106 protein-coding genes, 1 tRNA gene, 1 other RNA gene, 1 pseudogene and 1 riboswitch (2 of these 110 only partly in view) are annotated in these 111,926 nt (G+C 68.7%); of the genes and pseudogenes, 59 read left to right on the plus strand and 50 right to left on the minus strand.

Annotated features, from left to right (window positions below):
* Window positions 1–690: the final stretch of an ABC transporter ATP-binding protein gene (locus ACFYTQ_RS09920; protein WP_387358827.1), read on the plus strand. Its footprint begins 1,251 nt before the window's first position; only the last 690 of its 1,941 coding nucleotides appear in the window; its start codon lies off the left edge, out of view; the stop codon is at window positions 688–690.
* 186 nt (window positions 691–876) lie between these two features.
* Window positions 877–2,256, plus strand: a complete 1,380-nt coding sequence (gene tgt, locus ACFYTQ_RS09925; protein WP_387358829.1) for a tRNA guanosine(34) transglycosylase Tgt — start codon at window positions 877–879, stop codon at window positions 2,254–2,256.
* Window positions 2,257–2,344: 88 nt separating this feature from the next.
* On the opposite strand, the gene ACFYTQ_RS09930 is transcribed toward tgt, so the two are convergent.
* The gene (locus ACFYTQ_RS09930) at window positions 2,345–3,106 is read right to left on the minus strand and encodes a queuosine precursor transporter (protein ID WP_387359206.1); all 762 of its coding nucleotides are present in this window, start codon (window positions 3,104–3,106) and stop codon (window positions 2,345–2,347) included.
* A 61-nt stretch (window positions 3,107–3,167) separates the two neighbouring features.
* Here ACFYTQ_RS09930 and ACFYTQ_RS09935 point away from each other — a divergent pair, with 61 nt between their 5' ends.
* Entirely contained in the window at window positions 3,168–3,683 is a 516-nt protein-coding gene (locus ACFYTQ_RS09935) for a DUF4190 domain-containing protein (RefSeq protein WP_387358831.1), read from the plus strand.
* 62 nt (window positions 3,684–3,745) lie between these two features.
* On the opposite strand, the gene ACFYTQ_RS09940 is transcribed toward ACFYTQ_RS09935, so the two are convergent.
* The 3 genes from ACFYTQ_RS09940 to ACFYTQ_RS09950 are packed head-to-tail and all read right to left on the minus strand — an operon-like array spanning window position 3,746 to window position 5,950.
* Window positions 3,746–4,510 carry an RDD family protein gene (locus ACFYTQ_RS09940; protein ID WP_387358833.1) on the minus strand — a complete coding sequence of 255 codons (765 nt, stop codon included), beginning with the start codon at window positions 4,508–4,510 and terminating at the stop codon, window positions 3,746–3,748.
* 49 nt (window positions 4,511–4,559) lie between these two features.
* The gene (gene gluQRS / locus ACFYTQ_RS09945; protein ID WP_387358835.1) at window positions 4,560–5,477 is read right to left on the minus strand and encodes a tRNA glutamyl-Q(34) synthetase GluQRS; all 918 of its coding nucleotides are present in this window, start codon (window positions 5,475–5,477) and stop codon (window positions 4,560–4,562) included.
* Between the two features lie 2 nt (window positions 5,478–5,479).
* The gene (locus tag ACFYTQ_RS09950; RefSeq protein WP_387359208.1) at window positions 5,480–5,950 is read right to left on the minus strand and encodes a DUF309 domain-containing protein; all 471 of its coding nucleotides are present in this window, start codon (window positions 5,948–5,950) and stop codon (window positions 5,480–5,482) included.
* Between the two features lie 353 nt (window positions 5,951–6,303).
* On the opposite strand from ACFYTQ_RS09950, the gene ACFYTQ_RS09955 reads away from it, so the two are divergent.
* Complete coding sequence (locus tag ACFYTQ_RS09955; RefSeq protein ID WP_387358837.1) at window positions 6,304–6,513, plus strand: DUF397 domain-containing protein; 210 nt, start codon at window positions 6,304–6,306, stop codon at window positions 6,511–6,513.
* A gap of 73 nt (window positions 6,514–6,586) precedes the next feature.
* On the opposite strand, the gene ACFYTQ_RS09960 is transcribed toward ACFYTQ_RS09955, so the two are convergent.
* Complete coding sequence (locus ACFYTQ_RS09960) at window positions 6,587–8,209, minus strand: cytochrome bc complex cytochrome b subunit (protein WP_387358839.1); 1,623 nt, start codon at window positions 8,207–8,209, stop codon at window positions 6,587–6,589.
* A gap of 120 nt (window positions 8,210–8,329) precedes the next feature.
* Between ACFYTQ_RS09960 and ACFYTQ_RS09965 the strand changes: the two genes are divergently transcribed.
* The gene (locus tag ACFYTQ_RS09965) at window positions 8,330–9,670 is read left to right on the plus strand and encodes a hypothetical protein (RefSeq protein WP_387358841.1); all 1,341 of its coding nucleotides are present in this window, start codon (window positions 8,330–8,332) and stop codon (window positions 9,668–9,670) included.
* A 51-nt stretch (window positions 9,671–9,721) separates the two neighbouring features.
* Here ACFYTQ_RS09965 and ACFYTQ_RS09970 read toward each other — a convergent pair whose 3' ends face one another.
* The 4 genes from ACFYTQ_RS09970 to ACFYTQ_RS09985 form a co-directional block, all read right to left on the minus strand.
* Complete coding sequence (locus tag ACFYTQ_RS09970) at window positions 9,722–10,243, minus strand: hypothetical protein (RefSeq protein WP_387358843.1); 522 nt, start codon at window positions 10,241–10,243, stop codon at window positions 9,722–9,724.
* A gap of 101 nt (window positions 10,244–10,344) precedes the next feature.
* Entirely contained in the window at window positions 10,345–11,139 is a 795-nt protein-coding gene (locus tag ACFYTQ_RS09975) for an immunity 49 family protein (protein ID WP_387358845.1), read from the minus strand.
* Window positions 11,140–11,209: 70 nt separating this feature from the next.
* Window positions 11,210–11,294, minus strand: a tRNA-Ser gene (locus tag ACFYTQ_RS09980).
* 53 nt (window positions 11,295–11,347) lie between these two features.
* Window positions 11,348–12,298, minus strand: a complete 951-nt coding sequence (locus ACFYTQ_RS09985) for a hypothetical protein (protein WP_387358847.1) — start codon at window positions 12,296–12,298, stop codon at window positions 11,348–11,350.
* Window positions 12,299–12,431: 133 nt separating this feature from the next.
* Here ACFYTQ_RS09985 and ffs point away from each other — a divergent pair.
* Together ffs and ACFYTQ_RS09995 are read left to right on the plus strand one after the other, a co-directional pair.
* Window positions 12,432–12,526, plus strand: an RNA gene (gene ffs, locus ACFYTQ_RS09990) — signal recognition particle sRNA small type.
* A 104-nt stretch (window positions 12,527–12,630) separates the two neighbouring features.
* Window positions 12,631–13,917 (plus strand): aminotransferase class I/II-fold pyridoxal phosphate-dependent enzyme, encoded by a 1,287-nt coding sequence (locus ACFYTQ_RS09995; RefSeq protein WP_387358849.1) that lies wholly within the window; start codon window positions 12,631–12,633, stop codon window positions 13,915–13,917.
* Between the two features lie 43 nt (window positions 13,918–13,960).
* Here the strand turns inward: ACFYTQ_RS09995 and ACFYTQ_RS10000 are convergent, their stop codons facing one another.
* On the minus strand, window positions 13,961–14,776 hold the full coding sequence (locus tag ACFYTQ_RS10000) for a methyltransferase domain-containing protein (protein ID WP_387358851.1): 816 nt from the start codon (window positions 14,774–14,776) through the stop codon (window positions 13,961–13,963).
* A 103-nt stretch (window positions 14,777–14,879) separates the two neighbouring features.
* On the opposite strand from ACFYTQ_RS10000, the gene ACFYTQ_RS10005 reads away from it, so the two are divergent.
* Window positions 14,880–15,455 (plus strand): HhH-GPD-type base excision DNA repair protein, encoded by a 576-nt coding sequence (locus ACFYTQ_RS10005; RefSeq protein ID WP_387358853.1) that lies wholly within the window; start codon window positions 14,880–14,882, stop codon window positions 15,453–15,455.
* On the opposite strand, the gene ACFYTQ_RS10010 is transcribed toward ACFYTQ_RS10005, so the two are convergent.
* Window positions 15,456–16,607, minus strand: coding sequence for an LLM class flavin-dependent oxidoreductase (locus ACFYTQ_RS10010; RefSeq protein WP_387358855.1), 1,152 nt, complete (start codon window positions 16,605–16,607; stop codon window positions 15,456–15,458). It abuts the gene before it with no gap.
* Window positions 16,608–16,770: 163 nt separating this feature from the next.
* Here ACFYTQ_RS10010 and ACFYTQ_RS10015 point away from each other — a divergent pair, with 163 nt between their 5' ends.
* From ACFYTQ_RS10015 to ACFYTQ_RS10025, 3 genes are all read left to right on the plus strand, one after another.
* Window positions 16,771–17,478, plus strand: coding sequence for a hypothetical protein (locus tag ACFYTQ_RS10015; protein WP_387358857.1), 708 nt, complete (start codon window positions 16,771–16,773; stop codon window positions 17,476–17,478).
* 258 nt (window positions 17,479–17,736) lie between these two features.
* Window positions 17,737–18,123 carry a HEPN domain-containing protein gene (locus ACFYTQ_RS10020; RefSeq protein ID WP_387358859.1) on the plus strand — a complete coding sequence of 129 codons (387 nt, stop codon included), beginning with the start codon at window positions 17,737–17,739 and terminating at the stop codon, window positions 18,121–18,123.
* A complete protein-coding gene (locus ACFYTQ_RS10025) occupies window positions 18,102–18,866 on the plus strand; it encodes a restriction endonuclease (RefSeq protein ID WP_387358861.1) in 765 nt (254 codons plus the stop codon). The genes ACFYTQ_RS10020 and ACFYTQ_RS10025 overlap by 22 nt, the downstream gene beginning before the upstream one ends.
* A 563-nt stretch (window positions 18,867–19,429) precedes the next feature.
* Here the strand turns inward: ACFYTQ_RS10025 and ACFYTQ_RS10030 are convergent.
* From ACFYTQ_RS10030 to ACFYTQ_RS10065, 8 genes are all read right to left on the minus strand, one after another.
* Window positions 19,430–20,581 carry a hypothetical protein gene (locus ACFYTQ_RS10030; protein WP_387358863.1) on the minus strand — a complete coding sequence of 384 codons (1,152 nt, stop codon included), beginning with the start codon at window positions 20,579–20,581 and terminating at the stop codon, window positions 19,430–19,432.
* 34 nt (window positions 20,582–20,615) lie between these two features.
* Window positions 20,616–21,152, minus strand: a complete 537-nt coding sequence (locus ACFYTQ_RS10035) for a hypothetical protein (protein ID WP_387358865.1) — start codon at window positions 21,150–21,152, stop codon at window positions 20,616–20,618.
* A 208-nt stretch (window positions 21,153–21,360) separates the two neighbouring features.
* Window positions 21,361–21,630: a WhiB family transcriptional regulator gene (locus tag ACFYTQ_RS10040; RefSeq protein WP_387358867.1), complete on the minus strand. Its 270-nt coding sequence runs from the start codon at window positions 21,628–21,630 to the stop codon at window positions 21,361–21,363.
* Window positions 21,631–21,948, minus strand: coding sequence for a hypothetical protein (locus ACFYTQ_RS10045; protein ID WP_387358869.1), 318 nt, complete (start codon window positions 21,946–21,948; stop codon window positions 21,631–21,633). It lies immediately after the preceding gene.
* Window positions 21,949–22,118: 170 nt separating this feature from the next.
* Window positions 22,119–22,889, minus strand: coding sequence for a hypothetical protein (locus ACFYTQ_RS10050; RefSeq protein ID WP_387358871.1), 771 nt, complete (start codon window positions 22,887–22,889; stop codon window positions 22,119–22,121).
* Window positions 22,890–22,941: 52 nt separating this feature from the next.
* Window positions 22,942–23,193, minus strand: a complete 252-nt coding sequence (locus ACFYTQ_RS10055) for a hypothetical protein (RefSeq protein WP_387358873.1) — start codon at window positions 23,191–23,193, stop codon at window positions 22,942–22,944.
* Window positions 23,190–23,498, minus strand: coding sequence for a hypothetical protein (locus ACFYTQ_RS10060; RefSeq protein WP_387358875.1), 309 nt, complete (start codon window positions 23,496–23,498; stop codon window positions 23,190–23,192). The genes ACFYTQ_RS10055 and ACFYTQ_RS10060 overlap by 4 nt, the downstream gene beginning before the upstream one ends.
* Window positions 23,499–23,579: 81 nt before the next feature.
* Window positions 23,580–23,900, minus strand: a complete 321-nt coding sequence (locus tag ACFYTQ_RS10065) for a MarR family transcriptional regulator (RefSeq protein WP_387358877.1) — start codon at window positions 23,898–23,900, stop codon at window positions 23,580–23,582.
* Window positions 23,901–24,393: 493 nt separating this feature from the next.
* On the opposite strand from ACFYTQ_RS10065, the gene ACFYTQ_RS10070 reads away from it, so the two are divergent.
* Window positions 24,394–25,239, plus strand: coding sequence for an XRE family transcriptional regulator (locus ACFYTQ_RS10070; RefSeq protein WP_387358879.1), 846 nt, complete (start codon window positions 24,394–24,396; stop codon window positions 25,237–25,239).
* On the opposite strand, the gene ACFYTQ_RS10075 is transcribed toward ACFYTQ_RS10070, so the two are convergent.
* Window positions 25,217–25,912, minus strand: a complete 696-nt coding sequence (locus ACFYTQ_RS10075) for an HAD family hydrolase (protein ID WP_387359210.1) — start codon at window positions 25,910–25,912, stop codon at window positions 25,217–25,219. The genes ACFYTQ_RS10070 and ACFYTQ_RS10075 overlap by 23 nt on opposite strands.
* A 1,181-nt stretch (window positions 25,913–27,093) precedes the next feature.
* Between ACFYTQ_RS10075 and ACFYTQ_RS10080 the strand changes: the two genes are divergently transcribed.
* The 3 genes from ACFYTQ_RS10080 to ACFYTQ_RS10090 all read left to right on the plus strand — a co-directional run bounded on the left by ACFYTQ_RS10080 (window position 27,094) and on the right by ACFYTQ_RS10090 (window position 31,117).
* Window positions 27,094–27,468: a hypothetical protein gene (locus ACFYTQ_RS10080; RefSeq protein WP_387358881.1), complete on the plus strand. Its 375-nt coding sequence runs from the start codon at window positions 27,094–27,096 to the stop codon at window positions 27,466–27,468.
* 143 nt (window positions 27,469–27,611) lie between these two features.
* Entirely contained in the window at window positions 27,612–29,171 is a 1,560-nt protein-coding gene (locus ACFYTQ_RS10085) for an FtsK/SpoIIIE domain-containing protein (protein WP_387358883.1), read from the plus strand.
* 257 nt (window positions 29,172–29,428) lie between these two features.
* Entirely contained in the window at window positions 29,429–31,117 is a 1,689-nt protein-coding gene (locus tag ACFYTQ_RS10090; RefSeq protein WP_387358884.1) for a replication initiator, read from the plus strand.
* 159 nt (window positions 31,118–31,276) lie between these two features.
* Here the strand turns inward: ACFYTQ_RS10090 and ACFYTQ_RS10095 are convergent, their stop codons facing one another.
* Together ACFYTQ_RS10095 and ACFYTQ_RS10100 are read right to left on the minus strand one after the other, a co-directional pair.
* Window positions 31,277–32,833, minus strand: a complete 1,557-nt coding sequence (locus tag ACFYTQ_RS10095; RefSeq protein ID WP_387358886.1) for a recombinase family protein — start codon at window positions 32,831–32,833, stop codon at window positions 31,277–31,279.
* 158 nt (window positions 32,834–32,991) lie between these two features.
* Window positions 32,992–33,351 carry an Rv2640c family ArsR-like transcriptional regulator gene (locus ACFYTQ_RS10100; protein ID WP_387358888.1) on the minus strand — a complete coding sequence of 120 codons (360 nt, stop codon included), beginning with the start codon at window positions 33,349–33,351 and terminating at the stop codon, window positions 32,992–32,994.
* Window positions 33,352–33,449: 98 nt separating this feature from the next.
* On the opposite strand from ACFYTQ_RS10100, the gene ACFYTQ_RS10105 reads away from it, so the two are divergent.
* The 11 genes and pseudogenes from ACFYTQ_RS10105 to ACFYTQ_RS10155 all read left to right on the plus strand — a co-directional run bounded on the left by ACFYTQ_RS10105 (window position 33,450) and on the right by ACFYTQ_RS10155 (window position 43,013).
* Window positions 33,450–33,896: an ArsI/CadI family heavy metal resistance metalloenzyme gene (locus ACFYTQ_RS10105; RefSeq protein ID WP_387358890.1), complete on the plus strand. Its 447-nt coding sequence runs from the start codon at window positions 33,450–33,452 to the stop codon at window positions 33,894–33,896.
* A 50-nt stretch (window positions 33,897–33,946) separates the two neighbouring features.
* Window positions 33,947–34,321 (plus strand): ArsR/SmtB family transcription factor, encoded by a 375-nt coding sequence (locus tag ACFYTQ_RS10110; protein ID WP_387358892.1) that lies wholly within the window; start codon window positions 33,947–33,949, stop codon window positions 34,319–34,321.
* Window positions 34,318–35,361 carry an ACR3 family arsenite efflux transporter gene (arsB, locus tag ACFYTQ_RS10115; protein ID WP_387358894.1) on the plus strand — a complete coding sequence of 348 codons (1,044 nt, stop codon included), beginning with the start codon at window positions 34,318–34,320 and terminating at the stop codon, window positions 35,359–35,361. The genes ACFYTQ_RS10110 and arsB overlap by 4 nt, the downstream gene beginning before the upstream one ends.
* The gene (locus tag ACFYTQ_RS10120) at window positions 35,358–35,789 is read left to right on the plus strand and encodes an arsenate reductase ArsC (protein ID WP_387358896.1); all 432 of its coding nucleotides are present in this window, start codon (window positions 35,358–35,360) and stop codon (window positions 35,787–35,789) included. The genes arsB and ACFYTQ_RS10120 overlap by 4 nt, the downstream gene beginning before the upstream one ends.
* Before the next feature lie 31 nt (window positions 35,790–35,820).
* Complete coding sequence (locus ACFYTQ_RS10125) at window positions 35,821–37,038, plus strand: acyl-CoA dehydrogenase family protein (RefSeq protein WP_387358898.1); 1,218 nt, start codon at window positions 35,821–35,823, stop codon at window positions 37,036–37,038.
* Window positions 37,035–38,465, plus strand: a complete 1,431-nt coding sequence (locus ACFYTQ_RS10130) for an LLM class flavin-dependent oxidoreductase (RefSeq protein ID WP_387358900.1) — start codon at window positions 37,035–37,037, stop codon at window positions 38,463–38,465. The genes ACFYTQ_RS10125 and ACFYTQ_RS10130 overlap by 4 nt, the downstream gene beginning before the upstream one ends.
* A gap of 70 nt (window positions 38,466–38,535) precedes the next feature.
* A complete protein-coding gene (locus ACFYTQ_RS10135) occupies window positions 38,536–39,909 on the plus strand; it encodes a styrene monooxygenase/indole monooxygenase family protein (protein WP_387358902.1) in 1,374 nt (457 codons plus the stop codon).
* Window positions 39,910–40,004: 95 nt separating this feature from the next.
* Window positions 40,005–41,126, plus strand: coding sequence for a dimethylsulfone monooxygenase SfnG (gene sfnG / locus ACFYTQ_RS10140; RefSeq protein WP_387358904.1), 1,122 nt, complete (start codon window positions 40,005–40,007; stop codon window positions 41,124–41,126).
* Window positions 41,123–42,335, plus strand: a pseudogene (locus ACFYTQ_RS10145) (SfnB family sulfur acquisition oxidoreductase). Before sfnG ends, ACFYTQ_RS10145 begins: the two are co-directional and overlap by 4 nt.
* 14 nt (window positions 42,336–42,349) lie before the next feature.
* Window positions 42,350–42,868 (plus strand): flavin reductase family protein, encoded by a 519-nt coding sequence (locus ACFYTQ_RS10150; protein WP_387358906.1) that lies wholly within the window; start codon window positions 42,350–42,352, stop codon window positions 42,866–42,868.
* Window positions 42,855–43,013 (plus strand): hypothetical protein, encoded by a 159-nt coding sequence (locus tag ACFYTQ_RS10155; RefSeq protein WP_387358908.1) that lies wholly within the window; start codon window positions 42,855–42,857, stop codon window positions 43,011–43,013. The genes ACFYTQ_RS10150 and ACFYTQ_RS10155 overlap by 14 nt, the downstream gene beginning before the upstream one ends.
* Window position 43,014: 1 nt before the next feature.
* Here the strand turns inward: ACFYTQ_RS10155 and ACFYTQ_RS10160 are convergent, their stop codons facing one another.
* Window positions 43,015–43,632: a hypothetical protein gene (locus ACFYTQ_RS10160; protein ID WP_387358910.1), complete on the minus strand. Its 618-nt coding sequence runs from the start codon at window positions 43,630–43,632 to the stop codon at window positions 43,015–43,017.
* Between the two features lie 111 nt (window positions 43,633–43,743).
* Window positions 43,744–44,340 carry a hypothetical protein gene (locus tag ACFYTQ_RS10165; RefSeq protein ID WP_387358911.1) on the minus strand — a complete coding sequence of 199 codons (597 nt, stop codon included), beginning with the start codon at window positions 44,338–44,340 and terminating at the stop codon, window positions 43,744–43,746.
* 160 nt (window positions 44,341–44,500) lie between these two features.
* On the opposite strand from ACFYTQ_RS10165, the gene ACFYTQ_RS10170 reads away from it, so the two are divergent.
* Window positions 44,501–45,136 carry a hypothetical protein gene (locus ACFYTQ_RS10170; RefSeq protein ID WP_387358913.1) on the plus strand — a complete coding sequence of 212 codons (636 nt, stop codon included), beginning with the start codon at window positions 44,501–44,503 and terminating at the stop codon, window positions 45,134–45,136.
* Here the strand turns inward: ACFYTQ_RS10170 and ACFYTQ_RS10175 are convergent.
* On the minus strand, window positions 45,094–45,978 hold the full coding sequence (locus ACFYTQ_RS10175) for an SDR family oxidoreductase (protein ID WP_387358915.1): 885 nt from the start codon (window positions 45,976–45,978) through the stop codon (window positions 45,094–45,096). The two genes, ACFYTQ_RS10170 and ACFYTQ_RS10175, sit on opposite strands and share 43 nt — an antisense overlap.
* Window positions 45,979–46,125: 147 nt before the next feature.
* A riboswitch (SAM riboswitch) is annotated at window positions 46,126–46,219 on the plus strand.
* 12 nt (window positions 46,220–46,231) lie between these two features.
* Between ACFYTQ_RS10175 and ACFYTQ_RS10180 the strand changes: the two genes are divergently transcribed.
* Genes ACFYTQ_RS10180 through ACFYTQ_RS10230 form a run of 11 tightly spaced genes read left to right on the plus strand, consistent with a single transcriptional unit; the run spans window position 46,232 to window position 58,459 of the window.
* Window positions 46,232–47,167 (plus strand): amino acid ABC transporter permease, encoded by a 936-nt coding sequence (locus ACFYTQ_RS10180; protein WP_387358917.1) that lies wholly within the window; start codon window positions 46,232–46,234, stop codon window positions 47,165–47,167.
* A complete protein-coding gene (locus ACFYTQ_RS10185; protein ID WP_387358919.1) occupies window positions 47,164–47,928 on the plus strand; it encodes an amino acid ABC transporter ATP-binding protein in 765 nt (254 codons plus the stop codon). Before ACFYTQ_RS10180 ends, ACFYTQ_RS10185 begins: the two co-directional genes overlap by 4 nt.
* 30 nt (window positions 47,929–47,958) lie before the next feature.
* Window positions 47,959–49,032: an LLM class flavin-dependent oxidoreductase gene (locus ACFYTQ_RS10190; RefSeq protein ID WP_387358921.1), complete on the plus strand. Its 1,074-nt coding sequence runs from the start codon at window positions 47,959–47,961 to the stop codon at window positions 49,030–49,032.
* A complete protein-coding gene (locus tag ACFYTQ_RS10195; RefSeq protein WP_387358923.1) occupies window positions 49,029–50,633 on the plus strand; it encodes an ABC transporter substrate-binding protein in 1,605 nt (534 codons plus the stop codon). The genes ACFYTQ_RS10190 and ACFYTQ_RS10195 overlap by 4 nt, the downstream gene beginning before the upstream one ends.
* A gap of 4 nt (window positions 50,634–50,637) precedes the next feature.
* Window positions 50,638–51,591 (plus strand): ABC transporter permease, encoded by a 954-nt coding sequence (locus ACFYTQ_RS10200; RefSeq protein ID WP_387358925.1) that lies wholly within the window; start codon window positions 50,638–50,640, stop codon window positions 51,589–51,591.
* Window positions 51,588–52,463, plus strand: a complete 876-nt coding sequence (locus tag ACFYTQ_RS10205) for an ABC transporter permease (RefSeq protein WP_387358927.1) — start codon at window positions 51,588–51,590, stop codon at window positions 52,461–52,463. The genes ACFYTQ_RS10200 and ACFYTQ_RS10205 overlap by 4 nt, the downstream gene beginning before the upstream one ends.
* Window positions 52,460–54,076, plus strand: coding sequence for a dipeptide ABC transporter ATP-binding protein (locus tag ACFYTQ_RS10210; RefSeq protein ID WP_387358929.1), 1,617 nt, complete (start codon window positions 52,460–52,462; stop codon window positions 54,074–54,076). Before ACFYTQ_RS10205 ends, ACFYTQ_RS10210 begins: the two co-directional genes overlap by 4 nt.
* Entirely contained in the window at window positions 54,077–55,153 is a 1,077-nt protein-coding gene (locus ACFYTQ_RS10215) for an LLM class flavin-dependent oxidoreductase (RefSeq protein WP_387358931.1), read from the plus strand.
* 8 nt (window positions 55,154–55,161) lie between these two features.
* On the plus strand, window positions 55,162–56,526 hold the full coding sequence (locus ACFYTQ_RS10220; RefSeq protein WP_387358932.1) for an NtaA/DmoA family FMN-dependent monooxygenase: 1,365 nt from the start codon (window positions 55,162–55,164) through the stop codon (window positions 56,524–56,526).
* A complete protein-coding gene (locus ACFYTQ_RS10225; protein ID WP_387358933.1) occupies window positions 56,523–57,329 on the plus strand; it encodes a DUF1684 domain-containing protein in 807 nt (268 codons plus the stop codon). The genes ACFYTQ_RS10220 and ACFYTQ_RS10225 overlap by 4 nt, the downstream gene beginning before the upstream one ends.
* Window positions 57,326–58,459, plus strand: coding sequence for an LLM class flavin-dependent oxidoreductase (locus tag ACFYTQ_RS10230; RefSeq protein ID WP_387358935.1), 1,134 nt, complete (start codon window positions 57,326–57,328; stop codon window positions 58,457–58,459). Before ACFYTQ_RS10225 ends, ACFYTQ_RS10230 begins: the two co-directional genes overlap by 4 nt.
* Here ACFYTQ_RS10230 and ACFYTQ_RS10235 read toward each other — a convergent pair.
* Entirely contained in the window at window positions 58,436–58,678 is a 243-nt protein-coding gene (locus tag ACFYTQ_RS10235; protein WP_387358936.1) for a hypothetical protein, read from the minus strand. The two genes, ACFYTQ_RS10230 and ACFYTQ_RS10235, sit on opposite strands and share 24 nt — an antisense overlap.
* 205 nt (window positions 58,679–58,883) lie before the next feature.
* Between ACFYTQ_RS10235 and ACFYTQ_RS10240 the strand changes: the two genes are divergently transcribed.
* Window positions 58,884–60,053, plus strand: coding sequence for a helix-turn-helix domain-containing protein (locus tag ACFYTQ_RS10240; RefSeq protein WP_387358938.1), 1,170 nt, complete (start codon window positions 58,884–58,886; stop codon window positions 60,051–60,053).
* Here ACFYTQ_RS10240 and ACFYTQ_RS10245 read toward each other — a convergent pair.
* The gene (locus ACFYTQ_RS10245; protein ID WP_387358940.1) at window positions 60,032–60,691 is read right to left on the minus strand and encodes an HAD family hydrolase; all 660 of its coding nucleotides are present in this window, start codon (window positions 60,689–60,691) and stop codon (window positions 60,032–60,034) included. The genes ACFYTQ_RS10240 and ACFYTQ_RS10245 overlap by 22 nt on opposite strands.
* Window positions 60,692–60,782: 91 nt before the next feature.
* Between ACFYTQ_RS10245 and ACFYTQ_RS10250 the strand changes: the two genes are divergently transcribed.
* Window positions 60,783–61,355: a dihydrofolate reductase family protein gene (locus ACFYTQ_RS10250; RefSeq protein ID WP_387358942.1), complete on the plus strand. Its 573-nt coding sequence runs from the start codon at window positions 60,783–60,785 to the stop codon at window positions 61,353–61,355.
* A gap of 145 nt (window positions 61,356–61,500) precedes the next feature.
* Window positions 61,501–62,934 (plus strand): glyceraldehyde-3-phosphate dehydrogenase, encoded by a 1,434-nt coding sequence (locus tag ACFYTQ_RS10255; protein ID WP_387359212.1) that lies wholly within the window; start codon window positions 61,501–61,503, stop codon window positions 62,932–62,934.
* Here the strand turns inward: ACFYTQ_RS10255 and ACFYTQ_RS10260 are convergent.
* The 7 genes from ACFYTQ_RS10260 to ACFYTQ_RS10290 are packed head-to-tail and all read right to left on the minus strand — an operon-like array spanning window position 62,865 to window position 70,263.
* A complete protein-coding gene (locus tag ACFYTQ_RS10260) occupies window positions 62,865–63,548 on the minus strand; it encodes an alpha/beta fold hydrolase (RefSeq protein ID WP_387358944.1) in 684 nt (227 codons plus the stop codon). The two genes, ACFYTQ_RS10255 and ACFYTQ_RS10260, sit on opposite strands and share 70 nt — an antisense overlap.
* 6 nt (window positions 63,549–63,554) lie before the next feature.
* On the minus strand, window positions 63,555–66,269 hold the full coding sequence (locus ACFYTQ_RS10265) for a fumarate reductase/succinate dehydrogenase flavoprotein subunit (RefSeq protein ID WP_387358946.1): 2,715 nt from the start codon (window positions 66,267–66,269) through the stop codon (window positions 63,555–63,557).
* A 4-nt stretch (window positions 66,270–66,273) separates the two neighbouring features.
* Window positions 66,274–67,026, minus strand: a complete 753-nt coding sequence (locus ACFYTQ_RS10270) for an ABC transporter ATP-binding protein (RefSeq protein ID WP_387358948.1) — start codon at window positions 67,024–67,026, stop codon at window positions 66,274–66,276.
* Window positions 67,023–67,877 (minus strand): ABC transporter permease, encoded by an 855-nt coding sequence (locus ACFYTQ_RS10275; RefSeq protein WP_387358949.1) that lies wholly within the window; start codon window positions 67,875–67,877, stop codon window positions 67,023–67,025. Before ACFYTQ_RS10275 ends, ACFYTQ_RS10270 begins: the two co-directional genes overlap by 4 nt.
* The gene (locus ACFYTQ_RS10280) at window positions 67,874–69,241 is read right to left on the minus strand and encodes an ABC transporter substrate-binding protein (protein WP_387358951.1); all 1,368 of its coding nucleotides are present in this window, start codon (window positions 69,239–69,241) and stop codon (window positions 67,874–67,876) included. The genes ACFYTQ_RS10275 and ACFYTQ_RS10280 overlap by 4 nt, the downstream gene beginning before the upstream one ends.
* A 29-nt stretch (window positions 69,242–69,270) precedes the next feature.
* Entirely contained in the window at window positions 69,271–69,498 is a 228-nt protein-coding gene (locus ACFYTQ_RS10285) for a ferredoxin family protein (protein WP_280269230.1), read from the minus strand.
* Window positions 69,499–70,263: a GntR family transcriptional regulator gene (locus ACFYTQ_RS10290; RefSeq protein WP_387358953.1), complete on the minus strand. Its 765-nt coding sequence runs from the start codon at window positions 70,261–70,263 to the stop codon at window positions 69,499–69,501. It abuts the gene before it with no gap.
* A gap of 481 nt (window positions 70,264–70,744) precedes the next feature.
* Here ACFYTQ_RS10290 and ACFYTQ_RS10295 point away from each other — a divergent pair, with 481 nt between their 5' ends.
* On the plus strand, window positions 70,745–72,007 hold the full coding sequence (locus ACFYTQ_RS10295) for an ROK family protein (RefSeq protein WP_387358955.1): 1,263 nt from the start codon (window positions 70,745–70,747) through the stop codon (window positions 72,005–72,007).
* Window positions 72,008–72,735: 728 nt separating this feature from the next.
* On the opposite strand, the gene ACFYTQ_RS10300 is transcribed toward ACFYTQ_RS10295, so the two are convergent.
* Entirely contained in the window at window positions 72,736–73,833 is a 1,098-nt protein-coding gene (locus ACFYTQ_RS10300; protein WP_387358957.1) for an FAD-dependent oxidoreductase, read from the minus strand.
* A gap of 96 nt (window positions 73,834–73,929) precedes the next feature.
* Between ACFYTQ_RS10300 and ACFYTQ_RS10305 the strand changes: the two genes are divergently transcribed.
* Window positions 73,930–74,484 (plus strand): TetR/AcrR family transcriptional regulator, encoded by a 555-nt coding sequence (locus tag ACFYTQ_RS10305; protein WP_387358959.1) that lies wholly within the window; start codon window positions 73,930–73,932, stop codon window positions 74,482–74,484.
* On the opposite strand, the gene ACFYTQ_RS10310 is transcribed toward ACFYTQ_RS10305, so the two are convergent.
* Window positions 74,481–76,079 (minus strand): DUF2207 family protein, encoded by a 1,599-nt coding sequence (locus ACFYTQ_RS10310; RefSeq protein WP_387358961.1) that lies wholly within the window; start codon window positions 76,077–76,079, stop codon window positions 74,481–74,483. The two genes, ACFYTQ_RS10305 and ACFYTQ_RS10310, sit on opposite strands and share 4 nt — an antisense overlap.
* Before the next feature lie 365 nt (window positions 76,080–76,444).
* Here ACFYTQ_RS10310 and ACFYTQ_RS10315 point away from each other — a divergent pair, with 365 nt between their 5' ends.
* Window positions 76,445–77,305, plus strand: coding sequence for a neutral zinc metallopeptidase (locus ACFYTQ_RS10315; protein WP_387358963.1), 861 nt, complete (start codon window positions 76,445–76,447; stop codon window positions 77,303–77,305).
* A gap of 345 nt (window positions 77,306–77,650) precedes the next feature.
* The gene (locus tag ACFYTQ_RS10320) at window positions 77,651–78,601 is read left to right on the plus strand and encodes a neutral zinc metallopeptidase (RefSeq protein WP_387359214.1); all 951 of its coding nucleotides are present in this window, start codon (window positions 77,651–77,653) and stop codon (window positions 78,599–78,601) included.
* 1 nt (window position 78,602) lies between these two features.
* Here ACFYTQ_RS10320 and ACFYTQ_RS10325 read toward each other — a convergent pair whose 3' ends face one another.
* The 4 genes from ACFYTQ_RS10325 to ACFYTQ_RS10340 form a co-directional block, all read right to left on the minus strand.
* Window positions 78,603–79,286 (minus strand): TetR/AcrR family transcriptional regulator, encoded by a 684-nt coding sequence (locus tag ACFYTQ_RS10325; protein WP_387358965.1) that lies wholly within the window; start codon window positions 79,284–79,286, stop codon window positions 78,603–78,605.
* Window positions 79,283–81,517 carry an MMPL family transporter gene (locus ACFYTQ_RS10330; protein ID WP_387358967.1) on the minus strand — a complete coding sequence of 745 codons (2,235 nt, stop codon included), beginning with the start codon at window positions 81,515–81,517 and terminating at the stop codon, window positions 79,283–79,285. Before ACFYTQ_RS10330 ends, ACFYTQ_RS10325 begins: the two co-directional genes overlap by 4 nt.
* Window positions 81,518–81,605: 88 nt before the next feature.
* Window positions 81,606–82,898 (minus strand): ammonium transporter, encoded by a 1,293-nt coding sequence (locus tag ACFYTQ_RS10335; RefSeq protein WP_387358969.1) that lies wholly within the window; start codon window positions 82,896–82,898, stop codon window positions 81,606–81,608.
* Between the two features lie 48 nt (window positions 82,899–82,946).
* Window positions 82,947–83,771: a hypothetical protein gene (locus tag ACFYTQ_RS10340; protein WP_387358971.1), complete on the minus strand. Its 825-nt coding sequence runs from the start codon at window positions 83,769–83,771 to the stop codon at window positions 82,947–82,949.
* 420 nt (window positions 83,772–84,191) lie between these two features.
* On the opposite strand from ACFYTQ_RS10340, the gene ACFYTQ_RS10345 reads away from it, so the two are divergent.
* The 4 genes from ACFYTQ_RS10345 to ACFYTQ_RS10360 all read left to right on the plus strand — a co-directional run bounded on the left by ACFYTQ_RS10345 (window position 84,192) and on the right by ACFYTQ_RS10360 (window position 93,996).
* A complete protein-coding gene (locus ACFYTQ_RS10345) occupies window positions 84,192–86,624 on the plus strand; it encodes a DNA polymerase III subunit gamma and tau (protein ID WP_387358973.1) in 2,433 nt (810 codons plus the stop codon).
* 233 nt (window positions 86,625–86,857) lie between these two features.
* Entirely contained in the window at window positions 86,858–88,069 is a 1,212-nt protein-coding gene (locus ACFYTQ_RS10350) for an acetyl-CoA C-acetyltransferase (RefSeq protein WP_387358975.1), read from the plus strand.
* Window positions 88,070–88,104: 35 nt separating this feature from the next.
* A complete protein-coding gene (locus tag ACFYTQ_RS10355; protein ID WP_387358977.1) occupies window positions 88,105–90,264 on the plus strand; it encodes a 3-hydroxyacyl-CoA dehydrogenase NAD-binding domain-containing protein in 2,160 nt (719 codons plus the stop codon).
* A 168-nt stretch (window positions 90,265–90,432) separates the two neighbouring features.
* Window positions 90,433–93,996, plus strand: coding sequence for a protein kinase (locus tag ACFYTQ_RS10360; RefSeq protein WP_387358979.1), 3,564 nt, complete (start codon window positions 90,433–90,435; stop codon window positions 93,994–93,996).
* A 12-nt stretch (window positions 93,997–94,008) separates the two neighbouring features.
* Here ACFYTQ_RS10360 and ACFYTQ_RS10365 read toward each other — a convergent pair whose 3' ends face one another.
* Both ACFYTQ_RS10365 and ACFYTQ_RS10370 read right to left on the minus strand, forming a co-directional pair.
* Window positions 94,009–95,325, minus strand: coding sequence for a class I SAM-dependent methyltransferase (locus ACFYTQ_RS10365; RefSeq protein WP_387358981.1), 1,317 nt, complete (start codon window positions 95,323–95,325; stop codon window positions 94,009–94,011).
* Window positions 95,322–96,755 (minus strand): FAD-binding oxidoreductase, encoded by a 1,434-nt coding sequence (locus tag ACFYTQ_RS10370; protein WP_387358983.1) that lies wholly within the window; start codon window positions 96,753–96,755, stop codon window positions 95,322–95,324. The genes ACFYTQ_RS10365 and ACFYTQ_RS10370 overlap by 4 nt, the downstream gene beginning before the upstream one ends.
* Window positions 96,756–96,963: 208 nt before the next feature.
* Between ACFYTQ_RS10370 and ACFYTQ_RS10375 the strand changes: the two genes are divergently transcribed.
* Entirely contained in the window at window positions 96,964–97,398 is a 435-nt protein-coding gene (locus ACFYTQ_RS10375; RefSeq protein ID WP_387358985.1) for an SRPBCC family protein, read from the plus strand.
* Window positions 97,399–97,404: 6 nt separating this feature from the next.
* On the opposite strand, the gene ACFYTQ_RS10380 is transcribed toward ACFYTQ_RS10375, so the two are convergent.
* The 3 genes from ACFYTQ_RS10380 to ACFYTQ_RS10390 are packed head-to-tail and all read right to left on the minus strand — an operon-like array spanning window position 97,405 to window position 99,195.
* On the minus strand, window positions 97,405–97,752 hold the full coding sequence (locus tag ACFYTQ_RS10380; protein ID WP_387358987.1) for a VOC family protein: 348 nt from the start codon (window positions 97,750–97,752) through the stop codon (window positions 97,405–97,407).
* Window positions 97,753–97,769: 17 nt separating this feature from the next.
* Window positions 97,770–98,582 (minus strand): MerR family transcriptional regulator, encoded by an 813-nt coding sequence (locus tag ACFYTQ_RS10385; RefSeq protein ID WP_387358989.1) that lies wholly within the window; start codon window positions 98,580–98,582, stop codon window positions 97,770–97,772.
* Between the two features lie 43 nt (window positions 98,583–98,625).
* Entirely contained in the window at window positions 98,626–99,195 is a 570-nt protein-coding gene (locus ACFYTQ_RS10390; RefSeq protein WP_387358991.1) for a hypothetical protein, read from the minus strand.
* Between the two features lie 122 nt (window positions 99,196–99,317).
* Between ACFYTQ_RS10390 and ACFYTQ_RS10395 the strand changes: the two genes are divergently transcribed.
* A complete protein-coding gene (locus ACFYTQ_RS10395; RefSeq protein WP_387358993.1) occupies window positions 99,318–99,653 on the plus strand; it encodes a YbaB/EbfC family nucleoid-associated protein in 336 nt (111 codons plus the stop codon).
* A gap of 12 nt (window positions 99,654–99,665) precedes the next feature.
* Window positions 99,666–100,274, plus strand: coding sequence for a recombination mediator RecR (gene recR, locus ACFYTQ_RS10400; protein ID WP_387358995.1), 609 nt, complete (start codon window positions 99,666–99,668; stop codon window positions 100,272–100,274).
* Between the two features lie 31 nt (window positions 100,275–100,305).
* Here recR and ACFYTQ_RS10405 read toward each other — a convergent pair whose 3' ends face one another.
* Window positions 100,306–100,950 carry a hypothetical protein gene (locus ACFYTQ_RS10405; protein ID WP_387358997.1) on the minus strand — a complete coding sequence of 215 codons (645 nt, stop codon included), beginning with the start codon at window positions 100,948–100,950 and terminating at the stop codon, window positions 100,306–100,308.
* Window positions 100,947–101,165 (minus strand): hypothetical protein, encoded by a 219-nt coding sequence (locus ACFYTQ_RS10410; RefSeq protein WP_387358999.1) that lies wholly within the window; start codon window positions 101,163–101,165, stop codon window positions 100,947–100,949. Before ACFYTQ_RS10410 ends, ACFYTQ_RS10405 begins: the two co-directional genes overlap by 4 nt.
* Before the next feature lie 263 nt (window positions 101,166–101,428).
* On the opposite strand from ACFYTQ_RS10410, the gene ACFYTQ_RS10415 reads away from it, so the two are divergent.
* Window positions 101,429–102,226, plus strand: a complete 798-nt coding sequence (locus ACFYTQ_RS10415; protein ID WP_387359001.1) for a hypothetical protein — start codon at window positions 101,429–101,431, stop codon at window positions 102,224–102,226.
* Here ACFYTQ_RS10415 and ACFYTQ_RS10420 read toward each other — a convergent pair whose 3' ends face one another.
* The gene (locus ACFYTQ_RS10420) at window positions 102,227–102,598 is read right to left on the minus strand and encodes a winged helix-turn-helix transcriptional regulator (protein ID WP_387359003.1); all 372 of its coding nucleotides are present in this window, start codon (window positions 102,596–102,598) and stop codon (window positions 102,227–102,229) included.
* Window positions 102,599–102,685: 87 nt separating this feature from the next.
* Here ACFYTQ_RS10420 and ACFYTQ_RS10425 point away from each other — a divergent pair, with 87 nt between their 5' ends.
* Both ACFYTQ_RS10425 and ACFYTQ_RS10430 read left to right on the plus strand, forming a co-directional pair.
* A complete protein-coding gene (locus ACFYTQ_RS10425; protein ID WP_387359005.1) occupies window positions 102,686–103,513 on the plus strand; it encodes an SDR family oxidoreductase in 828 nt (275 codons plus the stop codon).
* A 59-nt stretch (window positions 103,514–103,572) separates the two neighbouring features.
* Window positions 103,573–104,682 carry a PLP-dependent cysteine synthase family protein gene (locus ACFYTQ_RS10430; RefSeq protein ID WP_387359007.1) on the plus strand — a complete coding sequence of 370 codons (1,110 nt, stop codon included), beginning with the start codon at window positions 103,573–103,575 and terminating at the stop codon, window positions 104,680–104,682.
* Here the strand turns inward: ACFYTQ_RS10430 and ACFYTQ_RS10435 are convergent.
* A complete protein-coding gene (locus ACFYTQ_RS10435) occupies window positions 104,679–105,443 on the minus strand; it encodes a sulfite exporter TauE/SafE family protein (RefSeq protein WP_387359009.1) in 765 nt (254 codons plus the stop codon). The genes ACFYTQ_RS10430 and ACFYTQ_RS10435 overlap by 4 nt on opposite strands.
* 236 nt (window positions 105,444–105,679) lie before the next feature.
* Here ACFYTQ_RS10435 and leuA point away from each other — a divergent pair, with 236 nt between their 5' ends.
* Window positions 105,680–107,482 (plus strand): 2-isopropylmalate synthase, encoded by a 1,803-nt coding sequence (gene leuA / locus ACFYTQ_RS10440; RefSeq protein ID WP_387359011.1) that lies wholly within the window; start codon window positions 105,680–105,682, stop codon window positions 107,480–107,482.
* Between the two features lie 235 nt (window positions 107,483–107,717).
* A complete protein-coding gene (locus ACFYTQ_RS10445; protein ID WP_387359013.1) occupies window positions 107,718–109,595 on the plus strand; it encodes an AAA family ATPase in 1,878 nt (625 codons plus the stop codon).
* A 37-nt stretch (window positions 109,596–109,632) separates the two neighbouring features.
* Here the strand turns inward: ACFYTQ_RS10445 and ACFYTQ_RS10450 are convergent, their stop codons facing one another.
* The gene (locus ACFYTQ_RS10450; protein ID WP_387359216.1) at window positions 109,633–110,541 is read right to left on the minus strand and encodes a LysR family transcriptional regulator; all 909 of its coding nucleotides are present in this window, start codon (window positions 110,539–110,541) and stop codon (window positions 109,633–109,635) included.
* 94 nt (window positions 110,542–110,635) lie between these two features.
* Between ACFYTQ_RS10450 and ACFYTQ_RS10455 the strand changes: the two genes are divergently transcribed.
* Both ACFYTQ_RS10455 and ACFYTQ_RS10460 read left to right on the plus strand, forming a co-directional pair.
* On the plus strand, window positions 110,636–111,829 hold the full coding sequence (locus tag ACFYTQ_RS10455; protein ID WP_387359015.1) for an EamA family transporter: 1,194 nt from the start codon (window positions 110,636–110,638) through the stop codon (window positions 111,827–111,829).
* Window positions 111,732–111,926: the 5' portion of an FAD-dependent oxidoreductase gene (locus tag ACFYTQ_RS10460; RefSeq protein ID WP_387359218.1), read on the plus strand. 1,434 nt of this gene lie beyond the right edge of the window; the window shows 195 of its 1,629 coding nt (coding positions 1–195); the start codon lies at window positions 111,732–111,734; its stop codon lies beyond the right edge, outside the window. Before ACFYTQ_RS10455 ends, ACFYTQ_RS10460 begins: the two co-directional genes overlap by 98 nt.

Genomic DNA, 111,926 nt, shown 5'->3' on the forward strand with positions numbered 1-111,926 from the left:
CCGGGGCACGTGGTCGCGATCGTCGGTCCCACGGGCGCGGGCAAGACCACGCTGGTGAATCTGCTGGAACGGTTCTACGAGCTCGACTCCGGGACCATCAGCATCGACGGCGTCGACATCACCCACATGACCCGGGATCGGCTGCGCTCCCGCATCGGCATGGTCCTCCAGGACACCTGGCTGTTCAGCGGGACCATCCGGGAGAACATCGCCTACGGCAACCCCAGCGCCACCGAGGAGGAGATCGTCGCCGCGGCCCGCGCCGCCTACGTCGACCGCTTCGTGCACGCCCTCCCGCACGGCTACGACACCGTCATCGACGAGGAGGGCGCGGGCGTCAGCGCGGGCGAGAAGCAGCTCATCACCATCGCCCGCGCCTTCCTCGCCAAGCCCACCATCCTCATCCTCGACGAGGCCACCAGCTCGGTCGACACCCGCACCGAACTCCTCGTCCAACAGGCCATGGCCGCCCTCCGCCGCGACCGCACCAGCTTCGTCATCGCCCACCGCCTCTCCACCATCCGCGACGCCGACCTCATAGTCGTCATGGACTCCGGCCACATAGTGGAAACCGGCACCCACACCCAACTCCTGACCCACCGCGGCCCCTACCACCGCCTCTACAACGCCCAATTCGTAGGCGCCGCAGTAGACCAGGACCTGGTAGACGAAAGCCCCGTCGACGCCTAACCCCCTCCCGCCCCTCCACATGCCCGGCTCCGGCCCTCGTCTCCCGGCGCCAGCTCGTGTCCCCGGCCCCGGCTCTGGTGTCCCCGGCCCCGGCCCTCGTCTCCTCGGCCTCGGCCCTGATGTCCCGGCTCCCGGCTTCTCAAGTTCCTGTCTCCCCGCCTCTCACGTCTCGGGCTGCCGCCCCTCATGTCTCGGGCTGCCGCCCCTCATGTCCCGGCTGCCATCCCTCATCTCCCTGGCTCCGCCACCCCTCTTGTCCCTGCCCCCGGCGCGCCAGCGCCGGGGGCAGGGCGGCACTATGGCGGGGTGCCCGATCAGTCGTCGTTTGGATTCAGTGTCAGTACTCGGCTCGCGGGGCGGCACGGTCGCTCGGGGGTGATTCGTACGCCGCACGGGGAGATTCGGACGCCCGCGTTCGTTCCCGTGGGGACCAAGGCGACGGTCAAGGCGGTGGTGCCGGAGGCGATGAAAGAGCTTGGGGCGCAGGCGTTGCTGGCCAATGCCTACCATCTGTATCTGCAACCGGGGGCGGATATCGTGGATGAGGCCGGGGGGCTCGGGGCGTTCATGAACTGGGCGGGGCCGACGTTCACCGACAGCGGGGGCTTCCAGGTGATGTCGCTGGGGGTGGGGTTCAAGAAGGTGCTGGCCATGGAGGCCGTGGGGGTGCGCAGCGACGACGTGATCGCCGAGGGCAAGGAACGGCTGGCGGTCGTCGACGACGACGGGGTGACCTTCCGGTCGCATCTGGACGGGTCCCGGCACCGCTTCACCCCCGAGGTCTCGATGGGCATCCAGCACGAACTGGGCGCGGACGTCATGTTCGCCTTCGACGAGCTCACCACCCTCATGAACACCCGTGCCTACCAAGAGAATTCGCTGCGCCGCACGCACGAATGGGCCCAGCGCTGCGTCGACGAACACGAGCGGCTCACCGCCGCCCGCGCGCACCGCCCCTATCAGGCCCTGTTCGCGGTGATCCAGGGCGCGCAGTACGAGGACCTGCGCCGCAAGGCATGCCGCGATCTCGACGCCATGCGCGGCGCGGGCGGCACCGGATTCGACGGCTACGGCATCGGCGGCGCGCTCGAGAAGCACAACCTCGGCACGATCGTGGGCTGGTGCTGCGATGAACTCCCCGAGGACAAGCCGCGCCACCTGCTGGGCATCAGCGAGCCCGAGGACCTCTTCGTCGCCGTCGAGAACGGGGCGGACACCTTCGACTGCGTCAACCCGTCCCGCGTCGCCCGCAACGCGGCCATCTACCGGGCCACGGGCCGATTCAACGTGAACACCAGCCGTTTTCGCCGCGACTTCACGCCGCTGGACCCGGACTGCGACTGCTACACCTGCGCGAACTACACCCGCGCCTACATCCACCACCTGTTCAAGGCCAAGGAGATGCTCGCCTCGACGCTGTGCACGATCCACAACGAGCGATTCACGGTCCGACTGGTCGACGACATCAGGGCGTCGATCGAGGGCGGCTACTTCGACGAGTTCAAGGCCGAGTTCCTGGGGAAGTGGCGAGGCCCCGGCGAAAAGCACGCCGGGGCACAGGGTTAGGGGACGCCGGGCCAGAGGGTCAGGAGACGCCGGGCCACAGGGTTATGAGACGCCGGGGCCTCAAGGTTGGGGGAGGTCGGGCGAAGGGTCAGGAATACAAAGCGGGCTTTTCCAAAGGCGCGTAGGTACTCTCGCGCTTCTTGAGGTACGCGATGACCCGATAACTGATCGGCAGGATGAACACCTCCACCGAGGTCTTCCACACGAACCCGACGATCACATAGTTGACGAACGCCCCCCACGTATCGATCCCGATGGCCGTGGCCGCGATCGAGCAGAAGATCAGCGTGTCCCCGAACTCCCCGGCCACGGTCGACCCGAGCAGCCGCGCCCACAGATGCTTCTCCTTGGTGCGCTCCTTGATCAGCACCAACGTCATCGAGTTGAGGAACTGCCCGACGACGTATCCGGCAAGCCCGGCCGCGACCAGCTGCGGCGTGGTGCCCACGACCGTGCGGAAGGCGTCCTGATTGCCGTAGAAGTCCGCCGCGGGCAAACCGATCGCGATCCAGAAGCAGACCACCATCAGCGCCAGCATGCCGAACCCGTAGTAGATCGTGCGCCGGGCCGCACGAAAGCCGTAGACCTCGCTCAGCACGTCGCCGATGACGTAGGCGAGGGGGAACAGGAAGAAGGCGGCGTCGGTGGTGATCGGCAGGACGTCGATCGGACCCAGCGACAGATGTTCGCCGCGAAAGAACTGCACGCCCTTGGTCGCGCAGATATTGGAGATCATCAAAGTGGCCGTGAACAGCGTCACGATCAGGGTGTACGGTCCCCCCGCGGCCTTGGCGAACGCTGCGTGTTCGGCCGCGGGGCGTCCAGGCCCCTCGACGTCGGGAGATTGCATGGTGTCACTCACGAGGTCTGGACGATACCGGCAGCGGCCCGCTGTGGAATAGGCTGTGACCATGACGAATCCCGGCGATTCCGACGAATGGTGGAAGCAGTACGGCGGCGAGGGTGTGTCGTCGGAGTCCGGGGGCCACGCTTCGGTGCCGCCGCCGACCCCGTCCGCACCGCCGCCCGGCCACTCGTCCGCACCGAGCTATCCGGCCCAGCCCATGACCCCGCCGCCGCAGCAGCACTACCCGAGCTACCCGCCGCAGCCGCAGCCGTCGTCGCTCTACGGCCAGCCCGGCTACGGCTACGCCGCCGCGGGCTACCAGCCCTACGGCTATCCCCAGCAGCGCGGCACCAACGGCATGGCCATCGGCGCGCTGATCTCCTCCCTCATCGGATTCGTCACCTGCGGACTGGGTTTCGTGGTCGGCCTCATCCTCGGCCCGATCGCCCTCAACCAGATCAAGCAGACCGGCCAGGAGGGCCGCGGCCTGGCGCTCGCGGGCATCTGGATCAGCGGCGTCGCCCTCGTCCTCGGCGTCCTGTGGTTCGTCTTCGTCATCGCCGTCGGCAGCACCAACTGAGTACGGGAACGAAACGGGGCGCACTCGAAACCGAGTGCGCCCCTTGATCTTTCGAGCGACGATCAGCCCTTGAGCACCTGCGTGCCGCCCGCGAACTTGTCGTGCCAGCCCTGTCCGTTCGGATCCTGGGAGATCGTCACGGCGATGTAGATGGCCAGACCCAGCGAGACCAGGCTGCCGATGCACGGCACGATCTGGGCCACCGCCCACAGATTGCGCTTGAGCGAGCTCGCCTGGTCGGGCAGTCCGCCGTCCGGGCCCACCACCCGCATGCCGAGCCACTTCTTGCCGAGCGTCCCGCCCTGCGAGCTCTCCATCAGCACGAAGTAGGCGAGGTAGGCCAGGGCGACGACCACGCCTTCGAGCAGCTGCACGCCGAAGCTGCGGCCCAGGAAGATGAAGATGATCGCGATCGGCACCCCGATGAGCAGGCCGTCGATGAGGCGAGCCAGGAAGCGCATGCCCAGATCACCGGGCACCGCCCCGCCCGGCACACCCGGCTGCCCGCCGTAGGGCTGCTGCCCGTAGTTCTGCCCGCCCGGGTACGGCTGCTGACCCGGGTAGGGCTCCTGCCCGCCGCCGTAGGGCTGCTGCTGGCCGTAGGGCTGCTGTCCGTAGCCAGGGCCGCCCGGCTGCTGCCCGTACGGCGCGCCGCCGCTCGGATTCGGTTGCTGCCCATAGGGTTGCTGGCCACCGGCTGGGTACTGCTGCTGCCCGTAGGGCTGTTGCTGGCCGCCGCCGTACGGCTGGCCCTGCTGCGGGTACGGCTGGCCGTACGGCTGCCCGCCCTGCGGATACTGGTTGGGGTCGTACCCACCACTGGTCATCTGAAGTTCCTCGTGTGAAATGGTCGTAGTTTCGCGACGTCTGCGTACGTTACGGATTCCCGCCGGAATTCACCACGTCGAGCGGATCGAATGTCCATGGTTGTCCGGGTAACGATTCCGGGCGGAAACTGCCCAACAGCTCGACGGGCGTGTTCGCACGATAGCCGAGCGAGGCGGCCAGCAGTGCGACCACGTCGCCGGGAGTCTCGCCGAGCGCGAGCCGATCCGCGAGGGTGACCGCGCCGTCCCGCTTCGCCAGGCGCTTGCCCTCGCGGTTGAGCACGAGCGGCACGTGCGCGTACCGCGGCACCGAAAACCCCAGCAGGGTGGCCAGATACGCCTGCCGGGGCGTGGACGGCAACAGGTCGTCGCCGCGCACCACCTGATCGATGCCCTGGTCCGCGTCGTCGACCACGACGGCGAGGTTGTACGCGGGGGTGCCGTCGCCCCGGCGCAGCACGAAATCGTCCACCACGCCGCGATATCGACCGTGCAGTTCGTCGACGATCTCGAATTCGGCTGTCCGCGAGCGCAATCGGAGCGCGGCGGGTCGGCCCTCGGCGCGCCGGGCCGCGCGCTCGGTCGCGGTCAGCGCGCGGCAGGTGCCGGGGTAGGCGCCCATCGGGCCGTGCGGCGCGCTCGCGGCCTGCTGGATCTCCCGCCGGGTGCAGAAGCATTCGTAGGTCAGCCCGGCCGCGGACAGTTCGTCGATGACAGCGTGATGCCGGTCGATCCGCCGCGACTGCCACGTCACCGGCCCGTCCCAGTCGAGTCCGATCGCGGCCAGATCGGCCAGTTGCCGCTCGGCCGCGCCGGGCCGCACGCGGTCGAGGTCCTCGACGCGAATCCGGAAGGCGCGCCCGGTGGATCGGGCGAACAGCCAGGCCAGCAGCGCGGTGCGGAGGTTGCCCAGATGCAGATCGCCCGAGGGGCTGGGCGCGAAGCGGCCCGCGGCGTGCTCGGTCATGTTCAGCCCCGTAGACGCGGACGCAAGCGCGCTTCATCGATTTCGCGGCCGGTGTCCAGTTCGTCCAGTAGTCCTTCGGCAAAATCCACCAGACCTGCGACATCGACGCCGTAGGGAGCAGGGCTTGCGGCCCGCAATCGGCCCACGGCGCGGTCGAGGAGGGTGCGCGCGCCCTTCGGATTGCCGCGCTGGATGTGCGTCAGGCCGACGGCGAACTGGGCCAGACCCTGCCACAGCATTCGTTCGGCGAACGGTCCGTTCTTCCACGCCGCCTCGAGGACCTCGTGCGCGTGAAAGGCGTACCCGTCGTCGAGCAGTCGCTGCGCGAAGACCAGCGTCTCCTCGGGCGGCAGGTCCAGATCGTCCGGAATTCGCTCGACCCCGGGACTGCCCGGCGGCAGCGGCCTGCCCAGACGGTCGCGGGGACGGGCATTCCGGGCACGGCCGCCCTCGTCTCGATCGCGTTGCACCACGTAGCCCATGATCCACCCCGGTCGCGCCCGCGTGAAATGCGCTGTCCCCCATACCGAACGACAAAGTGAAATATTTCTAATTCGGAGTTTGCCCACATCGTCCTACCAATTAGTAGCAATAGGCTCGCAAACAATTGTCCGATTCGTTACTTGTGCGAGATCCAAGTTTGTGGAAGAAAACTAATCGATGCCGGATAGGCGAAACCTGCTAGGGTGCATACCGGGGGCAAACCCCATAGGTGCACTAAGTGGACGTGCACAGCGAATGCACAGTGCGCCTGCACCTTAGGCGCGATTCAGTACCAACGATGCCAGGAAATAATCGTTCTCGACGCAGCAAAGGAGTCAGTCCTGTGAAGGTTGATTACGAGGGTGCGCAGTGGCGCAAGAGCAGACATAGCGGGCCGGACGGGAACTGCGTGGAAGTGGCGTTCCTCCGGGACGGCAATGTCGCCGTGCGGGACACCAAGGACCGCGGCGCCGGACCCGTGCTGGCGTTCGCCCCCGGCGAATGGGACGCGTTCATGTCCGGCGTGACCGAGGGGGAATTCCGGCGGGCCTGACCGCTCGACCGTAGTTTCGTCAAACCCGGCCCCGGGTCGCACGACTCGGGGCCTTCGCAGCTCCGCCCGCGGTCTACTCCCCACCCCGCTGCCGACTCCGCAGCGCGACCAACTGCTGATGCTCCTGATCTCGGTCCACCTCGCGCAGCTGCCGGTCCTCCTCGGCCGGGTCGGCGAACAGGAAGCTGCCGTTGCCCGGCTTGCCCGACAGGCCCAGCCGGTTCATCTTCTTCGGCACCGCCGCCCCTTGGTATTCCAGCGGGATCGGATGGCCGTGCTCGTCGACCGGGCCCAGCGGTTGGTGCAGTTCGATGTACTCCCCGTGCGGCAGCCGCCGGATGATGCCGGTCTCGATGCCGTGCTCGAGCACCGCGCGATCGCTGCGCTGCAACGCGATACACAACCGGTAGGCGGCGGTGTAGGCCAGCGGCGGGCCGAACAGCAGCGCGAGGCGGAACGCCCATGTGGTCGCGTTGAGCGAGATGTCGAACCGGTAGGCGATGATGTCGTTGACGCAGGCCAGGGTCAACACCACGTAGAACGTCAAGGCCATGGCGCCCACCGCAGTTCGCACCGGGACGTCGCGCGGACGCTGCAACAGGTTGTGGTGCGCGTCGTCCTTGGTGAGCCGCTTCTCGATCCACGGATAGCCGATCAGCACCCCGAAGATGATCGGCATCATGACGGCCGCCGACACCGCGCCCGGAATGGTGTGCCCGAACAGGTAGCCCTCCCACGCCGGGAACAGGCGCAGCCAGCCGTCGGTCCACATCAGATAGAAGTCGGGCTGGGTGCCCGCCGACACCTGAGACGGGTTGTAGGGCCCCAGATTCCAGATCGGATTGATCTGGAGCACCCCGCCCATGATCGCCAGCACGCCGAGGGTGAACATGAAGAACGCGGTCTGATCGATGGAGAACACCGGCACGATGCGGTCGCCGATGACATTGCGCTCGGTGCGCGCGGGCCCCGGGAACTGGGTGTGCTTCTGATACCAGACCAGCGCGATGTGCGCCCCGATCAACGCCAGCATGATGCCCGGGAACAGCAGCACGTGCGCGATGTAGAGCCGGGGGATGATGATGTCGCCGGGGAAGTCGCCGCCGAACATCAACCAGTGCAACCACGTTCCGATCAGCGGCATCCCGAGCGTGATGCCGGAGAACGCCGCCCGCAGCCCGGTGCCGGAGAGCAGATCGTCGGGCAGCGAGTAGCCGAAGAAGCCCTCGAACATCGCGATGATCAGCAGGATCGCCCCGATCACCCAGTTCGCCTCGCGGGGCCGCCGGAACGCGCCGGTGAAGAAGATCCGGCACAGGTGCACGATCATCGAGGCCGCGAAAAGCAGTGCGGCCCAATGGTGTATCTGCCGCACGAACAGCCCGCCGCGCACGTCGAAGGAGATGCCGAGCGCCGATTCGTAGGCCCGCGACATGCTCACCCCGCGCAGCGGCTGATACGAGCCCTGGTAGACGACCTCGGTCATGGACGGATCGAAGAACAGCGTCAGATACACCCCCGACAGCAGCAGGATGACGAAGCTGAACAGGGCGATCTCTCCGAGCAGGAACGACCAGTGCGTCGGGAACACCTTGTTGATGGATCTCTTGACGAAAGCGGCCGCGGTGTAGCGGCTGTCCATCGAATCGGCCTGCCGCGCAACGGTTCGACCGAGAGCACCGTTAGTAACTGCCATGGCAGTCACCCCCCAAACCGGGATTGGATCGGTATCTGCTACTACACACGGTAGCATTTCGGACATCCCGCCCGTAAGGCTTTGCGCCGGTTCGGGAGGCGGGACCGTTAGGGTCGTCGGATGCACCGGATGTCCGCGCGGGACGCGACCCGATACTGGCTGTCGCGGCGGACGGGCAACGACCTGTTCCTGCTGTACTGCTTCGACGAGACCGGGCTGCCGACGGCGGAGCTGCGGGCGTGGGTGCTCGAGCGCGCGGCGCGGATCCCCGACCTCCGGGTGCGGGTTCGCGAGCGGCGCTTCGCCTTTCCCGAGTGGGCGCCCCGGGCGGTGACGGACGATCAGGTGGTGGAGCACGCCGCGGGCCCCGGGTGGGCGGATCTCGTCGCGGCGCTGGAGAACGTGGTGGGCCAGACGTTGCAGGCCGATGAGCGGGCCTGGCGGTTGCATCTGATGCGCGAGGTGCGGGACGCGCCGCGCGGGTCCCAGCCCGCCACCGTGGCGGTGTTGCAGCTGTCGCACGCGCTCGCCGACGGCCGCCGCGCCGCGGCCATCGCTCGGGAGCTGTTCTCCGCTTCCTCGCCAGCGGGTATCGACCCGGGCTCAGCGAGTGGTCTTCGCCCGTCTCCCCTTAGCTGGCTCAAAGACGCTGCGACGGAATCGATCTCGCTGGCGATACTTCCGATAAACCTCGGCCGCACCATGTTTCGCGGACTCGCCGCCGAACGGACGCGCCGGGAACTGGCCGAGCGAACCGCCCGCGGTACGATTCCGGCGCCCGCCGCGCAGGTACCCCCGACACCGCTGAATCGCGGTCCCGAGCCGCGCGCACACGCCGTGCGCATGCTGGTCCGCGACGATCTGCGGATACCGGGGCACACCGTGACGGTGACCGTCCTGACCGCTGTCGGCCCAGCCCTGGCGCGCTACCTCGGCACAGGCGACGCTCTCGCCGCGCAGGTGCCGATGGCGTCACCCGAACCGGACGGCAAGGCGCGCAACAACTATCGCGATCTCGCCGTGGAACTCGAAGCGGGCGAACCGGATCCGCGACGCCGCGCCGAGCTGATCGCCGCCACCCTCGCCCGGCGGCGCGCCCGCGCGCTGCATCCGCTGCTGACCGCGCCCGATCGCGTCACCGATGTCATCCCCGCCCCGATCCTGCGTCGCGATGTCGCGACCTATCCGCTGGACGCCGTACCCGAGACGCTCGGCGCGCACACGGTCGTCTCGAGTGTGTACCGCGGTCCCGCCGATCTCGCTCTCGCGGGCGGCGCGGTGCGTTTCACGGCGGGTTTCCCGGCGATCGGATCGGTCATGCACCTGACCCACGGGGTGCACGGGCTGGGCGACACCGTCACGGTGTCCGTGCACGCCGATCCCGCCGTGGTCGACGCCGACCGGTACGCCGCGCTGCTCGCCGATTCGCTCACCGAAGTCGTTGCGGCCCTTCGCGACTGACATGCCAGGTGCCCGGCGCCGCGCGCGCCGGGCACCCGAGACCGCCGCACCCTAGTTGAAGTGGACGGTCGAGATCGGAATCTGGCCGTTGGTGGCCGTCCCGTTCATGCACGGCCCGCCGAGCGGATAGGCGTCGACCGGGCCCTGATCGATGTGCACCTCACCGCCCGCTCCCGGTCCGTCCAGGATCTCGAGGGTGTTGGTCACCGGCGGCGGGTTGTTGCCACCGGGCACGTGCCACTGCCCGGCCACCCGGCTGATCTGACCGTTGGCCCACGCCAGCGTGCCCTCCACCTGCCCGATGGCGTCGTTGCAGCTGCCGTTGCCGGCGAAGTTGGCGTGGAACTTGGTGTCGCCCGCGGGCGTACCCGCACAATGCCCGATGTCCGCGTCGAAGTTCGCGTTCACCGGCACGGTCTGCATTCCCAGCGGGTTCGTCTCGAACCGCATCACACTCGCCGGGCACCAACCACCGATTCGTTCGGCGCCCGCCGGTTGTGCGGCCAGCAGCGCCGGCACGCTCACAGCGGCCACCACCGCGGAGACCGCACCGATTTTCTTGGCGATTGCCATATGAATCCTCTCCTTCTGGATCGACGTTGATCTGGTGGAGCGGAAGCCACTCATATCGTGGCGTCTCGTCGGTACCCGGGCATGCGGACGCGAAACACGGTTCAGGTATCGGACTCGTCCACCCAGGTGCCGAGCAACAGGTGTTTCGGGAGATAGTCGGATTCCACCTCGATCGGGAGGTCGGCCTCGCGGGCGAGGCAGGCCAGGCCCAGGACGGGGAGGGAGAGGACGCCGTCGAGGTCGTTGGCCTGGTCCTCGCTGACGGCCCAGTATTCGCGGTGCAGCTGGAGGGCGTCGATCAGGGCCTCGTTGAATTCGGCGGCGTTGCGGCGAGTGAGGGCGTGGAAGAGGGTGATGGGCGGATAGAGCAGGAATTGGAGTAGGTCGCGGGGGGCGAGGGTGGCGATTTCGGGATAGGACAGGGCGATCGCGTTCTCCAATTGGGTGGCCCAGGGCTTTCCGAGCAGGAGGGCTTGCAGGGCCTCGATCCAATGGAAGACGAATTCGTCGGTGTCCGGGGTGGGCGAGCGCAACCAGTCCACCGGAATCTCGCAGAGCCGGATCAGGCGGCGGGCGTCGCGGCAGACGACGGCCAGCCAGAAGGCGGTCAGCCAGTTGTCCGGGGTGGTGTGGGCGCGCGGTCCGGAGACGGCGAACAGGGCGGAGCCGAGCCGCATCGCGCTCAGGATCGACTCCCAGGTCTCGGCCTCGGCGGCCCGCGGATCGATCAGGCAGCGGGCTTGGAGATGCGTCAAGGCGGCGTCGAAGGCCGCCTCGAGCCGGGCGGGGGAGCCTTCGAGCCGGTCGATCTGCTCGAGCAGCTCCGCCGCGAGGTCGTCGGCGACGCGCCGGTCGTCGGGGGCGGCTGCGATGTGCCGCGCAATCGTGAGCGTCATGTGTTCCTGTCGGGACCGAGACGGAAAACGCCTCCGACCGGGCACTACCGGTCGGAGGCGTCCACCTCGGCGGAGGATAGGGGATTTGAACCCCTGAGGGCGTTAACCCAACCCGCGTTCCAGGCGAGCGCCATAGGCCACTAGGCGAATCCTCCGTCGAGCAATATACCCAATGGCGGCGGATGACTCGAAATTGGGCAGGTCAGGGTTACTTGTGCAGGCCCGCGAGCACCTTCTTGAGCTGGTCCTTGCAGGTGGTGGCGAGGTCGTCCTTGTCCGGTGCGGCCGTGGTCTGGATGGAGAACTTCACCTTGGCGGACATGTTGGAATCCAGGACCGCGCAGGTGTAGTCGTAGTCCACGAAGCTGCTGTAGGACTGCTCGTAGGTGGCGTAGTAGGCCTGCTCGCCGAGCCCCGCGATGGCGCCCGAGGCCCGGCCGCTGCCGGTGGTCTTGGTGTCGTAGTCCTTCCAGCTGTTGAATTCCGGTGTGCCGTACTGGGATTGGAAGCTGACGTCGAGGGTCAGATCCGACCCCTGACTGCCGTACTTCCCGGCGCCGTCGTAGCTCGCCCGGCAATTGAGCGAACCACCGCCGAAGTCCTCGTGCGGCGCGCGTTCGGTGTGGGTGGGCTGGCCCTTCTGATTCGGGGCCCACTTGCGCAGCACGGTCGGATCGACCAGCGTGCACGCGTTGGTCACGTTGGTCATCGCGTAGTTGCCGTCGATCTTCTTCTTGTCGGGTCCGACGACGGACTTCCCGCCGCCGTTGCTCGTCAGCGCCACCGCGCCGATCACGACGCCGACGATGACGACCAGACCGACCACGCCCGCGATGATCCAGCCGGTGTTGCCGCCCTTGTTCGGTTGCGGGTACTGCGGATTCGGGTAGGCGGGCGGCGCGCCGTAGGGCGGCTGCGCGTACGGCTGCGGCGGATAGCTCGGCTGCGCGTAGGTCTGCTGCGCGGCCTGGTAGTTGTCGAAGCCCGCCCCCAGTACCGTCGGATCCGCGCCGGTGACCGGGCCCTGGTGGCCGCCCATGACGGTCGGCTCCGCTCCCGTGATCGGCGTGCCCGGGCTGGTGCTGGCCGGCGGCGTCGACCACCATTGGGTTTCGTTGCCGTGCCCGTTCTGCGGGTGGCCCGGGTTGGTTCCTGTCACTTGCTCATCCTCCGGTCGTGGCGCGGAAGCCCCCTCGAAAATGTCCGACCGATCGTAACTACTCCGATCTCCCACGTCGCGGGGCGACCGTGGGGGGTGGCGACGCGCTCTCCCGCGGACCGCTACACTGGCCCACGGATCCCGCGCGGCGCGCATCCTGTGAACCCCCCCAGGGCCGGAAGGCAGCAAGGGTCAACGGGCTCTGCCGGGTGCGCGGGGTCCCCTATTCTCTCGCATCCCCGACTTGCCACCGAGTAACGTGGGCGGCTGGATCGCCGCCAGAAGCCGCGGTCCGCAAACCCTGTACCTCGCTGCTTGAAAGGCTGCTCAGGATGCCCCGGCAAACGCAGATCGGTTTGATGAGCCACGCGGAACTCGTGTCCGAACACGAGACGCAGACCGCGAACTACGAGACTCTGAAGACCGAGAAGCTCACGCTGGATCTCACCCGAGGTAAGCCCTCGCCCGAACAACTCGACCTGTCCCGGGAGTTACTCGACCTGCCCGGGGCCGACGACTTCCGCGACGCCAGCGGCACCGACTGCCGCAATTACGGTGGGCTGCACGGACTTCCGGAGTTGCGCGCGATCTTCGGCGAGCTGCTCGGCATTCCGGTGGACAACCTGCTGGCGGGCAACAACGCCAGCCTCGAGCTCATGCACGACGTCATCGTCTACGCGATGCTGCACGGCACCGCCGACTCCGACCGTCGCTGGGTGGATCAGCCGGTGAAGTTCCTGTGCCCGTGCCCCGGCTACGACCGCCACTTCGCGATCACCGAATCGCTGGGCGTGGAGATGATTCCGATCGCCATGAACCACGACGGTCCCGACGTGGCCCGCATCGCCGAACTGGTCGCCGCCGATCCGGCGATCAAGGGCCTGTGGGCGGTGCCGAACTACTCCAATCCGACCGGCGTCACCTTCTCCGAAGAGGTTGTGCGCGAACTGGTTTCGATGCGGACCGCCGCACCGGACTTCCGCCTGTTCTGGGACAACGCCTACGCCGTGCACCCGCTGACCGATACCGCCGATCCGGTGCTCGACGTGCTGGGCCTGGCCGCCGCGGCCGGAAATCCCAACCGGCCCTTCGTGTTCGCGTCCACCTCGAAGATCACCTTCGCGGGCGGCGGCGTGAGTTTCATCGGCGGTTCCCGGGCCAACCTGGACTGGTACCTGAAGCACGCCGCCAAGAAGAGCATCGGCCCCGACAAGATCAACCAGCTGCGGCACGTGCGCTTCTTCGGTGACGCCGAGGGCGTGCGCGCGCACATGCAGCGGCATCGCGCGGTGCTCGAGCCGAAATTCAAGCTGGTGCTGCGTATTCTGGAGGAGCGCCTCGGCGCCTCCAAGATCGCCTCCTGGACCGAGCCCAAGGGCGGCTACTTCATCAGCCTCGACGTCCTCGAGGGCACGGCCACCCGCGTGGTCGCGCTCGCCAAGGCCGCGGGCATCGCCCTCACTCCCGCCGGTTCCGCCTTCCCGTACGGAAAGGACCCGGAGGACAAGAACATTCGCATCGCGCCGAGCTTCCCCGAGCTCCCCGACCTCGAGGCCGCCATGAACGGCCTGGCCACCTGCGTCCTGCTCGCGGCCACCGAGAAGTATCTGGGCGAGTAGGCGACACCTCGGAGTCCGGGGGTCCGAGGACCCCCGGATCCGTTCAGTTCGGCTTGTGCGCCGACACCGCGAACATCGTCACCGACAGATGGATGTCGCCGCTGCGCGCCCCGGCGTCCAGCTCCGCGAGCAACGTCTCCCGCTGCTCCTCGGTGACGGCCCCGCGCGCGACGGCCATCGCGGAGATTCGGGCGAGCAGCGAACCCGCGCCGACGGCCCGGTCCTGCACCAGCGCGTGCGAGCCCACCTCGTCGATCACCAGCCCCGCCTGCGTGAGCAGACCCGGCAGGCGACGGCCCGAGAACGGATTGGTGGTGTTGCCGATCAGGGTCTCGATGACCTCCCGCACGACGCCCCGGTCCCCGGGATGCACGATCGCGGTGCCCCAATCGCTGTCCATCACCACCACCCGCCCGCCCGGCCGCAGCACCCGGGCGATCTCCGCGGTCGCCCGCGCGGGCGAGGTCAGATGCTGGAACACCCGCTCGCACAACGCCGCGTCGTAGCTGTCGCTGCCGAGCGGCAGGTTGTAGGCGTCACCGGGCACGAAGCGCGCGGCCGATCCGGCCTCGGCGGCCCGCCGCTCGGCCGCGGCGAGCAGATTCGGATCCGGTTCCACCCCGATCGCGGTCCCGGCCGGACCCACCGCCTCGGCGAAGGCGATGACCTCCGACCCCGTGCCGGAGCCGATGTCCACCGCGCTCTCGCCGGGCCGCAGGGCCAGGGCCTCGTGGGCCCAGTGCCGCAACCGCCGGATGCCGGGCAGCGCCGCTTGCAGATCACGAACGTCGATGAGCTGGTCCCGGCCGTCCCGATCGAAACGGTCCGGACGCAGACTCAGAGCCATGGGTTCGGGCATGGCCACACCATAACCGGGCCCGAACCCTACGGGCGCGTAGCACTGTGACATGTGTCACCGCCCGCCCTCGCGGGGGTCGAACCCCCTCTGGGATGATCGGAGCATGGTGAGCCGCAAACTGTGCCTCGCGCAGGAGCCGCAGGCCGACGCCCTGCTGTCGAGCGACGACTTCGCGCTGTTGACGGGGATGCTGCTCGATCAGCAGTATCCGATGGAGCACGCGTTCCGGGGGCCGTGGAAGCTGGCCGAGCGGATGGGCGGATTCGATGTCCGCGCGATCGCGGAGGCCGATCCGGAGCGGTTCGAGGAGTTGGCCGCCACGCCGCCGGCCATCCATCGGTACGGGCGGTCGATGGCGCGGCGGGTGCAGGAGCTGGCCCGGTTCATCGTGGACCGCTACGACGGCAAGGCCGAGAACCTGTGGACCGCGGGCGATCCGGACGGCAAGGAGGTGCTGCGGCGGCTGCGCGAGCTGCCCGGCTTCGGCGACCAGAAGGCTCGCATCTTCCTCGCGCTGCTGGGCAAGCAACTCGGCGTCGACGCGCCGGGTTGGCGCGCGGCCGCGGGCGCCTACGGCGAGGAGGGTTCGCACCGCTCGGTCGCCGACGTCCGCGACGCCGAATCGCTGTCCCAGGTCCGGGAATTCAAGAAGCAGGCCAAGGCCGCCGCGAAGAAGTAGTCAGCTGCTGCTGGCGCTGGCCGTGGCGAAAGGCGTTGCCACGGTACGGTTTTCGCGCTGGTTCGCGGGCTGCCACAGGCCGCGGCGGCGCAGGATCGGCAGGACGCCCTCACCGAACCAGTACGCCTCCTCCACATGGGGATAACCCGAGAGGATGAAGTGCTTGATGCCCAGGCGCGAGTATTCGATCAGCCGTTCGGCGACCTCCTCGTGCGAACCGACCAGCGCGGTCCCCGCCCCGCCGCGGACCAGGCCGACGCCCGCCCACAGATTCGGCGCGATCTCCAGCCGTTCGGTGCTGCCGCCGTGCAGCTCGAGCATCCGGCGCTGCCCCTCGGATTCGCTCTGGGCCAGATTCGCCTGCACCCGAGCGATATCCGCGGGATCGACCGCCTCGAGCAGCCGGTCGGCCTCGGCCCATGCCTGCTCGGAGGTGTCGCGGGAGATGACGTGGATGCGCAGGCCGTAGTCGAGGATGCGGCCGTGGTCGACGGCCAGCTTGCGGATCCACTCCAGTTTGCGGCTCACCGCGAACAGGGGCTCGCCCCAGGTCAGATAGGTGTCGGCGAATCGCGCGGCCACCGGACCCGCCGCCGCTGAGGAGCCGCCGAAGAAGATCGGCGGCAGCGGATCGGGCCGGTTGTTCAGCAGCGCGTCCTGCACGCGAATGTGCTTGCCCTCGAACGAGAACGGTTCATGCGCCCGCCACAGCTCACGAACAACGTGCAGGAATTCGCCGGTCCGTTCGTAGCGGGCGTCCTTGTCGAGGAAGTCGCCGTAGGCGCGCTGTTCGTGCGGCTCCCCGCCGGTCACCACATTGAGCAGCAGCCGCCCGCGCGAATGCCGCTGGAAGGTGCCCGCCATCTGCGCGGCCAGCGTGGGGCTGACCAGTCCGGGCCGGAAGGCCACCAGGAATTTCAGGGTCTCGGTGGTCTCCACCAGCATGGCGGTCGTCAGCCACGCGTCCTCGCACCACGCCCCCGTCGGGGTGAGCACGGCCTCGAAACCGTTCTCCTCGGCGGCCCCGGCGATCTGGTTGAGATAACGCAGCGACGCCGGTCGGTCGCCCGCCATGGACGTGCCGTGGCCTCCCGCGATGAGGTTGCGGGAGTCGCCGTAGGTGGGCAGGAACCAGTGGAACGACAGACTCATAGCCTGATGGTGGCCGCCGCGGATCGCCGAGTCACTGGTTCGAATCTGCCTGCATGGAACCCTCGTCGCCGTCCACCGCTTGCCCGACGCTTGCCGAACCGTCCGAAATGTCGTGTCCGGATGGAGGTTCGGAGCGCTCGCTCCCGATGATGAGGAAAAGCCTGTGAAGATGAGCAAATTCGGCGTGATCGCGGCCCTGGCGATCACGACGATCACGATCGGCGCGGGGACCGTGACCGCCGCGCCCGACGCGCCCGCCGCGGACGGCGTGGTGAACTACCGGTCGACCGCGACCGAGAAGGACGTCACGATCACCACCGACTCCGGCTCGCTGAATGTCGAGGACGGCGTCTTCAAGATCAAGGCGGCCGACGGCACCACGGTCGCCGGGGCCGAATTGGGTTTCCGGGTGGACGATTTCGTGTTCCCGATCGCCGCGGAGATCCACGACCACACGGCCGTGCTGACCCCGCGGTTCGACACCGAGCACGCGGCCTACAAGCCGGTCGCCCTGCCCTACGAGGACGTCGCCCCCTGGAAGACCCCCTACGACCGTGAGCTGGCCGCCTGGAACCGCCTGACCAGCACCATCAGCGCGGGCGCCACGATCGGCACCCTGGTCGGCGGCATCGCGGGCGGCGCGGTGGGCTGCGTGCTCGGCGGCATCGCGGGCGCCACGGTCGCCTCGGCCGCCATCGTCGGCCTGTTCGGCGCCTTCATCCCGGCCGCCGCCATCGGCTGCCTCGGCGGCATCATCGCCGTCGGCGCGCTGGGCACCCTCGCGGGCCAGCTGCTGGTGACCGCCCCGGTCGCGATCCTCGCGGCCGTCCAGTACTTCACCACGGTGAATTCCCCTTTTCAGGGGAAGTGAGTTGACCTGCGGAAACGGGACTACATAGGGAGGCTACCAGGGGTTTTGGGAGACAGTGACGTCAGTCACAGGATGCCCTCGGTGTTAGAGGTTACCGCTCGAACGCCGAGGGCTTTATCTATCCGGGTCGCAGAGTGGCGGCAACTGGCAGGGACGACATCCAGGCAGGATAGGATAGTTCGGCTGTCTCCGGCCTGGCCCCGGAGGATTGTTGTGTCCTGACCGAGGGGTGAAGCGATCAGCGAGGATATGCGCGTCTTGGCCAAGCGGCGTCTGCGAGAGGCGGAGGCTCTGATAGCCGCTGGCGAGTGGTCCGGTGCGTATTACCTTGCTGGATATGCTGTTGAATGCGCGTTAAAGGCGTGCATACTTAAGTCCATCAAGAAGTTTCATATGCCGAACAAAGAATTATCAAAATCGTGGACTCATGATCTTACCACTCTTCTCAAAGAAGCCAACTTAGTTACGGCCCAACAAATTAAAGCAGGAAAAGATTCTCGGTTCGGAAGAAATTGGGCCGTTGTGAAAGACTGGACTGAAGCAAGCCGCTATGAGACGAAGACAGAGCAGGATGCAAGGGAGCTTGTCGAAGCAATAAGCGCACGCAGAAGCGGGGTGATGGCATGGGTGAAGAGTCATTGGTAGGCGATCTGATGACCAAGGCGGAACGGATCGCACCGCGCTTGTGGAAGCATGGAATTACAGTTCTCGCGGCGTTCCTTGCATTCGAAATCGAAGCAAGCCAATGGATGTTTTTGGTAGTAACGGCCAAAGAGGATTCCAAGCTTGCGGTATACGATGCGGTACAGTCGACAGCTCATGAGGTAGGAGACTACATAAACTTAGGCCAGGTAGTCCATGTGCGAGACGGCGACCCGGCAATTGAGCTGTTCCAAGCTGCGGCAATTTCACAGCGGTATGCCAAGTCCTATCCTCCTGTCGAATTCGGCTCCTGGTCTTTCACGGAGATACGAGCGGTAAACTTAGAATCCTGGCGGGTTTTCGAGATCGAAGTATTCGATGCTATTAAAGAGGTTGCGCCCAGCGCGTGGAGTATGGAATTTTCAAGCAGGCCTGATGATTTCCCGCCTCTCCAACTGGATATCTTGATCCGAGCTGAACATGCAGCAATTGCTGTCGAAGTCAAGAGTTATAAAAGGCCGGTAGATACAGAAGTAATCTTTGCGGTACTCGGAAAACTTCAGGTCTTAAAAACGCTGTACCGAGGGGCGAAGATGTTGCTAGTGTCCAGAAGTGGATTTTCGAATTCTGCGCTGGCGGCGGCTGAGCCATTTGAAGACCTGCGACTTCTGTCCTGGGAATCCGTGAAAGTGAATGGGTTGAAGGCGCTTAGGAAGGCGATCTACGGCCTCATCACCGCTAAATGACTCTAGGGCCGGTCTTTGCCCATATCGGGTAGCGTTTCTCGTTTGTCGAATTTTCGCAATCTGTACAGGACATCCTGACTATTTTCTACTTTCCGAGATAGTGGATTAGTCGAGTGATCGCAAATGTGATGGGCGTGTTGGATGGCAAGCCCCGCAGGGGCGCGGCAGCATCTCGCAAATACTCTGGTGATGCGAGCGATGGTGGTTCGGGTTCTCCATTTTGGATCTGCGCCGGGTGCCGCCCGGGAGCGGAGCGGTAGGGCGGCGCACCGGGCGGCGCGCTTGCGCGCCGCTCTTGATTCTGTAGAGGGAAATTCGGCAAATTCTCTTGTTTGGCTTTTCCGGCTTCTTTTCTCCTTTTTCTTTCTTCTGCCGGGGGTCTCCCACTTCTTCCCATCTCTACACAGGAACCAACAAGACTGCGGCACAACAGGTTTCGCGCGATGGATCGGTTCTCCCGCCTGATCAGCGACGCGACCGGGCGGGCATCCCCGGGCGCAGGGACCCGGGCATGGAGGCCACCGAATCCGGCACATGCGGTCGCGGGGCGTCACTCCGACCTGTCATCCGAGGCCGCGTTCGAGGCCGCGGTTGCGCTCGAGTTCGAGGGCGTGTTGTTTGGCTCGCCCGTCGCGGACGACCTCCGGGGCCTGGACGGGGGCACCGGGTAACGCTACGCCGGGGGCGGGTCTGCCCTTGTTCATCAACTCCATGATCGCTTGCAGCTCGGGCGCGTAGCCGCGCTGTTTCGCGAGTTCCAGCTGTTGCCGCTGCCACGCGAGGGCGGCTTCCCGGGCGGCCTGGGCCTGCGCCTCGTGGTCGGCGGCCCGGCCGATCGCCTCGATGCCCTGGACAAGCTCTTGGCGCTGATTCTCCCGGCCCTGGGCAAGGATTTCCTCCATGATGCGGGCGTGTTCGCCCTGGATGCCGATTCCTCGCAGCATGTCTTTGGTTTGGGCGCGTTCGGCTTTGCGAACCGATTGGAGTTGGTTCTTGGCCGATTGGTGCGCTTCGGTGACGGTGGTGGCGTCGACGGCTAGGTTTTGTTCGCGCCCGAGGTCGATTTGCTGGGTGGTCTGCTGCACGGTGCGGGCGAGAGCTTCTTTCCGCTTGGCAAGCTCTTTCGCCTTTTCTGCCTGCTTGCGGCGGTTCTCCTGCGCCTTTTCGAGTTTCCGAGCTTCCTTCTCTTTGGCAACGCGCTTCTTCTCGAGCTGCTTGGATATCGTCAGCGCTAAACGGAGCTTTTCGCGTGACACTTGGTGAACTTGGAACAGGCCCGGGTACCGGGCTTGTAGCTGTTCGAGTTTCTGCCGGACTTCTTTATCTATCCGAGCGCCTTCGACAATTGTCCAGTCGACTGCCCATCCGCGGGCGAGAAAGTGTTCATCCTTCTCGAGCTGGGGGAGGGTTTTTTCCTTGTCGAGTCGGCCGGATTTGTATTCGGATGCTTGGCCGAGATCCCGATTCGCGAGATCATGTACACGGACGCCGTTCGGCGTGGGTAGCCGGACTTCCTTGGCGTAGCCCAGATCGGGAGTTTGTCCGCGTAGCGCCGCCATTCCGTCCCGGAAACGATCGCCAATTTGCCTGGCTCGTAACCAGGCATTTCGCGCGGCGAGATAGTCCGCGCGACTGCGGGCAGGAAGTCCTTTCATCCATTTCTGACCGCCGTACCTGCGATAGTCCTGCTCTAGCCGATCGTTCCACTCATGCACGGGTCCCCCCGGTGAAATTATGAAGAAATTCTATTTACTGCGAGTTGGTCGAGGTGTCGCGGAGCGGTCGGCCGTTCTGTTTCCATTCGTGGTAACTATGTTCTACGCGATGGAATATTCGTGACCATTCCTGACCTGTTGCGCGGTGAATCGCCATGGTCAACATGGGAACAGGGGTGACGAACATGTCGGAAAACTGATCCTCGATGACTGGACCGAAACCATGACTGTTTGCAGAGTCGTCCCACTCGGGAGAGTTGTACCATTTGCCCTCGAAGCGTCGGCGGAACACTTCTCCGATGAACCGGTGAAATTGATCCGCCGCGTCCTTATGGGCCGTCAGCCTCGTGGACTGGACGGTGGGAAACAAGACGAGGGCAGCACGTTCGGCGTGGTCGAGTCCCTCGGCGGTCCAAGGATCGTCGGGCATGTCGGGCACGGTGTCGGTGAAGAACTTACGGAGCTTGGTTTCCATCAATTCTGGTGCGACCCATGCGAGCCATTTCGGGTCGTGTTGGTCCTGCTCCATGCGCGCAATTTCAGCTGCGGTGTGGGGCCGGTATTCGCCCATAGTCCTGCCTCTCGTGCGATGCGGTCGATCTCTTCCGGGGTCCATTCTCGGGTACCGGGGCCGTCACGGTCGGTCGGGGACGGGGGCCGTGGTTCGGGCGTCCAGTTGCGCAGGGCTGCGGCGAGACGGCGGTAGAGGTCCTGCGGTGGTCGCGGTAGCGGCGCGGTGGGATCGGGAAAGTCCCTGCGGGGCTGGCGTTGTGGGAGGTTCATGGTTCACGTCCAGCGGTCTCGGCGAGTGCTTTGCGTTTCCTCTGGCTGAGGGGTTGGCCGGGGTTGCCGAGGTCGTGTCCGCCCCAGATTCCGGCTCGCATTTCGTGGACCAAGGCGAAGTCGGCGCAAGGGGATTGCACGGGGCAGGTCCGGCAGATGGTGATGGCGCGGGCGGCGTCGGCTTTGCGCTGGGCTCCGGTCGAGTTGGGAAACCACAGGTCCGGCGGGTGGGTGTGACAGATGGCGTCGGACTCCCAGGCTTGCATTCAGCTCGTCCGTTCGTCGCGGCTGGTGTCGGTGGCGCGGTGTTCGGCCCGGACGGCTTCCCACAACGTGGTCTCGTACTGCGGGAGAAGCGTGATCGCGGTCGCGAGGGTGGGGTAGGTGTCGGGGCCGAAGGAGATGTGCCCGCTGGGGAATCCGCGCAAGGGGGTGTGGGGCCAGCGGTAGGCGGGGCGGCCGGTGGTGTGGTCGTGGACGAACAGAATCCGCGGTACGCCGCTGGCATCGACCTCCCACACGGCGATCTTGTCTCCGAGGTCGGTTCGGTGGGTGGCGTGGCCCATGGTTTCGTACAAGAGCATCGGAGGTTCTCCGCTCGCTCGAATAAGGGTGGTGTCGTCGGGGTCGGGTGAAATCTGTTGCGAGACAGTGGCGTTCGTGCCGGGTTGTGTGAAGGGCTGCACAAAGAATGTGGTGGCCCGGCACGAACACCGCTGGAATGTGCCTGTCCCGTAGTACAGGTCTGCGGCGGTTACTGGCCGCTGGTCGGTTCGCCTATACCGTCACCTCCTTTCGGTCGGGTCGGGTAGGCCCCGGTGCCGGTCAGGCGTGTCTCTCCGGCGTTGGCGTTGGTCACGAGCCGATCGAGGAGTCGGGTTTGGTCGGTGATCATTTTTTGGATCGGTTCGAGGGGTTCGCCGCGTTTTTCGGAGACGGCGAGTAGCACGACGAACCGCGCGAGGTCGGATACTTCGTCGCCGTAGCGCAGGCCGGACATGGGTGCGTCGGGTTTGGGTGCGGGGCCGTCAGCGAGGACGGCGGCGACTTCGTCGGTGAGGGAATCGCTCAGCAACCGGGCGCGGCGCAGGTGCGCGGGGTTCCATTGCCGGGTGCGGGTGACGTCTTCGACCGCGCGTGCCCAGTGTTCGCGCATCGCGACGGCGAGGCGGAACATCGGTGTGTCGGGTTCGCGCTTGCCGGTCAGGACCGCGAGGTAGGCGGTGCCGTCGGGCAGCGGTCCGGGTTCGGACTCGAGGACCGGGACGATATGAACGATCTGGGTTCCGACCCATTGGCACGGGCCGAACATGATCCGGAACTCTTCCTTGGCGCGCTGGTGGTTGCCGATCCGGTTCCCGACGATCGGGGCGTTGGCCTGGCAGTTCCACGCCGGGCATTGGACCTCCAACAACTCACCGGTCTTTTCGTCGGCCATGACGAACGAGCACATGTCGGCGGTGATCCACGGTTCATCGACGGCGACGATCTTCAACAGATCCGAACTCAGTGCGGCAGTGGGCAAAACAGCGTCCTTCTCGTGAGGTACGGGTTTCTACGGGGGGTGGTGGTTGGTGTCAGGTGTCGAGCCATGCCTCGATGTGGGCGAGCACGCAGGCCGAAAGCACCTGTGCCCCGGTGGATTTCGTGCGCAACAGCCACCAATGCGGGGCGCGACGGTCGCGGGTGAGGCGATATCCGGCGGCGCGGGCGCGGGCGGCGAGTGCTGTCACCTCGCGGCCGGTCGGGTCGCTGGCAACAACCGCCAGGGTCTCGGCGTCGACGAGGGCGGGACCGGTATCGGGTGCGGGGTCGCGAGGCAGGCTCACGTGCGTGTCCTGCTGTTTCCGTGTTGCCGCCGCTCGACGATGCGGCGGAACAACGCGCGCCCGTCGTCGGTCAGTACCCATTCGGTGACGGGTGTGGTGTTGTCGGGATGCGGTTGGACAAAGCCGTGGGCGACCAGCCAATTCACCGTCTTGCGGACTCCGCGCGGCTGCCGGTTCCCGGCCAGCTGCTTCAGCGTGAGCGGACCCCCGGCGTCCCCCAGCGCCGCGACCACGGTCATCTGCGGTCGGGAATAGTCCCCCATCCTCGCCTCACCGGCGACGACGCCCGGATACGAAACATTCACTGTCACAGGTCCTTTCGATCGTTTGTGGTTACCGGCACCGATCGAATCCGAAGCAAGGGCAACGAACCCTGATGCCGGGTTTCATAGCTGATGCCCTCGCCTGCGGGCGGCCTGAGCGGGGAGATACGCGCGGAGGGTGCGGAACAGGCTGTGTCCGGAGGCGGTGAGCATCCATCGTTCGGGGTCGGTCCCCACCCCCGGCCCCGAACGAAACCACCGCTCCACCAATCCGCGCGCCACCAACCAATCGACGGTCCGCCGTACCGCGTGCGTGCGCTGGTTTCCCACCTCGGCCAACTCACTGAGCGTCTGAGGCTTGCCCGCGCGACCCAACGCGACCACCGCGTTCACCTGCGACGGCGTGAAATCGCGCGGGTCGTATTCACGAAGTGAATTACCCACTGCTACAACATCTTTCGCATTGACAGGGCCATAGGTTCGGCGGCTATCCCCGTAGCGGAGGAACGGCCGAGAACGTATGCCGGTGGACGAAATCCGCGGCGTCGCGATCGCCTTGGGCGGCGCGGTGGCGGTAGTAGGCCAGTTCGCCGGAAAGCCCATCGGCGGACTGCGGCGCGGGCGGACCCGCTGAACGGAGCTCGGCGGCGCGGCGATGATTCCCCTGGCGCTCGCAGCGATTCAAGGCCGCGTAATAGCGCTCCTGCGGTGTCAGGCTCTGCGCAGGTTGCTTCGATGTGCGGAGTTGGCCTGGGACGAAACTACTGCTGTTGCTGTTCGTTGTGGTCTCCATTGCTGCGAATCGTCGGTTGGCACTTGCGCACCGGCCCAAGATCGTGACGTTCAGGACGAACCCGAGCGAGTGCGTTGATCTCCGATAGTTCGCCTGCCGGAACATCGTCGGTACCGCATACGCGGGACGTTGGAGGACGTTAAGGTGTTGACCAAACGTCCCAAACATCCCAGGGGGTCCGCAATGCCATTGAAATCTGTTCCCAATGAACGTCTTCGTGGCGCAATCGCAGACGCTGGCCTTACGATTGAAGGTTTGGCCGAACAAGTTGGCCTTGATCCAAAAAGTGTCTACCGCTGGGTGGCGAAAGGAGTTGTTCCGCGACGAGGGGCAGCGCACAAGACTGCGGATCTTCTTGGGTTGGCTGTGGGCTTCCTTTGGCCGGAGCTTGATATGCCGACCAAACAAGCGACAAAGCTAGAAGTGGTGGACATCTACCCGCACCGCGCGGAGACACCGCGTCGATTGTGGCTAGACCTTCTGACGAGTACGGAGTCAGAGCTATGGCTTTTCGCGAACGCGAGCCTCTTTCTGCCCGAGCAGAATCCTGAGTCAATCGAACTCATTCGCCAGAAGGCAGAAAATGGCGTTAATGTTCGAATACTTCTGGGCGATCCGGACTCGCCCGAGATGGCCCTACGGGGAAGGGAGGAGAGACTATACGAGGCAATACCTGCGCGTATTCGGATGGCACTCACATACTACAGTCCTCTGGTCGGCGCACCCGGTGTGGAATTCTCACTCCATCGAACGTGCCTTTATAATTCGATATTCCGATACGACGATCAGATGTTGGTAAATCAGCATGTGTACGGAACTTACGGCTACATGGCTCCGATTCTTCATCTTCGGCATATCCGCGGCGGGGACTTCTTTGATATGTATGTCAACTCGTTCGAAAGGGTTTGGGAGACGGCGTTGCCGATTACGGAATCCCAGTTTTGGAGCACCTTTTCGGCCGCCAACCTCAAAGCTCAAGTATCTGTTTGATTGCCGCCAGAAATGCCGGGGTATCTGTTAGATCCGGAAGGGTGATGTTTGCCCCGGCGCGATCGAGAACCTCTGCGGTATCGCTGCCGGTTGCCACAGCCAAAACCTTTGCTCCTCCGTCAATTCCTGCCTGTACATCGTTCGGTGTATCACCGATGAGCACAGTGTTGTCGCGGCTGAACGGCGTGGCGTATTTTGCTGTAGCCCGCCGCTGCGCGATACCAACGAGGTTGGCGCGGAGGAGATCGTCCGAACCGAATGATCCGATGTCCCAATCCAGTGGCGGGCCTGCCAAGCCGAAGGTGTCCAACTTGATGAAGGCGTTCGATCGTATGTTGCCGGTTAGAACTGATTGCACTGTACCGGTCAACTGAGCAAGGGCATCCAGAGCCGTTCGGACTCCGGACAGTGGCCGTCCTCGTACGGCAAGGTCGGCTGTGCGGGCCAGCAATGACTCCTCAAGCGCGCGAAAGATCCGGCGGTTATCGTCAGGGAGTGTTACCTCATGGCGATCGGCCAAGTCCCGCATGATCAGTCCGTCTGTGCTTCCACCGGTGCGTGGTCGGTATTTGGCTGGCATCCCTGTCAGGGATTCGAAAGCGCCAGCGTATGCATCCTTCGACACACCGCCATTTGCGATCATCGTGTTGTCAACGTCCCATAGGACGAGCATCGCTCCCACGGTGGGAAGCCTACGGGCTTGAGGGAAGACTTGGGACACAGGCAAGGGAGCTGCGGGGACCGGTTGAACGTCGATCGTGCGACGGGGCACCCCACGGAGGTGCGGGGCTCGTTTGGCGGTGGCGGTGATGTCGAAGGCGCAACGGCTGATCCGATAACGGGGATGTAACGAATCGTCGCGAGCGAGGGCGCGTCTGCTAGGTGCGGATTGTGTAGAGCTGCACGAAGAGCTGGGAAAGATGCGACAGGTGGTGCAGGAGTTACGGTTCCGGGGATTGCTGGAGAAATCCTGAGAGGCAAGAGATCGGTCTGGGCCGTCTGTCAAGCCGACACACCGGTTGCCAACGGGTAATAATTGTGGCAAATCCGGGCAGGGACAAAAATTTTGTACCCACCGCCTGTGGGGAATCGCTTGAACTTTTCCGTCAAGGCAGGATGATTGAAGGTGCGACCTTGCTTTTGGGTGGCGCTGGATGCGGTTTCGGCCTTCTGACGGTCCGCGAGTCCGGTGGTGTGTTGGTAGAGGGTGGGGATCTCCAAGACAACCCCGCGTGCTCGAGGGCACGTGAGTGGCGCGGCGTCGCGTTCATCGGCTCCCGTAGCAGGTCACAGACGTAGACCGCACGATGTGAGAGCGAGGTGTTGCCAGACGAGAACCCCTTCGATGTCGCTGTAACAGTTGGGTGACTGCCCTCCCGGACGCGAATCCGGGAGGACAGCGTGAATGAAACTCCGCAGGATTATCGGGTTGCAGCCCTACCCGTGGAGTCGCCAGTCATTCACCTCGCAGAAACAGGGTTCTGCTGTGTCCAGAGTAGTGCATAAGGGCGCACTGCGTCACCTCGGTGTGGATATTCGGGGGTCGCGTCCGGGTGTTCCGGGTGTGGTCTCGGGGTGTTCCGGCTGTGGCTGCGTCCGGGAACGGGGACCTCCCGTTTGTACTGATCAACAAGGGTCCGCCCGGGTCGTGGATCAAACGGTGACACGACCGCTGACCGGGTGCGGTTAGCAGCTGTCATCCGGAGAGTCAATCACGATCAGAAGTCAACCAGAACTCACACGAAAGTGTCTGTCATGCCTGAAATGAATGAGAACCAGAATCCGCGGAGGAATGTCCGCTTTCCCGCTCCCGATGACTTTTTCGCGGGGGGTTTGTACCAGATCCGGCCTGTGGTGGCGGATCTGGAGTATTCGGAGGACCCGCGCCGTTCGAAGCAGCAGCGTCGCGACGAGGTGACGGGGCTGAAGATGTGGAAGCTGCCGGTCACCGATCCGGCCGAGCAGAACAGCACGAAGGCGTCCTACGACGTGATCCTGTTGTCGGACGAGCCTCCCACCGATCCGCCGTTCGAGTCGGGCGGCGGGTTGCGTCCGATCGTGCTCGAGGGCGCCACGGTGCAACCCCGGCTCGGCGGGACGGGCCAGTACAAGAGCCTCAAGTATCTGGTCCGGGCGACCGGGTTCCGGCTGGTGACCGGCCAGGCGGGTACGAGTTCGGGGGGTTCGCGCTCGGCGGGCGGTACCGGCTCGGGGAAGACCGCGAGCTGATCCGGTCACCACGGTAGGACTTCGGGCGGGTCCGAACAGGGCCGATGCCTGCCCGGACCCGCCCGAGTCTGCCCTCTCTTCCATGCCGCACAGAATATATTGCGGCGCAACGGATTTCATTTCTACCCGAGAAAGTGATGGTCATGGTTCGGACAACGAACTATCGAAGACAAGAACAACAACAACCCCGATCCAGTGACACGCTGGATCAGCTCGCGATTCTGCTGTTCGAGTTGGTGGGCAAGCTCGCCTACCTCGCGGCGATCCTGGCGTGGTGGTGCGCGTTGTTTCCGATGCTGTCGCTGCCGGTGGCGGGCGCGGTCGCGCTGGGCGTGCTGGTGGACTGGCGGGCAGGCGTGGCGGCTGGACTGGGCGCGGTGGCGCTGTGGGTGGCGTGGCGGTTGTGGTGGCCTTCCTCGTTCGAACGGTGGGTGACCGGGCGTGCCCGGACCCGCTGGTTCCGGTGGTGGCGCTACCGGCGGCGCTGGCAAACGGTGATGGCGTTGGAGGGACTCACCGCGGATTTGAACGACCAGGTGCTGACCCCCGGACTGCTGCGGATTCAGATCGGGCGCGTGGCCGATCTGGTGGACGTGCGGTTACTGAACGGGCAAGACGTGCAGACGTGGCAAACGCGGACGTCCACGCTGCGGCACTCGTTCCGCGCGATCGGGTTTCGAGTACGGCCCGTTCAAGCCGGTCGCGTGCGCCTGGAGGTGATCCACCGAGACATCCTCCGCAAACCGATCCCGCTGCCTCGGGTCGTGCGGGACGCGAAAACCGTTGACCTGGAAGCACTTCCGGTCGGCATGACGCAACTCGGGGCAGCGTGGGAATTGGGGTTGGCGGCCACTCATGTCCTCGTCGCGGGCACGACGGGTGCCGGTAAGGGGTCGGTGGCGTGGTCGCTGATCGCCGCATTGGGACCGAGGATCGCTGAGGGCTCGGTGGTGCTGTGGGTGCTCGACCCGAAAGGGGGCGCGGAGTTCGGATTCGGGGAAAGCTGGTTCGACCGGTTCGCCTACGACAACACCCGAGGCGCACTCGAACTGCTCCGGGAAGCCGCGCGGGTACTGCTGGCGCGCTCGAACCGTATCCGCCCCCGGATAGCGCGGAAGCTGTCGGCGTCGACCGATGAACCGTTCATCGTGTTGATCATCGATGAGGCGGCGTCGCTGACCGAGTACTACGCCGACAAGAAGGTCAAAGAGGAAATCGAACGGCTGCTCGGGCTGATCCTCACCATGGGCCGGGCGGCGGGAATCGTGGTCGTCGGGTTCGTACAGGACCCGTCCAAGGAAGTGATGCGGCTGCGGCAGTTGTATCCGACACGGATCGCGATGCGGCTGGTGGAACCCACCCAAACCACGATGGTGCTCGGACCCACGGCCAGCGACCGAGGCGCGGCCCCGGAACTGATCTCCCCGAAGACTCCCGGTGTGGGGTTCGTGCAGATCACTCCTGGTGCGGACCTGACCGATTCGGAGCGTAACGAGGAAGAAGAACTCGGAGCCGAGATCGAACGGGTCCGCGCCTACAACGTGACCGACGACGATATCGGATGGATCATCGCCACCTATCGGCCACCACGCCGCTACAGCGGGGACCGCAACGTCGGCCCGGGGGCGGCGATCGACCTGGACGAATACCTGTGGGCCGACCGCCGAAACGACGGCGACAACGGCACACGCCGCACCCGCTAACCTGCTATGACACTACCTGCCCGAACAGCGGGCGTAATCTCGACCATGCCGCGTCGAGAGTCTCGAACACTGAATTGAACTGCGGCACTTGCGCGATACAGCGCCCCGGGCACCGAGTCGGCGGTGACCCACCCTCTTTCCTTCCTCTCCGGCAGTCGATTACGACCCCTCTTCTTCCCCTTTTGCTGGCTCACGGCAGGCGTGTCTACCTCCGTCTGCCGTGAGCCGGTTTCGACTGTGCGACAGGAGAATTCGCGATGACCGAAACCGATGCGTTACTGAAAGATCCGCGGTTCGATGAGGTCGCGGTGGCGACCGCACTACGGTTCGGCGTGTGCATCCGCCCCGTGGTGCTGGAACGCCGCGACACTGTGACCGGGGCGCGGGAGTTGGTGACGGTGCCGTGTGGACACACCCGTGAATCGGTGTGCCCGCCGTGCGCCAAGAAGGCCAAAGCGCTACGGCTGGCGCAATGCCGGGAGGGCTGGCACCTCGAACACGAACCCGAGATACCCCGTGCCCGAGCGACTTTCGATCAGACCGGGCTCATGGTCTACCGTGCGGACCTCACCGCCGCCCTGGCCGACGCGCAACGCGACGACAACGCCGGGGAGATTGAAGAGCTGCGCGGCGAAATAGACTGGTGCGACAAGCAATTGACCGCGCTCGGTGTGAGGGGAACGGGACCGTCTTCGGGAGATGCGGCCTCGGGGGAGTCGGGCTCGGGTGAGGAGCCCGCAGGTGAGGGAGAGGACAGGGCGCGGCGGCGGTCGACGCGGCGGCGCGAGGATGTAGCGGAGTTGCCGCGCCTGCCGGTGGCGAACCGCACGATCGGGCGGCAGTTCGCGGGCCGGTTCCTGCCCTCGATGATGATCACGCTCACCCTGCCCGGATACGGGCCGGTGCATCGCGACGACGGAACCCCGGTGGACGCTGGCGCATACGACTATCGGCGGGCAGCGTGGGATGCGGTGTGGTTCTCCCGGCTGTTGTCGCGGTGGTTCCAGAACCTGCGGCGCGCGGTGGGCTGGAATGTCCAGTACTTCGCCAGCATCGAACCCCAACGCCGGGGCGCACCACACGCACACATCGCGATCCGCGGGGCCATCCCACATCGGATCATCCGGCAAGTTACGGCGGCCACCTATCACCAAGTCTGGTGGCCTCGGCCCGAGGGGGCGGTGTACGGCGGGGATCGGGTGCCGGTGTGGGATCGCGAGACCAAGACGTTCATCGACCCCGATACGCGAGAACCCTTGCAGGAGTGGGAATCTGCGATCGAAGCGACCTTCGGCGACGACGAACCGGCCCATGTGGTGAGGTTCGGCGAACAGGTGCATTCCAAGGGCATCCTCGGCGGCACCGAGGAAGCCAACCGGCACATCGGGTATCTGTGCAAGTACCTGACGAAATCGGTCGATGAGGTCTTGGAGGCGACGACCGCGCGCCAACACACTCATTACGACCGTTTACACGAAACGCTCTGCGGCACACCGTGTTCGCCGCGTTGCGCGGTGTGGCTGTTGTACGGGATTGTGCCCAAGGGCGCGGGGCGGCGCATGATCCCTGGCCGCTGCAAGGCCCGCGCGCACCGCCGCGAAACCCTCGGCCTGCCCGGTAATCGGGTGTTGACCTCGGAGCGCTGGACCGGGAAGACGCTCGGGGATCACAAGGCCGATCGGATGGAATTCGTGCGCCGCGCACTGGCGTTCGTCGGCATCGACAAACCGGCACCGGACCCGCACCGCTACACCTGGTCGCGGCTCGCGCCCGGCACACGGGTCCCCTCACGGGCACGGCTGCTGTTGGCCTCCATCGCTGAACGGGGGGCATGGCGCGCGGAATACGACCGGGCGCTACGCGCTGCGCAACCTCCGACGCCGGACACGTCGGTGTCACCGCGAATCCGCTCGGCAACCGGTGTGGCTGATGAGCGCGAGCAATAAACGGCGTCGCCAGTGGTCGCCCGAAGAACTGGCGTGGTTGGCGCGGACACGGGAACGGCTGTCGGGGCCACTGACCGAATGGCAGTTAGCGGTATTGCGGCATTGGTGGAACGGCGGTTACGCCACATCCAGCGACGACCGCAGCGGGGGCGGGACCGGTTAGGCGACGAGTCGCCGGACCTCCACCAGGTCCAAGCTGGCCGGGGAACCGAACCCTGTGCGTCCGGTGGCCGGGTGAATCGTGATCGACAGCAGAGAACGGATGATCTTGCGCTTGGCTTCCAACGGCGTGATCTTCTCGTCGTGCCATCGGTCGCGGGCCTGTGGTCCCGCTGCGGCGACTACGTGAGGCATCGGCAGGGCGACTTGGGCGCGGGCCTCGGCATCCTTGATCGCCGGAAGCTTATGGTCCTTGTACTGCTTGATCTCCAACGGCGACAACTCGGCGGCGATCGCTTCGGCAACCCACTTGTCGTACGCCGCACGCAACGCTTTCGCCTCAGCCTGCGCGGCGCTCGCGTCGGCGTCCGAGCGAGAAAGAGCGGCAAGCAATCCGGGGTCCTCCAAGCGCTGCAACACCGCTTCTTCGATCAGATCATCCAAGGGATCGGCCAAGCGGGCGATGCAGAAGTTTGTGCATTCGTACGTCCTGGCACGCTTGCGTCCACCCGACCGCGATCGGACCGAGGCTCCGCACTGCCCACACTCGGGAATGCCCGACAGCAGCCATTTCGGGGCGCTGCCTTGCTGCCCGCACGCCATCCGGCGGGGATCGAAGAAAATCGCCTGCAACGCCTCGAACTCCTCGACCGTGATCAACGCCTCCCACATGGCCGGGGTGGTGGTCACCGTGCCCGTCGCCTTGTTCTTGTGCGCGCGCAAGCCCGCGATCGTGTGGCAGGTCAACACGTTCTTGACCATCACATGGTCCCAGGTGGTCATCCATGCCTTGTCGCACGGGCACGTCCGGCGATCGACCGATTTCAGGACGCGGCGGCCCTCGGTGGTCGAACATGTGCGGCACGGCAACGCCATGTTCGCGCTGGGCACCGGCACCCGAAGACTGGTGAGCCACCGTGCGATATTCGGCGCGGACACGGAATCCAAAGCGCGCCGGGCCATTTCGCGGACGATCGGAGCGTTCTCGGGGTGTGGCCTGCGATCGACAGCCTTGCCGCGCTTGTAGACGATCTCGTAGCCGAACGCCTCTTTGCCGTGCGGCTTGCCGTCCTGGAAGTTGCGTTCGAGCTGCTGCATCGAATCGAAGCGGTTCTGCTCCGGTTGATACTCGTTGTCCACCGCTTCCTGAGCCAGAATGCGCCGATCGGTGGGGTTGTTGAGGTCGTACAGTTGGCCGCCCGAGTACCAGTACACGCCCAGTTTCGCGCACATCTCGCGCAAGACCGCGAAATCGAGAAGTTGCCGGTTGGCCCGCGACGACGAACGAGTAACCAGCACGCGAGGTTTGCCCGACCGCGTCGGCGTGGACAGTTCGGCAACCAACTCCCGATAGCCGGGCCGCTGCTTCACCGTATGCCGCGTCGCCCCGATATCGGGATCGGTGATCGCCCGCCCCACGGTCCACCCGAACCGCGCGCACTCCTGCTTGCCCCAACGCACCTGCTGCGGCACCGAGAGACGCTTGTTCTTGTCCTGCGAGTTCCGGCCATAGATCGTCGCTTCCAGATCCGGAAAATCATTGGGATTCAACGGCATAACCCCAGGTTACTGCGGTGACCCCCCAAACTGAACCTGTCCACCATCAACCAGCCGTTCACCCCGGCCAAGTAGGTGGCGAAGACCCGGCAGTAAGTGTTCGCCGGGGGACCCCGACCCCGCCCGGATGCCGTGCCGGGCGGGGTCTCGTCATGTCATCAGCCGCAGCAGTTCGGATCCAGCACCAGGCACAACGCGGCGAGGGCGTCGCGGCGGGCGCGGTGGTAGGTGTTCATGCCGCGGCGTTCGGATTCGACCAGGCCCGCCTTGCGGAGTTGGCCGAGGTGGTGGCTGACGGTGGATTCGGCCAGGCCGACCGCGGCCGCCAGTTCGCCGCCGTTCGACTCCCCGGCCGCGCTGGTGAGCAGCAGGGACATCAGTTTCACGCGGACCGGATCGGCGATCGCCTTGAGCCGCAACGCGATCGAGAGCGCGGTGTCGTCGTCCACGGGTCCGGCGGCCACCGGCGCGCAGCAGACCGGGGCCGACATATCGATCACGGGCAACGCCTTGGGCATGGCCCGACTCTACCGAATGCATTGACATATGTCGAAAAGGTACGCAGACTCATGCCGTCACTTCTTCGACATATGCCGCACAACTGGAGGTCGGTCCCATGTCCCGTATCCAACTCGCCCTCGACGTCGATGACCTCGATCGGGCCGTCGAGTTCTATTCGACCCTGTTCGCCACCGAGCCCGCCAAGCGCAAGCCCGGCTACGCCAACTTCGCCATCACCGAGCCGCCGCTGAAACTCGTGCTCATCGAGAACCCGGGCCGCGGCGGGCAGGTCAACCACCTGGGGGTGGAGGTGGACAACTCCGAACGGGTGCGCGCCGAGATCGCCCGGCTGTCGGCCGCGGGCCTGGTCACCACGGAGCAGGCCGCGACCACCTGCTGTTACGCCACCCAGGACAAGGTGTGGGTGAGCGGTCCCGACGCCGAGCGCTGGGAGGTCTACACCGTCCTCGCCGACACCGAAACCTTCGATGGCACAACGCGATTCGACGACGCCGACGCTCTCCGCGCGTGCTGTGGAACCGCCGAGGGCGCGTGTTGCTGACTCGCGCGGTACCCCTTGCCTTCTGATTCGATATCGATCAATATCGATGCATGTCGAAATCGGATCTGCCGTCGCCGAGTGTGGCCACCGGATGCGCGGCCACGCCCAGCGTCCGGCCGCCGCTGACCGCCGAGGCCGCGATCGAGCTGGCCGCGGTCTTCAAGGCGCTGGCGGATCCGGTGCGGCTGCGGCTGTTGTCGGCGATCGCGGCGCGCGCGGACGGGGAGGCGTGCGTCTGCGATGTGTCGGCGGGCATCGATGTCAGCCAGCCCACGGTCTCCCATCATCTGAAGGTGTTGCGCGAGGCGGGGTTACTGACCAGTGAGCGCCGCGCCTCCTGGGTGTACTACCGGGTGGTGCCCGAGGTGTTGTACCGGGTGTCGGATTCGCTTGCGGGACGGGCCGATACGGCGGCACGCGCATGACCACGATCACGGAGCGGCCGGTCGTCGCGAAACTGCCGGTGCTGGACCGGTTCCTGCCGGTGTGGATCGGCGCGGCCATGGCGGCGGGTCTGCTGTTGGGCAGCGCGTTGCCCGGCCTGGGCGACGCGGTGAGCGCGATCCGGGTCGACGGGATCTCGCTGCCGATCGCCGTCGGCCTGCTGGTGATGATGTACCCGGTGCTCGCCCGGGTGCGGTACGACCGCCTCGGCGCGGTCGCCGCCGACCGCGGGCTGCTGCTCGGCTCGCTCGTCCTCAATTGGCTCGTCGGCCCGGCCCTCATGTTCGCCCTCGCCTGGCTGCTGCTGCCCGACCTCCCCGAGTACCGCACCGGCCTGATCATCGTCGGCCTGGCGCGCTGCATCGCCATGGTCGTCATCTGGAACGACCTGGCGTGCGGCGACCGCGAGGCCGCGGCGGTCCTGGTCGCGGTCAACGCGATCTTCCAGGTCCTCATGTTCGCGGTGCTGGGCTGGTTCTATCTGTCCGTGCTGCCCGGCTGGCTCGGCCTGGACCGGACCGCGATCGACGCCTCCCCGGGGCAGATCGCGAAATCGGTACTGATCTTCCTCGGCATTCCGCTGCTGGCCGGGTACGCCACCCGCCGCCTCGGCGAAAAGGTCAGGGGCCGAACGTGGTACGAGGCGACGCTGCTTCCCCGCCTCGGCCCGTGGGCGCTGTACGGCCTGCTGTTCACGATCGTCATCCTGTTCGCGCTCCAAGGCGGCCGGATCACCGCGCACCCGGCCGATGTGGCCCGCATCGCCGTCCCGCTCCTGGCGTACTTCGCCCTCATGTGGTCCGGCGGCTATCTGCTCGGCGCCCTGTTGCGCCTCGGCTACGCCCGCACCACCACCATGGCCTTCACCGCCGCGGGCAACAACTTCGAACTCGCGATAGCCGTCGCCATCGCCACCTACGGCGTCACCTCCGGCCAGGCCCTGGCCGGTGTCGTCGGCCCTCTCATCGAGGTCCCCGTACTCGTCGCCCTGGTGTACGTCTCCCTCGCCCTGCGCCGATGACTTCCACCGCCCACCGCCCCAGCGTGCTGTTCGTCTGCGTCCACAACGCCGGACGTTCCCAGATGGCCCAGGGCTTCCTCGCCTCACTCGCGGGTGACCGCATCGAAGTGCGTTCGGCCGGAACCGAACCCGCCGAGCGCGTCAACCCCGCCGCGATCGAGGCCATGGCGGAGGTGGGCATCGATATCACCGCGCAGAGCCCGACGGTCCTGACCCCGGATGCCGCCCGGACCTCCGATGTGGTCGTCACCATGGGCTGCGGCGACAGCTGCCCCTACTTCCCGGGTGTCGACTATCGGGACTGGGTTCTCGACGACCCCGCCGGACTCGGCGTCGCGGCCGTGCGACCGATCCGGGATCGGATCCGGACCCTGGTCGAGGACCTCGTCCGGGAACTGAGTTCCGATCCGGCTGCGCCTAACCCGTGAGCTCACCGGCCCTCGCGAGCCATCGTCGGGTATGACCTCCACCACCGCACGGCCCGTCTCCGACGCGGACCTCGATGCCGTTTTCGTGCCCGTCTTCGATCGCATCGCCGCGGGTGCGGTCGAGCGTGAGATCGATCGCCGCCTGCCCTACGAGGAGGTCGGCTGGTTGCGGGAGGTGAGGTTCGGGGCCCTGCGGGTGCCCGTCGAATTCGGCGGCTACGGGGCGAGCGTGCGGCAGCTGTTCCGGCTGCTCATCGATCTCGCGGCGGCCGAATCGAATCTGCCGCAGGCGCTGCGGGTGCACTTCTCCTTCGTGGAGGACCAGTTGCTCGCCGAGCCGGGGGAGCGGCGCGAGCACTGGCTGCGGGCGGTGGCGGGGGGCACGCTGGTCGGCAACGCCATCACCGAACCGGGGGTGGGCGCGGTCGACCGGTATCGGACCCGGCTCACCCGCGACGGTGAGGGCTGGGTCCTCAACGGCACCAAGTACTACAGCACCGGATCGCTCTACGCCGATCACATCCTCGCCGCCGCCGACCGGGACGGGGAGCGGGTCGGCGTGCTGGTCGACGCCGACGCCCCGGGGGTGCGCCAGCACGACGACTGGGACGGCTTCGGTCAGCGCCTGACCGCCAGCGGCACAACGGAATTCACCGACGTCCGGGTGCCCGAGGACCGTATCCTCGGCCCGGGTTACGGCGCGCCCGGGGCCACCTACGCCACCGGCTACCTCCAGCTGGTCCAGCTCGCGGTCCTCGCCGGCATCGCCCAGCGCGCCGAACGCGATGCGCGCGAATGGGTTTCGGCCCGCACCCGCGGCTACACCCACTCCGCCGCCGATCTGCCGCGCGAGGATCCGCTGGTGCAACAGCTGATCGGCCGACTGTCCGCGGCGACGTTCTCCGCCCGCGCCACCGTGCTCGCCGTCGCCGACGTGCTCGACGAGGTGCTGGCCGCGGGGGCGACCGACGAAAAGGGCCTGAACGCGGTCGAACTCGCGGCCGCCCAGGCGCAGCTGTCGGTGATCGATACCGTGCTCGCCGCCACCACCCAGCTGTTCGAACTGGGCGGCGCGTCCATCGTCGCCGAACGCCTGCGCCTGGACCGGCATTGGCGCAACGCCCGCACCATCTCCGTCCACAACCCGGCCATCCAGAAGGCCAGGGCGATCGGCGATCACCTGCTCAACGGCGCGGAGCTCCCGTTCGCGTGGAGCGCGGGCGAGCGGAAGCCGCAGGTGGCGCGATGACGCGGCGCATCCGGTTCAACGCCTTCGACATGAACTGCGTCGCCCACCAGTCCCCGGGCCTGTGGCGGCACCCCGACGACCAGTCGCACCGCTACAAGGAACTGAGCTACTGGACCGAGCTGGCGAAATTGTTGGAGCGCGGGCGTTTCGACGGCATCTTCATCGCCGACGTGCTCGGCACCTACGACGTCTACGGCGGCAACGACATCGCCGCGCTGCGCCAGGGCGCGCAGATCCCGGTCGCCGATCCGCTGCTGCTGGTGACCGCGATGGCCGCGGCCACCACCCACCTCGGCTTCGGCATCACCACCGGCACCGGCTTCGAACATCCCTATCCGTTCGCGCGGCGGCTGTCCACGCTGGACCACCTGACGAACGGCCGCATCGGCTGGAACGTCGTCACCGGCTATCTGCCCTCGGCCGCACGCAATTTCGGCGCGGCCGACCAACTCGACCACGACGAGCGCTACGACCAGGCCGACGAATACCTCGAGGTGCTCTACAAACTGTGGGAGGGCTCCTGGGAGGACGACGCCGTGGTCCGCGACGCCGAACGCGGCGTCTACGTCGACCCGGCGAAGGTGCACCACATCGGCCATCGCGGCACCCACTACACCGTCCCCGGCATCCACCTGCACGAACCGTCGCCGCAGCGCACCCCGGTGATCTACCAGGCCGGTGCGTCCCCGCGCGGCACCCGGTTCGCCGCCGAGAACGCCGAGGCCATCTTCGTCGGCGCGCCGTCGAAACGCGTTCTGGCCCAAACTGTCTCGCGCATCCGCGACGAACTCGAGCGCGCGGGCCGGGGCCGCTACGACGCCCGTATCTACACCCTCGCCACGATCGTCACCGACGCCACCGACGAGGCCGCCCGGCACAAGCACGAGGAGTATCTGTCCTACGCCAGCCCCGAGGGCGCGCTGGTGTTCATGTCCGGCTGGATGGGCATCGACCTGTCGCGCTACGACCTCGACGACCCGATCGGCGATGTACAGAGCAACGCCATCCGCTCGGCCGTGGCCGCCTTCCAGGAATTCGACGACGACGGCCGCGAATGGACCGTGCGCGATATCGCCCGATGGGGCGGAATCGGCGGTCTCGGACCGGTTTTCGTCGGTTCCGGCGCGACCGTCGCCGACACCTTGCAGGAATGGGTGGACGAAACCGACGTCGACGGTTTCAATCTCGCCTACGCCATCACGCCGGGCAGTTTCGAAGACATTGTGAAACACGTGATTCCGGTGCTGACCGAACGCGGTGCGTATCCGGCCGAACACACCCCCGGCACGCTGCGCAATGCCCTGTTCGGGAAGGGTGACCGGCTGCCGGACAACCATCGGGGCGCGAGATACCGACCGGGCGGGCCGGATTCGACGGTATTGCCGGATTCGGTCGCTCGTCCGAATTCCGTCGTGCCCGCGTCCTGACAATTCGCCGATCAATTCTCCGTGATTCCAACACTCGGTCCGGCGCCGCATCGGAAGGACCATTTCGGTTATGACGCACGATAATTCGACTCGTACCGCCGCCGTCGTGGGAGCCGGACAGACCGGAGTCACGGCCGCCCTCGGACTGCTCGACGCGGGGTTCCAGGTGACCCTCTACAGCGATCGCGATCAGCGCGCCCTGCGCGACGACGTGCCCGCCACCGGCACCGCGCTCGGCTTCGGCGAGGCCCAGGCCGCCGAGGCCGCGCTCGGGCTGGACACCTACGCCGACCGCGCCCCCAACCACACCGGCCTGAGCGTGCGGATCGCCGGACCGGAGAACGCCGAATTGATCGGCTTCGACGGCGATTTCGACGGTTTCGTCGGCATCGCGGTCGACACCCGCCTCAAGGCCGACGAGCGGCTGACCGCGTTCCAGGAGCGCGGCGGCCGGTTCGTGGTCGAGGCCGTCGACCCGGCGAAGCTGGACGGCATCGCGGGCGCGCACGATCTGACGCTGGTCGCCACCGGGCGGGGCGGGCTGTCCGACCTGTTCGCGATCGACACCGAGCGCACCGTCTACGACGCGCCCCAGCGCAAGCTGCTCACGGTCACCGTGACCGGATTGGGTTACGGGCCCGAGGTTTTCGCGCACCGCAGCGCGCAGGGCGGGGCGCACAGCGGCTTCTCCATCTTCGCCGAGCAGGGCGAGGCGTGGTGGGGGCCCTACCTGCACAAGGACGCCGGGCCGACGTGGGCGTTCCTCGGCTGGGCGCGGCCCGGCACCGACTGGGACACCCGCTTCGCCGCCGCCGACTCCGCCGAATCCGCGCATCGGATCGTGCAACAGCTCTACCGCGACTACATCGACTGGGATCTGCCCGAAGTCCTTGCCACCCGGACCCTTTCGGAGGATCCGCACTCCTGGCTGAAGGGCGCGGTGCGCCCGGTGGTGCGGCACGGCGTCGGCACGACCGCGAGCGGACATCCGGTGGCCGCGATCGGCGACACCGCCATCGCCTACGACCCGATCGCCGGACAGGGCGCGCAGAGCGGCCTGGTCCAGGTCCAGCGGCTCGTCGCCGCGGCGGCGGCCCACGAGGGCGCGTTCGACGCCGACTGGCTGGGCGCCCGGTACGCCGAATTCCTCGCCTTCCGCGCGGACGCCGCGGCCAAGGCGACCCGATTGTTCCTCAGCGACCCCGAATTCGGCGATATCGGCAACCAGTTCTTCGCCACCGCCGCGGTCGATCGGCGGTTCGCCTCGGCGCTGGTGTCGCTGCTGCACCGGCCGCAGCCGTTCCTCGACATCCGCTCGGTGGCCGACGCCGCCGCCTACATCACCGAGATCACCGGGCAGGACGCGAACGAGCTGCTGGGCCGCTTCCAGCCCGCGGGCCGGTTCGAACGCTCCCGCTTCGGCAGCGCGGTCGCCTCGGCCTGAGCCCTGCGATCGCGACGATTCAAACCCTCGTGCCGCGCCCGGTGTGCTGCTGAAGTGAGAACACGCACCGGGCGCGGCCTCGAACGGAGCAAGGGATGACGACCGAGAAAATCGCCGACCAGATCAAGTTCGCCTACTGGGTGCCCAATGTCAGTGGCGGCCTGGTCACCAGCACCATCGAACAGCGCACGAGCTGGGATTTCGAGTACAACAAGAAGCTCGCGCAGACCGCGGAGAACAACGGCTTCGACTACGCGCTGTCCCAGGTCCGCTACACCGCCTCCTACGGCGCGGAGTTCCAGCACGAGTCCACCTCGTTCAGTCTCGCGCTGCTCGGCGCGACCGAGCGGCTGAAGGTGATCGCGGCCGTGCACCCGGGCCTGTGGCATCCCGCGGTGCTGGCCAAGTTCGGCGCGACCGCCGACCACCTGTCCAACGGCCGGTTCGCCATCAATGTGGTGTCGGGCTGGTTCGCCGGGGAGTTCCGGGCGCTGGGCGAGCCGTGGCTCGAACACGACGAGCGCTACCGGCGCAGCGCGGAGTTCCTCGAGGTGATCCGCAAGATCTGGACCGAGGACGAGGTGAACTTCGCCGGTGACTTCTACCGGATCCGGGACTTCACCCTGAAGCCCAAGCCGCTCAACACCCCCGAGCGGCCCAATCCCGAACTGTTCCAAGGCGGTAACTCCTCCGCCGCCCGCCGCAACGGTGGCCACTACGCCGACTGGTACTTCTCCAACGGCAAGGACTTCGACGGCGTCGACGAGCAGCTCCGCGACGTGCGCGCGGCGGCCCGCGAGCGGAACCGCGAGGTCAAGTTCGGGCTCAACGGGTTCATCATCGCCCGCGACACCGAGAAGGAGGCCCACGACACCCTGCGCGAGATCATCGCCAAGGCCGACAAGCCCGCGGTCGAGGGCTTCCGCGACGCGGTGCAGCAGGCCGGTCCGTCCACCCGCGACGGCAAGGGCATGTGGGCCGACTCCTCGTTCGAGGATCTGGTGCAGTACAACGACGGTTTCCGGACCCAGCTGATCGGCACCCCGGAACAGATCGCCGAGCGCATCGTGGCCTACCGCGATCGCGGCGTGGACCTGATCCTGGGCGGTTTCCTGCACTTCCAGGAGGAGATCGAATACTTCGGCGAGCGGGTGTTGCCGCTGGTGCGCGAGCTCGAGGCGCAGCGCGAACCCGTGGCGGCGGTGGCGGGACGATGACCGCCGTCGCGGCGGACCGCATCACCTCCGCCGAGCAGGCCCGCGAAGTGGCCGCCCGGCTGGCGTCGGAGTTCTCCGCCGACGCCGCCGAGCGGGATTCGGGTGCGCCGATTGCCTTTTCGCGAGGTGGAGCGGTTGGCGGCCAGCGGACTGCTGGCCGTCACCGTTCCGGCCGAGTTCGGCGGGGCCGATCTCGCGCCCGGCGCGGTGGCCGAGGTGGTGCGCGTCCTCGCGACCGCCGATCCGAACATCGCCCAGATCCCGCACAGTCACTTCGTGTACCTGAACCTGTTGCGGCTGGCCGGATCTCCCGGCCAGCGGCAGCGGTATTTCCCGCGCGTGCTCGACGGCGCGCGCATCGCCAACGCGCAGTCCGAGCGCGGCGGCGCGACCGTCGCCGAGGTGCGGACCACGCTGACCCCGCTCGGGGACAACCGGTTTCGCGTCGACGGCGAGAAGTTCTATTGCACCGGTTCGCTGTTCGCGGACCTGCTGGCCGTGCTCACCCGCCTCGACGACCAGGACGGCCGTAGCGGACTGCCACCGGGTGAGTACGTCGCCTATCTACCCGCCGACACCCCCGGCGTCGAGATCGTCGACGACTGGAACGCGCTGGGCCAGCGCACCACCGGCAGCGGCACCGTGCGGTTCGACGGGGTGATCGTCTCCGGCGATCAGCTCGTCGAGCGGTCCGGCGCGGTGCGCGCCCCCACCGCCTACGGCTCCTTCGCCCAGCTCCTGCACGCGGCCATCGACGCCGGTATCGCGCGCGGAGCGCTCACCGCCGCAACGGATTTCGTCCGGACCCACAGCCGTCCCTGGTTCGAGGCGGGTGTGGCCCGGGCCGTCGACGATCCCCTGCTGATCCAGCGCTTCGGCGAGCTGTCGGTGTCGGTGACCACCGCCGAGGCCACCCTCGCCGCGGCCGGGCACGCCGTGGACCGGGCCGTGCGCGATCCCGCCCACGTCGCGGCGGCCTCCTTGGCGGTCGCCACCGCCAAAATCGTCGCCGACCGCGCGGCCACCGAGGTGTCCGCCGCCGTGTTCGAGGTGAGCGGAACCCGCAGCGCGGCAGCGGATCTGAATCTCGACCATTTCTGGCGCAACGCGCGCACGCACACCCTGCACGATCCGGTGCGCTGGAAGTTCCAGCACATCGGCCGCGCGGTCCTGCACGGCACGCCGCCGCCGCTGCACGGCGTCATCTGAGATCGGAGTGGAACATGTCCGAGCTGACCGAGATCCCCGCCGACGGCGCCGGTCTGCGCCGCGCGTTCGCGGCGTTCCCCAGCGGCGTGGTCGCGGTGTGCGCCGAAATCGACGGCACCGCACACGGATTGGCGGTGAGCACCTTCGTGCCGGTGTCGCTGGATCCGCCGCTGGTGTCGTTCTGCGTGCAGAACAGCTCGACCACCTGGCCACGCCTGATCGCGGCCAGCCATCTGGGCCTGAGCCTGCTCGGGCTCGACCAGGAGGGCGCGGCCCGATCGCTGAGTTCGCGGGTGGGCGACCGGTTCTCGGGATTGGAGCTGCATCGCGGCAACGGGCACGCCCTGTTCGTGGGCGGTGCGTCGGCCTGGATCGAGGGCAGCGTGGAGACCCAGGTGCCCGCGGGCGATCATCAGGTCGTCATCCTGCGCATCCAGCGCCTGGCCACCCGCGCCGACGTGGACCCCCTGGTCTTCCACGGCAGCCGGTTCCGGCGGCTGCATCCGGAGGGGGCCGTGCATGGAGCGGCGTGAAACACCCTCGGCGCGTGCGGTTCTCGCCGAGGATCTGCGGCGCTGGGCCGAGAACTGGCGCGACTCGGCCGAATCCGGCTCCGGCCGCTGGTCGTGGGTGAACCTGGACTGGATCGGCAGCGTGATCGGCCCGGCCTCGCTCTGACTCACAGCGGATGCGACGGCCGGAAGCACAACCGCCGCCGCCTTCCCGCGCTCGGGCTGGTGTGCTCGACCACCGCCGCGGCCAGCCCGCGCGCCTCGATGTCGTGGCGGCCCATGTCCTGACTGAACCCGTCCAGGTGAATCAGCGTGTGCCGGATCAGCATCGGGGCCACATCGGGCGGTTCGGTGCAGGCCCGGCGATAGTCCGCCGCCGCGCGCGGATCCTCGGTGAGCGCGGCCAGCGCCCCGATCCGCACCCGCTGGGTGAGGCCCGACCAGACGCGGGCCTCCTCGGCGCTGCGGATCCGGCGCCAGCCGCCGCGGTAGTCCAGATCGCGGATGATGTCGTCGGCGGGTTTGCCCAGCCGTGTCTCGCACACCACCGCCCACAGCGCGCACAGCCAACTCAGCGCGCGCAGCGTGTGCAGCGGCTCGCGGCGCGTCCCGAGTTCCTCCTCGGCCTCGTCGTGGGTGTCCAGATTCACCCAGCGGAACACCAGCGACTCGACCTCGATCAGGAAGCCGCCGGGCAGATCCTCGACGTCGGGCCGCCCGATCCGTACCGCGCGGCCCGACACCAGATCCCGCAATTCGACCATGTCCGCATCAGCGGTCCGCACCCATCGGTGCGATTCCCTGGTCATTCGCAGGCCCCCAGGTCGGTACGTCCGGGCGCGATACCGCCCCCACGGATTGAGCCACGAATCCGACCGGCCCGCAAGCGTTCATTTTCAGGGCTGCCCGTTCAGCACGGCCGTGACCGCGTCCGCGAACGGCTGTCCGCCGGTGGCGTACGCCCCCGCGATCGCGCCCACGACCAGCCCGATCGGCCCGGTGATCAGACTGAAGAAGCCCAGTCCCAGAACGGTTCCGAGCAGCCCGCCGAGCACGCCGCCGACGACCAGCCCGACCACGTTGCGATTGATCTGATCGGTGAGCCGCGCCATCGAGTCCACCGGCTGCATCTCGCCGATCTCCTGCGGCGTCGCCCGCGGCTCGAGCCGGAGTTCGTGCCCGTCCTCGGAAACCCGCTGGGCCACATGGACGGTGGTGTTCGACATCCGATAGCTGAGCGGTACCTCGGCGCGCACCGCGCCCGTATCGTCGCGCAGCACGACCCGATCATCGGTGACCTCGAAGCGCCCGCCGCTCACCGTCGTGGTCGACACCCGCGACGCCTCGGTCAGGACGGTATGGTAGGAGATCCCGGATTCGGTTCCGGTGGCGGCGATTTCGCGAGCCGGCGGCTCGGCGTGAACCGTCCCCGCGCAGATTCCGAGTGCGGCGATGGTCGGGATAGTGCTGACGGCGTACGTGCCGAACCTCATCCAGTCGTTCCTTTCGCTCCAGCTGCATCGAGCCCGATGCGCACACACGGTTACCCACCCGGAACGCCGGTTATGCGAGGAGAAAATCAATCCGTTCACAACTCGACTCGGCGGTGCCGGGTGGTGTAAGCATTTCCTCGTTCGGGGAAAGGACGTGGGTGTGGCACGGCGACGGGTTCAGGCCGGTTTGAAGCTGGGCGGTTTCGTCCTCGGCGGCGCGCTGATGCTGGCGGCGCTGGGCGCCGTGGCCCTGTCGATGAGCGGCAAACCCGCTGAGCGCACGGCGAATCCGCGCGCCGCGGCGTCGTTCGCGCCCGTCCCGAGCGCCACCGGCGCGGCGCCGAGCCCGGATGTCACCGAGCCCGCGCCGCCCGCCGCGCCGCTGGTCCTCAACAAGGGCGCCGAGCAGGGCCTCCCGGGTTTGGATGTGGCCGTGGGCGATTGCGTCACGCTCGGTGAGAACACCGTCGAGAAGACCTCGTGCGCAGCGGGTTCCGGGTATCGCGTCGCGGATCGGGCCGCGGGCAACGCCCAGTGCCCGGCCGACGCCGATCGGACGTTCCCGCGCGCGCTGCCCGGCGGCGATCACGACAGCCTGTGCCTGGACGTCAACTGGGTGGTCGGCGGCTGCATGGATCTGACCGGGACCCCGCATCCGGTGGACTGCGCCGCGCCGGGCCGGGTGCGCGTGGTGGGCGTCAAGCAGGGCACCGCGGACGTGAACACCTGCTCGGCGTCGGATCGCGGTGTGGTCTACAGCCAGCGGCGATTCGTGGTCTGCGTGTCCTCGCGCTGAGGCGCGGCCGGAAGTAGTCGCGCGAAGCGGTCGTTGGCCGCGCGCATGACCCGTTCGTAGGGCCACGCCCACTTGCGGGCGAACCAGTACGCGATCCGGATGTCGGGGGAGGTGTGCACCAGGAAGCGGTTGTGCCGGATCCCGGCGAGGATCCGGTCGGCCACCTGTTCCGGCGTCGCCGCCCGGCCCACGAAGGCGTTGCGCAGCTTGGCGATTCGCGGATCGTCCGGCGCGACGCCCACGATCTGCACGGTCTCGACCAGCGGGGTGCGCACCGCGCCCGGCACGACCAGGCTCACCCCGATGTCGTGCCGTTCCAGATCGAAGCGCAGCACCTCCGAGATCCCGCGCAGCCCGAATTTGGCCGCGCTGTAGGCCGCGTGCCATGGCAGTGCGAGCAGGCCCGCCGCCGAGGACACGTTCACCAGATGCCCGCCCCGCCCGGCGCGCACCATCGGCGGCACGAACGCCTCGATGATGTGGATGGGCCCCATCAGATTCACCTCGACCATGGACCGCCAGTGCCGGTGCTCGAGGTTCTCCACCGTGCCCCAGGCGGAGATGCCCGCGATGTTCATGACGACGTCGAGACTGCCGTGCTCGGCGTGCACCCGGTCCGCCCAGGCCGAGACGGCCGCGTGGTCGGTGATGTCCATCGGGTGGGCGTCGAGGACCTCGCCGCCGGAGGCGCGGATCAGCTCGACCGTCTCGGCGAGGCCGTCGGCGGCGATGTCGGTGAGCAGCACGCGCGCGCCCGCCCGCGCGGCGGCCACGGCCGTGGCCCGGCCGATGCCGCTGGCCGCCCCCGTGACGAGGCATTTCCGATCGGTCAGATCCCTCATGAACTCCCCTGGACGATGTGGAACCACACAGTTTTCCACACCCTAGCCATTACGAACATTGTTGTACACAGCGAGCGCTGCCAACAGTTCGACTCACGCTGATCGGGACGGCAGACACCCACCGCGTTCGTCCGTTAATTTCGAATCCACCCATCCAGAGCGGTTGAGAGACCTGGCTCGACGAGACCGCAGCAACCCCCCGGGAGCCGGGTGCGGGTGCTACCGCCAGGACCGATGGAGGATCGCGATTCCCATGACCACAGTGGCCGCTGTCGACTCCGTCCCCGACACCACCGAGGACGCCCTGCCGGTCGCGCGCACGCGACACCCCTGGCGCTGGCTGGTGGGCGCGATCGCGCTGGTGCTGGTCGCCCAGTTCGTGCACGGGCTGATCACCAATCCCGGTTGGGACTGGTCCACGTTCGCCCGCTACTTCACCGCGCCGTCGGTGCTCGCGGCGCTGCGGCTGACCGTGGAGCTCACCTTCTGGGGCACGCTGTTCGGCTTCCTGCTCGGCATCTGGCTGGCCGTGGCGCGGCTGTCGAAAATCCCTGTGCTGCAGGTCATCGCGTGGGTGTACGTGTGGGCGTTCCGTTCCATCCCGCTGATCGTGCAGCTGTTGTTCTGGTTCAACATCGCCTATCTGTACAAGCGGATGTCGATCGGGATCCCGTTCGGCCCGGCGTTCTTCAGCTTCGACGTCAACGGCGTTCTCAGCGGATTCACCGCCGCCGTGATCGGGCTGGCGTTGCACCAGGCGGCCTACTCGGCCGAAATCATCCGCGCCGGAATCATTTCCGTGGATCCGGGCCAGCTGGAGGCGGCCAAATCGCTGGGCCTGCCGTGGCGGCGGCAGTTCTTCACCATCGTCGCCCCGCAGGCCATGCGCGGCATCCTGCCCAACGCGGCCAACGAGGTGATCAGCCTGTTCAAGGGCACCTCGATCGTGTCGGTGATGGCCATCGCGGAGCTGTTCTACCAGGTGCAGGTCGTCTACGGCCGCAACGGCCGGGTGGTGCCGCTGCTGATGGTGGCGACGGTCTGGTACATCGTGCTCACCAGCGTGCTGAGCGTCGCGCAGTACTACATCGAGCGCCACTTCGCCAAGGGCAGCCAACGCGAGCTGCCGCGCACGCCGTGGCAGCGGGTGCGCGCCAAGATCACCGAGATCACGGGGGAACGCCGGTGAGCGAGTACACGGTCGAATTACGCGGCGTGCGTAAGCGTTTCGGCGCCGAGGAGGTGCTGCGCGGGATCGATCTCGCCGTGCGGCCCGGCGAGGTGACGGCGATCCTGGGCCCGTCGGGTTCGGGGAAGTCGACGCTGCTGCGGGTGGTCAATCACCTTGAGAAGGTCGACGCGGGCACGGTGCGGGTGGCCGGGGAGCTGGTCGGCTACCGCCGCAAGGGCGCGAAACTGCACGAGCTGAGCGAGCGCGAGATCCTGCGGCAGCGGGCGCGCATCGGCTTCGTGTTCCAGAACTTCAATCTGTTCCCGCATCTGACGGTGCTGGAAAACGTTGCGCTGGCGCCGGTTTCGACGCAGCGGCGGCGCCGGTCCGAGGTCGAGGCCGAGGCGCTCGAACTGCTCGACCGGGTCGGGCTGGCGGACAAGGCCCGGGAGTATCCGCGGCGGCTGTCCGGCGGCCAGCAGCAGCGCGTGGCCATCGCGCGGGCGCTGGCCCTGCGCCCGCAGGTCGTGCTGTTCGACGAGCCCACCTCGGCGCTGGATCCCGAACTGGTCGGCGAGGTGCTCGACGTCATCCGCGACCTCGCCCGGGACGGGGCCACCCTGGTCATCGTCACCCACGAAATCGGCTTCGCCCGCGAGGTCGCCGACACCGTGGTGCTGATGGACGCGGGCCGGATCGTGGAACAGGGTCCGCCCGCCCAGGTGCTGGACAACCCCACCCACGCCCGCACCCGAGCCTTCCTCGCCCATGTGCTCTAGCGGACCCGCCGAGTTCGAAGGACACCGCGCGTGAAATTCCTGTTGCTGACCCTCATCACCCACCGGCCCGATCCGGTCACCGGCGCGGTCGAGACGCCCGCGCGGCGGCTGGGCCGGGTGGTCGAAAGCGCCCGGCTCGCCGAGGAACTCGGCTACGACGGCTTCGCCGTCGGTGAGCGGCACGAGGATCCGTTCATCTCCTCGTCGCCGCCGGTGGTGCTCAGCCACATCGCGGCGGTCACCTCGTCGCTGGCGCTGTTCACCGGAGTCACCACGCTGAGCCTGCTGGATCCGGTGCGCGCCTTCGAGGACTACTCGACCCTGGACAACCTGTCGGGCGGGCGACTCGAGCTGATCATCGGCAAGGGCAACGGGGCCGCGCAGGCGCAGCTGTTCCACGTCACCACCGAGGATCAGTGGGATCGCAACCGCGAGGGCTACGACCTGTTCCGGCTGCTGTGGGAGAACGACTCGGTCACCTGGAGCGGGCGGTTCCGGCCGTCGCTGACCGCGGCCAAGGCGCTGCCCCGGCCGTTGCAGCCGCGGCTGCGCATCTGGCACGGCAGCGCGACCAGCCGCGAATCGGTGGAATACGCCGCGGCGCACGGTGATCCGGTGTTCTCGGCCAACGTCACCTACCCGATCGAGCCGTACGCCGAACTGATCGACCACTACCGCGAGCGCTGGGCCGCGCACGGTCACGATCCGGCCGCGGCGCTGGTGGGCGCGGGCACCGCCGGATTCCATGTGGCCCGTGACTCGCAGGACGCGGTGCGCGCGTACGAGCCGATCTTCCGGGCGCGGCTCGAGATCGCGCGAAAGCACAACCAGCCCATCGTCTTCGACACCGTCGAGGACTTCGTCGAGCGCAGTTCCGCGCTCATCGGCAGCCCGCAGCAGGTGCTCGACAAGGTCGAGCGCTATCACGAGCGGCTCGGCCACGAGGTGATCCACCTGTCCGCCGACGGCGACGGGTTCACCGACAAACAGCATCGCGAGAGCCTCGAGCTGTTCCAGGCCGAGGTCGCGCCCGAACTGCGCCGCCGCATCCCGAGCCGCCCGCTGGGCGCGCGGCGACATCTCACCGAAGGATCCACCCGATGAAACGACCCCTGGCCCTGTTCGGCGCTCTCGCCGCGACCGTCTCGCTGGCCGCGTGTGGCGCCGACTCCGCCGGAGGCGACGACGCCGGTCCGCCGCGGCCCGGCGGCACCCTGCGCTACGGCCTGTCCCAGGCGCCGACCTGCTCCGATCCCGCGCAGGCGGGCAGCAATCAGACCATCTACGTGGCCCGTCAGATCGTCGACTCGCTGGTCGATCAGGATCCGGCTACCGGCAAGATCGTGCCGTGGCTCGCCGATTCCTGGACCGTGAGCCCCGACGCGCGCGGCTTCACCTTCCATCTGCGCGAGGGCGTCACCTTCAGCGACGGCACCCCGTTGACCGCCGACTCGGTGCGCAAGAACTTCGACGCGATCGTGCGCCTCGGCGGGGTCAAGGCGCCGCTGGGGGCCAGCTATCTGGCCGGATACACCGGCACCACCGTCGTGGACCCGCAGACCGCGCGCGTCGACTTCGCCGCGCCGAACGCCCAGTTCCTGCAGGCGGTCTCGACCCCGCAGCTGGGCATCCTCGCCGACGCCGACACCGCGAAGTCGGCCGACGAACGCTGCCTCGGCACGAATATCGGCAGCGGGCCGTTCACCTACGCCGAATACAAGCAGGGCGCCTCGGCGACCCTGGTGAAGCGGACCGGATACCATTGGGGCTCGGCGGTTTTCGCGAACAAGGGCGAGGCGTACCTGGATCGCATCGTGTTCACCGTCATCCCGGAATCGGGCGTGCGCACCGGCAGCCTGTCCTCGGGACAGCTCGAGGCCGTGAGCGACGCGCTGCCGCAGGACGCCCCGCAGATCGAGGCGGCGGGCGGGAAGGTCCTCACCTTCGCGAATCCGGGCATCCCGTTCGGGTTGCAGCCCAATGTGACTCGCGGGCCGCTGCGCGATCCGGCGGTGCGCGCGGCGCTGCGCACCGCGATCGACCGCAAGGAACTGGTCGACACCGTCCTCGGTCCGCAGTTCAAGCCCGGCACCAGCACCCTCGCCAGCTCCACCCCCGGCTACGCCGACCTGTCCGATCAGCTGCGCCACGACCCCGAGGCCGCGCGCCGCGCCCTCGACGCGGCGGGCTGGGCGCCGGGCCCCGACGGCATTCGCGTCAAGGACGGGCAGCGGCTGTCGTTCGGGGTGCTGTTCAGCGCGGTGTTCGCCGGTAACCAGGCCATTCTCGAACTGGTGCAACAGCAGGTGCGCGCGGTCGGCATCGAGTTGCGGCTGGAACTGGTGTCCGGCAACGAGGCGACCGCCCGCCAGAACAGCGGCGATTTCGACGTCACCTACTACAACACCACCCGCGCCGACGGCGACATCCTGCGCACCACCTTCGGGGTGGACCAGCGAAACCTCAACCGGCGCGGCCCGATTCCGCGACTGGACCAGGTGCTCACCGACGAACTCGCCGCCACCGATCCCGCCGCCCGCGCCCAGCTGATCGGGCAGGCGCAGCGGCTCGTGCTCGACGAGGGGCTGTGGATTCCCACGGTCGAGCTGTCCCAGGCGATCGGCGCCGCGAGCACCGTGGTGGATCTGAAGTTCGAGGCGTCGGGCCGGTTGCAGTTCCACGACGCCTGGTTGCGGGGACGGTGATCCGATGGCCCGCTATCTGATCGTCCGCGTGGCGCAGGCCGTGGCCGTGCTGTGGGCGGCGTTCACCGGCTCGTTCGCGGTGCTGTACCTGCTGCCCGGCGACCCGGTGGAACTGGCGGCCGGAGCCACGCCCGGCACCCCCGTCGATCCGGCCGCGATCGCCGAGATGCGGGCGCGCTACGGGCTGGATCAGCCCCTGTGGCAACAGTATTGGACCGCGCTCACGCACGCGCTGCGCGGTGATCTGGGCCGGTCGCTGACCACCGGCCAGACCGTCACCGGGGCGATCGCGGAGGCGCTGCCGTCCACGCTCGCGCTGGCCGCGCTGACGTTGACCCTGGCGGTGGTGGTCGGCGGCGCGCTCGCCCTCGCCGCCTCCTACACCCGAAGGGCTTGGCTGCGTGGGCTTTTGACGTCGCTGCCGCCGATCGGCGCGGCCGCGCCCACGTTCTGGGTCGGTCTGCTGCTGCTGCAACTGTTCTCGTTCCGGTTGCGGCTGTTCCCGGCCTTCGGCGGGGCGGGGCTGAAGGGCGTCGTGCTGCCCGCGGTGACGCTCGCGATTCCGGTGGGGGCGGTGATCGCGCAGGTGCTCTACAGCGGGCTCGCGCAGACGTGGCGGCAGCCGTTCGTGGAGGTGGCCTTCGCCAAAGGCGCCTCGCGCCGGTGGATCCAGCTGCGGCATGTGCTGCGCCCGGCGGTCGCGCCCGCGCTGACCATCGCCGGGGTGTGGGTCGGCACGGTGCTGGCCGGATCGGTGGTCGTCGAGACCGTGTTCTCGCGCGCGGGCATCGGACGGCTGACCCAGACCGCGGTGCTCAACCAGGACATTCCCGTGGTGCAGGGCATCGTCGTGCTCACGGCGGTGGCCTTCGTGCTGGTGAATCTCGCCGTGGATCTCGTTCTTCCCCTGCTCGATCCGAGGGTCGTGCGGGTCACCGGATCGGAGGCGAACGGATGACGGACGCGGCCGCGGCTTCCCCCGCCGACGTCACCCCGCTCGGCGTCCCCGCGTGGTCGAGCGTCGGAAAGACGGTGCGGGACAACATCTTTCTGGGCTCGGCGGTGCTGCTGTTGATCCTGGTGACCGGCTGGGCGGTGGTGCCGTCGCTGTTCGCCGGACGCGATCCGCTGGTCGGGGTGCCCGCGGAGAAGTTGCGCGGGCCCAGCGCGCGGCACTGGTTCGGCACCGACAACCTCGGCCGCGATCTCTACACCCGGGTCGTGCACGCGGCGGCGCTGTCGCTGACCGCGACCGTGGCCGCGGTGCTGCTGGGTCTGGTGGTGGGATCGCTCATCGGCCTGGTCGCGGGTTCGCTGGGCGGCGTGGTGGATTCGGTGACCATGCGGATCGTCGATGTGCTGCTGTCGATTCCGGAGCTGCTGACCGCGCTGGCCCTGGTGACCGTGCTCGGCTTCGGCACCCGCAATGTCGCCGTCGCGGTGGGGGTCGCGCTGATCGCGCGGTTCGCGCGGGTGATGCGCGCGGAGGTGCTGCGGGTGCGGCGCGCGCCGTACGTGGAGGCGGCCTTCGCCGCGGGCGTGCGCTGGCCGACGGTGCTGACCCGGCACGTCCTGCGCAACGCCTACGCGCCCGTGGCCGCGCTGGCGGCGGTGGAGTTCGGGGTCGCGGTGCTGGCGGTCTCGTCGCTGAGCTTCCTCGGGTACGGGGCGGTGCCGCCGACGCCGGAATGGGGTTCGCTGATCTCCGAGGGCCGCAACTACCTCGCCACCGCGTGGTGGATGACCACATTGCCCGGTCTGGTGATCGTGGCGGTGGTGCTCGCCGCCCAGCGCATCGCCCGCGCCCTCGGACAGGACGGCGCCCGATGACCACGCGGGGCACCGAATCGCTGCTGCGGATCACGGATCTGCGGGTCGAGTATCCCGCCACGGTCGCCGTGCGCGGCGTCTCGCTCGAGGTCGCGCCGGGGGAGACCGTCGCGCTGGTCGGCGAATCCGGTTCGGGCAAGTCCACTCTCGCGCACGCCGTCATCGGACTGCTGCACGGCGGCGCGATCACCGGCGGCCGCGTCGAGTTCGCGGGCGAGCGGCTCGACGACGCCCCCGAACGCGCGCTGCGCCGAATCCGCGGCGCGCGCATCGGTTTCGTGCCGCAGGACCCCGGCACCTCGCTGAATCCGGTGCTGCGCATCGGCGATCAGGTCGGCGAGGCGCTGCGGGTGCACGGCCGCGCCACCCGCCGCACCGCGTGGGCGCAGGCGGTGGCCATCCTGGAGGAGGCCGGGCTGGACCGCCCGGAGCTGCGGGCCCGGCAGTATCCCCAGGACCTGTCCGGCGGACAGCGGCAGCGGGTGCTCATCGGCATCGCCCTCGCCTGCCGTCCCGAGCTGATCATCGCCGACGAGCCGACCAGCGCGCTCGACGTCACCGTGCAGCGCCGCATCCTCGACCATCTGGCCGCCCGCGCCGCCGAGGCCGGAACCGCCGTGCTGCTCATCACCCACGATCTGGGCGTGGCGGCCGATCGCGCCGACCGGATCGTGGTGCTGAAACAGGGCGAGATCGTCGAAACCGGCGACACCGCAACGATTCTCGGCGACCCGCGGCACGCCTACACCCGGCGGCTGCTGGACGCCGCGCCGAGCCTGGACACCGCCTTGCGACCCCCGCGCCCGCCCGCCGACGCCCCGTTGCTGTCGGTGACCGGCCTGCATCGGACCTTCCGGATCGGCCGCCGCGCCACCGTCACCGCCGTCGACGACGTATCCCTGCACGTCGATCGCGGGGAGACGCTGGCGCTGGTCGGTGAATCCGGGTCGGGTAAGACCACCACCGCCCGCATCCTGGCGCGGCTCGAGCGCGCGGACGCGGGCACGATCACCTTCGACGGCCACGATATCGGGCGGCTGCGCGGCGAGCGGCTGCGCGAACTGCGTCGCCGGATCCAGATCGTGTACCAGAACCCTTATGCCGCACTGAATCCCAAGCTCACCGTCGAGCAGATCGTCGCGGAACCGTTGGGCGCGTTCGGCGTCGGCGACCGGGCCGAGCGCCGCGCCCGGGTCGCCGAACTGCTCGACCAGGTCGCGCTGCCCGCGGAGTACGCCCGCCGCCACCCGGCCGAACTCTCGGGCGGGCAGCGCCAGCGCGTCGCCATCGCCCGCGCGCTGGCCCTGCATCCGGATCTGGTGGTGCTCGACGAGCCGGTGTCGGCGCTGGACGTGTCGGTGCAGGCGCAGATCCTCGACCTGCTCGAGCGGCTCCAGACCGAACTGGGGCTGGCCTATCTGTTCATCACCCACGATCTGGCCGTGGTCCGGCGCATCGCGCATCGGGTGGCGGTGATGCACGGCGGCCGCGTCGTCGAGACCGCCACGACCACCGACCTGTTCCACCGGCCCGGCCACGACTACACCCGCGAACTGCTGTCGGCGATCCCGGGGGCCACCCGGACCGCGAACGCCATCGAAAGGACGGCCTGAATGTCGCAGCCGAATCCCCCGCTGCTCGGCATCGAATTGCCCGGCACCGGAACGCATCCCGCGTCCTGGCGGCGCGCCGACTCGCGGGCCGAGGAGTTGTTCACCGCCGAGTACTGGCTCGACGCGATCACCGCGGCCGACGCGGCGGGGCTGGATCTGGTCTTCCTGCCGGATTCGTTCGCATTGCAGGTCGAGGGCGCGGTGGGGCGGCTCGAGGCGGTCGGGATCGCCGCGCGGGCGGCCGCGGCGACGCATCGGATCGGGTTGATTCCCGAGGTACCCGTCACCCACACCGAACCGTTCCACGTGTCCAAGGCCATCGCGAGCCTGGACTTCGCCACCCACGGCCGGGCGGGCTGGGAGGTCGGCGTCTCGGCCGGGCAGGCCGGGCTGTTCGGCCGCAAGGGTGAACAGGACGCGCCGTCGCGGTGGCACGAGGCCGACGAGGCCGTGGAGGTGGTGACCCGGCTGTGGGACAGCTGGGAGGACGACGCGGAGATCCGCGACGAGGCCACCGGGCGGTTCATCGATCGGGACAAGCTGCACTACATCGACTTCGCGGGCGACAACTTCTCGGTGAAGGGACCGTCGATCACGCCGCGCCCGCCGCAGGGGCAGCCGCTGGTGGCGGTGCGCGCCGCGGACGCGCACAGCACCCGGGTCGCGGTCCACCGCGCCGACCTGATCCGCGTCGCCGCGACGGATCTGGACGAGGCCGTGCGCGTCCGCGGGGAACTGCGCGGCGCGATCGCCGCCGCCGGACGCGATCCGAACCTGGTGCGGGTGTTGCTCGACCTCGACGTGCACCTCGCCGAGACGCCGGAGGCGGCCGCCGCCGACCTCGACCGGCTCGAGGCGTGGACGCCCACCGCGTCGAATACGTTGCGGCACATCGGGACTCCCGCGTCCCTGCGGGACCTGCTGGCCGAGGTCCGGACCGAGTGCGCGGGCGACGGCGTGGTGCTGCGGCCGCTGGCCGTGGCCACGTTCGTGACCCGGCTCCCGGCGGTGGCCCCCACCCTGCGCGACCGGCTCGGCCTGCCGCGTCCGATCAACCGCTACGCGCTCACCGCCTGAGGACGGATATGCCGAACGACAAGGTACGCAAGCAGATTCACCTCGCCGCCCACTTCCCGGGCGTCAACAACACCACGGTCTGGAGCGATCCGGACTCGGGCAGTCAGATCGAGTTCGAGTCCTTCGCGCATCTGGCGCGGTCCGCCGAGCGCGGGCTGTTCGACTTCTTCTTCCTCGCCGAGGGGCTGCGGCTGCGCGAACACCGGGGGCGGATCCACGACCTGGACGTGGTGGGGCGGCCCGACACGTTCACGGTGCTCAACGCGCTCGCCGGGGTCACGGATCATCTCGGCCTGGCGGGGACGATCAACACCACCTTCAACGAGCCGTTCGAGCTGGCCAAGCAGTTCGCGACGCTGGATCACCTGTCCGGCGGGCGGGCGGCCTGGAACGCGGTCACCTCCTCGGACGCGTTCACCGGCGAGAACTTCCGGCGCGGCGGCTATCTCGACCACGCCGACCGCTACCGCCGCGCGGCGGAGATCGTCGACGCGACGCGGGCGCTGTGGGACAGCTGGCGGCCGGACGCGCTGGTGGTCGATCGGGAGCGCGGGGTGTTCGCGGCGCCCGCGCCGACGGTCCGGTTCACCAGCTCGCAGTTCGACATCGAGGGCCCGTTCGTGCTGCCGCGCAGCCCGCAGGGCTATCCCGTGCAGATCCAGGCCGGTGATTCCGACGAGGGCCGGGAGTTCGCCGCCGCCAAGGCCGACGCGATCTTCAGCCGCCACGGCGAACTCGAGGACGGGCAGCGTTTCTACACCGATGTGAAGTCCCGGCTCGCGAAATACGGTCGCGCCCGCGACGATCTGAAGATCCTGCCCGCCGCCACCTTCGTGCTCGGCGACAGCCCGGCCGACGCCGAGGAGCGGGCCCGGCACATCCGGTTGCAGCAGGTCGGCCCGCAGACCGCGATCGCCTTCCTCGAACAGGTCTGGGGCCGTGACCTTTCCGGCTACGACCCGGACGGCCCGCTGCCCGAGGTGGATCCGGTCGACAATGTGAACATCACCCGCGGCCGGGTCCGGCACGCCAAGGATCCGCGCGCGGTGGCCGACGCGTGGCGGGCGCGGGCCGAGGCGGAGAAGCTCAGCATCCGCGAACTCATCATCGAGGTGACCGCCCGGCAGCAGTTCGTCGGCACGCCCGCCGCGGTGGCGGCGGAGATCGACCGCTATGTGCAGAGCGACGCGGCCGACGGTTTCGTCCTGGTTCCGCACATCACCCCGCACGGTCTCGACGAATTCGTCGACAAGGTCGTCCCGGAGTTGCAGGAGCTGGGCAGCTTCCGGACCGAGTACACCGGCGCGACCCTGCGCGAACACCTGGGCCTGCGTCACCCCCATCGGAGCAGTGAAGGAGTACGGGCGTCATGACCGCTGTGACCACCGAATTCGAACAGCAGTGGCGGGCCTGGCACGCCGAGCGGGAGGCGTGGGCGCGCGAACCGCTGGGCTGGCTGAGTCTGACCGGACTGCACTGGCTGGGGGAGCGGGACGAGGTGGTGGACGGATTGCCGGGGCGCTGGCGGGGATCCGGGGACACGGTCGTCGTCACCGCGGAGGCCGGGGACGGTCTCGTTCTGGATGGTGAAACATTGTCCGGGACAACGGAACTCACGCCCGGTGAGGGCGCGCCCGGATTGCTCGTGCGGGTGGGGGAGCGGGCGGTGGAGGTGATCCGGCGGACCGGATTGTTCGCGCTGCGGGTGCACGATCCGGCCGCGCCCACGCTGGCGGCGTTCACGGGAATCCCTGCGTACGAACCGGATTCGCGATGGGTGGTGCGGGGGACGTTCGCGCCCTACGATTCCGTGCGCACCGTGACCACGGGAGCCGTGGTGGCGGGGCTGGAACATCATCATCCGGCCGCCGGGACCATCGCCTTCAGCCTCGACGGGGACGAGCATCGGCTCGTCGCCTTCGGTGACCCCGAATCCGGGCTGCGGGTGCTGTTCACCGACGCCACCAGCGGCGTGACCACCTATCCCGGCGCGCGCGTCCTGTCCGTCGGCGTGCCCGACGCCGACGGCGGGGTGCGGTTGGACTTCAACCGCGCCCAGAATCTGCCCTGCGCGTTCACCGCCTTCGCCACCTGCCCCGTCGCACCCGCCGAGAACCGGCTGTCGATCGCGGTGGAAGCCGGTGAGCGCGACCCGCGTTCGGAGGTGACCCGATGACCGTCCCGCTCTCGATTCTGGATCTGTCGCCCGTCAGCGCGGGTTCGACGCCGCAGCAGGCGCTGCGCAATACGATCGATCTGGCCCAGCACGCGGAGGCGTGGGGGTATCGGCGCTTCTGGTTGGCCGAGCATCATTTCGTCCGTGTCGCCAGTTCCGCGACGACGACCCTGATCGGTCTGGTCGCCGCGGCCACGAAGACGATCCGGGTGGGTTCGGCCGCAGTGCAGCTGGGTCAGCACACCTCGGCCTCGGTCGTCGAGGCGTTCGGCACCATCGACGCGCTGTACCCCGGCCGTCTGGACCTCGGCCTCGGCCGCTCCGCCCACCGCCTCGCCCAGTTCCGCGCTGCCGGAACCAAACCGGTCCCGATCCCGCAGCGCCCCACCGAGGTTCGCGACGGCGTCGTCATCCCGCCGCCCTTCTCCCCCGGCCAGGTCCTCGACACCTCCCGCCTCGCCGCCACCTTCGAGGCCCTGCAACTCCCCGGCGCCCAATCCCTCGACTACACCGAACAGGTCGGCCAGATCCGCGACCTCCTCGCGGGCACCTACCGCGGCTCCGACGGCGTCCCCCTGCACGCCGTCCCCGGCGAGGGCGCCGACGTCGAATTGTGGCTGTTCGGCAGCAGCGGCGGCGAAAGCGCCCAACTGGCAGGCCGCCTCGGCCTCCCCTTCGCCGCCAACTACCACGTCTCCCCCGGCACCATCCTGGAAACCGTCGCCGCCTACCGCGACTCCTTCCACCCCACCGACCACCACCCCCACCCCTACCTCGTCGTCTCCGCAGACGTAGTCGTAGCCGAAGACGAATCCAAGGCCAAACACCTCGCCTCCACCTACGGCCACTGGGTCTACAGCATCCGCAGCGGCGCCGGCGCCGCCGACTATTTGGACCCCGACACGGCCCCACCCTTGACCGACCAACAGGAACGCCTGGTCCGAGACCGCACCACGACCCAGTTCGTGGGAACACCCGCCAGCGTGGCGGCTCGGCTGCGTTCTCTCCAACAGCTCACGGGGGCAGACGAATTGGTGATCACCAGTGTTACGTATGACCATGAGGATCGGTTGAATTCGCATCGGCTGTTGGCGCAGGAGTGGGGGTTACAGCACGTTCGGGCAGCCTGACGGCCCCGACCGGCACCTACGTACCGACACCGCCCGAGCCTCGAACGCCCCCTGCTGAACCTCTTCGATCTCGACATAGACCCGATCGCCCACCCGAAGGTCGGAAAGATCCTTCCGATCGACAACGGAAAGGTGAAACCAGGCCAGCATCCCGCCCTCCCTCGCAACCACTCCGGTGCCCTTGCGAACATCCCACCGGTAAACCTCGGCGACCTCCACCCGGCCTCCCCCATACGATTCGGTCGGGCACCATCCTCCCATCCGCTGATGGCTGAGACGCTCGAATGGTTCGGCACAGCAACGACTTCCGTTCCAATATGGAAATTTCGCGAACCCGAGAGCCGAGGCCGCCGAAACCCGCGTAGTGACTGCCGAGATCGATCTACTGTGTGCCCATCCACCGATGAGATGGGCGGCGACTCGAATGGCGATCACGAAGTGGACGGGCGTTGAGGTCAAGACTATCCGTGTGGACGCGCTGCGAGTCACGCAGAGAGAATTGGCCGAGATCTTGGGGGTCTCGGAAGGCGTTGTGCAGAAATGGGAACAGCGCGGGCCTACGATCACGCTGGCGGGTGCGTTCGCGGCGGCTATGGATACGCTTTACGAGCGTTTGACGGACGCGCAGCGTGATCGTGTCGGTCCGGCCATGCGACCCGAAACTCCTCGCGGTGGGAGTGACCAGCTCAGCGATGCCATCGCGGCGCGGATGCCAGTCCTCCGCCAGGTGCTGGATCGTCACGATCTTCCCGAGGACGGTCCGGTCCGGGGGATCGACGAATTGGAGCAGATTGTCGATGCCGTTGTGGAGTACCGGCTCAATTCGGACTATCTTCGCCTTCTCTGTGAACTGCCTTCGGTATTGCCCGAACTGCACCGTGCGCGATCGAGTTTCGGTGGATTCGCTCAGGAGAGGGTGAATGCCCTGCTGGCGCAGGCGTATCGCGCGGCCGATGCGGTCGCCGACAAGTTCGGATACGCCGATTTGTCGTCGCGAATCATCGACATGATGAGGGACGCGGCGAAACGGGCGGGCGACGAGGTGCTGCTTGCCGCATCCGCCTATGTACGTACGGAATTGTTCTTCCGAAGTCGTCAGCACGCCATGGGACGAAAGCTGCTCGAGTTGGCGGCCGATGAAGTCGACCCGAGTCGTTCCGTCGGGGACGCCGCTGCCTTCGGTTCGTTGCACATGCGAGCCGCGGTGGTGGCGGCGCGGGATTTTCGGTCGGTAGAGGCGCGTGCGCATCTGAGCGAAGCCGATCGGGTGGCTTCTCGGGTGCCTGAAAGCGTGTACGCCGGAACGGCTTTCGGCCCCGAGTCAGTGCGGATACATCGCGTCTCGCTCGCCGTGGAATTGGGCGATATCGGAGCCGCGCTCGCCGAGGCTCGGGATTGGCGGCCCTCCCCCGGGCAGGTGCCTGCCGAGCGGTGTTCGCATTTCTATATCGACGTCGCCCGCGCGCACCTGCTGGGTGGTGATCACGAGGGGGCGATGGCGGCGTTGTATTCGGCGCATTCGGTGGCGCCGCAGCATACGCACAGTCATCCGTTCGTGACGGACATGCTGGCTCAGCTCGGGGGTTGGCGCTGAGACGTCAGGAGGTCGGCCAGGTCGGTCAACGAGTCCACTACCCAGTCGGCCAGGTGGTCTCGGCGGACTTGGTCTGCCCACAGGTGTCCCCAGGGGCCGCGACGTACCAGGGCGCAGCGGAGTCCCGCCGCGCGGGCGGGGATGAGGTCGTTGTCGCGGTGGTCGCCTACGTAGAGGATCTGGTGGCGGGGGCCGGGGGCGAATTCGGCTACGCGGTCGAAGAATTCACGGGCGGGTTTGGCTATGCCCCACTCTCCGGAGGTGGCGATGGCGTCGCAGGGGAGGGCCAGTTGACGGAGGAGGTGGGCCGCGCGGGTGGTTTGATTGCCCGCGATGCCGATCCAGAGGCCGCTGGATCGTAGGGCGGACAGGGCTGGGCGGACGTCCGGGTAGAGGTCGGCTTCTGTTATTCGCTCGCCGTGACCGGCGGCTTCTCTGCGGGCACGCTCGCGGTTCAGGTCGAAGCCGGGGCGGAAGTATTGGAAGGTGAGCGCGTTGTCGTGTCCGGCGGCGGTGACCGCGCCGAGGACCGCCGAGAAGGTGTGTCTGGGGACGCCGAGCCAGTCTGCCCAGGCGGCGAATTCGCGGGTGTCGTCCAGGAGGGTCTCGCCGACGTCGAACACGACCGAATGAATCATCGGTGGTCGAGTGTATTGAGCGGCGGTGCGATTAGTTTCGCGGTCGGGCCCGGTCTACCTGTTCACAAGCGCCGAACAGAGGAGACCCACCATGACCACCACCTACACCTTCGACGTCTTCATGAGCCTCGACGGGTTCGGCGCGGCCGGGGGTGACTGGAGCGGGTACTGGGGGAAGCAGGGGCCCGAGTTGCTCCAACATCGGTTGGAGATGTACAGCCAGGAGCAGCGGGTTGTGTTGGGGGCCAATAGTTATCGGTTGTTTTCGCGGATGTTGACCGAGAACTCGCATGCGGGGGACGCTTGGGGTGAGGCGTTTTTCAACCTGCCCGCGACCGTCGTGTCCAGCAGTTTGAGTGGGCCGCTCGAGTGGCCGGATGCCACGCTCGTGAGTGGGGATGCCGTCGATGTGGTCGCCAAGCTCAAGGAGGAGTCCGAGGTGCCGTTGATCTCGCACGGGTGTCTGTCGATGAATCGTGCGCTGATGGCGGCGGGGCTGGTCGATCGGGTGCAGGTGACGGTGTTCCCGGTGATCACGGGGCGGACGGGGGCCGATCCGATCTTCGGCGGGGCGGAGGACTTCGATCTCGAGTTGCTCGAGACCCGGACCCTCGACGGCCGTATCCAGGAACTCGTCTACCGCCCCACCCTGCACACCTCGTGACCGGACCTCACAGCGTCGCGGCCGCCGCCTGTGAATATTTCCGCACTGCCTAGCATCGTCACCACATCTCCCGACCCCCTGAGGACCTGTGGTGAACGACAACCATCTCGACAACTGGAACGCGCGTGAGGCCCTGGCGGAGGCGATGATTCCGATCATCGGGAGGCTGTATCGGGACAAGGGCGTGACCGTGCTGCTGCACAGCCGGTCCCTGGTGAACAAGTCCGTGATCAAGATCCTGCGCACGCATCGGTTCGCGCGGCAGATCGAGGGGGCGGAGCTGTCCATCGATCAGACGATGCCGTTCCTCGAGGCGCTCGCCGACCTGGATCTGGGTCCCTGCAAGGTCGATCTCGGACGGCTGGTGATGGCCTACCGCGCCGACGATCGGGGCCTCACCATTCCCGAGTTCACCGCGGCCGTGCTGGCCGATGTCATCGACGGGAACAAGGCCGAACCGCAGGGGCCGCGCGACGTCGTGCTCTACGGATTCGGCCGCATCGGGCGGCTGGTCGCCCGCCTGCTCATCGAGAAGGTCGGCTCGGGCAACGGGCTCAACCTCCGGGCGGTGGTGGTCCGCAAGGGCGGCGCGGGGGATCTCGCCAAACGCGCGTCGCTGCTGCGCCGGGACTCGGTACACGGCCAGTTCGACGGAACCATCAAGGTCGACCCCGACAACGACACCATCATCGCCAACGGCACCGTCATCCGGTTCATCTACGCCGACGACCCGACGACGATCGACTACACCGAATACGGCATCTCCGACGCCATCCTCATCGACAACACCGGCAAATGGCGTGACCGCCAAGGACTTTCGCAACACCTGCGCCCCGGCATCGCCAAGGTCGTGCTGACCGCACCCGGCAAGGGCGACGTCCCCAATGTCGTGCACGGCGTCAACCACCGCACCCTCGACCTGTCCGAGCGCGTCTACTCCTGCGCCTCGTGCACCACCAACGCCATCGTCCCGCCGCTGAAGGCCATGGAAGACGAGTACGGCATCGTGCGCGGCCACGTCGAGACCGTGCATTCGTTCACCAACGACCAGAACCTGCTCGACAACTTCCACAAGGCCGACCGCCGCGGCCGCAGCGCCCCGTTCAACCTGGTGCTCACCGAGACCGGCGCGGCGTCCGCGGTCGCCAAGGCCATGCCCGAATTCCGGGCCAAGATCACCGGCAACTCGATTCGCGTTCCCACACCGGATGTTTCGGTGGCGATCCTGAACCTCCAGCTGCGCCGCGAGACCACCAAGGCCGAGGTGCTCGACTATCTGCGCCGGGTCTCGCTGTCCGGCCCGCTGAGCCGCAACCTCGACTACACCGCCGCCACCGACGTGGTCTCCAGCGATTTCATCGGCTCCCGCGCGGCCTCCATCGTCGACGCCAACGCCACCATCGTCGACGGCGACACCGCCATCCTGTACCTGTGGTACGACAACGAATTCGGCTACTCGTGCCAGGTCGTGCGCACAGTGCAGTACATCTCGGGCATCGAGTACCCGACCTATCCGGAGGAGATCGTCCCCAGCAGGATCTCCGTCATGAGCGCCGTCCCGTCGGCGAGCACGTTGTGACCGGACTCCACGGCGTGTACCCGCCAGCCGGGGTCGGCGAGTAGACGCTCGTAGGTCGGGGTGAACGGGCTGCCGGGAAAACGCGTGGCGTACACGTAGTCCCGGCGGCGGAATCGGTGCTCGGCCCCGCTGAGCCGCACCCGTTGGACCAGCGAGGCCAGCGGGTGCGGGGTCGCGCGGGCGTCGAAGAACGGGAGCGGTTCGACGCCGAGACCGTCGGCCCCGGCGCCGTCGATGTACCACCGCCGCTGTTCGTCGTTGGTGAGCGACCAGGCGGAGTCCCCGTTCTCCGGGACGAACGCGTCCACGTAGACCAGGGCGTCGATCCGCTCCGGCACCCGGTCCGCGACCGCGCTCACGACCATCCCGGCGTAGCTGTGACCGACCAGGATCACGTCCTCGAGGCGCTCGTGGACGAGCAGCGAGAGCACGTCGTCGATGTGGGTGTCCAGGTTGATCGACCCGCCGATCAGGTGGGAGCGGTCGCCGAGCCCGGTCAGCGTGACCGCGTACGCCTGGTGGCCGTGGTCACGCAATCGCCGGGCCAGCGGCTCGAACCACCAGCCGCCGTGGCACGCGCCGGGAATCAGAACGAAGGTGCTCACCGTCGGCATTCTGCATCATGTGAGCGCCTTGCGGGCGTACGCGCGCACGTCGGCGTCCGAATCGTCCAGCGCCACCGCCAATGCCGCGCGCGCTCCCGCGTCGCCCGGCCAGCCGCTGAGGGTGAGCACGGCGGCCTTGCGGACGTCCGGGTGCGGGTCGTCCAGCGCGGTGCGCAGCGGTTCCGCGGCCGCCGGCGCGCCCGGCCCGGCCAGTCCGCGGGCCGCGCCCTCCCGCACCTGCCAGGCCGAATCCCGCAGCGCCGCACCGAGAATGGGCACGTCGTCGGCGTCACCGAGCGCGGCGAGCGCCGCGAGCGCGGCCGCGCGCACCAGGGGATCGCGGTCGTCCACCAGGGCCCGGACGGTGTCCGCGCCGCCGCGCCCGACGGTGGCCAGACCCTTCGCCGCCGCCACGCGGACCTCGCGGTTCTCGTCGTGGGCCGCCGCGGTGAGCGCGGCCCAGTCGTCCACGGACACCAGCGCGTGCACGCCCGCGATCCGCACCCGATGATCGGGGTCGACGACCGCCTTCCCGAACAACTCCGCGTGCGCCGGATCCCGGTCCGCCGCGCGGGCGCCCAGGGCGCGCAGCAGATCCACCACAGCCGCCCGCACCTGCGGATCCGGCGATTCGGCATACCGCGCCAATTCCCCTGGGCCGGGCAGGATTTCGACCAGTTCCCGCAGCCCCGACACGGCGGCGCCGCGCACCGAGGCGGCGGGATCACCCAGCGCGGTGACGAGCGCGTCGGCGAACCCGTCCGGGGTGCCCTCGGTGATGGTGGCCAGCGCCGTCACCCGCACACGCGGATCGGGATCGTCCAGATACGACCGCAATTGGAGCAGATCGGGCGCGTCCAGCGACAGCAATTGCGCGATGCGCGGTGCGGCCGCGGCGGTGTCGTTCTCGTCCGCGCGCGCCCGCGACCGGGACACGACCGTCGTCGCGCCGCCGGTGCGCGGCGGCCCGGTGACCAGCGCGGGTTCGGCGACCGCGAGCGGTGCGTCCCGCTCGGACGGGATATCGGCGAATTCCGGCACCGGCACGAAATACGGTGCCACGGGCCGTTTCAGGAACTCCATCTCCCCGGCCGCGGTCTTGCGCAGGTTCAGGTGGTAGCGCCAGTCGGCGTCCGCGCGTTCGGGCAGATCGGCGCGGGCGTGGTACAGGCCCCAGCGGGATTCGGTGCGGGTCAACGACGAACGCGCCGCCATCTCCGCGCAGTCGCGGATGAAACTCACCTCCGCGCACCGCATCAGCTCGTGCGGGGTGGCCGCGCCCATGTCCTCGATCTCGCCGCGCATGCGCTCGAAGGTCTCCACCGCCAGCGACAGCTTGGTGGCCGTCTTCGGCGGGGCCACATAGTCGTTGACGAAACGCCGCAGCTTGTACTCGACCTGGGGTTGCGGCGGGCCGCCGGGATTGCGCAACGGACGGTAGATCAGCTCGTGCGCGGCCGCCAGCTGATCCTCCGGAAGCCCTTGCGGCGCGGCCACTTCCGTGAGCGTCGAGGCGGCGTGCGAGCCCGCGAGATCACCGTAGACGAACGCCCCGATCATGTAGTTGTGCGGCACGCACGCCAGATCTCCGGCGGCGTACAGACCGGGCACCGTCGTGCGCGCGTGCTCGTCCACCCACACACCGGACGCGGAATGCCCACTGCACAAACCGATCTCGGAGATGTGCATCTCGATGTCGTGGGTGCGATAGTCGTGCCCGCGGTTGGCGTGGAAGGTGCCGCGGGTGGGGCGCTCGGTGGTGTGCAGGATGCCCTCGAGCGCGTCGAGGGTCTCCTCGGGCAGGTGCGACACCTTCAGATAGATGGGCCCGCGGGCGGATTCGATCTCCCGCTTCACCTCGGCCATCATCTGACCGGACCAGTAGTCCGAGTCCACGAACCGCTCGCCCTGGGCGTTGACCTGGTAGCCGCCGAACGGATTCGCGACGTACGCGCAGGCCGGGCCGTTGTAATCCTTGATGAGCGGATTGATCTGGAAGCATTCGATACCCGACAGCTCGGCCCCGGCGTGATAGGCCATGGCGTAGCCGTCCCCGGCGTTGGTCGGATTCTCGTAGGTGCCGTACAGGTAGCCCGACGCCGGAAGTCCCAGCCGCCCACAGGGTCCGGTCGCGAGGATCACCGCCTTCGCGCCGACCGCCACGAATTCGCCGGTGCGCGTGTGCAATGCGGCCGCGCCGACCGCCCGGCCGCCGTCGGTGAGCACGCGCACGGGCATGAGGCGGTTCTCGATGCGGATGCGTTCGCGCATCTTTCGTTGCCGCAGCACGCGATACAGCGCCTTCTTGACATCCTTGCCCTCCGGCATGGGCAGCACGTACGACCCGGACCGGTGCACGCGGCGCACCGCGTACTCGCCGTAGGCGTCCTTCTCGAACTTCACCCCGTACCGTTCCAGCCGCTGCACCATGGCGAAACCGCGGGTCGCGGTCTGATAGATGGTGCGCTGGTTGACGATTCCGTCGTTGGCGCGGGTGATCTCCGCGACGTAGTCTTCCGGTTCGGCCTTGCCGGGGATCACCGCGTTGTTGACCCCGTCCATCCCCATGGCCAGCGCCCCGGAGTGGCGGACGTGCGCCTTCTCCAGCAACAGCACGTTCGCGCCCTGTTCGGCGGCCGTCAGCGCCGCCATCGTGCCCGCGGTGCCGCCCCCGATCACCAGCACATCGCAATCCATGCGAACGGTGTCGGCGAGTTCCGGTATCAGCATCGGCTCAGACCCCTGCCAGCTCGTCGGTATCGTGCAGTGCCGCAACGATTTCCGCGCGCAGGGCGGTGCGGTCCACGCCCGTCTCCCGCGCCCGCGGCACCTCCAGCAGCGCGCGCAGCGGCCGCCCGGCCCGCCCCAGCACCGCCACCCGGTCCCCGAGCAGCAGCGCCTCGTCCACATCGTGGGTCACGAACACCACCGTCGCCGGATGGGCGCGCAGCGTGTCGACGAGCAGCCGCTGCATGGTGGCGCGGGTGGGGGCGTCGAGCGCGCCGAACGGCTCGTCCATGAGTACCGCCCGTGGCGCACCGGCCAGCCCGCGGGCCAGCTGAACGCGCTGGCGCATACCGCCGGACAGGCTCTTGGGCAGATAATCGCCGAAACCGGTCAGGCCGACCTCCTCGATCCAGCGCACCGCCCGCTCGCGCCGCCCGGCCCGGGGATGACCCCGAAGCTTCAGCGCCAGTTCGATATTCGAGCGCACCGTGCGCCACGGCAGCAGGGCGTTGTCCTGGAAGACCATCGCGCGATCCCGCGACGGACCGGTGATCTCGGCGGTGTCGGCCAGCGCCCGCCCCGCGCGCGGGGCCAGCAGTCCCGCCAGCGCGCGCAGCACGGTCGACTTGCCGCAGCCGGAGGGTCCGGTCAACACCAGGATCTCGCCGGGATGGATGTCCAGCGACAGGTCCGAAACCACCGGCGCCGCACCGTAACCCAGCTCGATCGCGTCCAGGCGCAGCCGCATCGGTTCGCTCATTTCACCGTCTCCTGTGCGCGCGGCAGCCACCGGGTGACCCGCTGTCCGATCAGTTCCACCGCCGCCGAGGTGCCGAAGCCGAGCACGCCGATGGTGATGATGCCGACGAACACGCCCGGATAGTCCACGATCGTGTACGCCTGCCAGGTGCGATAGCCCACGCCGAGGCGGCCGGAGATCATCTCCGCCGACACCACGCAGATCCACGACACCCCGATGCCCACCGACAATCCGCCGAACACGCCGGGCAGGCTGCCCGGCAGCACGACCCGGGTGAGCACGTCCCAGCGGCCGCCGCCCTGGGTGCGGATGGACTCCTCCCAGATGGTCGGCAGCGCGTGCACCGCGTGCCGGGTGCTCACCATGATCGGGAAGTAGGCGGCCAGGAACGTGATGAACACGATGCCCGCCTCGTCGTCGGGGAACAGCAGGATCGCCACCGGCACGATCGCGATGGCCGGGATCGGGCGCGCCAGCTCGGTCAGCGGCCCGAACACGTCGGCGAACAGCCGCGAACGGCCCAGCGCCACACCGGTCGCCACGCCCAGCAGCGCGGCGAGGCCGAAGCCGGTGAGGATGCGGATCAGCGACTGGCCGAGGTCGAGCCAGTAGGTGTCGGTGCCGAGCTGGTGCCGCAGCGCCCGCGCGATCTCGGTCACCGTCGGGAGCGTGTCGAAGCGCACCCACAGCCGAATGTCGTTGGCGGTCAACAACTGCCAGGCCAGCACCGCCGCCAGCACCGACGTCACCCGGATCGCCCGCGAGCGCAGCGCGCGCCCGTGTGACGCGCGGGGTGCGGTCGCGGCCTCCTCGGGCGCGACGACGTCGAGTCGCGCGACGGCCGTACTCATTTCGCCACCTCGCCCACGGCCTGCTCGAACGAGATCTGGTTCGCGCCCGGATGCGCGGCGAGGTATCGCCGCGCCGCCGCGGGCGTGGTGAACGGCAGGTACGCCGCCCCGTCGTGCACCCACAGCGCCTTGTCCGCGAACCAGCGGGTGCCCAGTTCGGCGTCGGAGACGTAGGCCGCGCGCACCTTCTGCCCTGCCGCCCGCGCCGCCTGCACCGCGCGCAGCAGGGCCGTGGGATCGGCGACGGTGCGGGTGCCGTCCTGCCCGTCGAGCCACAGCTCGGCGGTGGCGGGCGCGGGCGCGAAGTTTGACACGGCGGCGTCGTAGTTCGCGCCCCGGTCGGCGAACGCCTTGCGCAGCGCGGTGTCGTCGACGAACTTGTCGATGTCGAAGTCGGCGAAGTCGCCGATCGACTTCAGGTACGGCACATCGGCTTTGAACGCCTGGACGAGCTGCGGCTTCAGCGGCGTGTCGAAGGTGGTGCCGCCCGGACCGTTGTAGAGGTAGACCACCTCGGCGGGCAGCGAGGTCGCGTCGGCGACGATCTTCGCGGCCTCCAGCGGCTTGCCGGTGAGGAATTCGGTGGCGTCCAGCTGGGCCTGGAGGAACGCGTCGAGGACCTCCGGATGCCGGCTCGCGTAGTCGCGGCGGGCGACGACACCGTGGAAGGTCGGCACGTTCAGCTCCGCGCCGTCGTAGAGCAGCCGGGCCTTGTTCTGGAACACCAGCAGGCCGGGCCACGCCACGAACTGCGAAAGTGCCGCCACCTGACCGGATTCCAGCGCCGAGGAGCCGATCTGGGGTTGCTGGTTGAGCACCTCCACGCCCGATTTGGGATCGATTCCGGCGCGGGTCAGCGCCTGGCGCAGCGTGCCGTCGCCCGCCGAGCCGACACTCGCCGAAACCTTCTGCCCCGCAAGGTCGTTCAGCGTTCTGGCGGGCGAATCCGGTGCGACGACGACCATGTTGAGCGCGCCCTTGGGCTGGTAGCCGGTCACCGACACCAGTTCGGTGCGGGAGCGCTCGTTGGCCTGGGTGCGCGAACCGTTGATCAGCAGCGGGTAGTCGCCCATCGAGCCGATATCGATCTTCTCGGCCACCATCTGGGCGGTGATCGGGGCGCCGGTGTCGTAGTCCTGCCACTCCACCTGGTACTTGTGGCCGCCGAGCCGGTTCAGTCGCTGTTCGAGAAAGCCCTTGGCGCGCAACAGGGTTCCCGCGGTGACGGTGTTGATGGTCTTGGACTGGTAGCCGACGACGACGCGCACGGTGTCGCCGGAGGCGGCCGACTCCAGGGAGCAGCCGGACGCGGCCAGGGCCACCAGGGCGGCCGTCGCGAGTATGCGGGCAGGGCGGTACTTCATGGGATTCCTCGGGTGACGACCGCGCCGGGTCAGCGCAGCAGATAGGGCATGTTCACGGTGACGGCGCCGGTGGGGCAGCGGGCCGCGCACGGGCCGCAGTACCAGCATTCGTCGACGTGCATGTAGGCCTTGCCGTTGTCGGGGTTGATCGCCAGCGAGTCGAGCGGGCAGATCTCCACGCACAGGGTGCAGCCCTCGATACACAGGGATTCATCGATGGTCACCGGGACGTCGGCGCGCTGGTTCACCAGGGCCATTCAGATCAGCCTCCAATCGTCGTCCGCGGGCCGGATCAGGTTGCCGCGCATGGTGATCCGGTCGCCGCGCATGCGGATGTACTCGAGGTCCACCGGGCGGTCGTCCTCCAGCCGGGTGAGCCGTTCGAGCAGCAGCAGGGCGCCGCCCTCGGGCATTTGCAGGGTCGCCGCGGAATGGGCGTCGGCGGTGATCGCCTCCAGGACCAGATCCGCCGAACCCAGGGGGCCGCCGCTGATGTCCTCGATGAGCGCGAACACGTCGTTGGTCTCGAGATCGCGGGCGATGACCTGTTCGCCGATGTCGGGGACCAGGTAGGTCATGTCCAGGCTCAGCGGCAGATCGCCGAGGCAGCGCAGGCGTTCGATGTAGACGGCCTGCTCGCCGGGGCGGATGCGCAACCGGCGGGCCACCGCGGGCGGCGCGGCCACGAGGCGGGCGGCGCGCACCTCGTTGCGCACCTCGCCGTGGCCGCGCAGGGTCTCCTTCAGGCCGCGCAGCGCGTCCAGGCCGTGCTCGTATTTGCGCTGGGCCACATGGGTGCCCACCTTCGGGGCGCGCTCGATGAGGCCCTCGTCCTTGAGCAGGGCCAGCGCGTCGCGCACGGTGTTGCGGGAGACGTCGAATTCGGCGGTGAGCGCGGCCTCGGTGGGCAGCGCGTCGGCGAACGCGCCCGCGTGGATCTGCTGGCGCAGCACATCGGCCACCTGCCGGGCGCGGTCGGCGCGCCGGACGCCCGCGGCGCCGCGGATCGGATGCAGCGTCATTCGGGTCTCCCTCCGCCGTTCACCTGCGGTTCGAGACTCTAAGGGGGGTGGGTGAGCGGTCGGGGGGAGTCGCTTCCGGGTGGCAGGGGACGGGGTGGTTATCCGCCGCTCGGCCGTCGCGCGGGCCTGCCGCAACGATGCCGATCGCGGCTATTGCGCCACCCCGCGACCTGCCCGGAAAGTTATATTCACGGCGATCCCAATGGATGCGTACCGCCTGGTCTGGCGTCGAACAGACATGGGATGATAACTTTTGTGCATGTCCTCCAGCCGTCCGAACGCCGCACGGGTCACTTACATGACCGTTGCGCTCGGTGTGCGGCTGCCGCGGCAGCGGGAGCTGTGTTGTTCCCGCCCGCGCAGCTGAGAACCGCCCCTGGCCCTCATCCGGGCTGATCCGGGCCCATTCTCGCTGCCTTGTTGCTGCCCCTTTTCGGACATGTCCCGTGTGATCCTCGGGACGACAGCAAGGATTTCGCACATGACGAGCCCCACCCTCGAGCGATCGTCCAATGCCACCCTCCCCGCCCGGACCGCTCCCGCGCGTCCGGCCGTGCCGCCCGAACTCCGCATCGCCGACAATCCGGCGGCCGCGGTGTTGCGGGCGGCCACTCGCGGGCCGATCTTCCGCGACAATGCCGCCCAGACTACGGGATTGAGCATCGCGACCGTGAATCGCCAAGTGTCCGCGCTGCTTTCGGCCGGGCTGCTGCGGGAACGCGCCGATCTCACCGCCTCCGGCGCCGTCGGGCGGCCGCGGGTGCCCTTCGAGGTCGACACCGATTCCTACACCACCCTCGGCGTGCACATCGGCGCCAATGTGACCCGGATCGTCGCGGCCGATCTGGCCGGGCGCATCCTCGGCGGTCTGGAGATCGCCACCCCGCAGGCGGGGCAGGAGGCCGCGCTGACCATCATCGCGCGCAGCGCCAAGGCGTTCCTGGATCGGCTGCCGCGGCGGCGGCCGCTGTGGACCGGTGTGGCGCTGGCCGGGCGGGTCGATCCGTCCGGCGGCGTGGTCGATCATCCGCGGCTGGACTGGCAGGCCGCGCCGGTGGCCGCGATCTTCGGCGGGGTGCTGGACCTGCCGGTGTCGGTGGCCCCGCACGTCGAGGCGATGGCGGCGGCGGAGCTGCTGCTGAATCCGGCGACCGAGGAACGGCCCGGGTCCAGCCTCTACATCTACGCGCGGGAGACCGCGGGCATCGCGGTCACCCTGCACGATCGGGTGCACACGCCCGCCAACGGCCCCGGTTCGATCGCCCACCTGCCCACCGGCTCCGATATCGAGTGCTCGTGCGGCCGTCGCGGTTGCTTGGAGGTCACGATCGGCGAGGCCCCGCTGCTGGCCCGCGCCGTGCGCGCGGGCATCGTCCCCAAGCGCGAGGCCCCCCGCCGCCCCGTCATCGCCGACCTCTACCGCGCCGCCGAATCCGGCTCCGCCGAGGCCCGCGCCCTCCTCCTCGACCGCGCCGAAATCCTCGGCCGCACAGCCGCTCTCGTCCGCGACATGTTCAACCCCGACCGAGTGATCCTCGGCGGCCAGGCCTTCACCGGCTACCGCCCCGGAATGGACACCGTCGCAAAGGCATTCACCCACTCCACCACCCTCCCCCCAGCCGACCTCCGCATCAGCCGCTTCGGCAGCCGAGTCCAAGAACACGCCGCCGCAGTAACCTCCCTGAGCGTCTTCTACGCCGACCCCCTCTCCGCCATGCGCCGCTCCACCCGCAGCCCGCGGTAACCCTCGCCTCGTTCCTCGGCGAGGGACAGGTGGGTGTTGCTCGCCGAGGGATGAAGTGGGCGCTTAGGTCGCGTGGGCCGCTCGGCGAGGGCCACGTGCGCCGTTCGGCGAGGGATACGTGTGCGGTCGACGAGGGTCATGTTGGCCGCTCGACAAGGGAATACGTGTGGCGCTCGGCAAGGGACCCGTGAGCCGCTCGCCAAGGGTCACTTGTGCCGCTCGGCGAGGGTCACGTGTGCCGATTGGCGAGGGATACGTGTGCGGCCGACGGGGGGCATGTTGGCCGCTCGACAAGGGAATACGTGTGGCGCTCGGCAAGAGACTCTGAGCCGCTCGACCAGGGATACGTGTGGCGGTCGACTAGGGTCATGTGGGCCGCTCGGGTAAGGGACACGTGGGCCGCTCGACAAGGGACACGTGTGGCGCTCGGGCAAGGTCACGTGTGGCGCTCGGCGAGGGTCACGTGGGCCGCTCGGCGAGGGACACGTGTGGCGCTGCGAGGGTTACGTGGGGCGGTCGGCGGGGGATGCGTGGGCCGCTGGGCAACGGTCTCGTGGGGCGTTCGGCGAGGGACACGGGTGCTCGGCGGGGGACAGGTGGGGTGCTCGGCGGGGGACGGGTGAGGTGCTCGGCGAGTGCGCCATATCTACGGCATTCCGTCTTTTGCGCCATATCTGCGGCGTTCCGCCTTTGTTCCCGCGTCGCGAGCGTTAGCGAGCGGCGCGGGATCAGAGGAAGCGGATTGCCTTGTTGCGCAGGGTGATTCCGAGGGTGGTTTTGGGGACCAGGAATTTGGAGGTGAGGGGGAAGGCTCGTTGGCGGGGGGTGACCAGTTTGCGGTGGCGGTGTTCGTAGCGGGTGAGGGCGGTGGGGAGGTGGGGGATGGTGGCGAGTTCTTCGGCGAGGGTGTGGGCGGCGGTGATGGCGAGGGTGGAGCCGTCGCCGAAGAGGGAGAGGCAGGCGGCGGCGTCGCCGAGGAGGGTGATGGGGCCGGTGGTCCAGGTGGGGGTGTGGACTCGGCTGACGGCGTCGAAGTAGAGGTCGGGGGTGGATTTCAGGTGGTCCAGGTGGTCGGTGTAGATGCCCAGGTGGGGGGTGTAGGCGTCGACGACGAGGCGTTTGCGGTCCTCGGTGTCGCGCGGGGTGCGGTCGGTGGGGTGGTGGAAGATGAAGGAGGCCAGGGCTTTTCCGTTCGCGGGGTGGACGGCGAAGGCGTGGCGGGGGGTGTTGAGCATGACGACCTCGTGTTCGTCGTGCAGGGGACGGTCGACGGGGAAGGTGGCGACGTACATGCCCAGGGGGCGGACGTACTCGGATTCGGGACCGAAGGCCAGGCGGCGGACCGCGGAGTGCAGGCCGTCGGCCCCGACGACCAGGTCGAAATGCTCGGCGGCGCCGCGTTCGAACGTCACGTCCACCCCGTCCCCGGCGCGCGTCAGACCGGAAATCGAGTCGCCCCAGCGGATTTCGGCGTGTTCGGCGGCGGCCGAGAGCAGCGTGCCCGCGAGATCCGCGCGCGCCACCTCCACCTCCCGATCCCCGGCCGAGCCCTGGAACGCCCGCATGTCCACCCGGGCCCGCTCCCGCCCCGACGGATCCACGAACACCATCCGCCGCACCTGTGAGGCCGCCTCGCGCAGCCGCGGCAGAACGCCCATCCGCTCGACGATGTCGACGGCCGCGCCCTTGACGTCCACCGGATTCCCACTCGACCGCTGCCCGGCCGCCCGCTCCACGACGGTCACCCGAAAGCCTTGCCGCCCGAGCCAATACGCCGCCGTGGACCCGGCGATCCCGGCCCCGGAGATCAGCACACTCTTGCCCATGATCCAGATCCTCTCCAGAAGTGGACGAATATCGTCCGCTTAAGCCACGGTACGCTATGCGGAAGCTTTTCGTCCACTTATACTCCGGAGGTAGGGATGCGCGCCGACGCCCGCAGCAATCGCGACCAGATCCTGGCGGCCGCCCAGGTCGTGTTCCGGGAGCTGGGCGTGGATGTGCCGATGAAGGTGATCGCCGATCGCGCGGGCGTCGGGGTGGGCACGCTGTATCGCCGCTTCCCCGACCGGGATTCGCTGATCAGCGCCGCCGCTCACGAATATCTTGCGGGTCTGGCCCGGCTGGCCGAGACCGCGTGGCGGGAGGAGGGCGCGGCCTGGCCAGCGCTGTGCCGGTTCCTGCGCGAATGCGCCGAATTGCGGTTGGGCGCACTGGCTTCCGCGCTCGAACCGAATCTGCACGACGAGATCCGATCCGATCCGAACCTCACCGCCGTGCGCGCCCGCGTGGCCGACCTCGTCGAGCGGCTGACCACCCAGGCCCGTGCCGACGGCGACCTGCGCTCCGACGCCACCGCCGAGGACATCGCCCACCTGATGACCGTGCAGGTCTACGCCCATCCCCAGGGGCGGACCTACGGCGAGGCCGTCGCCCGCACGATGGAGATCGTCCTCGACGGCCTGCGGGCCCGCTAGGCGAACAGACCCTCGAGCGCGGTGATGAAGTACGGGAAGTGCCCGGCGAACCGGTGCAGATTCCGATCCCGCTCGAACCCGCCGAACCAGTACAGCCCCGGCTGCCGATCCGCCGACGGATCCAGATCGCGGAACGCGCGGATCCAATTGTCCGCGCGCCCACCGATGATCGTGAACGGCAGCGCCCGGGAGAACACCAGTTCCCGATCGCCCGGCGGAATCCGATCGGGCCGCAGTTCGTCCAGCCCGCGTTGCAACGCCCGCACCCGGCCGACGACCTCACGCCCGGCCGCCGTGCGCACCGGCAGGTAGCGCGGCAGCAGCAGCGCCGCCACACCGCCGAGCGCGATGGCGACGCCGACCAGCGCGTGGCCGCCGGTGATCGCCAGCACGACGGTGGTCGCGACGCCGATCACCACCAGCGCGACGCCCAGCCAGAACGGCACGCCCCGCCGCGTGCGATCGACCAGCACACCGCGGTCGACGGCGGCGCTCACCAGCGCCGCCCGCACCGGCTCGCCGAGGGCCCGGCCGCGCAGTTCGCTCAGCGTCACCGTATCGGTCCCGTCGGGCAGGACCGCGCGATACACCCGCTTCTCGTAGTCGCGCAGTTGGTCGTCGGCCGGATTGAGCCGCGCCACACGCCAATCCGCATCGCTGATCGGCTCGATCCGCACGTAGCGTCGCACGGCCAGGTCCACGACGGTCGCGGCGAGATCGGCGGCGTCGGCGGATCCGTCCAGCAGCACCCCGGCCTCGCCCGGCAGCATACCCTCCGGCGAGGTGAACTCGACGCCATTGTCGTTCTGCCGCAAGGGATCCCACTGCTCGCGGCCGACCAGCGCCGCCGCGTCCTGCCGCCGCGACCACGCCACGAAACCGGCGAGGGCGGCCAGCGCGGCCACCAGCACCCCGAACGCCACCAGGACGGGAACGGTGACGGCGAAGGGCCCGGAGGAACTTCCGTCGCGGATGTCGGCGTTCGGGGGAACGGTGCCCGGTGGAAGTTGCAGGGTCACGTCGAGCACGTCGCCGCGGTGCAGGCCCTCCTGGGTCAGGAACATCACCCCGTCCGGTTCGACCCGGACGTCGTTGCACTTCTTCGCCTGTCCCGGCGGCCCGATCGTGCAGTCGGCGATGCCCATGCGGTAGCTCGGGCTGATGATCGACGCGTCGATGGAGGAGACGTCGGCGTTGAGTACGCCCGTCCATTTGAACAACTGCGTGCCCGGCGCCTCGCTGACCACCCCGTGCACCGTGTACGCGAACGACGATTCGCCGGGCTGCGAGTCGAGGGTGAACCGGTCGCCCTCGGTCTTCGCCGTGCCCTGGCCGGTGGCCGACACATCGGAGACGGTGAAACGTCGTTCGCCGCTGTCCCCCTGCGCGATTCGCAGCGGCAACACCATGTGGAACTGCCCGCCCGGCGGCACCTGAACCGTCTCGGAAACCTGGAGCAATCCGTCGTCGGTGAGTTTCAGATCCGCCGTGATCGCGGCCCCGTCGGCCGTCTGCGCCCGGGCGGGTAATCCCGCGAACATTCCCGCCAGCACGAGCACCAGAGCGCCCAGGGCGCCCCCCCGAAAGATCAGCATGGGGCCTTAGCTTAGACAGCTTGCTATTCTGCGTCAGCGGCTGTCGAGAACCAGAAAGAACCAGGGGGAGCGGGGGAGTGAGTCAACCACCCTACGGATACGGCCCGATTCCGCCCGGCGGTCGGCCGGGTCCGCCGTACGGGCCGCCGCCGGGTCATCGGCCCGCGCCGGGGTATCCGCCGCCGCCGCCGGGTTATCCACCGGCGCAAGGATATCCGCCGGGATATTCCCAGCCGCAGCCCTATCCTGGTTATCCCCAGGGGCCGGGTTATCAACAGCCTCGCGCGCCGTATCCACAGGCTCCCTACGGTCCGCCGGGACCGCCACCGCCGCCGCGCAAGGGTGGGGGCGGTCGTTTCGCCGGGGTGCTGGTGCTCGTCATCCTGATCGTGGTGGTCGGGCTGGTGCGCGTCGGTGTGCGCACGGGCGTGCACGCGGTGACCCACTCCGGGGGCCGGGCGGAGTACACCTACGGGCCGACGACCACCGGAAATGGTTCGGGCGCAACGGGTGTCGCGGAGACCGGCGCCAATCCGCTGCTGGCCGATCCGGGTTCGCCGCTGAGCCCCGCGCGTTGCGCCTACGCGCCGTGGGGGACCCGGGTGGAGGTCGCGCGGGCCTTCTTCGAGAGCGCGGCTACCTGTCTCGAACAGGCGTGGCGGCCGCTGCTCACCGCCGCGAAACTGCCGTTCAGCAAGCCGAATCTGAAGGTCACCGCGAGCACCGCGGGCATCACCACGCCGTGCACGGGCAGCAGCAACAACTTCGCGGCCTTCTACTGCGGCGCGGATCAGACCATATACATGCCGATCAGCCAGCTGCAGACCGAGATGTTCAAGGATCACTGGGAGATCTACCTGTCGGTGTTCTCCCACGAGTACGGACATCACGTGCAGGCGCAGGCGGGCATCCTGGCCGCAGCCAACCGCCAGCGCCGCGACGCGGGCCCGAAGACGACCCAGGGCCTCGAGATCTCGCGGCGAATCGAGTTGCAGGCCAACTGTTTCGACGGCATGTTCCTGTCCTCCTCCGCGACCGGCGGTTCGCTGTCGCCGTCGCAGACCGGCAATGCCCGCGAGGACGCCTACGGCCGCGGCGACGCCCCCGGCGACATGCGCGACCACGGCACCGCCCGGCACATGGGCGACTGGTTCAGCACCGGCTTCGACCAGAACAAGACCGCCCAGTGCAACACCTTCACCGCCCCCGCGACCCAGGTGAGCTGACCCATGACCCAGCCGCCCTATCCGCCGTACGGCCCGGGTCCGGGGTATGGGCCGCCGCCTGGAGAGGGCTCGCCGCCGGGGTATGGGCCACCGCCCGGGCAGGGCTCGCCGCTGGGGCACGGCTCACCGCCCGGGCAAAGCCCGCCGCCGGGGTACGGCTCGGGTCCGGGGTATGGCCCGCCGCCCGGATATGGCCCACACCCGGGTTACGGGCCGCCGCCCGGCCATACCTCTCCTTACGGCCAGCCGTATCACAGTGCGCTGCAAGGCTTTCCACCGCTCCCCCCGGCGGGCTACGGGGCGTATCCGCCGAGGCGGCGGGGTGTGGGTGGGGTGGTCGTGACGATGTTCGCGGTGTTGACGGTGCTCGTGGTGGTGGGGGGACTGGTGGTCTTCGCGGGGGCGCGGACGCATCGGAATCTGGGCGGGGGGTATGTCGCGCCGAGTTTCACCTATACGCCGCCCACCTTCGAGAGCACGGCGGCGTATCCGACGGCGGAGACCACCACGACTCGTGCGGCCCCGACGACGCGTAGTACCGCCGCCCGGCCGACGACCACGAAACCCGCTGGGCCGCAACCGGTCGCGGCGACGGTGGACAATCCGTTGTTCCGGGATCCGGAGTCGGGGCTGATCAATATCTCGTGCGACTATCCGCGGTGGGGGGCGAATGTCGCCGCCGCCAAGGCGTTCTTCGAGGCGGCGCGCGATTGTCTGGATCAGATGTGGCGGCCGGTGTTGAAGGCGGCGAATCTGCCGTTCGCGACGCCGAATCTGAGCGTGACGGCCAGCGCCGCGGGCATCTCGACGCCGTGCACGGGCGACAACGCCAACTGGGCGGCGTTCTACTGCTCGGCGAACCAGACCATCTACATGCCGCTCGATCACGTGTTCATCAACGAGAACCCCAACGATTCGGTGATCTTCCTGGCCGTCTTCGCGCACGAATACGGTCACCACGTGCAGACGGTCGCCGGAATCATGGACAAGGCCCACCGCGACCGGTACGACGCGGGCACGAGAACCCCACGGGGACTGGAACTCTCGCGCCGCACCGAACTCGAGGCGCAGTGCTTCGGCGGCATGTTCATCGGCTCGTCCACCTTCGTCGGCACCATCGATCGCGATCAGATGCGGCGCACCGTCGACGACAACTACGGGCGCGGCGACAAAGCCGGGGACTCCCGCGACCACGGATCCAAACAGAACTACGGCGACTGGTACGCGCACGGCGTGGAGAACAACCGCACCCAGAAGTGCAATACCTGGAACTCCCCGCCGAATTCGGTCTCCTGAGTCAATCGGCCTCGCGCAGACCCACCAGCCAGCGCACGGTCTCGTCGACGGTGGGATCGCCGCCCATGCTGTCGAGCACGGCCCGCCCGACGCACGCGGCGGCGAGCGCCTTGTCGGCGACGGTCTCCGGATCACCCCACGGCAGATCGGGTTTGGCGATCATGAGCGAGACGATGCCGTGCGCGCTCGCCCACATCTGCAACACCACCGGCAGCGGATCGCCCGCCGCCAGCACCCCGGCGTCCATGGCCTCGCGCACGGTCCGCGACATCCGCCGGAACACCGAACTCCCCAGCACCTGATCGACCGCGCGGGGCCGGTTGCGCGTCCCGCCCGCGGTCGCGATGCGGTACTGCCCGGGATGATCCAGCGCGAAGCGCACATACGCCAGGCCCTGCGCCCGCATGCGTTCGATCGGGGAGACGTCGGGATCGGTGGCGGCGGCGATGGCGGCGTCGAGGTTCTCGAAGACCTGCGCCACCACGAGATCGATCAGGGCGTCCTTGTCGGCGAAGTGCCGGTAGATCGAGGGCGCGCTGACCCCGACCCGTCGGCTCACCGCGCGGATGGATACGGCGTCGGCATTGCCGGTGTGCGCCAGCAACTCCCGGGTGGCCGCCAGGATCTCGTCGCGCAGCGCGGCGCCGCTGCCGCGCGCCGACCGGGGGCGGCGCCCGACGGTCATCGCCGTCCCACCGGCTCCGGTTCGGGTACTTCGGCCTCCTCGCTCAGGCCGAACCGTTCGTGCCAGCGGGCCAACGGGGCGGGCGCCCACCAGTTGAACGTGCCGAGCAGCCGCATGAGCGCGGGCACCAGCAGGCCGCGGATGACGGTGGCGTCGGCGAGCACGGTCAGCGTGAGACCCAGGCCGAAGGTCTGGATGAAGCTCACCTTCCCGAAGGCCATGGCGCCCAGCACGATCGCCATCAGCACGGCCGCCGCGGTCACGATGCGCCCGGTGCGCGCGACGCCGACCGCGACGGAACGCTCGTTGTCGGCCGGGGTGCGATCCGAGGCCAGCCACGTCTCCCGGATCCGGGAGAGCAGGAAGACCTCGTAGTCCATCGACATGCCGAAGGCCAGGCAGAACATCAGCACCGGCATGGTGGCCACCAGATAGCCGGTGGGGGTGAAACCGATCAGATCGGCCAGATGGCCGTCCTGGAAGATCCACACCATCATGCCGAACATCGCGGTGAGCGAAAGACAGTTCAGCACCAGGGTTTTCAGCGGGAGGATCACACTGCCGGTGAACAGGAACAGCACCACGAACGTCGCCAGCGCGATCAGCGCCGCCACCAACGGGATTCGCGCGCCGAGGGCGTGCAGGCCGTCGACGTTCATCGCGCCCGCGCCGCCGAACAGTGCGGGCGCCGGGGCCGGGACCGCGCGCAGATGTTCGAGCTGATGTTTGCCGTCCTCCGAGAACGGGTCGAATTTCGTTGCGACCGTGAGGTATTGGCCCGCGTCGGTGAGCATCCCGGGCGGTGCGGGGGCGAGCCGATTCCCGGACGTGTAGACGCCCGCGTTGGACAGCACCGTCGAGACGCCCTCCACCTTGGACAGCGCCGCCGCGTAGGCGCCGGCGTCGTCGCGGTAGCCGGGCAGGACGACCGTGGCCGACATTCCGGCGTTCACGGCCGGGAACTGACCGCGCAGTTCGTCGCCGACCAGGCGGCTGGTGGCGTTCGCGGGCAGCACGCGGTCGTCGGGATAGCCGAATTTGACGCCCAGGAACGGTGATCCGAGCGCGAGCAGGACCGCGGTGATCGCCAGCGCGACCGGCAGCGCGTGCCGCATCACCCAGGTGACCATGCGGTACCAGCCGGTCTGTTCGAGCGGGCCCGGCACCGGTTCCGGGCGGCGCAGCAGTCGGCGCAGCGGCACCCGCAGATTCCAGGCGTTGACCCGGTCGCCCAGCAGCACCAGCGCCGCGGGCAGCACCAGGATCGAGGCGATCGCGGCGGTGGCCACCACCGCGACGCCCGAGTAGGCGAACGACTTCAGGAAGTACAGGTCGAACAGGCTCAGCACGGCCAGCGCGAGGGCCACGGTCAGCGCGGAGAACAGCACCGTGCGGCCCGCGGTCTGCACCGCCCGGATGGTGGCCGCGCGATGGTCGAGGCCGCGTTCGAGTTCCTCGCGGTAGCGGCTGACGATGAACAGGCTGTAGTCGATGGCGAGCGCGAGGCTCAGCGCCGTGGTCATGTTCAGCGCGTAGATCGACACGTCGGTGAACAGCGTGATCAGGCGCAGGATGGCGAGGGTGGTCGCGATGGCGAACAGGCCGACCGCCAGCGGCAGCGCCGCGGCGACCACGCTGCCGAACACCAGGATCAGCACCAGCGCGGTCAGCGGGATGGCGATGCCCTCGGCGACCTGAAGGTCCTTGGTGACCTGGGTGTTCACCTCGTGGTACACGGCGGCCATGCCACCGGCGTACACGCTCACGCCCGGGGTGGCGCCGTCGAGGTCGGCGACGATCTGCCCGGCCGCCTTCTGCGCGGCGTCGTCACCGCCCTTCAGATACGCGACGACGAGCCCCTCCTTGCCGTCGGTGCTGCGCAGGACCGCGCGCACGGTCGGCGGGCTGGTCCAGTACGAGCGGACGCCGACGGCGTCGCCACGCGCTTGGAGCCGGTTGGCGATATCGGCCCCGGCCGCGCGGGCGGCGGGGGCGTCGACGCCCTGGTCCGAGCGGACGAGCAGCACGAAATTGGGTTGGGCGCCGTCGAATTCGTCGGCGAGAATCCTGGTGGCCCGGCTCGATTCGGCGCTGTCGGAGGTGAAGCCGCCGGACTTCAGGTGCGAGGTGGCGGTCGCGCCGAACGCGCCGCACGCCAGTGCCAGCGCCAGGGCCGCCAGCAGGATCGCGCGCGGATACCGGGTCGACAGCTGTGCGATTCGGGTGAGCATCGGCGGCCCCCAGCCGGTCGTCGAACGATAACGGCGTTAGGCTAACGCCGTTATCTCACGGCCCGGCACCTACCGCGGGCGGAGTTCGTCAGTGATCTCGCTCACTCTTGTGCTGATGTTGCCCGAACAGTCCGCGCGGCGCGTGCCCGTGCACGCCCTCCACGTAGGCGGTCTCGGCGTGCAGCGCGAAGTCGATGCCCGCCACCTCGTCCTCGGCGCTGACCCGGAAGCCGAGCACCCGGTCGATGAGCTTGCCCAGCACGAACGACACCGCGAAGGCGTAGGCCGCGACCGTCACCACGCCCACGGCCTGCTTGCCCAGCTGGGCCAGCCCGCCGCCGTAGAACAGCCCGCGCGCGCCGCCGGTCATCACCTCGTTGGCGAGCAATCCGATCAGCAGCGTGCCGATCACCCCGCCCGCGAAGTGCACGCCCACCACGTCGAGCGAATCGTCATAGCCCGCACGGAACTTCCAGCCCACCGCGAACGAGCACAGCACGCCCGCGACGAGGCCCACGATCAGCGCGCCCAGGGTGTTCACCGAACCGCAGGACGGGGTGATCGCGACCAGGCCCGCGACCGCGCCCGAGGCCGCGCCGAAGGTGGTCGGCCGGCCGTCGCGAATCCGTTCCACCGCGAGCCAGCCCAACATGCCCAGGCAGCCCGCGACCAGGGTGTTGAGGAAGACCCCGGCCGCCACCCCGTCGGGCCGCAGCTCCGATCCGGCGTTGAAACCGAACCAGCCGAACCACAGCAGGCCCGCGCCCAGCAGCACGAACGGCAGATTGTGCGGCCGCATCGCGTCGACCTTGAAACCGATCCGCGGCCCGAGCACCAGCGCCAGCGCGAGAGCCGAAGCGCCCGAGACGATCTCGACCACCAGACCGCCCGCGAAGTCCAGCGTCCCGAACGACGACAGCCAGCCGTTCGGGCCCCAAACCCAGTGCGCCACGGGCGAATACACCAGCAGTGCCCACAGCGGGACGAACACCATCCAGGCCGAGAACTTCGCGCGGTCGGCGATGGCCCCGCTCACCAGGGCCGCGGTGAGAATCGCGAAGGTCAGCTGGAAGGTGACATACAGCAGTTCGGGGACACCGTGGTGGATCGTGCCGGGATCGATGCCCGCGAGCGCGGTGTGGGCCAGGTTCCCGATCACGCCCCCGCCCGCGTCCTCGCCGAAGGCGAGCGTGTAGCCGAACAACAGCCAGGCCACGGTCACCAGCGGGATGGCGATGAAGCTCATCATCAGCATGTTCAGCACGCCGGTCGTGCGCACCATGCCGCCGTAGAAGATGGCGAGGCCGGGCGTCATGAGCAGCACCAGCGCGGTACTGGCCAGCACCCAGGCCGTCGCCGCGGGATCGAGGGTCGAGGGCACGGTAACTCCTTCCACGCGTGATCGCGTTGCAGAGAAGTTACCGAATGCTCACCGCTTCGCCTTGCGGGCCAGCGCCCGGAGTCCCCGTGGGCCGGGCACCGGGAGGTCGTCGCGCAGGGCCAGCCACTCGGCGGTCATCAGCCATTGCTGCTGGGCGCGGGCGTCGGCGGTGTCGTTGAACACGCGGCGGCCGCGATCGTCGCGCAGATCGTGGGCGAGCACCGACCAGCGCGGCGGACGGCCGTGTTCGCGCTCGTGGTCGGCGAGGAATTCGGCGATGAGCTTGCCGATCGTATTCACCGGCCGCAACGAGACTCGATTGCCGTATCGGTCCGCATGGAAACGCCTTCCCGCGCACAATGATCGGGGCGTCGCGTCGAATGCGATCCAGCCCGCGCGCTGGGCGCGTTCGATCAGCCACAGATGTTTGATCGCATTCGGGGGGATATCGCCCACGCGTTCGCGAATGAGCGCGCGGATCGGCTCGGCCAGCAGAATGTCGCGTCGCGTCGGGCCGATTCCGTGTTCGGCGCGGTAATCCTGGGTGAGGTTCGCCAGCACTCGCCCGAAATCCTCGATGCCGCGCTGGGCGCGGCGGCCCAGTCGTTCGATGCGCTCGGCCTCCTGGCGCATCTCGTTCTGCACGATGAGCGTGCGGATCGCCGCGAGGGTCGGCACCTGGCCGCGATCGAGGAGTTCGAGGATGGCGGCGGCGGTGGTCGGGTCGGCGGCGGCGGTGACCGGCAGGGAATCGCGATTGAGGGCGTAATCGCCCGGACTGATCGCGCGGCTGAGCAAACCGACGGCGGTGCGGTTTCCGGCGAAATCCGTATGGGCGAGCCAGGCGGCGGCGATGTCGTCACACGACGTCACTGTCGAGTTTCCTCCGGGAAAGTCGCGGGAGGGGCGGTCGGGAAGGTTGTGCCCCGGTCGGGATGAGGGACCGACCGGGGTCACCAACCTGATGAAGGTTTGGCTACCGAAGTTGCCGAGGACCACGGTAGCCAGCGGAATGCGAATTACGCCAACCGGTTGATGGAATCGTTACGTGGGGCAATTTCCCCGCTAACCGGGGAATTGGTCGGGAAAATATGGCCGAGGACGAGACGGGCTCGGTAAACGTCCGAATTTGGTTGTAGCCCGAATTCGAACCACCCCTGCATCGCCGTCCGGTTCGGGACGGGTGGGACTAACGGGCCCGAGGAATGATTGTGACGTGTATCACATGTGGGAGCGGGGGTCGGTGCGGCCAGCGCGTGACGGGCTGTCGGTGCGCGCCGGTACCCTCGGCGCGTGGCTCTGTACCGGAAGTACCGACCGGCAACGTTCGCAGAGGTGGTGGGGCAGGAGCACGTCACCGACCCGTTGAGCACCGCGCTCGACACCGGGCGGATCAGTCATGCCTACCTGTTCTCCGGCCCGCGCGGCTGCGGTAAGACCTCCTCCGCGCGCATCCTCGCGCGCTCGCTCAACTGCGAGCAGGGGCCGACCTCGCGGCCGTGCGGGTTGTGCTCCTCGTGTGTGGCGCTGGCGCCCGGCGGGCCGGGCAATCTCGACGTCATCGAACTGGACGCCGCGAGCCACGGCGGCGTGGACGACACCCGCGAACTGCGCGACCGGGCCTTCTATGCCCCGGCCGAATCGCGCTACCGCGTGTTCATCGTCGACGAGGCGCACATGGTCACCACGGCCGGGTTCAACGCGCTGCTCAAGATCGTCGAGGAGCCGCCCGCCCATTTGATCTTCGTCTTCGCCACCACCGAGCCGGACAAGGTGCTGCCGACCATCCGCTCGCGCACCCATCACTACCCGTTCCGGCTGCTGCCCCCGGCCACCATGCGCGGGCTGCTCGGCACGATCTGCGAGCAGGAGCACGTCCAGGTCGAGGAGGCGGTGTACCCCTTGGTGATTCGCGCGGGCGGCGGTTCCCCGCGCGATAGCCTCAGCGTGCTGGACCAGCTGCTGGCGGGCGCGGGGCCGGAGGGGGTCACCTATCAGCGGGCGCTGGCCCTGCTGGGCGTCACCGATATCGCGCTGATCGACGACGCGGTCGAGGCGCTGGCCGCCGACGACGGCGCGGCGCTGTTCGGCACGGTCGATCGGGTCGTCGAGGCCGGGCACGATCCCCGTCGCTTCGCCACCGATCTGCTCGAGCGCGTCCGCGACCTCATCCTGCTGCGCGCGGTCCCCGACGCCGTCGAGCGCAATCTGGTCACCGGGCCCGGCGACGTCCTCGACCGGATGCACGATCAGGCCCAGCGCATCGGCCCCGCGGCCCTGGCCCGCTACGCCGAACTCCTGCACGAGGGCCTCGGCGAGATGCGCGGCGCCACGGCCCCCCGCCTGCTGCTCGAGGTCGTCTGCGCCCGCATGCTCCTGCCCGCCGTCTCCGATGCCGAATCGGCCACGCTGCAACGGCTCGAGCGGCTGGAACGCCGGATGGAAGGGGGAGTTCCGCCCGCGCCCGCCGCCCCACAGGCCGCGCCCGCGCCCGCCGCTCCGGCCCAGCAGCCGGGTGGGTCCCGCCGCCGTGGCGCGGAGGCCCTGGCCGCCATCCGGGAGCATCGGGGCGGAAAGCCCGACGCGGCAACGACTTCCGACGAACCGGCTCCGGAGGCCCGGCCCGCCGGGGCGACGGCCGTGGGGCGGCAGCCGTCCACGGCGGGACAGGCGGCCGAGGCCGACCCGAATTCCGGTGCGCCCGAGGCGGTTTCGGATGCGAATGCCGCTCCCGCCACGGCGGACGAGCGGCCCGCCGCCGCGCCTTCGGAACCGAACGACCCGACGCCGCAAACGGTGTCGGACACTCCGGCCGACGCGGACGCGCGACCGGAGGCTCCGGTGCTGGGGGAGCAGCGGCCGCATCCGGCGCAGCGCGCTCAGGGCTTGGCCGGGGGTGGGTCGAGCGCTGACGAACCCGCGGAAAGCGCCGCGCCGCAACCTGATTCGGCGGAAACGGAAGACGAGCCCGAGCGGCCGGACGCCCCCGAGGTCGTCGAGGCCGACGCCCTGACGGTCGTGGCCGCGGGCGGCGACGACGCGCTGCTGCGGGAGATCGAGGCGAAGTGGGGGGAGATCCGGGCCAAGGTGCGCGAGTTCGGGGCCGCGGTGCACGCGCTGCTGTCCGGGGCCTCGGTGGCCCGGGTCGAGGGCGAGGTCATCGTGTTCGCGCATCAGCACGCGCCGCTGGCGCAGCGATTGTCGAACCCGAAGTACGTGGAGGCCGTGCAGGCGGCGATCCACGCGGTCGTCGGCCGGGAGCACGGCGTGCGCTGGGAGGCTGCGGGTGCGTCGCCCGCGCGCGGGCAGGCGGCCCCCGGGTCGCAACAGCGCACCCCTAGCGCGCCCGCGCGCGGCGGGCAGGAGGCGCCCAAGAACGCGGCCCGCTTCACCCGCCCGAGCCAGGCCCGGTCCGCGTCGCCCGAGGCCCAGCCCGCGCGCGCGGCCGAAACGGGCGCGGCCGAATCGGATTCGGGCACGCGGCAGGCGCCCCCGGACGACGACATCCCGCTCCCGGACGGACCGGACCTCCCGGACGACCCTGGACCCGAGGGCTACTCGCCGGTAGGTTATGTAGGTGTCCCACCCGCGTCGACGCCGGAGGAGGAGCGGGAGATGCTCGCGGAGTCGGCCCGTCCGGTTCCGGCGGGCGATCGCCGCGACCCCGATGAAATGGCGTTGGAGCTACTTCGAACTGAGCTGGGCGCCACAGCGCTCGACGGTTGACAGCCACCTGCCCGACCACGTTAAGTTAACCAGAGTTCGCATACGGCGGTACACTACGGGTGCATCGGGCCGATGCCTGCCGCTTTTTGTACAGCGTTATGCGGTGCGAGCGACGGGCGAGGGCCGCCAACTGAACACGGACGGTCGGACTCCCACGAGCCGGTCGGCGAGGTTACCCGCGGCGGTACCGCACCCCACGGTGTCGGCGCACCCCAAGGAAGGAAAACTCCGATATGACCACAGAGGCCTACATTTACGAGGCCATCCGCACCCCGCGCGGCCGCAACAAGAAGGGCACGCTGCACTCGGTCAAGCCGATCGACCTGACCACCGGTCTGGTTCGGGAGCTGCGCAACCGCTTCCCCGATCTGGACGAGGAGCGCATTTCGGACGTCATCCTGGGTGTCGTGTCGCCGGTCGGTGACCAGGGCGCCGACATCGCCCGCACCACCGTGCTGACCTCGGGCCTGCCCGAGACCGTCGGCGGTACCCAGATCAACCGCTTCTGCGCGTCCGGCCTCGAGGCCGTCAACCTCGCCGCCCAGAAGGTCCGCTCCGGCTTCGAGGACCTGGTCATCGCCGGTGGCGTGGAGTCCATGTCGCGCGTGCCGATGGGTTCCGACGGCGGCGCGATGTTCGCCGACCCGTGGACCAACTACGAGAACTACATTGTGCCGCAGGGCATTTCGGCCGACCTGATCGCGACCATCGAGGGCTTCACCCGCGAGGACGTCGACGCCTACGCCGTGCGGTCGCAGGAGCGCGCGGCCGCGGCCTGGACCGGCGGCTACTTCACCAAGTCCGTGGTGCCCGTCAAGGACATCAACGGCCTGACCATCCTCGACCGGGACGAGCACATGCGCCCGGGCACCACCCTCGAGGATCTGGCCAAGCTGAACCCCTCGTTCGCCGGCATCGGCGAGATGGGCGGCTTCGACGCGGTGGCGCTGCAGAAGTACCATTTCGTCGAGAAGATCAACCACGTCCACCACGGCGGCAACAGCTCCGGCATCGTCGACGGCGCGGCGCTGGTCCTGGTCGGCAACGAGGAGGCCGGTAAGGCGTCCGGCCTGACCCCGCGCGCCCGCATCGTCGCGACCGGCATCAGCGGCGCCGACGCCACCATCATGCTCACCGGCCCGACCCCGGCCGCGCACAAGGCCCTGGCCAAGGCGGGTCTGTCGGTGGACGACATCGACCTGTTCGAGATCAACGAGGCGTTCGCGTCGGTCGTCCTGAAGTTCCAGAAGGACCTGAACATCCCGGACGAGAAGCTCAACGTCAACGGCGGCGCGATCGCCATGGGCCACCCGCTCGGCGCCACCGGCGCGATGATCACCGGCACCATGGTCGACGAGCTGGAGCGCCGCAATGCCCGCTACGCCCTGGTGACCCTGTGCATCGGCGGCGGCATGGGCGTGGCCACCATCATCGAGCGCGTCTGACGCCTGGCATCGGAATTCAGGAGAACCCAAAGACTATGACCGACAACATGATTGCCTGGGAGAAGGACGCCGACGGCATCGTCGTCCTGACCATGGACGACCCGAATCAGGGCGCCAACACCATGAACGAGCTCTACAAGAGCTCGATGCAGGCCACCGTGGAGCGCCTCGAGGCCGAGAAGGACGACATCACCGGTGTCGTCATCACCTCGGCCAAGAAGACCTTCTTCGCGGGCGGCGACCTGAAGAACATGATGAAGACCGGCCCCGAGGACGCCGCGGCCATCTTCGAGGAGCTGACCGTCATCAAGTCCGCGCTGCGCCGCCTGGAGCAGCTGGGCAAGCCGGTCGTCTCGGCGATCAACGGCGCGGCGCTCGGCGGCGGCTTGGAGATCACCCTGGCCACCCACCACCGCATCGCGGCCGACGTCAAGGGCCTCAAGATCGGCCTGCCCGAGGTGAAGCTGGGCCTGCTGCCCGCCGGCGGCGGCGTCACCCGCACCGTGCGCATGTTCGGCATCCAGAACGCCCTCATGCAGATCCTGTTGCAGGGCAACGAGTTCGACGCCAACAAGGCCAAGAGCATCGGCCTGGTCGACGAGGTCGTCGGTTCGGTCGAGGAGCTCGTCCCCGCGGCCAAGGCGTGGATCAAGGCCAACCCCGACAAGGGCGTGCAGCCCTGGGACGTCAAGGGCTACAAGATCCCCGGCGGCACCCCGTCCACCCCGGCGCTGGCCGCCAACCTCCCGGCCTTCCCGGCCAACCTGCGCAAGCAGCTCAAGGGCGCCAACATGCCCGCGCCGAAGAACATCATGGCCGCCGCGGTCGAGGGCGCCCAGGTCGACTTCGACAACGCGTCGCTGATCGAGTCCCGCTACTTCGTCAACCTGCTGACCGGCCCGGTCGCGAAGAACATGATCCAGGCGTTCTTCTTCGACCTGCAGTCGATCAACAACGGCGGGTCGCGGCCCAAGGACATCGCCAAGCGGGAGATCAAGAAGGTCGGCGTGCTGGGCGCGGGCATGATGGGCGCGGGTATCGCCTACGTCACCGCCAAGGCGGGCATCGAGGTCGTGCTCAAGGACGTCACCATCGAGGCGGCCGAGCGCGGCAAGGACTACTCGGTCAAGCTCGAGGAGAAGGCGCTCTCGCGCGGCAAGACCACCGAGGAGAAGTCCAAGGCGCTGCTGGACCGCATCCACCCGACCGCGGATCCGGCCGACTTCAAGGGCGTCGACTTCGTCATCGAGGCCGTGTTCGAGAACCCGGAGCTCAAGGGCAAGGTCTTCCAGGAGATCGAGGACATCGTCGACGCCGACGCGCTGCTCGGCTCGAACACCTCGACCCTGCCGATCACCCTGCTCGCGAACAACGTGAAGCGGTCCGAGGACTTCATCGGCATCCACTTCTTCTCCCCGGTCGACAAGATGCCGCTGGTGGAGATCATCCGCGGCGAGAAGACCTCGGACGAGGCGCTGGCCCGGGTGTACGACTACACCCTCGCGATCCGCAAGACCCCGATCGTGGTCAACGACAGCCGCGGCTTCTACACCTCGCGCGTCATCGGCAAGTTCATCAACGAGGCCATCTCGATGCTCGCCGAGGGCATCGACCCGCAGACCATCGAGCAGGCCGGTCTGCAGGCGGGCTACCCGGCGGCGCCGCTGAAGCTGTCGGACGAGCTGAACTTCACCACCATGCAGAAGATCTACAAGGAGACCGCCGAGGCCCTGAAGGCGGCGGGCGCGGAGTCGCAGATCGACGCCGCCTCGCAGGCGACCGCCGAGATCCTCGACCGGATGGTGGGCGAGTTCGACCGCAAGGGCAAGCTGGGCGGCGCGGGCTTCTACGACTACGTGGACGGCAAGACCGCGGGCATCTGGTCCGAGCTGCGTTCGATCTTCAAGACCTCGACGGAGCTGCCCGAGGGCGTCACCTTCCAGGATCTGAAGGACCGCATGCTGTTCGCCGAGGCGATCGAGACCCAGAAGTGCTTCGACGAGGGTGTGCTGACCACCACCGCCGACGCCAACATCGGCTCGATCTTCGGCATCGGCTTCCCGGCCTGGACCGGTGGCACGCATCAGTTCATCGTGGGCTACCCCGGCGGCCAGGCGGGCTTCGTGGCCCGGGCCGACGAGCTGGCCGCGAAGTTCGGTCCGCGCTTCCAGGTGCCGGAGTCGCTGCGCAAGTAAGGTTCCCCGGCCCGGCCCGGACCAGGAAGTCGCTGGTCCGGGCCGTGCTGTGTCCGAAGGCGTTTCGGACCCGCGACGCGGGTACGCCACGCCTGGAAATGGAATTTCGGACGCGTGCGTCCGGACCGCGCTACGTTGGAGTCAGCGCGGAACGTTCGAGGTGGTGCCATGAACCCACATACGGGCAAGGTCCGCGGCACCGAGACACACACCGACTCGAACACCCAGCGTCATCTGCCCCTCGGTATCGCCGACGAGCTCGAGGCGATGGGACTGTTCGATGCGGAGGAGATCGGACGCGGCGGCTTCGGGGTCGTCTATCGCTGTGCCCAGCGCGCCCTGGATCGCGTTGTCGCCGTGAAGGTCCTGTCCTCGGCGATCGACGAGGAGAGCCGCGAGCGATTCCTGCGCGAGGAACACGCCATGGGCCGGTTGTCCGGCCACCCCAATATCGTCGACATCCTGCAGGTCGACGTGACCGCGAGCGGGCTGCCGTTCATCGTCATGCCGTACGCCGCGCACGGGTCGCTGGAACGGCTCATCCGCGACCACGGCCCGTTGAGCTGGGCCGAGACTCTGCGGGTCGGGGTGAAACTCGCCGGGGCGATCGAGAGCGCGCACCGGGTGCACGTGCTGCATCGGGATGTGAAACCGGCCAACGTCCTGCTCAGTCGGTACGGCGAACCGCAGCTCACCGACTTCGGCATCGCCCGGATCCCGGGCGGGTTCCGCACCACCACCAGCATGATCACCGGATCGCCCGCGTTCACCGCGCCGGAGGTGCTGCGCGGCGAGGAGCCGACCCGGCGCTCGGATGTGTACGGGCTCGGCGCGACGCTGTTCGCGCTGCTCACCGGTCATGCCGCGTTCGAGCGGCGGTCGGGGGAGAAGGTCGTGGCGCAGTTCCTGCGCATCGCCACCCAGCCGGTTCCGGATCTACGCGAGCAGGACATTCCCGCCGATGTCGCCGAGGTCATCGAACGCGCCATGGCCCCGGAGCCGCGCGATCGCCCGGCCTCGGCCTTCGAACTCGGCGAGTCGCTGCGCGCGGTGCAGCGGGCGCACGATCAGATGCCCGACGAGATGGCGTTGCCGGATCCGCGGCTCGACGTCGACACCGACGATTCGGGTTCGCCCGCGCCGCAAGGCAATTCGTCGGGACGGACCGGCTCGATGGTGGGCGGTCCGCGCTACACGGCGGCGCTGCGCCCGCCCGGGGAGGTCACGCCGTCGGGGCACAGCCTGCCGCCGACCCCGACCACCAAGTTCCGCCCGCCGACGCCGAGCCGCGAACCGGTGCCGCGGCCGCGCCTGCTGGAGGTGTTGCGCGCGGGCGGGCGGAGGCGGCTCACGGTCGTGCACGGGCCGGCCGGATTCGGCAAGAGCACCGTGGCGACGCAGTGGCGCAACGAGTTGACCGAACGTGGAATCGCGGTGGCGTGGATCGGCATCGACCACGACGACGACAACGAGGTGTGGTTCCTCGCGCATCTGGTGCAGGCCATCCGGCGGGTGCGGCCCGAGATCGGTGCCGGGCTCGAACAGGTGCTGGAGGAGCGTCCGCCGGAGGCGGTCTCGTACGCGATCTCCACGCTCATCGACGAGATCCACGCGAGCGGGCGGCCGGTGGTCGTGGTGGTGGAGAACTGGGATCGGGTCACCGACGCGGGCGCGCACCGGGCCATGGACGCGTTGCTGGACAACGGATGTCACCATCTGCGGTTCGTGGTGACCACCCGCGAGCAGGGCGGGTTGCCGCTGAGCCGGATGCGGGTGCGCGACGAACTGGTCGAAATCGATTGCGAGGCATTGCGTCTCACGCCGCCGGAGACGCGCGAGATCCTGGTGGAGCACAACGGGTTCGAGCTCACCGACGCGCAGATCGAGCGGATCCACACCGCCGCCGACGGGTGGCCCGCGGCCATTCAATTGGTGAGTCTGTCGCTGCGGCGCGGGGCCGATCCGGATCGGCTGATCGAGCAGCTGGCCGGGGGGAATCAGGCGATCCGGGAGTATCTGTCGGAGAACGTGTTCGACGCGCTCGAGCCGGGACTGCTGGATTTCCTGATGGCCATCTCGGTGACCGAGCAGGTGAACGGGTCATTGGCGGCGGCGTTGAGCGGGGAGTCCGATGCCGAGGCGCTGCTGGAGCAGGCCGAGCAGCGGGAGTTGTTCATCAGCCGGGTGGCCGACGATCCGGAGTGGTTCCGCATCCAGCCGCTGTTCGCCGAGCAGCTGCGCACCCGGCTCGAGCGGGTGCGGCCCGGGGCGCTGAAGGCGCAGCACCGCAAGGCCGCTCGCTGGTACGCCGAACATCAGCTGTTGCGCAAATCCGTCGATCACGCGTTGCTGGCGACCGATATGAAGCTGGCGCTGGATCTGGTCGAGAGCGGCGGCATGGACCTGATCGACACCTCGAAGCTGGCGACCCTGCTGGGCACGGTGTCGAAACTGCCGGTGCAGCACGTGACCTCGCGGTCGAAGCTGCTGATGGCGTTGGCGCGGGCCAATATCACGCTGCAACAGTCCGGGGCGGCGCGGACCGCGCTGGGACGGTTGACGAATATGCTGGCGCGCGGGGAGTCCAGCGATGCGGACGTGGTGCGACAGCGGTGTCAGGCGGCGGTGCTGGGCGCGGCCGATCAGGTGGCGCGCGACCGCACCGACGGTGTGCTGGAACGGGTTTCGGACTGTCTGGAGCTGGCCGACGAACTGCCCGCGTGGACGGTGTCGACGGCGGCGAATCTGGTGTCGTTCGTGCGGTTGTGCGATTTCGATTTCGAGGGCGCCCGCGGGATGCAGCGGTGGGCCGCGCCCTATCACGCGCGGTCCAAGGATCCGCTGGGCATGGTGCTCGGGCTGCTCGGCGAGGGCGCGGCGGCCTACGAACAACTCGAGATCGATACGGCCACGGACTGTTTCGAGCGGGCGTGGCAGACCGCGCGGGAACGTTCGGGTCCGCGCTCGCACGCCGTGCGGGTGGCGGCGGCCATGCTCGGCGAGCTGACCTATCGTCGCGGTGATCTGGACGTCGCCGAACGCCTGCTGGACCAGAGCCATCAGCTGGTGGCGCGGGTCGGCCCCGTCGACTTCCTGATCACCACGTTCGTGATCGGCGCGCGCGTCAAGGCCGTGCGCGGCGACCTCCCCACCGCCGCCGCCCGCCTCGACGAGGGCGCCCGCATCGCCGCCGACCGCCGCCTCCCGCGCCTGGCCGCCCACCTCCGCGCCGAACGGCTGCGCCTGCACCTGCCCAGCGAATTCCCTTCCGCCCCAGCCGATCCCGCCCCCCGCCCGGTCCGCCACGTGACCGGCCCCGCCGCCCTCACCGCCGAGGCCGAGGAACTCGCCACCATCCGAGCCCTCCTGTCCCGCCCCCGGTACGGCTACGACCCCGCCGACGCCCCCCTCGGCACCGCCGACTCCGCCGTCAAGCGAGCCCGCGCCCTGCACACCCGCATGACCGAACAACACCGCCCCCGAGCCGAACTCGACACCGCCCTCCTGCTCGCCGAATCCCTCTCCGCCGCGGGCTGGACCGGCGAAGCCATCGCCACCCTCACCCCCACCGTCCTCCACTGCGCCGAACTGTCCTGGCCCAGACCCCTTCTCGACGCGGGCCCCGGCGTCCTGGCCATCCTCCGCACCCTGCGCGACGAATTACCTTTCGGCACAGGCCAACCCGACGGCCCACAGATCCCGAGGAACTTCCTGGTGAACCTGCTGGCGTAGTGGCCGGGTGGATCAGGCGCGCCACCAAGGCCGCAGTGGGACCGTCCACTCCTCCTTCGGGCCCAGTTTCATGCCCAGGACCTGGTGGAGTTGGACGACGTTGCGGTCGAAGCCGAGGCGGCTGCCGGCCATGTAGAGGCCCCAGACCTTGGCGGTGCCCTCGCCTGCTTCGGTGACGCAGGCGTCCCAGTTGGCGACGAGGTTCTTGCACCATTCGGCGAGGGTGAGGGCGTAGTGGGGGCGGAGGTTCTCCTCGTGGAAGACCTCGAGGCCGACGTTCTGGATCTCGGAGATGATGCGGCCGGAGCCGATGAGTTCGCCGTCGGGGAAGACGTAGCGGTCGATGAAGTCGCCCGCGCGGGTGGTGCGGGTGTTGTCGGGGCGGGTGATGCAGTGGTTCAGGAACAGGCCGCCGTCGCGGAGCTTGTTCTTGATGAAGGTGAAGTAGGCGGGGTAGTTGGCCACGCCGATGTGTTCGGTGAGGCCGATGGAGGACAGGGCGTCGAAGCCGGACTCGGGGACGTCGCGGTAGTCGGAGTGGCGGACCTCGGCGAGGTCGGACAGGCCCTCCTCGGCGATCTTGGCCTGGGCCCACTCGGCCTGTTCCTTGGACAGGGTGGCGCCGATGACCTTCACCCCGCGCTTGGCGGCGTAGCGCACCATTCCGCCCCAGCCGCAACCGATGTCGAGCAGGCGGTCGCCCGCCTTCAGGTTCAGCTTGTCGAAGACCAGGCGGTACTTGTTCTCCTGGGCCTGCTCGAGGGTCCAGCTCTCGTCCTCGTAGCACGCGCAGGTGTAGGTCATCGAGGGGCCGAGGACGTGCTCGTAGAAGGTGTTGGAGACGTCGTAGTGGTGGTGGATCGCGCCGGCGTCGCGGGCCTTGGAGTGCCGCAGGCCCTCCAGCGCGATGCGCCGCCAGCGCGGCAGCGTCTCCTGCGGCGGCGGGGCGATCGGCTTGAGCGCCTCCCAGCCGAGCGACCGCGCGATGGTCACCAGCGCGAGCGCCGACGGACGCCGGAACCTCAAATCGCTCATGGCGCGCAGGAATTCGTAGGGGTCGCCCGGATGGGTGCCCTCGGCGATCATGTCACCGGAGATGTAGGCCCGGGCCATGCCCAGGTCGCCGGGAGCGGTCGCGATGTAGTTGATGCCGCGCGGGGTCCGGATGTCCAGCCGGAACTTCGAATCGGCCGGGCCGGTGCTCGAACCGTCGTAGGCGGTGAACCGGATCGGCACCTCGCCCTCGACGAGCGTCTCGAAGATCTCCGCGATGCTGAGTTTGGTGCCCAACTCCGCGAGTACGTCGGAGCGGTCCTTGAACGTGGTCATTTGCGTTGCACCGCCTTCGAATACAAATCCAGCAAACGATGATCGGGGTCGTATCGTTTCTTCAGGTCGGGATAGACGTCGCCGCCGTAGAGCCGGTCGAACTCATCCTTGTCGTAGTACGCGTCGGAGTACAGCGACTTGTGCCCGTCGAGCTCGCTGACCTCGCGCTCGATGGCCCGGTTGGCCGCGCCCTCGGGCTGTCCGGGCACCGTCGGCACCGCCGACCAGAAACCGACGTTGACGTAGTCGCGGCCGGGTTCGAGCGGGTACAGCGGCCACGGCCGCGCCACGCTCTCGTCGCGCAATCGCAAGGGGCACAGCCACACCGGCTCGATCGGGATCTCGGTCAGGAACCATTCCAGGAAGTCCGCGGTGCGCTCGATCGGCACCTCGATGTCCTGCACCACGCGCTCGCGCGGCGGATTCCCCTTGCGGGCCTCGAGCCGGTCCGCGATGTCGTACTTGTGATCCAGCGCCACGAGCTTCCAGTAGAAGCTGGACCGCCGATACCGGCGCGGCCAGAACCGGCGGATCGACGGGTTCTGGGTGCCGAAGGCGCGCGAGCACCAGAACCAGTCGGTGTCCCAGCGCCACAGATAGTCGTGGATGGTGAGCCGATCGCGCTTGGGCCGCGCGGAATCGTGCTGAATGGACCGGTAATAGACGTCCATCCCGGTGTAGTCGCTGACCGGGCCCGGCTCGTCGGTCTGGCGGCCCAGCACCAGATAGCTCTCGTCGGCGCTGAACACGACCCCGTCGAGATAGTCGACCCGCTCGCCGTCCCAGGCGCGCTCGGCAATGATCCGGCCCATCACGGCCTCGAGTTCGCGCAGGTCGTGGAAGCGCACGTGGCGCAGCGCCACATAGGGCGGCACGGGTTCCAGCTCGATCTTCAATCGTGTCGAATAACCCAGCGTCCCATAGGAATTGGGGAAACCGCGGAACAGGTCGGCGTGCTCGCCGTCGGGCGTCGCGGTGACGATCTCGCCCGCGCCGGTGAGCACGTCGATCTCGAGCACCGACTCGTGCGGCAGGCCGTTGCGGAACGAGGTCGACTCGATGCCCAGGCCGGTGACCGCGCCGCCGAGGGTGATGGTCTTCAGCTGCGGGACCACCAGCGGGGCCAGGCCGTAGGGCAGGGTCGCGGCGACCAGATCCTCGTAGGTGGTCATGCCCGCGACGTCGGCGGTGCGCGCGTCGGGGTCGACGGCGATGACCCGGGTCAGACCCGAGACGTCCAGGCCGGGGGCGGTGTTCTTGGCCCGGGCGCGGAACAGGTTCGAGGTCTTCTTGGCCAGTCGGACATTCGCGTCGCGCGGAATCGCGCGATAACTCGCCAGCAGCCGATCCACCCCCGCCCGGTGCGCGGCGAATCCCGATTCGCGTGCGGCCGGTCCGCGTCCGGCCTTCCCCAACAGAGTGACTGCCACCCCCTGACGCTATATCGCACCGATTCGGGGGGCCACTGTGAGGGTACCTACGCGTCGGATTCTTCACCCATATGTTGCATAGCGTTCCGTTAGCTGGGACAGGCTTGCCGAGGTATGGGAAGACCCTGGTCAAGCGGTCGCGTCGGCGGCGTAGCATGGCCCGGCGGCAGGGTATGTGGACACAGCCGAGTCGATCAAGGAGTTCACAGTGGGACAGGTCAACGCCTCCAGTTCGATCGTCGTTGCGGCGGATTCGCAGCGGACGCTCGAGGCGATCGCCGATTACGAGACCGTGCGGCCGCGCATTCTCACCGCGCACTATCGCGACTACAAGGTGCTCGAGGGCGGTAAGGGGGCGGGCACGGTGGCGGAGTGGACGTTGCAGGCCACCCAGAAGCGGTCGCGCAACGTGCACGCGGTCGTGTCGGTATCGGATTCGATGGTGACCGAACGGGATTCGAACTCGACCATGGTGACCACCTGGACGGTCACCCCGTCCGGCGCCGGGTCGCTGGTCACGGTCCGCACCAGCTGGAAGGGCGCCGGCGGCGTGGCCGGATTCTTCGAGGGCATCTTCGCGCCGTTGGGGCTGAAGAAGATTCAGGCCGAGGTGCTGGAGAACCTGAAGCGCGAACTGGCCTAGGCGCTGTCAGCCCTGCGCGACGTCGAAGAGGTTGCCCTCCGGATCGGCCAGCGTCGTCCAGCGCACGCCGTACTCGTCGAAGTCGCCGATGTGCCGGGCGCCCGACGAGATCGCGCGGCGCACGGCCTCGTCCCGGTCCGGGGCGGTGAGGTCGAGGTGGACGACGTTCTTGCCCGGCGTCTTGTCGGGCACCCGCAGGAACATCAGCGTGGGCGTCTCGGCGGCGCGGTCGATGGTGGCGAAGAACTCGTTGGCGTCCGCGTCGACCTTCCGGTCGAGCAGGTTCGCCCAGAATCCGGCGAGCGCGGCGGCGTCGGCACAGTCGAAGACGATATTGGCGAGGGTGAGGGACATGGGGTGCCTTTCTCTGGTCACGGCCGGCCGATGGGCCAGCACACTTCGGTGAGGTAGGAGTTCTCCGTCGCGGTGTCGCCGGGGCCGACCAGGTAGATCTCCCGGATCGGTTCGTCCAGTGACGAATCGTGTTCGGCCACATGGCTACCCAGCGCGCCGTAGGTCCGGTCGAAGTCGACGAACGGGCCCGCGTGCACGGCGACGGCGAAGCGGCGGGCGGGCAGCTCGACCACCGCCGCGGGATCGAGGGCGGTCCGATCGGCCGCGGCGATCGGCACGAAGGCGCGCACCTCGCCGATCTCGTTCTCGAAGAACGCCGTCGAGTAGGTGGCCCCCGCGGGTCCGGCCGGTGCGACGCCGCGGGCCGCGAGGGTGCCGTACAGCGCCGGGAACGTCTCGCCGCACCAGCGGCCGCAGTCCGCGCGCGCCACCTGATCGCCGCGGGAGAGCGCGAAAAACGCCGCCGCGGAACGATATTCGACCTCGATGGGCGCGGCGGGCAGCAGCAGCGCCCGCAGCGAGGCGACCACGTCGCGGGTGCGCAGCAGCTGTTCCTCCATGCGGGTCAAGTGGGCGCGCAGCGCGGCGTCGCGGGCCGCCTGGTCGGGGGCGGCGAGCACCGCGCGGATCTCGGGCAGCGGCATGTCCAGTTCGCGCAGCCGCCGGATCAGATGCGCCTGCGCCACCTGGTCCGTCGAGTACCGCCGATACCCCGACGCGGGGTCGATCGCCGCCGGGGTCAGCAGCTCGACCTCGTGGTAGTAGCGCAGGGTCTTCACGCTCAGGTACGTGAGCCGCGCGAACTCGCCGATGGAGACTGTCGCCGTCATGTCCTTCAGCGAACACCCTCCAGCGAGGGGAGGGTCAAGGGGCTCAATGCGTGAGCACGAACGTCAGCAGCAGCGTGTTCTGGAAATAGCCGCGCCACCACGAGTATCCGAACCACACGCCCGGCGCGATCTCGCGGACCTCGTCCCAGATCTGCGGGGTGATCGAGGGGGCGTAGTCGAAGGCCCAGACCGGCTGGCCGTCGAGTTTGGAGGGCGCGACGTACACGTTCGCCGGGAAGCCCTCGATACCGGCGGGGGTGATGCGGTTCATCAGGCGACCGCCGTCGGGACCGGTGTAGAAGTTCTTGCCGATCCAGAAGGGCGGGGCCACGGCCTGCATCACCGGCGGGCGGGTCACCCAGCCGTTGGTCGTGCCCGTGGGCACCGCGCCGGGCGCGGCGTCGCGGAAGATCTGGTCCTGCTGCTCGGGGGAGCAGCGGCTGCCCAGCGCCGCGACGGTGGCGGCCGGATTCGCGTCGTACACGACACAGCCGCCGCCGTAGTCGGAGTCGGCCCGGGCCGTCGCGGGGGCCAGGGTCAACGCCGCCGCCACCCCGGCGGGCGCCAGCACGTATACGAGGGATTCGCGAACAAGGTCACGGTATGTCTGCATCGCTGCCTCCACCGATCTCCCGACCCTCTGCCATGGTATTTCGCTATTGCCGGGTCGATAGGGTCCTAAACCCAACCGTGACTACGCTGGTACACAACCACTTCCCGAGGAGAGGACAGGCCGTGCAGCCAGGTGGAGAGTTCGATATGGGGGCGCTGCTCCAACAGGCCCAGCAGATGCAGCAGGCGGTGCTCGAGGCGCAGGAGGAGATCGCGGCCGCGGAGGTGCCGGGCGAGGCGGGCGGCGGTCTGGTGCGGGTGACCATCCGGGCCACCGGCGAGGTGCTCTCGCTGCGGATCGACCCCAAGGTCGTCGACCCCGAGGACGTGGACACGCTGCAGGATCTGGTGGTCGGCGCGCTCAACGACGCGATGAGCCGCGCCCAGCAGCTGGCCGCGGAGAAGTTCGGCCCGCTCGCGGGCGGCGGCGGCATCCCGGGCCTGCCGGGACTCGGATAGAGGCGGGAGCATTTGTACGAGGGTCCGGTTCAGGATCTGATCGACGAACTGGGCAAGTTGCCCGGCGTCGGTCCGAAGAGCGCCCAGCGCATCGCCTTTCATCTGCTGTCGGTGGAGCCGCCGGAGATCGACCGGCTCCAGGCCGCCCTGCAGAAGGTGCGCGACGGGGTGCGGTTCTGCGCGGTCTGCGGCACGGTCTCCGACGGTGAACTGTGCCGGATCTGCGCCGACCCCCGGCGCGACCGCACCATGATCTGCGTGGTGGAGGAGCCCAAGGACGTCCAGGCCATCGAGCGCACCCGCGAGTTCCGCGGCCGCTATCACGTGCTCGGCGGCGCGCTCGATCCGCTGTCCGGCGTCGGACCCGATCAGCTGCGCATCCGAGATCTGTTGGCGCGCATCGGAAATCAGGACGACGGCGTGGACGTCACCGAGGTGATCATCGCGACCGACCCGAACACCGAGGGCGAGGCGACGGCCACCTATCTGGTCCGGATGCTGCGCGACTTCCCCGGCTTGAGCGTGACCCGGCTCGCCTCCGGCCTGCCGATGGGCGGCGACCTGGAATTCGCCGACGAGCTCACCCTCGGCCGGGCGTTGTCCGGGCGACGCGCGCTCTGAGCGGTTCACGCTCCGGACGACGGAACACCGATCACAGCTCGACGGGTTGCCAGTCGAGCGTGTCGAAGCGGGTGCGGTCCGCGCGGGCCCAGTCCCAGACGAGGTCGGCGACCAGGGCGGGGTCGGGGGTGCGGGTGCCGAAGTGCCGGTCCGGGGAGCCGTCGCGGTATTCGAGGGTGTATTCGCCGGAGCCGTCGCGGTAGGTCTGGATGTAGTGCTGGGGGCCGCGTTCGGCGATGAGGTAGGGCGCGGGTGCGTCGAGGGCGGGGAGCCACAGGTCGAGCAGGGCGCGGGTGAGATAGGGGAATTCGCCCGCGCCGCCGTGGGTGACCGCGAGCGGGATGTGTCCGGCCGGATCGATGAGCCAGGCCAGCTGTGGATCGTAGAGCGCGTAGTCGCGCGGGGTGGCGAGTTCGAACAGCAGGGCGCGCAGGTGACCGATGGCGTCGTATTCGCTCGAAACATACAGGGCCGCACCGGTTTCCGCGCCACCCGCCGGAGGGTCGGCGAGGAAGGCGTCCCGGTCGGGCAGGGCCGCGTTGCGGCGGTTCAGCTCGGCGGCGATCGCGGCGACCGGCTCCGCCTCCGGGCGGCCCTGCTGACCGGTCAGGTAGGCGTCGACCTCCTCGAGGGTGGTGGCGACGCCGGAGGGCAGCAGGACCTGGTCGTAACTCACCCGGCCAGGCTACGCGGATCCCGCGTCGGCTCCGTGACCGAGCAGCGGCAGCCGCCCGCCAGGTCGAAGCAGTCGACGACGAAGGCGTGCCGGGTGTGGTCGTGGTCGGAACAGTCCGGCTCGGTGCATTCCACCGAGCGGTCGGAGTGCACGATCAGCGTGCCGTGGCAGTGATCGAGCGCGGCGTCGCAGGACAGACAGAGCCGAGCGGGCATGACACCTCCTGGGAGAACGTCCGCATTCGGTCTTACCATCACCGTCCGACAGGCCGGCGACGCGCGCCGCGTGTCGCCGAGCGTGTCGGGATCGTACGACCCGGAAATGGTCGAGGCCCCGAAATGGAAGCATCGTGGCGAGGACTCGAAAACCGCCCGGTGCGCGTTGTCCGGTCCCGGGGCCGCTCGTAGGGTCGGGCCAGGGGTGGAATCACCGAAGTTCGCAATGTCCCGTTGGGGGGCCGAAACGCTTGGGAGACAGGATGATTGCCTACAGCTGGAAGGTCACGCGCATCGGGTCCGCCGGCGGGGAGCGGATCCTGGAGTCGGGGGAGGGGATGTTCGGCGTCGCCGAGCCCACCACCGGGCGGACCTGCCAGGACTACATCGAGGTCGGCACGGCCGTATTCGACCGTGTCTGTGGCGAACTCGTCGAGGAGCAGCACGCGGCGGTGCTCGACGCCCGGATCGAGGGCTGTCCCGATCCGGAACCGGAGGTGCGCCGGGCGGTCATCGTGGTGCACGACGCCACGGGCGCCGAGCGCATGACCGCGGCCGCCGAGCTGTGCTACCGGGAGGTGGGCGACAAGGAAGTGGAGGAGTATCGAAAGGACTTGGCGCTGTGGGAGAAACGCGAGCGGCAACGCAACGAACGCTGCCTGCGCGCCATCGCCGCCGCCGGTCGCCGGATGCCGAAGGAGGGCGAGCTGCCCTACCTCGAGGTCGCCGATCCGCGCCTGCGCGGCCTGGTGCTGGCCCTGCGGGTCGAGGCCGACACCGTGCGCCACGAGGTGCCCGATCTCGACCACTGCCGCGAACAGCTCATGCTCGCCGAGAACACGGTCGCCGCGGCCCGATCCGCCGAACGCGTGGCACGGGCGAAGGGCGATCCGGCCGAGGCCGTGCACGCCCGCGCCTGTGCCGCCCGCTGGAGCCCGCGCGTCGCCCGCTGGGCCAGCTTCCTCGAACTCACCACCGAGGCCTACGCCGACGCCGCGTCGGTCGACGCCCTCGCCGACCGGTTGAGCCTGGTGACCCCGTCTCAGGAGGACTGCGGCTGATCAGGCCGAGGATGCGCGGCGCAGGTCGTAGTTCCGGCGCGCCGCGTCCACCCGACTGAGGTTGGGCGACCATTCGGCGAGGGCGGCGAACAGCGGGCCGAGGCTGCGGCCGAGGTCGGTGATCTCGTAGACGACGCGGGGCGGGACCTCGGCGTGGTAGGTGCGCTCGACCAGGCCGTCGCGCTCGAGCTGGCGCAGGCGCTCGGTGAGGACCTTCGGGGTGATCGAGGCGATGCGGCGCTGGAGTTCGACGAAGCGCTGCGGGCCGTACTCGTTGAGCGTCCACAGGATCGGCGTGGTCCAGCGGCTGAACACCACATCGACCACGGGGGCGATGGGGCAGGCGGTCTCGGGTGTCGTGTCGCTGCTCACAATCCCATTACTTTCCTCTAGGTACCTACTACCTCCACGATAGTAACGTTTCTCCTGTTCGAAAGATCCACTCGGAGAGGGAAAGACATGATCGTGGTGACCGGAGCGACGGGCAATGTGGGGCGCGCGCTGGTGGGGGAGCTGAGCGCGGCGGGACACCGGGTGACGGCCGTGTCCCGGTCGGTGACCGCCGCCGATGTGCCGGACGGGGTCGTCCCGGTGCGGGGCGACCTCACCCGGCCCGACGACCTCGTGCCCGCCCTGGCCGGGGCCGAGGCGCTGTTCCTGCTGACCTCGGGCGAATTCCTGGGCAGCGGGGCCGGACTCGACGGGGTGCTGAAACTGGCGCGGGACAACGGGATTCGCCGGATCGTGCTGTTGTCGTCGCAGGGCGTCGGGACCGGGCGGCATCCGGCGGGATTGGAGGACGCGGTGCGGCGGTCCGGGCCGGAGTGGACGATCCTGCGCGCGGGCGGATTCATGTCCAACGCGCTGCAATGGGCGGAAAGCGTTCGCGCGCAACGGATCATCGCGGCGCCGTTCGCGGATGTCGCGCTGCCGCTGATCGATCCGGCCGATATCGCCGCCGCGGCCGCGACGACCCTCGTCGACGACGGGCACGCCGGGCGGGTGTACACCCTCACCGGGCCCGCGCCGATCTCGCCGCGCGAGCAGGCCGCCGCCATCGGTGCGGCGATCGGGGAGCCGGTGCGCCTGGTCGAGCTGACCCGCGCGGACGCCGCCGCGGCCATGCGCGGGTACCTGCCGGAGCCCGTGGTCGAGGGCACGCTCGACATCCTCGGCGACCCGACCCCCGAGGAGCGGCTCGCGGATCCGGCGGTGGCCGAACTGCTCGGCCGTCCCGCGGGTGGTTTCGCCGCGTGGGCGGCCCGGTACGCCGACGCGTTCCGGTAGGGCGTTCGCCCTGGATGTGTAGGCTTCGAACCCGGACATCCAGGTCGGAGGAGGTGCGCATGACCACGAGCGAGACCGGCACCGCGGTCGACATCAATCGCTACGATCCCGTCCACCGGCAGTGGCTGGCCCGGGCCGTCGCCAAGGTTCGCGCGGACGCGCGCCGCTCCTCGGACACCCATCTGCTGCGCGTGCCGATCCCGGCGGTGCCGGGGGTGGACCTGTATCTGAAGGACGAGTCCACCCATCCCACTGGATCGCTCAAGCATCGGCTGGCCCGGTCGCTGTTCCTGCACGCGCTGTGCAGCGGCTGGATCCGGCCGGACCGCCCGGTGATCGAGGCGTCCAGCGGATCGACCGCGGTGTCGGAGGCGTACTTCGCCCGGCTGATCGGGGTGCCGTTCATCGCGGTGATGGCCCGCGGCACCAGCCGGGAGAAGGTGCGGCTGATCGAATTCCAGGGTGGCCGTTGCCATTTCGTGGACAATGCCAACGAGGTGTACGACGTGGCCGCGCGGCTGGCGCGCGAGACCGGCGGCCACTACATGGACCAGTTCACCTTCGCCGAACGCGCCACCGACTGGCGGGGCAACAACAATATCGCCGAGTCGATCTTCGACCAGCTCGCCGAGGAACCCCATCCGGAACCGGCCTGGGTGGTGGCGACCGCGGGCACCGGCGGCACATCGGCGACCATCGCCCGCTACATCCGCTACACCGGCCGCGCCACCGGACTGTGCGTCGCCGATCCGGACAACTCGGCGTTCTTCCCGGGGTGGCGCGACGACGATCCGGAGCTCACCACCGAAATCTGTTCGCGCATCGAGGGAATCGGCCGCCAGCGCGTCGAGCCGAGCTTCGTCTCCGCGGCCATCGACCGGATGATCCACGTGCCCGACGCCGCCGCCATCGCGGCCGTACACGTGCTCGAGGAGCTCATCGGCCGCAAGGCGGGCGCCTCCACCGGCACCGGGCTGTGGGCGGCGTTCCACATCATGTCCGAGATGGCCCTGCTGGGCAGCACGGGCAGCATCGTCGCGCTGCTGTGCGACCCGGGCGACCGATACATCGACAAGTACTACTCCGGCGACTGGCTGGCCGCCCAGGGGCTCGACGTCGAGCCCTATCGAATCCGGTTGCGCGCCTTCCTCGAGACCGGGCGGCTCTAACCGGCCAGCAGCCGCACCACCGCGACCACGCCGACCACCACGATCACCGCGCGTAAGGCGTTGGGCGGCAGGCGACGTCCCACGGTCGCGCCCAGCTGGCCACCGATGATCGAACCCACCGCGATGAGCGCGGCCGCCCGCCACGACACGTCCGCGACACAGATGAAGATCAGCGCCGACACGGTGTTGGCGAGCAGGGCGAGATAGTTCTTCACCCCGTTGAGCCGCTGGATGTCCTCGTGCACGAACACCCCCAGCAACCCCATCAGCAGCACCCCCTGGGCCGCGCCGAAGTAGCCGCCGTACACACCCGTCCCCAGGACCGCCAGCCACAGCAGCAGCCCGCCGTGCTCGGGCGCCGCGCCCCCGGACTCACGGCGCCGCTTGACCCACGCCGACAGGCGCGGCTGCGCGACCACCAGCACCAGCGCGAGGATGATCAGCACCGGCACGATCGCCTTGAACGCACCCGGCGGCAGCGTCAGCAGCGCCACCGCCCCCGCGATCGCGCCCAGCAGCGTCGCCGAGCCCAGCCGCAGCAATCGCGAGCGCTGCCCCGCCAGCTCGCGCCGATAGCCCAGCACGCCGCTGAGCCCGCCCGGCACCAGGCCGATGGTGTTCGAGACATTGGCCGTGACCGGCGGGAAACCCAGGGCGAGCAGCACCGGGAAGGTGATCAGCGTGCCCGAGCCCACGACCGTGTTGATGCCGCCGGCGGCGATGCCCGCGGCGAAGACCGCGAGCTGTTCAGTCAAGGTCATGGGTCCACCTCACGTCCCCGCCCGGTTCCGGCGCCAGAGGTGGGACGAATCTCACGCTCGTCGACCTGCCTTTCCGTCCTCGATTTCGGAGCGGTAAACTCGCGACCATCATGCAGCGGGCACTTCTTCTCGGCCGCCGCGACGGGGTCTGATCCGACCGGCTCCCGTCGCGGGGTTCAGCCGCGCCGGTCGATCCATCCTTGGCAGACCCACCAGCCCACATCACGGAGAAACGTATGTCACCCGCTGACGCATTCGTATCCGCCACCCGGACCATCAGCGCGCCCGCCAAGCCGGCGCCCGCGGACCAGCCCGCGTGGAACAAGCAGAAGAACTCCTCCATGCCGACCTTCCGGTATCGCCCGTTCGCGGAGGAGGTCGAGCCGATCACCCTGCCCGACCGCACCTGGCCGAACACGGTCATCGATCGCGCGCCGGGCTGGTGCGCGGTGGATCTGCGCGACGGCAACCAGGCCCTGATCGATCCGATGAGCCCCGCCCGCAAGCGCCGCATGTTCGACCTGCTGGTGCGGATGGGCTACAAGGAGATCGAGGTCGGCTTCCCCTCGGCCAGCCAGACCGACTTCGACTTCGTCCGCGAGATCATCGAGGACGGCGCGATCCCCGACGACGTCACCATCCAGGTGCTGACCCAGTGCCGTCCCGAGCTGATCGAGCGGACCTTCGAGGCGTGCCGCGGCGCCGGGAACGTCATCGTGCACTTCTACAACTCGACCTCGATCCTGCAACGGCGGGTGGTGTTCCGCGCGGATCGCGAGGCGGTCAAGAAGATCGCCACCGACGCGGCGACGCTGTGCCTCGAGATCGAGCGGCGCTATCCGGACACCAACTGGCGCTACGAGTACAGCCCCGAGTCCTACACCGGCACCGAACTGGAGTACGCCCGCGAGGTGTGCGACGCGGTCACCGAGATCATCGCGCCGACCCCCGACAAGCCGATGATCATCAACCTGCCCGCGACCGTCGAGATGGCCACGCCCAACGTGTACGCCGACTCGATCGAGTGGATGAGTCGCAATCTGGCGCGGCGGGATTCGATCGTGCTGTCGCTGCACCCGCACAACGACCGCGGAACCGCCGTCGCCGCAGCCGAATTGGGCTATCAGGCCGGGGCCGACCGCATCGAGGGCTGCCTGTTCGGCAACGGCGAGCGCACCGGCAATGTGTGCCTGGTGACCCTGGGGATGAATCTGTTCTCCCGCGGCGTGGATCCGCAGATCGACTTCTCCAACATCGACGAGATCCGCCGGACCGTCGAGTACTGCAACCAACTGCCCGTGCACGAGCGGCATCCCTACGGCGGCGATCTGGTCTACACCGCGTTCTCCGGCAGCCACCAGGACGCCATCAACAAGGGTCTGGACGCGATGAAAGCCGCTGCGGACGCGGCGGATTCGGATGTCGACGACATCACCTGGGAGGTGCCCTACCTGCCGATCGACCCCAAGGACGTGGGCCGCACCTACGAGGCGGTCATCCGGGTCAACTCGCAGTCGGGCAAGGGCGGCGTCGCCTACATCATGAAGACCGATCACGGGCTGGCGTTGCCGCGCCGGTTGCAGATCGAGTTCTCCCAGGCGATCCAGCGCATCACCGACGGCGAGGGCGGCGAGGTCACGCCGAAGGAGATGTGGGACGTCTTCGCCGACGAGTACCTGAATCCGATTCTGCCGCTGGAACGGATGCGGCAGAAGGTCACCGCGTCGGAGACCGACGGCGGCACCGACCGGATCGACGTGGTGGTCAAGGTCGACGGCGTCGAGCAGGAGATCACCGGCACCGGCAACGGCCCGCTCGCCTCGTTCGTGGACGCGCTGTCGACCATCGGCTACGACGTGCGGGTGCTGGACTACTCCGAACACGCCATGTCCTCCGGCGACGACGCGCAGGCCGCGGCCTACGTGGAATGCGCGATCGGGGACAAGGTGACCTGGGGCGTGGGCATCGCCACCTCCATCACGACGGCCTCGCTGCGCGCGGTCGTCTCGGCGGTCAATCGCGCCCAGCGCGCGCACTGAACTCGGTCCGCCGCCCGGTCCGCGCCGGGCGGCGGCCCTGTGGATCACATGTGGATAACTCCGCGCGGCAACGGGTATGGACTCGCTCGGCCGGAGCACGGGTAATCGGACAGCGTGCTAGCTTGGAGCTGCATTAGCGCCGAGCTCTCTGCTCGAACTCCGAGCAGATGGGGGAAACGTGACGACTGACGACAACTCGACCCAACCGCCCTGGTTGCAGAACCACGGAGTGGACGTGGCAGCCGAGCAGGACGATTCGAAACCGGCGCACGAGGATCCGGCCGAGGACGCCGCGGCGGAGGCCGCCGCGGGCGAGGAGACCGCCGAATCGGAACCGCCCGAGGGCGGTGAGCCGGCGGCGTCCGGAGTGTTCCCGCCCGTGCCGGATTCGCTCGGGCAGGAGCCGTTCGGATCGTTCGCGCCGAGCGGATTCGCCGGTCCGGGTGTCCCGTCGAACTCCGGCAGCTTCCCGATTCCCGAGCAGTACGGGCAGCCGGGCGATCCGAATCCGTTCGTGCCGAGCGGTCCCGGCGACCCGAATCAGTTCGCGCCGCCGCAGTTCGGCGCCCCCGGCGATCCGAGTCAGTTCGCTCCCGGTGGTCCAGCGCAGTACGCGCCCGGTCCCGGTGATCCGAATCAATTCGCGCCCGGGCAGTTCGCGCCCGGTCCGGGTGATCCGAATCAGTTCGCGCCCGGGCAGTTCCCGCCCGATCAGAATCAGTTCCCGGGCGATCCGAACGCCTACGGTGCCCCGAACGCGTTCGCGCCCGGCCCATCCGGTGATCCCAACGCGTTCCCCGGCTACGGCGAGGCGCGGCAGGAGACGCCGTACGGCGAGATCCGGCAGGAGATCGGCCCGGACGGCATGGTGCGCCGCGTCTTTCCCGAGGACGGCGGCCAGCAGGGGCCGCCGCCGGAACCGATGGGCGGCAATCAGGAGCAGTACAGCTGGGCCCCGCCCCCGCTGCCGCCCGCCCCGCCCCCGCAGCAGCTGTACTCCCAGCCGCCGCTGCCGCCCGGTCCGCCGGGCTGGCCGGGCGGCGGACCGGCGAATCCGCCGCAGCCGCAACAGTATTCGGGCTTCCAGCCGCAGCACATGGCCCAGCCCGGCCAGCCCGCGCACTCGCTCAACGATCTGAACCTGCTCAAGCGCGCCCGCAAGGCCCCGCGCAGCGGCTGGCGGCGAGCGGTGCACAAGATGACCGGCGGCACGGTCAATCCCGGCGAGTCCCCGGCCGACGTCGTCCACCGCGAACTCGTCGAACGGGTGAATCAGCCGGTGCGCGGCGACTACCGGATCGCGATCCTCTCGCTCAAGGGCGGCGTCGGCAAGACCACGACCACGGTCGGGCTCGGTTCGACGTTCTCCTCGCTGCGCGGTGACCGGGTCATCGCCATCGACGCCAATCCGGACCTCGGGACGCTGGCGCACCGGGTGCCGCGCCAGACCCGCTCCACGGTGCGAAACCTGTTGGAGGACAAGCACATCGGCCGCTACTCGGACGTGCGGGCGCACACCTCGCAGGCGCCGAGCCGGTTGGAAGTGCTTGCCAGCGAACAGGATCCGGCGGTGTCGGAGGCGTTCAGCGAGGAGGACTACCGCCGCGCGATCGCCATCCTCCAGCAGTTCTACAACATCATTCTCACCGATTGCGGTACGGGACTGATGCATTCGGCCATGAAGGGCGTGCTGGACATGGCCAGCTCGCTCATCCTGGTGACCTCCCCGGCCATCGACGGCGCCCGCAGCGCCTCGGCCACGCTGGACTGGCTCGAGCATCACGGCTACGGCAAGCTGGTGGAGCGAACCGTGGTGGTGGTCAACGCCTCTCGCCGCGGCGCCTCCACGGTCGATCTCGATCAGCTGCGCAAGCTGTTCCTGGACCGCACCCGCGCGGTGCAGGTCGTCCCGTTCGACGATCATCTGGCCGAGGGCGCGGAGATCGATCTGGAACTGGTCGGCAAGCCCACCCGGCGGGCGCTGCTGGAACTGGCCGCGATGGTCGCCGACGACTTCGGCTATCACGTGCCGCAGCCGCCGTTCCCGAGTCCGCAGACCAACTATCCGGGCGGCCCGCAGGGCTATCCGCAGGGGCCGTACCCGGGGCAGTGACCCGGATGCCTTGCGCGCGGCCGGATTTCGCGGTCGGTCAGCGCGGTCTGCCCGTGGCGGCCACGTCGCGGGCGGCCGTCTCGAAGGCGGCGAGGACGGCGGCGATGGCGGGCCGGGCGGCGGCGTCGGGGCGGGCGGCGAGTTCGTAGAGCCGGGCGGCCCGGACCCCGGCCAGCCGCAGCACCACCAGTTCGGGGTGCCGGACCGCGTAGCGGGGCATGAGCGCGACCCCGTAGCCGGAGGCCACCAGCTCCTCGATCACGCCGAAGTCGTTGAGCCGCTGGGCGATTCGGGGCTGCACGCCGGTGACGGTCGCGATCGAGCGGAGCACGTCGTCGACCGGGAAGCCGCCGCGCACGCTGAGCCAGGTCTCGTCGGCGAGTTCGGCGGGCACCACCGCGCCCTGCCGGGCCAGCCGGTGGCCGGGGGCGACGACCACATCGATCGGCTCGCGCATGAGCACCCGCGCGGTGACCCGGGGACCGGTCAGCGCGGGCGCGCGTTCGTCGCGGTGGGTGAGCACGACGTCGTAGTCGGCGAGCAGGCGCGACACCTCGGTCGGGGGCACGTCCTCGTCGCGGGCCACCACCTCGACGCCGCTGCCGTCGAGCGCGGCCAGCACCCGCGCGAGCAGCAGCACGGCCCCGGACGGGAACAGCGCGACCCGTACCTGACCGCGCGGGGAGCCGCGATACAGCGCCATCTCCGCGGCGGCGCGCTGCATGGCGGCCAGCACCTCGTCGGCGCGGACCACCAGCGCGCGCCCGGCGTCGGTGAGCCGCACCCGCCGCCCGTCCGGTTCCAGCAACGCCACCCCGGCCTCGCGGGTGAGCACCTTGAGCTGCTGGGAGACCGCCGACGGGGTCATCGACAGCGCCTCGGCCACCGCGGCGACCGTGCCGCGGTCGGCGAGTTCGCGCAGTACCCGGAGACGTTCGACCGCCATGAATCCCGCTGTGTCCACTCTTCAGTTGTACTACATCGACATTCCATAATTATTCGATGGTGCTTACCTGTCCGGTGCTTCGATGATGGGCGGCGTGAGTAACCGTGATCGTCTGCTCGGCCTGGCCGTCGTCCTGCTGTGGGGGCTGAACTTCCTGGCGTTGCATGTGGGCCTGGAGCACTTCCCGCCGTTCTTCTTCGCCGGGCTGCGCTTCGCGGTCCTCGCGATTCCCGTGGTGCTGCTGGTGCCGCGGCCGCGGGTGCCGGTGCGCTGGCTGGTGTTGTACGGGGCGGGATTCGGGATCGCGCAGTTCGCCTTCCTGTTCACCGCGATGCGGGCGGGCATGCCGACCGGGCTGGCGTCGCTGGTGTTGCAGAGTTCCGCGCCGTTCACCGTGGTGCTCGGCGCGATACTGCTGCGAGAACGCTTGCGGCCCAGTCAGTTCGCGGGTCTGGGGGTGGCCGTGCTCGGCATGGCGGTGATCGGCTGGGATCGGGCCCAGCACGCCACCGTGGTGCCGGTGCTGCTGACGCTCGCGGCCGGATTGGGCTGGGCGTTCGGCAATATCGGCTCGCGGCTGGCCGCGGCGAGCGATGCCGGGCACCGGGTGGATCCGCTGCACCTCACCCTGTGGATGGCCGTGGTGCCGCCGGTGCCGATGTTCGCGCTCTCGGCGGCGGTGGAGGGTCCGGCGACCGGCTGGCGCGCATTGGCCGACGCGTTCACTCCCGCCGGGTGGCCCGCGCTGGCGGCCCTCGCCTACACCGCCGTGCTGGCCACCCTCGTGGGTTCGGGCCTGTGGACGTATCTGATGGGCCGTTACCCCGCGGGCGCGGTCGCGCCGTTGTCGCTGCTCGTGCCCGTGGTCGGCATCGGCACCGCCTGGCTGTTCCTGGGCGAACGACCGTCCGCCCCGGCGCTGGCGGGTGCGGTCGTGGTGATCGCCGGAGCGTTCGCGGCCACCTCCCCCCGGTCGGGGTTGTGGTTTTTCACACCCCATCCGGCGCGTCGGCGGGTTCCACCGCTTAGAGTTGGCCGCGGCGTGGAGGTCTCGACAGATGGCAGATCGGCAATCGACCGTGTCGCGGCGGCGGGTGCTGCGCGGGATGGTGGCCGCGGGCGTGGTGACCGCGGGTGGATCGCTGCTGCGCCCGGGTCGGGCGGCGGCGGATCCGGGACGGAGCGTGGCGATCTTCGGCGGCGGGGTGGCCGGGCTGACCGCGGCGCACGAACTGGCCGAGCGGGGTTTCGCGGTGACCGTCCACGAGCGGCGCGCGCTCGGCGGTAAGGCCCGCAGCATCCCCGTCGCGGGGTCCGGCCGCGACGGGCGACCGGATCTGCCGGGCGAACACGGGTTCCGCTTCTTCCCGGGGTTCTACAAGCAC

Origin of the sequence: Nocardia sp. NPDC004068, assembly GCF_042874315.1 — a bacterium.
Lineage (GTDB): Bacteria > Actinomycetota > Actinomycetes > Mycobacteriales > Mycobacteriaceae > Nocardia.

What these genes read in the sequence shown, in the direction of transcription:
- ACFYTQ_RS10075 (WP_387359210.1), bottom strand. Translation starts at nt 25,912, where the DNA reads ATGCTCGTCCTATGGGACGTTGACAACACGATGATCGCAAATGGCGGT.
- ACFYTQ_RS10095 (WP_387358886.1), bottom strand. Translation starts at nt 32,833, where the DNA reads ATGCCGTTGAATCCCAATGATTTTCCGGATCTGGAAGCGACGATCTAT.
- ACFYTQ_RS09930 (WP_387359206.1), bottom strand. Translation starts at nt 3,106, where the DNA reads ATGCAATCTCCCGACGTCGAGGGGCCTGGACGCCCCGCGGCCGAACAC.
- sfnG (WP_387358904.1), top strand. Translation starts at nt 40,005, where the DNA reads ATGACGACCGAGAAAATCGCCGACCAGATCAAGTTCGCCTACTGGGTG.
- ACFYTQ_RS10450 (WP_387359216.1), bottom strand. Translation starts at nt 110,541, where the DNA reads ATGGCGGTCGAACGTCTCCGGGTACTGCGCGAACTCGCCGACCGCGGC.
- ACFYTQ_RS09940 (WP_387358833.1), bottom strand. Translation starts at nt 4,510, where the DNA reads ATGACCAGTGGTGGGTACGACCCCAACCAGTATCCGCAGGGCGGGCAG.
- ACFYTQ_RS10240 (WP_387358938.1), top strand. Translation starts at nt 58,884, where the DNA reads ATGGCGATCACGAAGTGGACGGGCGTTGAGGTCAAGACTATCCGTGTG.
- ACFYTQ_RS10155 (WP_387358908.1), top strand. Translation starts at nt 42,855, where the DNA reads ATGGAGCGGCGTGAAACACCCTCGGCGCGTGCGGTTCTCGCCGAGGAT.
- ACFYTQ_RS10380 (WP_387358987.1), bottom strand. Translation starts at nt 97,752, where the DNA reads ATGTCCCTCACCCTCGCCAATATCGTCTTCGACTGTGCCGACGCCGCC.
- ACFYTQ_RS10120 (WP_387358896.1), top strand. Translation starts at nt 35,358, where the DNA reads ATGACTTCCACCGCCCACCGCCCCAGCGTGCTGTTCGTCTGCGTCCAC.
- ACFYTQ_RS09995 (WP_387358849.1), top strand. Translation starts at nt 12,631, where the DNA reads ATGCCCCGGCAAACGCAGATCGGTTTGATGAGCCACGCGGAACTCGTG.
- ACFYTQ_RS09960 (WP_387358839.1), bottom strand. Translation starts at nt 8,209, where the DNA reads ATGGCAGTTACTAACGGTGCTCTCGGTCGAACCGTTGCGCGGCAGGCC.
- ACFYTQ_RS10415 (WP_387359001.1), top strand. Translation starts at nt 101,429, where the DNA reads ATGATTGCCTACAGCTGGAAGGTCACGCGCATCGGGTCCGCCGGCGGG.
- ACFYTQ_RS10350 (WP_387358975.1), top strand. Translation starts at nt 86,858, where the DNA reads ATGACCACAGAGGCCTACATTTACGAGGCCATCCGCACCCCGCGCGGC.
- ACFYTQ_RS10230 (WP_387358935.1), top strand. Translation starts at nt 57,326, where the DNA reads ATGACCGTCCCGCTCTCGATTCTGGATCTGTCGCCCGTCAGCGCGGGT.
- ACFYTQ_RS10300 (WP_387358957.1), bottom strand. Translation starts at nt 73,833, where the DNA reads ATGGGCAAGAGTGTGCTGATCTCCGGGGCCGGGATCGCCGGGTCCACG.
- ACFYTQ_RS10100 (WP_387358888.1), bottom strand. Translation starts at nt 33,351, where the DNA reads ATGCCCAAGGCGTTGCCCGTGATCGATATGTCGGCCCCGGTCTGCTGC.
- ACFYTQ_RS10125 (WP_387358898.1), top strand. Translation starts at nt 35,821, where the DNA reads ATGACCTCCACCACCGCACGGCCCGTCTCCGACGCGGACCTCGATGCC.
- ACFYTQ_RS10390 (WP_387358991.1), bottom strand. Translation starts at nt 99,195, where the DNA reads ATGCAGACATACCGTGACCTTGTTCGCGAATCCCTCGTATACGTGCTG.
- ACFYTQ_RS10365 (WP_387358981.1), bottom strand. Translation starts at nt 95,325, where the DNA reads ATGACCACGTTCAAGGACCGCTCCGACGTACTCGCGGAGTTGGGCACC.
- ACFYTQ_RS10280 (WP_387358951.1), bottom strand. Translation starts at nt 69,241, where the DNA reads ATGAAGTACCGCCCTGCCCGCATACTCGCGACGGCCGCCCTGGTGGCC.
- ACFYTQ_RS10135 (WP_387358902.1), top strand. Translation starts at nt 38,536, where the DNA reads ATGACGCACGATAATTCGACTCGTACCGCCGCCGTCGTGGGAGCCGGA.
- ACFYTQ_RS10210 (WP_387358929.1), top strand. Translation starts at nt 52,460, where the DNA reads ATGACCACGCGGGGCACCGAATCGCTGCTGCGGATCACGGATCTGCGG.
- ACFYTQ_RS10435 (WP_387359009.1), bottom strand. Translation starts at nt 105,443, where the DNA reads ATGACCTTGACTGAACAGCTCGCGGTCTTCGCCGCGGGCATCGCCGCC.
- ACFYTQ_RS10200 (WP_387358925.1), top strand. Translation starts at nt 50,638, where the DNA reads ATGGCCCGCTATCTGATCGTCCGCGTGGCGCAGGCCGTGGCCGTGCTG.
- ACFYTQ_RS10165 (WP_387358911.1), bottom strand. Translation starts at nt 44,340, where the DNA reads ATGAGGTTCGGCACGTACGCCGTCAGCACTATCCCGACCATCGCCGCA.
- ACFYTQ_RS10195 (WP_387358923.1), top strand. Translation starts at nt 49,029, where the DNA reads ATGAAACGACCCCTGGCCCTGTTCGGCGCTCTCGCCGCGACCGTCTCG.
- arsB (WP_387358894.1), top strand. Translation starts at nt 34,318, where the DNA reads ATGACCACGATCACGGAGCGGCCGGTCGTCGCGAAACTGCCGGTGCTG.
- ACFYTQ_RS10215 (WP_387358931.1), top strand. Translation starts at nt 54,077, where the DNA reads ATGTCGCAGCCGAATCCCCCGCTGCTCGGCATCGAATTGCCCGGCACC.
- ACFYTQ_RS10265 (WP_387358946.1), bottom strand. Translation starts at nt 66,269, where the DNA reads ATGCTGATACCGGAACTCGCCGACACCGTTCGCATGGATTGCGATGTG.
- ACFYTQ_RS10180 (WP_387358917.1), top strand. Translation starts at nt 46,232, where the DNA reads ATGACCACAGTGGCCGCTGTCGACTCCGTCCCCGACACCACCGAGGAC.
- ACFYTQ_RS10025 (WP_387358861.1), top strand. Translation starts at nt 18,102, where the DNA reads ATGGGTGAAGAGTCATTGGTAGGCGATCTGATGACCAAGGCGGAACGG.
- ACFYTQ_RS10090 (WP_387358884.1), top strand. Translation starts at nt 29,429, where the DNA reads ATGACCGAAACCGATGCGTTACTGAAAGATCCGCGGTTCGATGAGGTC.
- gluQRS (WP_387358835.1), bottom strand. Translation starts at nt 5,477, where the DNA reads ATGACCGAGCACGCCGCGGGCCGCTTCGCGCCCAGCCCCTCGGGCGAT.
- ACFYTQ_RS10255 (WP_387359212.1), top strand. Translation starts at nt 61,501, where the DNA reads ATGATTCCGATCATCGGGAGGCTGTATCGGGACAAGGGCGTGACCGTG.
- ACFYTQ_RS10360 (WP_387358979.1), top strand. Translation starts at nt 90,433, where the DNA reads ATGAACCCACATACGGGCAAGGTCCGCGGCACCGAGACACACACCGAC.
- ACFYTQ_RS10225 (WP_387358933.1), top strand. Translation starts at nt 56,523, where the DNA reads ATGACCGCTGTGACCACCGAATTCGAACAGCAGTGGCGGGCCTGGCAC.
- ACFYTQ_RS10320 (WP_387359214.1), top strand. Translation starts at nt 77,651, where the DNA reads ATGTTCGCGGTGTTGACGGTGCTCGTGGTGGTGGGGGGACTGGTGGTC.
- ACFYTQ_RS10295 (WP_387358955.1), top strand. Translation starts at nt 70,745, where the DNA reads ATGACGAGCCCCACCCTCGAGCGATCGTCCAATGCCACCCTCCCCGCC.
- ACFYTQ_RS10005 (WP_387358853.1), top strand. Translation starts at nt 14,880, where the DNA reads ATGGTGAGCCGCAAACTGTGCCTCGCGCAGGAGCCGCAGGCCGACGCC.
- ACFYTQ_RS10040 (WP_387358867.1), bottom strand. Translation starts at nt 21,630, where the DNA reads ATGCAAGCCTGGGAGTCCGACGCCATCTGTCACACCCACCCGCCGGAC.
- leuA (WP_387359011.1), top strand. Translation starts at nt 105,680, where the DNA reads ATGTCACCCGCTGACGCATTCGTATCCGCCACCCGGACCATCAGCGCG.
- ACFYTQ_RS10205 (WP_387358927.1), top strand. Translation starts at nt 51,588, where the DNA reads ATGACGGACGCGGCCGCGGCTTCCCCCGCCGACGTCACCCCGCTCGGC.
- ACFYTQ_RS10250 (WP_387358942.1), top strand. Translation starts at nt 60,783, where the DNA reads ATGACCACCACCTACACCTTCGACGTCTTCATGAGCCTCGACGGGTTC.
- ACFYTQ_RS10310 (WP_387358961.1), bottom strand. Translation starts at nt 76,079, where the DNA reads ATGCTGATCTTTCGGGGGGGCGCCCTGGGCGCTCTGGTGCTCGTGCTG.
- ACFYTQ_RS10425 (WP_387359005.1), top strand. Translation starts at nt 102,686, where the DNA reads ATGATCGTGGTGACCGGAGCGACGGGCAATGTGGGGCGCGCGCTGGTG.
- ACFYTQ_RS10290 (WP_387358953.1), bottom strand. Translation starts at nt 70,263, where the DNA reads ATGACGCTGCATCCGATCCGCGGCGCCGCGGGCGTCCGGCGCGCCGAC.
- ACFYTQ_RS09975 (WP_387358845.1), bottom strand. Translation starts at nt 11,139, where the DNA reads ATGACGCTCACGATTGCGCGGCACATCGCAGCCGCCCCCGACGACCGG.
- ACFYTQ_RS10385 (WP_387358989.1), bottom strand. Translation starts at nt 98,582, where the DNA reads ATGACGGCGACAGTCTCCATCGGCGAGTTCGCGCGGCTCACGTACCTG.
- ACFYTQ_RS10260 (WP_387358944.1), bottom strand. Translation starts at nt 63,548, where the DNA reads ATGCCGACGGTGAGCACCTTCGTTCTGATTCCCGGCGCGTGCCACGGC.
- ACFYTQ_RS10355 (WP_387358977.1), top strand. Translation starts at nt 88,105, where the DNA reads ATGACCGACAACATGATTGCCTGGGAGAAGGACGCCGACGGCATCGTC.
- ACFYTQ_RS10150 (WP_387358906.1), top strand. Translation starts at nt 42,350, where the DNA reads ATGTCCGAGCTGACCGAGATCCCCGCCGACGGCGCCGGTCTGCGCCGC.
- tgt (WP_387358829.1), top strand. Translation starts at nt 877, where the DNA reads ATGTCTCGGGCTGCCGCCCCTCATGTCCCGGCTGCCATCCCTCATCTC.
- ACFYTQ_RS10275 (WP_387358949.1), bottom strand. Translation starts at nt 67,877, where the DNA reads ATGAGTACGGCCGTCGCGCGACTCGACGTCGTCGCGCCCGAGGAGGCC.
- ACFYTQ_RS10000 (WP_387358851.1), bottom strand. Translation starts at nt 14,776, where the DNA reads ATGCCCGAACCCATGGCTCTGAGTCTGCGTCCGGACCGTTTCGATCGG.
- ACFYTQ_RS10330 (WP_387358967.1), bottom strand. Translation starts at nt 81,517, where the DNA reads ATGCTCACCCGAATCGCACAGCTGTCGACCCGGTATCCGCGCGCGATC.
- ACFYTQ_RS09935 (WP_387358831.1), top strand. Translation starts at nt 3,168, where the DNA reads ATGACGAATCCCGGCGATTCCGACGAATGGTGGAAGCAGTACGGCGGC.
- ACFYTQ_RS10035 (WP_387358865.1), bottom strand. Translation starts at nt 21,152, where the DNA reads ATGGGCGAATACCGGCCCCACACCGCAGCTGAAATTGCGCGCATGGAG.
- ACFYTQ_RS10270 (WP_387358948.1), bottom strand. Translation starts at nt 67,026, where the DNA reads ATGAGCGAACCGATGCGGCTGCGCCTGGACGCGATCGAGCTGGGTTAC.
- ACFYTQ_RS10175 (WP_387358915.1), bottom strand. Translation starts at nt 45,978, where the DNA reads ATGAGGGATCTGACCGATCGGAAATGCCTCGTCACGGGGGCGGCCAGC.
- ACFYTQ_RS10130 (WP_387358900.1), top strand. Translation starts at nt 37,035, where the DNA reads ATGACGCGGCGCATCCGGTTCAACGCCTTCGACATGAACTGCGTCGCC.
- ACFYTQ_RS10245 (WP_387358940.1), bottom strand. Translation starts at nt 60,691, where the DNA reads ATGATTCATTCGGTCGTGTTCGACGTCGGCGAGACCCTCCTGGACGAC.
- ACFYTQ_RS09970 (WP_387358843.1), bottom strand. Translation starts at nt 10,243, where the DNA reads ATGGCAATCGCCAAGAAAATCGGTGCGGTCTCCGCGGTGGTGGCCGCT.
- ACFYTQ_RS10045 (WP_387358869.1), bottom strand. Translation starts at nt 21,948, where the DNA reads ATGCTCTTGTACGAAACCATGGGCCACGCCACCCACCGAACCGACCTC.
- ACFYTQ_RS10220 (WP_387358932.1), top strand. Translation starts at nt 55,162, where the DNA reads ATGCCGAACGACAAGGTACGCAAGCAGATTCACCTCGCCGCCCACTTC.
- ACFYTQ_RS10285 (WP_280269230.1), bottom strand. Translation starts at nt 69,498, where the DNA reads ATGGCCCTGGTGAACCAGCGCGCCGACGTCCCGGTGACCATCGATGAA.
- ACFYTQ_RS10410 (WP_387358999.1), bottom strand. Translation starts at nt 101,165, where the DNA reads ATGCCCGCTCGGCTCTGTCTGTCCTGCGACGCCGCGCTCGATCACTGC.
- ACFYTQ_RS10325 (WP_387358965.1), bottom strand. Translation starts at nt 79,286, where the DNA reads ATGACCGTCGGGCGCCGCCCCCGGTCGGCGCGCGGCAGCGGCGCCGCG.
- ACFYTQ_RS10110 (WP_387358892.1), top strand. Translation starts at nt 33,947, where the DNA reads ATGTCGAAATCGGATCTGCCGTCGCCGAGTGTGGCCACCGGATGCGCG.
- ACFYTQ_RS10010 (WP_387358855.1), bottom strand. Translation starts at nt 16,607, where the DNA reads ATGAGTCTGTCGTTCCACTGGTTCCTGCCCACCTACGGCGACTCCCGC.
- ACFYTQ_RS09965 (WP_387358841.1), top strand. Translation starts at nt 8,330, where the DNA reads ATGCACCGGATGTCCGCGCGGGACGCGACCCGATACTGGCTGTCGCGG.
- ACFYTQ_RS10305 (WP_387358959.1), top strand. Translation starts at nt 73,930, where the DNA reads ATGCGCGCCGACGCCCGCAGCAATCGCGACCAGATCCTGGCGGCCGCC.
- ACFYTQ_RS10430 (WP_387359007.1), top strand. Translation starts at nt 103,573, where the DNA reads ATGACCACGAGCGAGACCGGCACCGCGGTCGACATCAATCGCTACGAT.
- ACFYTQ_RS10105 (WP_387358890.1), top strand. Translation starts at nt 33,450, where the DNA reads ATGTCCCGTATCCAACTCGCCCTCGACGTCGATGACCTCGATCGGGCC.
- ACFYTQ_RS10085 (WP_387358883.1), top strand. Translation starts at nt 27,612, where the DNA reads ATGGTTCGGACAACGAACTATCGAAGACAAGAACAACAACAACCCCGA.